The following is a 115343-nucleotide window of genomic DNA, read 5'->3' as shown; positions in this document are numbered from 1 at the left end:
GGTTCGCGGTGGTGGGCGCCTCGGGCGTGCTCGTCAACCTGCTGACCCTCGTCGTCGTCAAGAAGCTCGGCCCTGGATTCAACCAGGCCATCCTCCCGGTGCCGGGCACCGACTTCAACGTCCGCTGGTACCACGTCTACTCGACGATCGCCTTCCTCGTGGCCAACCTCTGGAACTTCCAGCTCAACCGCACGTGGACCTTCCGCACGAGCAAGCACGCCCGGTGGTGGCACGAGTACTGGCCGTTCCTCGCCGTCGGCCTGCTCGGCCAGGTCGTCGGCCTCGTGCTGCTGACCCTGCTCATGCACCTCGACTCGCCGATCCACCTCTCGCCGACGCTCCTCGACGACTCCACCGGCTTCCGGACCCGGCTCTACTGGGCGCAGCTCATCGTCATCGCCGTCGTGACCCCGGTGTCGTTCGTGCTCAACAAGCTGTGGACGTTCGCGGCCGTGCGCACCCACCACCCCGACCTCGCCGATCCCAGCCACGTCGAGGCCGTCCTCACCGACGAGGCCGAGCAGGCCGCCGCGACGGCCGCGGCGGCCGGAGCAGGCAGCAGCGGAGGCGCCGTCCCGGGCCGCCACGACCCCCACGCCTGACGCCGACTACGCTTGGGCGGCGTGAGCCAGCCGAAGCGCGCCCCCGGAGGATTTCCCGTCGTCGGTGTCGTGGGCGGCGGTCAGCTCGCCCGCATGATGCAGGGCCCGGCCGTCGAGCTGGGCGTCCAGCTGTCGGTCCTCGCCGAGAGCGACACCGCAGCAGCGGCGCTCGTCGTGCCGAGCTCCCCGGTGGGGGAGCACACCGACCTCGAGGCCCTGCGGGCCTTCGCCGCGCACTGCGACGTCGTGACCTTCGACCACGAGCACGTGCCTCCGCACCTGCTCGAGGCGCTCGAGGCCGACGGCGTGGCCCTGCACCCGACGCGGGCCGCGCTGCACTTCGCCCAGGACAAGCTCGCGATGCGCGAGCGGCTCTCGGGCCTCGGCATCGCCTGCCCGCGCTGGTCGCGCGCCACGACCGCGGCGGAGGTCACGGCCTTCGGCGACGAGGTCGGCTGGCCGATCATCGCCAAGACCCCCCGGGGCGGCTACGACGGCAAGGGCGTCTCCGTCGCGTCGAGCGCCGACGACCTCACCGAGTGGATCTCGCGCATCGGTGAGCCCGGCCCGCTCGAGCACGGCCTGCTCCTCGAGGAGAAGGTCGACTTCGTCCGCGAGCTCGCGGTCCTCATCGCCCGCAGCCCGTCCGGCCAGGCCGCGGCGTGGCCCGTCGTCGAGACGGTCCAGACCGACGGCATCTGCACCGAGGTGCTCGCGCCCGCTCCGGCCCTCGACGCGGACCTCGCCTCGGTCGCCACGGAGGCCGCCCTCCGGATCGCCGGCGAGCTCGGCGTGACCGGCGTGCTCGCCGTCGAGATGTTCGAGGTGCGCGGCGCGACGGGTGACGCCTCGTCCTACGTGGTCAACGAGCTCGCGATGCGCCCGCACAACAGCGGCCACTGGTCGATGGACGGCGCCGTCACCGGCCAGTTCGAGCAGCACCTGCGCGCCGTCCTCGACCTCCCTCTCGGCGACCCCCGGCCCCGCGCCCCGTGGACCGTCATGGCCAACGTCCTCGGCGGCGACTACGAGCACCTCTACCCGGCCTACCGGCACATCATGGCGCGCGACCCCGGCGCCAAGGTCCACGTCTATGGCAAGGGCGTGCGCCCCGGCCGCAAGATCGGCCACGTCAACGTCAGCGGGACCGACCTCGACGACGCGCGCGAGCGGGCGGGCCACGCCGCCGACTACCTCCGAGGAGTGATCACCGAATGACCGAGAGCGCCACCAGCCCCACCTCGCCCGTCGTCGGCATCGTCATGGGCAGCGACAGCGACTGGCCCGTCATGCGCGAGGCCGCCCGGGCGCTCGAGGAGTTCGGCATCCCCTACGAGGCCGACGTCGTCTCGGCGCACCGGATGCCCGACGAGATGATCGCCTACGGCCAGGGCGCCGCCGCCCGTGGCCTGCGGGTCGTCATCGCCGGCGCCGGCGGGGCCGCGCACCTGCCCGGCATGCTCGCCTCGGTGACGCCGCTGCCCGTCGTCGGCGTGCCCGTGCCGCTGAAGTACCTCGACGGCATGGACTCGCTGCTCTCCATCGTCCAGATGCCCGCCGGGGTGCCCGTCGCGACGGTGTCGATCGGCGGCGCCCGCAACGCCGGTCTGCTGGCCGCCCGCATCGTCGGCACCGGCGGCGACGAGCTGGCGGCCGACGTCCGCGAGCAGATGGTCACCTTCCAGGCCGACCTGCGCGACCAGGCGCACGCCAAGGGAGCGGCCCTGCGCGAGCAGGTCGCCCGCGGTCTGTCCGACTGAGCCACCGCCCCGCCGCAGGGGAGTGTGGACGGGACCGACGGCATACGCCCTCGGGTCGGTCGCCCTCTGGTCAGTCGGGCTCGGCGAGGAAGCCGCGCACGGCGGCCGTGAACACGCCGGGCTGGGCGGCGTGGACCAGGTGGCCCGCGTCGATGCGCAGCAGGCGACCGTCGGCCACGGTCTCGGCCATCTGCCTGACGTGCTCGGCCGGCATCGGGCTGCTCGGGCCACCCCACACCACGAGCGTGGGAGCGGTGACGGCGGCGACGATGCTGGGCCAGCGGGGGTCGGGGTCGTCGATCTGCGCCCGCACCTGCAGCACGGCGTCCCAGTCGTAGGCGAGCTCGCCGTCCGGTCGCGTCGGTGGCCGAGGCTCCCGAGGGTGCGGCACGGGCACGTCCTCGAGCACGAGCCGGCGCACGAGGTCGGGCCGGCGGCTCGCGAGCAGGCACGCCACGAGACCACCGAGGGAGTGGGCGACGACGTCGGCCGGCCTCCCGTGCTCGGTCGCAAGGCTCGCGGCGACGGGAAGGACGTCGTCCGCCAGCTCCGACAGGGCGTAGCTGCCGGGCCGGGGACTCGCGCCGTGGCCGCGCAGGTCGACGGCGACGACGAGCCGGTCGCGTGCCAGGCCGGAGACCACCTGCGCCCAGTCAGCCGACGTCTCGCCCGTCGCGTGGACGAGGAGGACGGGCGGGAGCGCGCCGGGCTCGCCCCAGCGCCGCATGAAGAGCCGGACCGCCACCGGGTGGACGTCAGTCGGTGACGGCGGACGAGCCGTCGCCGGGCTGGATCCGGGGGTACTCGATCTTGGGGCACGTGTCCATGACGACCGCGAGCCCGGCGCCCTCGGCGCGGGCCGCGGCCTCCTCGTCGATGACGCCGAGCTGGAGCCACAGGGCCTCGATGCCGAGCCGCTCGCGCTCGGCGATCGCCTCGTCGACGACCGCGCCGACCCGCTCGCTGTTGACGAAGCAGTCGACGACCTTGACGACGGTGCCGTCGGGGATGTCGGTCAGCGTCTTGTAGCCCGTGGCGCCGTGGACCTTCGCCGCGCTCGGGTGCACGGGCACGAGCCGGATGCCGAGCTCGCGCTGGAGCCACAGGGAGACGCGGTACGCCGTGCGGTCGGGGTTGTCGCCGAGCCCGACGACGGCCCACGTGGCCGGGGTGTGCAGCAGGTCCCGGATGACGTTCGGGTCGTTGTGGTGCGCACTCATGCCGCCATCCTCACACGGGGCCTGCCGCATCGTCGCCCGCGGCGCCGGATCGGCCCGGGGTCACCCTCGGGCGAGCGTGGTTGGATGGCTGGATGCGATTCGGAATGTTCGTTCCCCAGGGCTGGCGGATGGATCTCGTCGGCATCGAGCCTGCCCGCCAGTGGGAAGTCATGGTCAACCTCGCCAAGCACGCGGACGACGGAGACGTCTTCGAGTCCATCTGGGTCTACGACCACTTCCACACGGTGCCGCAGCCCTCGGGCGAGGCGACGCACGAGGCGTGGTCGCTCATGGCCGGCTTCGGCGCCGCCACGAGCCGGGTGCGTCTCGGCCAGATGTGCACGTGCATGGCCTACCGCAACCCCGCCTACCTCGCGAAGGTCGCCGCGACCGTCGACGTCATCTCCGGTGGCCGCACCGAGATGGGCATCGGCGCCGGCTGGTACGAGCACGAGTGGCGCGCCTACGGCTACGGCTTCCCCAAGGCCGGCGACCGCCTCGGCGCGCTCCGCGAGGGTGTCCAGGTCTTCCGCGACATGTGGACCACGGGCGAGGCGACGCTGGACGGGAAGTACTACCAGGTCGACGGCGCCCTCTGCGCGCCCCGGCCGCTCCAGGGCACGAGCCACCCGGGCAGCGCCCTCAACGGCATCCCGATGTGGATCGCCGGTGGCGGCGAGAAGGTGACGCTGAAGATCGCGGCGGAGTACGCCGACTACACGAACTTCGACGGCAGCCCCGAGGGCTTCGACCACAAGAGCGAGATCCTCAAGGGCCACTGCGACGACCGCGGCCGCGACTTCGGCGAGATCGTCCGGTCGGCCAACTACAACGTCGTCATCGGCGAGACCGACGCCGACGTCGAGGACCGCCTCCAGTTCTACGGGGAGCTGCTGCGCAAGGGCGGCGTCGCCGACGACAAGGCCGCCGCCTCCGTCGAGGACCTGCGCAAGCAGCCCGCGGTCGGCACGCCCGACAAGATCGTCTCGATGTTCACGGACATGCAGGCGCGCGGGATGACGTATGCCATCACGTACTTCGCCGAGGCCGCCTACGACCGCTCGGGCATCGAGCTCTTCGAGCAGACGGTCGCACCCGAGCTCAAGGGCTGACTCAGCCGAGTCCAGCCGAGTCCACGCGCGTTCGAGGTGATGCCGGTACCCACCCGGGGGCCGGCATCACCTCGACCCGCGGGTCGTCTACCAGGCGGTCCAGCCGCCGTCGACGGCGACGACCTGGCCGGTGACGTAGGCCGACGCGTCCGAGGCGAGCCACGTGACGACGCCGCGGAAGTCGTCCTCGGTGCCCATCCGACCCAGAGGCGTCAGCCGCTCGTAGCGCTCGACGAACGCGTCGTCCTGGCCACGGGCGATGCCGCCGGGGGCGAACGCGTTGACCCGGACCTCGGGCGCCAGCACGGTCGAGAGGTAGCGGGTCAGCTGGGCGATGCCGCCCTTGCTCGCCGCGTAGGCCGCGGGGTTGCCCATCCGGGTGCCCTCGTAGAGGCCCATGTTGGGGCCCACGAGACCGTAGATGCTCGACACGTTGACGACGCTGCCGTGGCCCGACGCGCGCAGGAGCGGCGCGAGCCGGCGCGTCAGCGAGAAGGGCGCCGTGAGGTTGAGGGCCAGCGCCATCGCGAAGGCGTCGTCGGTCTGCTCGTCGAACGGCACGGCGTACCCGGGCACGCCGGACGTGCCGGTGAAGGCCGCGTTGTTGACGAGGACGTCGCAGGCGCCGAGGTCGTGGACGGCGTCGACCACCCGTGAGAGTCCTTCGGGCTCAAGGAGGTTCGCGCCGACCGGGACGTGCCCGGACCCGGTGAGCGAGTCCGCGGCGTCGGCGCAGGCGGCGTCGTCCAGGTCGACGACGACGACCCGCGCGCCCGCTGTCGCCAGCGCGTCGGCGAGCACGCGGCCGAGGGGGCCGGCGCCTCCGGTCACGACGGCGGTGCGCCCGCTGAGCGAGGTGGTGGGGGCGGTCGTCATCGTCGGTCCTCCGTCGCGGTGGCGGTGTCGGGGACGTCGAGCCACGGCAGGGTGATGAGTCCCGCGCCGATGAGCGCCTCGATGAGCCGGAACTCGTACTCGTCGTCGATGGAGAAGGCCTGGGCCTCCGGGATCTCGAGGCCCTCGTGGGTGCCCTCGTCGAACCACGAGGCCTGCAGGCGCCGCACGAAGTCGGAGCGCCACAGGTAGAAGTTGCCGTTGATCCGCAGGAAGCGGTCGACGTCCTGGCGCCGGGTCACGCCGGTGCCGGAGTCGAAGAAGCGGGAGAGCGCGCCGCCCCGGCCCGCGTCGGGTCGCACCCCGACCCAGACCGGGTTGAAGGTCGGCTCGCTGACGCTGATGACGCCGTCGAGGTCCGGGTTCGTCGTGAGGCGGCGCACGGCCCGGGCGAGCTGCGACGGCACCCGCGCGGGGCTCGTCGGGTCGAGGAGCAGCACGGCGTCGTAGGCCACGCCCTCCTCGCGCTCGACCCACTCGAGGGCGTGACGCACGACGGGCGCCATCGGGGTGTCGTCGGCGGCGAGCTCGGCCGGGCGAAGGAAGGGAGCCTCGCCGCCGTGCGTGCGCACGACGTCCGCGATCTCGGCCGAGTCGGTCGTGACGACGCAGCGGGTCACCTCGGGCGTCAGCGCCGCGGCGCGCACGCTGTGGGCGATGAGCGGGAGACCCCACATCGGCCGGATGTTCTTGCCCGGCAGGCCTTTCGAGCCGCCGCGTGCGGGGATGACCGCGAGGACGCGGGGTGGGTGCTGGTCGGTCACGTGCCGTCCTCGGTGTCGGTGCGGTTGGTGGTGCTGCTCCGTGCGTCGGCCGAGACGCGGGCCTCGTCGCAGAGCCGCACGGCGGCGATGCCCTCGGCGAGCGTGGCCGGCGCGCCGCGGGCGACGCGCTCGTCCGCCGGGTCCGTCGGGCGCAGCGTCATCGCGGCGCGCGCCTGGGTGCCCATGACGATGTCGCGGTCGAGGTCGTGCTCGAAGACCTGCTCGGTCACGTCACCGTCGGGCGTGGTGTGGCGCACGGTGGCGCGGGCGACGTCCCACTCGAGGATGCCGTCGGGGGAGTGGACGACGACGCCTCGGGTCGCGGGGCGGGTGATGTAGTCGAGGCGGGTCGTCACGGCGAACGAGCCGGCGGTCCACAGCAGGGTGGCGGCCTGCTCGGCCGCGATGTCGAGAGGCCCGCCCGTCGCCACGCCGGCGCCAAGGAGCGCCGGCTCGCCGAACAGCACCGTGGCGTAGTCGATCTCGTGGACGAGGTCGCGAAGCACCCCGCCCTCGTCGGCCCGGGCCGAGTAGGACTCGCGGTAGTCGCGGTCGGGCCGCCAGTCGGGCAGCCACGACTGCGACCAGACGTGGGCCGAGCCGCCGCGCTCGAGGCGGCCGACGAGACGGCGCAGGTGCCGGAAGGCCTCGTGGGCGCGCAGGGGCGCCGCGACCCACACCGCAGTGTGCCGCGGGTGCTCGAGCAGCGCGCGGGCGTCCTCGGCGGTCGGAGCCACGGGCTTCTCGACGAGCACCTTCTCGGCGCCGGCGTCGAGCGCCTCGATCGCGTCGGCCACGTGCCGGGCCGTGTCGGTGGCGACGACGACGAAGGAGTCACGCAGGGACTCGGGGCCTGCTGCGTCGCCGAGCAGGTGCGCGCCGGTCGCCTCGTCCACGGCGTCGGGCGCGAGGTGCCGGTCGCGCACGGGCCACAGGGAGACGTCCGCGCCCTCCTGGCGGAAGACGCGCGCGTGCCGCTGCCCGATCGAGCCGGAGCCGCGCACGACGACGCGGGGTGCAGAGGTCGGCAGGCTGGACACCCCTGCAGGCTAGAGGACGAGGGGGTGGCCCGCGCACCGGTACCTTCGGGTCTGTGACGAGCGCGCCCGAAGGCACCGAGCCGACCGCAGACCGTTCCGGCGCCTCGCTCGGAGCGCACTCCGTCGTCTACCTCGTCGGCACCGCCCTACAGGGCCTCGGCGTCCTGCTCGTGCTGCCCTTCGCCACCCGCGTGCTCGGCGAGATCGAGTTCGGCCGCGTGGCAACGGGTCTCGTGATCGTGCAGATGGTCGGCACCATCGCGGCGGCCGGTCTGCCGCAGGTCGTGCTCCGCGAGCACCACCGCGGCGAGGACGGCCCGCGCGTCGCGCGCGCCCTCGCCGGGACGATGGTGCTCCTCGCCGCCGGCCTCGGCATCGCCGGGCTGGCCCTGGCGCTCGCGCTGTCCGCAGCCGGCCATGCCGACCTCGGGCAGTGGGTGCCGCTCGTCGTCGCGGCCGTGGCGCTGACGACGGTCGTCGCCGGGCAGACGCTGATGCGGGCCCGCCTGCAGCCGTGGGGCTTCCTCGCCCTCGCCGTCCTCGCGACGGTCGGCGCCCAGCTCGCGGGACTGCTCGCGGCGCGGGGCGAGCCGACGTCGGGGAGGTACCTCACGGCATACGCCGTCGTCGTCGTGCTCGCAGCGGTCGTCGCGCTGGTGCTCGGCCGTCCGCTGCCACCGACCGTCGAGCGCGAGCGCGTGCGCGCGGGCATCCGCCTCGCCGCCCCGCTGCTGCCCCAGGCGGCCGCGATGCTCGGGCTGCTCTCCGGGGACGTGCTGCTCGCGCGTCTCCTCGTCGGCGAGTCCGGCGCCGGTCGGTACCAGGTGGCGCTCCAGCTGGGGAACATGCCGTTCGTCCTGTCCGTCGCGCTCTTCAACGCGTGGGGCCCGCTCGTGCTGTCCCACCCCATCGGGAGCCGCTGGGCGTGGACGGCCCGCACCGGGACCGCCCTGACGACGGTCGTCGCGGCCGGCGCCGCGGGCGTGGCGCTGCTCGGGCCGTGGCTCGTCGCCGTCATGGCCGACCCGGGCTTCGACCACGTCTCGATGGTCGCCGCGCTCGGGGTCATCTGCACGGTGTCGGTGTCGTACATGCTCTACCAGGGCTCCTCGCTCGCCGTGCTCGACGCGGAGCGCACCGGCCGGCTGGCCTGGGCGGCTCTTGCCGCGCTCGTCGTCGTCGTCCTCGTCGCGCTGTGGCTCGCACCGGGCGCCGGTGCCACCGGCGGGGTCGTCGGGGTCGCGATCGCCAAGGCCGTCGGCTACGTCGTGCTCATGGCGCTGACCACGTGGTTCGCCCGCACCCACTCGCCGCTGCGCTGGCCCCCGCGCGCCGCTGCCGTGGCCGTGGGCGGTGTCGCGCTCGCGCTCGTCGGCGCGGTGCTGCCGCTCGACGGGCCGGCGGTCTGGGCGCGGATCGCCCTCGCCCTCCTCGTCGCCGTCGCCGCGGCGGCGCTCGCGCCGCGGATCGTGCGCACGCTCCGCGGCTAGGATGGGGCGCTCGCCCGGCTCGCCTCCCGATCCGGCACGCACCGACACGCAGGAGACATGCTTTCGTGGTGACACCGCTCGTCCACATGGGACTGGGCTACGACGACCTCCTCGTCCCCGCCCTCGTGCACGCCGGCTTCGAGACCAAGGACCTCGTGCTCGTCGTGCGGACCGACGCCAACCTCGCGTGGGTGCGCAAGCACGCGCCGCGGGCCACGACCGTCCGGCTGCCGTATGCCGCAGCGCGTAAGGCCAACGTCGTCAGCGGCCTCGCGCCGCACGCGGCTCTCAAGCGGGCGTGCGCGGGCGTCGGTCTCGACCCGCTCGACCTGCTCGTGTCCGAGCGCGCGCTGCGCCGCAACCGCGTCGACACCGCGATGAACTTCCTCAACCTCGCCGCCGAGGAGCTCGAGGCAGCCATCGAGGGGCGCGGACCCGTGCTCGCCCTCGTCGAGTTCACGGTCACGTCCGAGCTGCTCACGGCCGGCCTCGTCACCCAGCACGGCGGCCTCGCGACCTGGCCACGCGGCATACGCCTCCCGTCCGACCGCTTCGGCCTCATCGGCGCACCCAAGGGCATCACCCTCTGGGAGCGGCAGGTCGAGGACCCGTCCGCCGAGGCGGCGGGTCAGGCGTTCATCGACACCTGGCGCGCCGAGCACGGCCGGCCGATGGGCTTCGCGCGCAACCTCAAGGTCGAGACGGGTCAGGAGATCTGGCGCCTCGCGAGCGACCGCATCAAGGAGTTCGCCGTCGACCGCGGCGCCAACCTGCAGCTGCCGAGGCCCTCGGACTACGCCCGGCTGCCGTGGCTCAACCCCGTCAAGGCACGCCTCAACCTGCGCGAGTACAGCGGCCGCCGCTGGGACCCGGTGCCCGAGAAGTTCGTCTTCCTGCCGCTGCAGGTCCAGCCCGAGTCGAGCGCCGACGTCATGGGCCAGGAGTGGCGCGACCAGGCCTACACGGCCCGCGTGCTGGCCGAGGCGCTGGCGCCGCTCGGCATCGGCGTCGCCGTCAAGGAGCACGCGCACTTCATGTGGCGCCGCGACCCCGACTACTGGCCGCAGTTCGACGCCCACCCCAACATCGCAACCATCGACCCCTTCGCCGACTCGCGCGAGCTGATGAAGCAGGCCGTCTTCACCGTCACCGCGACCGGCACGGTCGGCCTCGAGGCGGGCCTGCTCGGCCTGCCCGTCGTCACCGGCGCCGAGATGCCGTGGAGCGGGCTCGGCAACGTCAGGAAGCTCGACTCGCCCGACGACCTGACGCAGTTCGTCGGCGACCGCGGCTGGGAGTCGCTGCGCGCCGACCAGGCCTCCATCGACGAGTGGTTCGTCCACGACTACGTGCGCAACTCGTGGGAGGGCCTCGTGCTCGACCCGCCGCGCGTGCCGGCCGTGCTCGAGCCCGACAACATCCGCAAGGTGGGCGGCGCCCTCGCCGAGGCGGCCGTGTCGCTCGGCCACGGACCCGCCGCGAGCGCAGCAGGCGCTGCGGCTGGTGCGGCAGCCGCCACGGCCGCGCCCCTCGGGACGGTCTGAGTGACGGGCAGCGAGCCCGGCTGGGTCGTCCTCGGAGCGGGCGGCCACGCACGCTCGGTCGTCGACGTGCTCGAGCGCGCCGGACACCGCGTCGTCGCCGTCGCGGGTGAGGTCCCCGAGGGCGAGGCGTGGCACGTCGACGTCGTCCGCGACGACCGGGCGGCGTTCGAGATGATCGCCGCGCAGGGCCTGCACGCCGTCGTCGCCATCGGCTCGAACCCGGCCCGCACCCGCCTCGTCCGCGAGCTCGTGGCCCGAGGCGCCTCCGTCCCGCCGGTCGTCGCCGCGACCGCGACCGTCTCACCGCACAGCATCGTCGGGTCCGGGTCCGTCGTGCTCGAGCACGCCCACGTCGGGCCCGCGAGCCGGCTCGGCGACGCGGTCGTCGTCAACACCGCCGCCGTCGTCGAGCACGACTGTCGCGTCGGCGTCGGAGTCCACGTCGCCCCCGGGGCCGTTCTCCTCGGCGGCGCATCCGTCGGGGACGGTGCTCTCGTCGGCAGCGGAGCCCGAGTCCTGCCCCGCGTCAGCGTGGGCGCCGGGGTCACCGTCGGCGCCGGCGCCGTCGTGACCCGCCACGTCGCCGACGGCGAGACCGTCGTCGGCGCCCCTGCAGCACCCCTTGGAGGACCCGCATGAGCGACCACCTGAACGCCGTCACCCCCGTCGCCATCGGCGCCCGCGAGGTGCCCACCCCCGGTGACGTCTACGTCATCGCCGAGGCGGGCGTGAACCACAACGGCGACATCGAGCTGGCCCACCGGCTCGTCGACATCGCGGCCGCGTCCGGCGCCGACGCCGTGAAGTTCCAGACCTTCTCGCCCGAGAAGCTCGTGTCGTCGGCCGCCGCCACGACGCCCTACCAGCGCGACCGCGGGGGCAGCTCGGACCAGCGCAGCCTCCTCGAGGCGCTGACCCTGCCCAAGGAGGCCTGGGTCGAGCTGCGCGACCACGCCACCGAGGCCGGCACGACCTTCCTGTCGACGCCCTTCGACCTCGACAGCGCCGAGATGCTCGTCGACCTCGGCCTGCCGGCGCTCAAGGTGAGCTCCGGCGAGCTGACCAACCTGCCCTACCTGCGGGAGATGTCGCAGCTCGGCGTCGTGCTGCTCGTCTCCACCGGCATGGGCACCGAGCACGAGGTCGAGGCGGCCGTCGAGGCGTGCGCCGACGCCCCGGGGCTCGTGCTCTTCCACTGCGTCTCGGCCTACCCGGCGCCCGTGGAGGAGTGCAACCTTCGGGTCATCCCGCGACTGACCGAGCTGCACGGCATCCCCGTCGGCTGGTCGGACCACACGCCGGGCCTCACGACGGCGCTCGGCGCGGTCGCGCTCGGCGCACCCATCCTCGAGAAGCACTTCACGAGCGACCGCACCCTGCCCGGGCCCGACCACCTGGCGAGCCTCGAGCCCGACGCGCTCACCGAGTACGTCGCGGCGACGAAGCAGCTCGCCGTGGCGCTCGGCGACGGCATCAAGGTGCGCATGCCGTCGGAGGAGGAGAACGCCGTGCTCGTGCGACGGTCGTGGCACGCCGCGCACGCCATGACGGCCGGGACCGAGCTCACCGGCGCCGACCTTCAGCTGCTGCGGCCCGAGGGCGGCATCAGCCCGGCCGTCGACATCCGCGGACGCGTCCTCGCCCGTGCCGTCGAGGCGGGCGCGCCCGTGACCGACGCGGACCTCGCGCCCTGAGCCGCCCGATGAACGAACCCCTCGCCACACCCTCCACCGGGCCCCTCACGGTCGCCGTCTTCGTCGGCACGCGTGCCGACCTCGGTCCGCTCTCACCGGTCCTGGAGCAGCTGCAGGCCGCCGACGACGTGACCCTCCGCGTGCTGACCGGGGTCATGTATGCCGCCGGCGACCTCGTCGCGGCCCTGCCCACGAGCGCCTCCGAGGACGACTGGCGCACGGCCGTCGTGCCCCTCGCCGACCCGATGTCCGAGGTCACGGTCGAGGCGCAGCTCGAGCAGGGCGCCGTGCTCGCACGTGCCGCCGGGCAGGCCCTCCGCCGGCACGAGGTGGACGTGCTCGTCGTGCTCGGCGACCGCTGGGAGCTGCTCTACGTCGTGCCGCCCGCCGTGCTGCTCGGTGTGCCCGTCGTGCACCTGCACGGGGGAGAGGTGACCGAGGGTGCCCTCGACGAGCGGGTGCGCCACGCCGTGACGAAGCTCGGCGACCAGCACTGCGTCGCGTCCGAGGACGCCGCGGCCCGGGTGCGCCAGCTCGGCGAGCCCGCGGACCGCGTGCACGTGACCGGCGCTCCGGGGCTCGACCGGCTCGCCGGCGTGGCACCGATCTCCGATGCCGAGCTGGGCAACCTGCTCGGCTCCACGGTCGAGCGACCGCTGGCCCTGTTCACCTACCACCCGCCGACCGCCCAGAGCGGGGCTCCCGTGGGTGAGTGGGCGCGCGAGGCGGCCGAGGCCGCCCTCGCCACGTGCGGCACCGTCGTGGCCACCCACCCGGGCATGGACGAGGGACGTGACGAGATCCTCGACGCGCTCACCGGGCTTGCCGCGAGAGAGCCCCGACTGCGGCTCGTGGCCGCCCTCGGGCGCGACTACCCCCGTGTGCTCGCCGCGGCCGACGTCGTCGTCGGCAACTCGAGCTCGGGGGTCATCGAGGCCGCCACGGTGCACGTGCCGGCCGTCGACATCGGCGAGCGCCAGCGCGGCCGGCTTCGCGGCGACAACGTCGTGCACGCAGCGGAGGGTCGGGTCGCCGTCGAGGCCGCGCTCCGCACGGCGCTGGGTGAGCGCTGGCGCGAGCACTCCGCCCACGTCACCAACCCCTACGGCACGGGTACGGCCAGCGCCCGCATCCTCGCTATCGTTCGCACAGCGGCGCTCGGCCCGCGGGCCAAGCACTTCGTCGACATGGTGTCGGCGGAGTCGGCGCCCGCGGTGCCCCACCGGCGCCGGACCACGAACGAGGAGGAAGAGGAGTGACGGCTCGGGACCTGCGCGCGGCCTGCGCGCCGACGACGGCGACGATCCGTGACGCCCTCGAGGTCGTCGACCGCAGCGGCAACCTCGTGTGCCTGCTCGTCGACGGCGACAACCAGTTGGCCGGCCTGCTCACCGACGGTGACCTGCGCCGGGCCTTCCTCAAGGGCACGAGCCTCGACGACCTGGCGCTGGAGCACGCGACCCGCAGCCCGCACTCCGTGGCCGCCGGCTCACCGCGGGCGCTCGTGCTCGACCTCATGCAGGCGTTGCGGATCTCCGCGGTGCCCGAGGTCGAGGAGGACGGCACCCTCGTCGGGCTGCACACGCTCTCGGACGTCATCGGCTCCGCGCCGCTGCCCAACGTCGCGGTCGTCATGGCCGGCGGTCGCGGCACCCGCCTCGGCGAGCTGACGAAGGACACCCCGAAGCCGCTCATGACGGTGGCGGGGCGCTCGATCCTCGAGTGGATCGTGCTCGGCCTCGTCGGTGACGGCATCCGTGAGATCTACGTCAGCGTCAACTACCTCGCGGAGCAGATCGAGGAGCACCTCGGTGACGGCTCGCGCCTCGGGTGCCGGGTGCGCTACCTGCGCGAGGACCCCGAGCGGCCGCTCGGCACGGCTGGGTCGCTGACCCTGCTGCGCGAGCAGCGTCCGGACCTGCAGCACCCGGTCCTCGTCATGAACGGCGACCTCATGGTCGAGTTCGACGCGAGCGACCTGCTCGAGGCCCACCGCCGCACGGGCGCGGCCGTGACGGTCGCGACGCGCACCTACCAGCACGAGGTGCCCTTCGGGGTCGTCGAGAGCACCGACGGCCGCGTCACCGGCGTGTCGGAGAAGCCGACGCTGAGCTTCGACATCAACGCGGCCGTGTATGCCGTCGAGCCGCGCGCGCTCGCGTGGCTCCCGCCGGGTCGGGCGAGCACGATGCCGGGTCTCGTCGAGACCTGCCTCGAGCGCGACGAGCCGGTGACGGCGTGGCCGATCCAGAGCGAGTGGATCGACGTCGGCACCCCGAAGGACCTCGCCCGGGCCAAGGGCGAGGCCTGACCCACACGAACGCAGCTTCACGAAGAATGACGAACCACGACGAAAAGGCAGATGTGACAACAGAACTCACGCCAGCACTCACGCCCGAACTCACGCCGCGGCCGATGGCCGGGTCCATCGCCGGCAAGACGGTCCTCGTGACGGGTTCGGACGGGTTCATCGGCTCGCACGTCGTCGAGCGGCTGCTCGCCGACGGAGCCCACGTGCGCGCCTTCTGCCTCTACAACTCCAACGGCTCCACCGGGTGGCTCGACGAGTCCGACGCCTTCAAGGCCGCGGTGCGCGAGGGGCAGGCCGAGGTCGTCCTCGGCGACATCCGCGACCCGGAGCACGTGATGGCCTCGACCGAGGGTGTCGACGTCGTGCTCCACCTCGCGGCGCTCATCGCGATCCCGTTCTCCTACGTGGCTCCCCGCTCCTACGTCGAGACCAACGTCATCGGCACGCTCAACGTCCTCGAGGCGGTCCGGCGCCACGGGACGCCGCGGATGGTCAACACCTCCACGTCGGAGGTCTACGGCACGCCGGAGGAGGTGCCGATCACCGAGGCGCACCCGCTCCGCGGGCAGTCGCCGTACTCCGCGACGAAGATCTCGGCCGACAAGATGTGCGAGTCGTATGCGTTGTCCTTCGAGACGCCGGTGACGACCCTTCGCCCGTTCAACACCTTCGGGCCGCGCCAGTCGACGCGCGCGGTCATCCCGACGGTGCTCTCCCAGCTGCTCGCCGGCGCCTCCGAGCTGCGCCTGGGTGACCTGTCGCCGAAGCGTGACTTCACGTTCGTCACCGACACGGCCGACGGGTTCGTCCGGGCCGCCCTGGCCGACGTCGAGCCCGGCGCCACGATCCAGCTCGGCACGGGCCGCACCGTCTCGGTCGGCGACGTCGTGCAGCTCTGCCGCAAGGTCACCGGCAGCGACGCCGAGATCGTCACCGAGAGCGACCGCATCCGCCCCGAGGGCTCCGAGGTGCAGATCCTGCTCTCGGACCCCTCACGCGCCAACGAGGTCCTCGGCTGGGCGCCGACCGTGTCGCTCGAGGACGGCCTCGCGGCCACCGCCGAGTGGCTGCGGCCGCGCGTCGACCCCGAGACCGCAGGGCGGTACCACCGGTGACGACGACGGGGGAGGCGCACGCGCCGGGCGCCCGCGGGGCGGAGGGCACGATCCCGCTCGCGGTGCCCAACATCGGTGACCTCGAGCGGCGCTACGTCCTCGAGGCCGTCGAGTCGGGGTTCGTCTCGTCGGTCGGGCCGTTCGTCTCGGAGTTCGAGCAGCGCTTCGCCGAGCGGGTCGGCTCGAAGCACGCCATCGCGTGCGCCACCGGCACCGCGGCGATCCACATCGGGCTGCTGCTGCTCGGCGTGGGCCGTGACGACGACGTCGTCTGCTCGGACTTCACCTTCGTCGGCTCGGTCAACCCGATCGCCTACTGCGGCGCCCGGCCCGTGCTCGTCGACGCCGAGACGACGACGTGGAACATCGACCCCGCCCTGCTCGCGGCCGAGCTCGACCGCCGCGCCGCCGCCGGCGAGGTCCAGCCCAAGGCCGTCGAGATCGTCCACGTGCTCGGGCAGCCCGCCGACATGGAACCGCTCATGGACGCCTGCGACCGACACGGCATACCCGTGCTCGAGGACGCCGCGGAGTCCCTCGGGGCCTCGTGGTCGACCGGGCGATACGCCGGCAGGCACACCGGCACCGTCGGGCGCATCGGCTGCTTCTCCTTCAACGGCAACAAGATCGCCACGACGGGCGGTGGCGGCATGATCGTCACCGACGACGACGACCTCGCCGCCCGCGCCCGTCACCTGACGACGCAGGCCAAGGTGCCCGACGTCGGCTACCTCCACGACGAGGTCGGCTACAACTACCGCCTCACCAACATCGCCGCCGGCCTCGGCCTGGCCCAGCTCGAGCGGCTGGCGGACTTCGTCGCCGCCAAGCACCGGATCGCGGCCCGCTACGACGACGACTTCGCCGACCTGCCGCTCGTGCTGCCGCCGCGCGTGCCCGGCCTCGACGCGACGTACTGGCTCTACTCGGTCCTCGTCCCCGAGGAGGACGGCCGCGGCCGCGACGAGTTCCTCGAGCACCTCAACGGTCTCGGGGTCGGTGCCCGCGCGCTGTGGCGCCCCCTGCACGCCCAGCCGCCGTTCCTCACCGCGCCGGTCATCGGCGGCGCCGTCGGCGACGGGCTCTTCGCCCGCGGCCTCTCGCTGCCCTGCGCGACCGAGCTCACCGACGCCGACCAGGACCGCGTCATCGCCGCGGTGCGCTCCTTCTTCACCGCCTGACGACCCGCACGGGCGCGTCGGCGGACGGCCGACGCGCCCGGGCGGGCGATGGGGCAGGATGGCGGCGTGGAGATCGCCATCGGGCTGCTCGCGATCGCGGCCACCGTGCTCGGCGGGTCGTGGCTCGCCGACCGGTTCGACCTGCCGGCCCCCCTCGTGCTCATCGTCGTCGGCATCCTCGGGTCCTACCTGCCGTTCGTCCCCGAGGTGGCCCTGAGCCCCGACGTCGTGCTGCTCGGTATCCTGCCGCCGCTGCTGTATGCCGCGGCCATCCAGACCTCGCTCGTCGACTTCCGCAACAACCGCGGGGTCATCCTCAGTCTGTCCGTGGGCCTCGTGCTCTTCACCGCCCTCGGCGTCGCGCTCTTCCTCCGGTGGGTGCTCGGCCTGGACTTCGGGGTGGCCTTCGCCATCGGAGCGGTCGTCGCGCCGCCGGACGCGGTCGCCGCCACGGCTGTCGGCCGGCGGATCGGGTTGCCCCGCCGGCTGGTCTCGATCCTCGAGGGGGAGTCGCTCGTCAACGACGCGACCGCCCTCGTCTCCCTGCGCACGGCCCTCGCCGCGGCCGGTCTCGCCTCCGGCGTCGCCTCGAGCGGCGTGACCTTCGGCGGGGTCGTGCTCGACTTCGCGTGGGCCTCGGTCGGCGGAGCTGCGATCGGCTTCGTCGTCGCGCTCATCGTGTCGGTCCTGCGCCGACACTTCTCCACGGAGCCGGCCTTCGACACCGTGCTGTCGTTCATGGTGCCCTTCGCCGCCTACGTGCCCGCCGAGGAGCTGCACGCCTCGGGCGTCATCGCCGTCGTCACCGCCGGTCTCGTCCTCGGGCACAAGTCGCCGCGCACCCAGACCGGCGCCTCCCGCCTCAGCGAGCGGATCAACTGGACCTCGATCCAGTTCCTCCTCGAGAACGCCGTCTTCCTCCTCATCGGCCTGCAGGTCTTCTACGTCCTCGCGGAGGTCCGCAGCTCGTCGCTGCCGGCCGGTCGGATCACCCTCGCCGCAGTCGGCACGTTGGTCGCCGTCCTCGTGCTGCGGCCCCTCTGGGTCGTGCCGTTCCGCTTCCTCAGCACCAGTGTGCTGCGCAACGAGGCCCAGGCGCCGTGGACCCACACCGTCGTGCTCTCGTGGGCCGGCATGCGCGGCGTCGTGACGCTCGCGGCCGCCCTGCTGCTCCCCGGGAACACGCCGCACCGCGACGTGCTCGTCCTCATCGCCGTCGTCGTCACCATCGGCACGCTGCTCATCCAGGGCACGACCCTGCCGACGCTCGCCCGGCGCCTCGACGTCCGCGGGCCCGACCCACGCGAGGACGCCCTCCAGGCCGCCACGGTCCTGCAGGCCGCGACCCGCTCGGGACTCGACGTGCTAAACCGCCTGGACGACGTCGACGAGGCGACCCGCGAGATCCTGCGGTCGCGCTCCGAGGACCGCCTCAACCAGATGTGGGAGCGGCTCGGCCCGCGCAGCGGCGACGCCGACGAGACGCCGAGCGCGCGCTACCGCCGTGCCCGCATGCAGATGCTGCAGGCCGAGCGCGACGAGGTGCTGCGGCTGCGCGACGAGGGCCGGGCGGACCACGTCGTGCTCCGCACCGTGCTGGGATCCCTCGACCTCGAGGAGACGATGCTCGACCGCATCGACGACCAGGAGAGCCGTCTGGCAGAGAGTGAGATGTTGCCCGTGGACACGATCGAGGCTCCGTGCGAGCACCTCCAGATCACCGACTCGTGCGTCGAGCCACGCACGCCCGAGGGCTGCGAGGAGTGCCTGCGCGACGGCACGACGTGGGTGCACCTGCGCCTGTGCCTCCAGTGCGGCCACGTCGGCTGCTGCGACTCCTCGGAGATGAAGCACGCCACCGCCCACTTCCACGAGACGCAGCACCCCGTGATGCGCTCGATCGAGCCGGGCGAGGCATGGCGCTGGTGCTTCGTCGACGAGGTCGTCGGCTGAGGGCGACGCCCCCTGCCGTCAGCCGGTGTGCTCGGCCAGCAGCGCGAGGAACCGGGCGCCGTACTTCTCGGCCTTGACGGGCCCGATGCCGTTGACCGTGAGCAGGTCGGTCGTGCTGGCCGGTCGGGCCTTCACCAACTCCCACAGCGTGCGGTCGGGCAGCACGACGTAGGCCGGGACGCCTTCGGCGTCGGCGATCGAGCGCCGCTCGCCGCGCAGCAGCTCGAAGAGCGCGCGGTCGGCTGGGCTGGCCCCGGCGCCGGCCTTCGCGGTCGAGGCCGAGCGCGAGCGCGAACGGGAACGGCTGCGTGCCGGTGCGGCCGGGAGCCGACGCAGCTCCACGGTCTCCACGCCGTCGAGGATCGGCCGGGCCGTCTCCGTGATGGTGAGGGCGCCCATCCGGTCCGGGTCGGGTGAGAGCACCGAGCGGGCGACGAGCTGTCGGATGACCGAGCGCCACTCGGGTTCGGCGAGGTCGCTGCCCACCCCGAAGGTCGGCAGCCGGTCGTGCTCCCAGCTGACGATCTTGTCGGTGCGCTTGCCGAGCAGGACGTCGACGACGTGCCCCGAGCCGAAGCGCTGACCCGTGCGGACCACTGCCGAGAGCACCTTCTGGGCGGGCACGGTGGCGTCCCACAGCTCGGGCGGCTCGAGACAGGTGTCGCAGTTGCCGCAGTCCCCGGACTTCTCGTCGAAGTAGGCCAGCAGCAGACGCCGGCGGCACGAGGAGGCCTCGGCGTAGCCGAGCATCGCGTCGAGCTTCGCCGAGTCGACGCGACGGTGCTCGGGGCTGCCGTCGGACCTCATGATGAACGAGCGCTGCTGCACGGCGTCGGCCAGGCCGTAGGCCATCCACGCCACCGCGGGCTCGCCGTCACGGCCGGCCCGCCCGGTCTCCTGGTAGTAGCCCTCGAGGCTCTTCGGGAGGTCGACGTGCGCGACGAAGCGCACGTCGGGCTTGTCGATGCCCATGCCGAAGGCGATGGTCGCCACGACGATCACGCCCTCGTCGCGTCGGAACCGTTGCTGCGCGGCGGCCCTCACCTCGTTGGGCAGCCCGGCGTGGTAGGCGATCGCGTCGAAACCCTTCTGGCGCAAGAAGGTCGAGATCTCGTCGGTGCGCTTGCGCGACACGCAGTAGACGATGCCGGCGGACCCGCGGAAGCCAGCGCCGTCGCCGCCCTGCTCGAGGAAGCGCAGCAGCTGGGCGCGGGCGTCGGTCTTCTCCTCGACGACGTAGCGGATGTTGGGGCGGTCGAAGCTGGAGACGAACTCGGCGGCGCCGTCGAGGCGCAGCCGCTGGTGGATCTCGCGACGGGTCAACGCGTCGGCGGTGGCAGTCAGTGCGATGCGAGGCACGTGGGGGAACCGGGCGGTGACCTCGGCGATGCGGAGGTACTCCGGCCGGAAGTCGTGTCCCCACTGCGACACGCAGTGCGCCTCGTCGATGACGAAGAGCGCGAGGCCGGCGCCCGCTGCCGCGTCGTCGAGCAGGCTCTGGAACGACGGCATGAGCAGGCGCTCGGGAGCGACGTAGAGCAGGTCGAGTCGGCCGTCCCGCACGTCGCGACGAACGGCTTCGGACTCCTCGGCGGACGAGGTGGAGTTCCAGAAGGCCGCGCGCACGCCGAGGAGCCGCAGCGCCTCGACCTGGTCGTGCATCAGGGCGATGAGCGGCGAGACGACGACGCCGACGCCGGACCGCACGAGGGCGGGCAGCTGGTAGCAGAGCGACTTGCCGCCACCGGTCGGCATGAGGACGACGGTGTCGTGGCCCGCCACGACTCGGTCGACGATGGCCTGCTGCGAGCCGCGGAACGAGCTGAAACCGAAGACGTCGTGCAGCACGCGGCGGGCGGCCCTGTCGTCGCGCGGCGGCTCGTCCGTCGGGGCGGGCGCCTCGCCCGTCACCCGGGCATCGACGACCTCGTGCTCGGACCCGACCAGCTGCTTCTCCATGACCCGGCGAGCGTACCCGTCGCCGCCGACCCGCCTCAGGCCAGACGCTGCGTCACCGTGTACGTGCCGGCCTCCGGGTCGTGCACGACAGTCGTCGACGCGCCCTGCACGAGCGCGAGGTACGGCGCGACGTGCCCGCACTCGACGTCCGCGAGGATCGGCACGCCGAGCATCCCGAGCGCGTCGCGCACCGCGTCGTGCTGCGTGAAGCCGTCGCGCCCGGGCGCGTTCGTCCGGGAGACGAGCACGCCCGTCGCCGCGTCGAAGAAGCGGTGCAGGCGCATCGCGTGCAGCGTCCGGCAGATGTCGTACGACGCCCACTCGCAGATGTCGAGCACGACGAGGAGGCCCTCCGGGGCATGCTGTGCCGCAAAGGCATTCGTGTCACCGAAGCGTCCGCCTGCGAGGAAGCCGACCGTCTCGACGCAGCCACCGACGACGCGCCCCGTCAGCGTCACCGGCTCACCCTCGTGGCCCGGGTCGATCCGGGTCCACGTGCCGCGCCCGTCGAGGGTCATCCGGGAGATCGTCGGGTTGCCGGCGTAGTCGTCCCACCCGCCCGAGCGGAAGCGGCCGGGGGAGTGCTGGACCAGCTCGCCCCCCACCGGGGTCGAGGCGACGTCGACCCAGTGGAGGATGCCGTCCGGCACGGCGTACGGGGTGTCCATGAGGTTCTGTCCGTGGATCGTCGCGATGCCGGTCGTCAGGGTGAGCGGAGTCAGCCACGTGGAGGTGTCGGAGAAGCCGACGCACCACGTCGGCTCGGCACCGGCAACGGCGTCGAGGTCCAGCAGGTCGAGCAGGTCGATGCCGGTCTCCCCGCCCCACGGTGGCACGACGGCCCGGATCGACGGGTCGAGGAGCATCGCCATGAGCTCGGCGGCACGCGCCTCACGCGTCCCGCTCACGTGGCTTGGCGCGTGGTTGAGCTCGCCCACGACGACCTCGAAGCCACGGTCGCGGAGGCACTGGACGGCATACGTGAACCGCCCCCACAGGGCGTCGCCCACTCCCGAGCTCGGGGACGTCACGCCGATGTGGTCACCGGGGCGCAGCGGGGCGGGGTAGCGGATCGGCATGGCGGCCATCGTGCCATCCGTTTCGGTCGTCCTCGTCCGCACCTCGAGTGGGATCCACCTGCCTTCCCTCACCACGCTCAGGCGGTGTCGCGCTGGCCGGGTCCGTCCGCCGCGCAACCAGAGCCAAGGTGAGCCCGAGCGTTCCCGCGACGACAGACCAGTACACGTACCGGAAGTCTGTCGCGGGGACCACAGGCGCGTAACCAAGGATGTACAGGGCACCCGACCAACCACACGCCCGTACGACCCACGTCCAACGATGACGGCCGGGGACCAGGGCGATCCCGAGGCACACCAACAGCCAGAACCAACCTGAGAAGAGGACGGGCACGTCGCGTCGCATGCCGGTGACGTATGACGCGAGGGCTCGTTCGGCTTGTGGATGCGCCACGTTGATGCCGAGGTCGTTGCTCAGCACACCTTCCTGGTAGGGCTGGCGAGTGGCGAAGAGCAGGTCGACAAAGAGGCGTGCGCGGTACTGGACGTAGCCGGGGAGGTGGCTAGGCATCTCGGCCATCCACAGCCGCTGGATCTCGCCTGGGTTGGCCACGGCGGTGAAGGGACCGTCAGCCCCTTGCCCGTAGCACGTCCAGTAGGAGTTGACCACAGAGTCCTTTGCGCGGCAGACCTCTTGGGCGCGCACGAGCTTGCTCCGTACATCCGAGCGCACATCCGCTGCTGCAAGCTCTTTGGACGGCACGACGTTGATGATGTCGTCGATGAAGATCTGGGTGACCTGGCTCGTCTTCGTCGGCTTCGCGACGAACTCGATGAGCGCCGTCGGTACGGCCACCGCCAGAGCGAACGAGACCACCGTGACAACCCATCGCTTCCAGCCACGGGCCGGCCAGAACACCACAGTCACCAGGACCAGGAGCGGAATGATGGCGAACACGGCGTTCTTGCGGACGATGGTTGCGTAGGCCAGCAGGATGATTGCAGCCGCGAAGATCACCAGCCGCACGGGTGTGGATGAGGGCCGTCGGTAGACCACGACCGCAGTGAGGGCAATCGCCAGCAGAAGGGCCAGAGCCATCTGCACGTCCTTCCAGACCACCCCGGTGATGGTGAGGACCGGGGGGAACAGGCCGATGGCAAGAACGGCCAGACCCGTCCATAGCCTGGAGGTCGCCCGCGACACGACGAAGGCAATCAGGCCAAGTGCCGACCAGAGGGCGACGGACTGGCCCAGGGCCAGCGAAGCCTCGCTCCCCGTGACGGTGGTGAGAGCACGCCAGAGCAGGCTCATCGCCGGTGGGTGCCAGTCGCTGAGGGCCACGTCGCCGCGGGCCTGCTGCAGCTGCCAAAGGGAGTCATAGCTGAGGTAGCCGGGCCAGAAGACGAACGCCGTCACGGCGCAGCCCACGACTGCGCCTGCAGCGACGACGAGGGAGTCCCGTCCACGCGTCGGTCCGTGCCCGACCCTGCTGTGTGGCCTGGTGATCATGAGGAGACGAACACCACCGACCGATAGGTGAAGAAACGGAAGACCGTGGCCAGCGTCCAGCCCACCAGGCGCGCGATGTTGTCGCTGAGAAGGGAGTCGAACCCCGCCCACCGAGCCACGAAGACAGCCGCCGCCGTGATCCCCATGCCGATGATGTTGACCACCACGAACAAGAGAAACTCGTGCGAGGCGCGGGCCCGACGCTGGTGTCGGTAGGTCCACCACCGGTTCCCTGCCCACGAGAACACCGTCGCCACGCCCGTCGCGACGACGGAGGCAGCGACCGGGGCGCCTGCCATCGGTCCGGGGCTGTGCCCGGGGACCCCGAACACCAGCAGGTTGTAGCCACCATTGTCGATCAGAAAGGCCAACGCCCCGACCGCGCCGAAAGCGGTGATCTCGAGGCGCAGCCGTGCGGCGGTCGAGGACACGCCTGGGCGGTGGCGGATGTCTTGTTCCGGCACCCGCGAATCGTAGCGGCCGGGCGCCGTTTTCCCCGCATGCGCTCGGAGCCCTATAGTTCGCGACGACATTCTAGGAGGAGAAATGCAGCCGAGCATCGCATGCGTCGTGCCGTGCCACAACGAGGAGGTGGCCGTAGGCAAGGTCGTGGCCGATCTGCGGGCCAGCCTCCCGGAAGCCGTGATCTACGTCTACGACAACAACTCCACGGACCGGACGGCCGAGGTGGCCCGTGAGGCCGGAGCGATCGTTCGGGCGGAACGCAACAAGGGCAAAGGCAACGTGATCCGTCGTGCCTTCGCTGACGTTGACGCCGACGCGCTGCTCATCATCGACGGTGACGACACGTATGACGCGACGCGGGCGCGCGAGCTCGTTGATGCGCTTCTCGACGGTCCGTTCGACCAGGTGGTCGGCGCGCGGAGAGAGACGTCCGCCTCCGCATACCGGCCCGGCCACGCGGCCGGCAATCGCCTCCTGACGGGGGCAGTCCAGCACCTCTTCGGTGACGACATCAGTGACATGTTGAGCGGTTACCGCGTCTTCTCCCGCCGATTCGTCAAGTCATTCCCCGCCTTGTCTCGGGAGTTCGAGACCGAGACGGAGATGACGGTTCATGCCCTCAACCTACGGCTGCCGACTCTCGAGATCCCGATCGACTTCAAGGATCGGGCACCGGGAAGCGAGAGCAAGCTGCGCACGTACCGCGACGGCTGGCGCATTCTGCGTGTGATCCTCAACCTGGCTCGCCGAGAGCGTCCTGCTCTGGTGCACAACCTGGTGGCTGGGCTGCTCGCGATCGCCTCCGTGGTGCTCGCCGTGCCCGTCGTGGGTGACTACATCAGGACAGGGACGGTGCCCCGTTTTCCCACCGCCATCCTGGCTGCCGCAGTTATGACCATCGCGGCCATCGTCGCGCTGGTCGGCTACGTTCTCGAGTCGGTGATGCACATGCGCCAAGAGCAGTCCAGGCTTGCCTACCTCCGCTACGCCGCCCCATCTCGGGGCGAAACGCCGGCGATCACGCCCGGCGGTGAGAGGCCGACCGGCCACGCTGCCGGCAACCCTTCGGACGGCAATCCGGACGTCATCCGTCAGCTGCGGTGAAGCCCTGCTCGAGGTCGGCGAGGATGTCGTCGATGTGCTCGATGCCGACCGAGAGCCGCACGAGGCCGGGCGTGACACCGGCTGCCAGGCGGTCCTCCTCGGGTCCCTGGGAGTGCGTCGTCGAGGCCGGGTGGATGACGAGGGAGCGCACGTCGCCGATGTTGGCCACGTGGCTGTGCAGCGTCAGCGCCTCGACGAACTTCTTGCCCGCCGCGAGGCCGCCCGCGATCTCGAAGGAGAGCACGGCGCCGGCGCCACGCGGCGCGTACTTCTGGGCGAGCGCGTGCGACGAGCTCTCGGGCAACGAGGCCCACACGACCCGCTCGACCTGGGCGTGGTCCGCGAGGAAGGCGGCGACCTTCGCGGCGTTGTCGAGGTGTCGCTCGATGCGCAGCGACAGCGTCTCGAGACCCTGGGCGATGAGGAAGGCGTTGAACGGCGAGGCCGACGGCCCGAGATCGCGCAGCAGCTGGACGCGGGCCTTGAGGATGTAGGCGAGGTTCGCCCCGAGCGGGCTGCCGACGCCGAGGTCCCGCGCGAAGACGAGGCCGTGGTAGCTCTCCTCGGGGGTGTTGTAGTTGGGGAACTTCTCGGGGTCCTTGGCATAGTCGAAGTTGCCCGAGTCGACGATGACACCCGCGATCGAGGTGCCGTGGCCGCCGAGGTACTTCGTCGCCGAGTGCACGACGACGTCGGCGCCCCACTCGATGGGGCGGATGACGTAGGGCGTGGCGATGGTGTTGTCGACGACGAGCGGGACGCCGTGCTCGTGGGCGAGGGCGGCGACGGCCTGGATGTCGAGGACCTCGGCCTTGGGGTTGGCGATGGTCTCGCCGAAGAACGCCTTGGTGTTCCGGCGCACGGCGGCCCGCCACGACTCGATCGACGTCGGGTCCTCGACGAAGCTGACCTCGATGCCGAGCTTCGGGAAGGTGAACTTCAGCAGGTTGACGGTGCCGCCGTAGAGGCTGGGGGAGGCCACGATGTGGTCGCCGGCCTCGGCGATGTTGAGCAGGGCCAGCGTCGTCGCCGACTGTCCCGAGGCGACGAGGAGCGCCCCGACGCCGCCCTCGAGGGCGGCGATGCGCTGCTCGACGACGTCGGTCGTCGGGTTCATCAGGCGGGTGTAGATGTTGCCGAACTCCTTGAGCCCGAACAGGTTTGCCGCGTGGTCGGTGTCGTCGAACACGTAGCTCGTCGTCTGGTAGATCGGCAGCGCGCGTGATCCCGTCGCGCTGTCGGCGCTCTGTCCGGCGTGGATCTGCTTGGTCTCGAAGGACCAGCTGGGCTCGGTCATCGTCGTGCTCCTCCTGGGTCGTGTCGATGACCAGAGGTCCCCGCTGGGCGGACCTGGTGCACCGACGGGTCGGTGCGGGAGAGAGGCTCTCCGCGCTTGCCCGAGCGCCGGGTGGCGTCGACGGGCCAGGTCCTCACCCGGGGCACCCCACCGCGGTTGGAGGGTTGCCGGCCAGCGAGCCGGGGCTTGTCGCTGGCGCTCATGACCTACCTGCGAGTGTACGTATGCGTGTCCGTCCTCCGGGAGCGGCTGTCCTCATCGTGGACGCCGCGTCTCACCCGACAGGGCGCGGTGAGCGGGGTGGCAGGCACAGGGATCTGCTCGCCGTGGCGTCGATCACTAGGACGTCCTACTAATCCGAACTCGTGAGTAGGATCGCGCCGTGAGCACGAATGCCGACTTCGACCTGTTCCGGACCAGCGAGGACCACGAGGCCCTCAGGGAGGCCGTCCGCGCGGTCGCCGAGGACAAGATCGCCCCGTACGCCGCGGCCGTCGACGCGGAGGCCCGCTACCCGCAGGAGGCCCACGACGCCCTCGTCGCCTCCGACTTCTTCGCGCCCCACGTGCCGGAGGAGTACGACGGCGTCGGAGCCGACGCCCTCGCGACGTGCATCGTCATCGAGGAGGTCGCCCGGGTCGACGCCTCGGCCTCGCTCATCCCGGCCGTCAACAAGCTCGGCTCGCTGCCCGTGATCCTCGACGGCAGCGACGAGGTCAAGGCCCGCTACCTCCCGCCGCTCGCGAAGGGCGAGACGACCTTCTCCTACGGCCTGTCCGAGCGCGAGGCCGGCTCGGACACCGCGTCGATGCGCTGCCGCGCCCGCCAGGACGGCGACGGCTGGGTCCTCTCCGGACAGAAGTCGTGGATCACCAACGCCGGCGTCTCGGAGTACTACACCGTGCTGGCGGTCACCGACCCCGACGGTCCTCGCGGCGGCAACGTCACGGCCTTCGTCGTCGAGAAGTCCGACGAGGGCTTCACCTTCGGTGAGAAGGAGCGCAAGCTCGGCATCAAGGGCAGCCCGACGCGCGAGCTGCACTTCGACAACGTGCGCCTCCCGGGCGACCGCATCGTCGGCCAGGTCGGCGACGGCCTCAAGATCGCGCTGCGCACGCTCGACCACACCCGCGTCACCATCGGTGCCCAGGCCGTCGGCATCGCGCAGGGCGCCCTCGACCAGGCCCTCGCCTACGTCAAGGAGCGCAAGCAGTTCGGCAAGCGCATCGCCGACTTCCAGGGCATCCAGTTCATGCTCGCCGACATGGCGATGGAGCTCGAGGCCGCGCGCCAGATGGTCTACGTCGCGGCCGCGAAGTCCGAGCGCGGCGACAAGGACCTCACCTTCTTCGGGGCCGCGGCCAAGTGCTACGCCTCGGACGTCGCCATGAAGGTCACCACCGACGCCGTCCAGCTGCTCGGTGGTGCCGGCTACACGAGCGACTTCCCGCTCGAGCGGATGATGCGTGACGCCAAGATCACCCAGATCTACGAGGGCACCAACCAGGTCCAGCGCCTGGTCATGGCCCGCCAGCTCCTCAAGTAGGCTGGTCGCCGCTCGCGCGGTGAGGCTCGGGCCACCGAGCCTCACCGACGAACGACGACGACAAGGACACCACCGTGGACCTGACTCCCGACCTCCAGCCGGCGGTCAGCGTCATCATGCCGATCCTCAACGAGGAGAGGCACCTTCGTGATGCGGTGGCGATGATCCTCGCGCAGGACTACGCCGGTCCCCTCGAGGTCGTCCTCGCGCTCGGACCCTCGACCGACCGCACCGACGAGGTTGCCGCCGCCCTCGCGGTTGGTGACTCGCGTGTGCGTGTCGTGCGCAACCCGACCGGCCGCACCCCGGACGGGCTCAACGCCGCGATCGGCGCGAGCACCGGCGAGGTCATCGTTCGGGTCGACGGCCACGCCGAGATCCCCGACGACTACATCAGCGTCGCCGTCCGGGAGCTGGAGCGGGTGGGTGCCGACAACGTCGGCGGGATCATGGACGCCCAGGGCACGACGGACTTCGAGCGAGCCGTGGCTGCGGCGATGCGCAGCCCTCTGGGCGTCGGCAGCTCCCGCTTCCACACCGGCGGGCAGGCGGGGGAGGCGGACACCGTCTACCTCGGGGTGTTCCGTCGCTCCGCCCTCGAACGAGTCGGCGGCTACGACGCGCACTTCGCGCGGGCGCAGGACTGGGAGATGAACCACCGCATCCGCGAGACCGGTGGCACCGTGTGGTTCACCCCCGACCTCAAGGTGACCTACCGTCCTCGCGCGTCGGTCAAGGCTCTCGCCAAGCAGTACTTCCACTACGGCCGCTGGCGCCGCGTCGTCGCGCGCCACCACGAGGGCACCATCAACCCGCGCTACCTCGCACCGCCGACGATGGTCGTCGTCACGACGGCCGCCACCGTCGCCGGCTTCTTCTGGGCGCCCGCGTGGGTCGTGCCGGCGGGGTATGCCGCGGGCGTCGTCGCCGGGGGCGCCGCCATCTCGCGTGGCGAGTCCGCCCGCTCCCGTGCGGTCACGCCCGTCGTCCTCGCGACGATGCACTGGGCGTGGGGGATCGGCTTCCTCTCCAGCCCGCGCCGGCTGACCCGGCCCAGCGAAGCCCTCGCCGTGCAGGCCTCCGCCACCGACTGATCCGACCGGAGTCTCCGTCGGCGTCGAGGCCGGCGTCTCAGCCGGTCCCGCGGTCTCATCAGGTCTCATCCGGATTGGGCGCAGGCGACCCGCTCGTAGAGCGTGAACGGGCCCGCGGCCGCGACCCGGCGCCACGCCGGGGAGCTGCCCACCTGGTCGATGCCGACGTACTCCCGGACCCGGTCGCCCGCCCACGAGAACGGCTGGCCGCCGGTGATCGCGTAGGTCACCCGCTGACGCTCCGCAGCGGCGCACACGTCGGGGTCGGTGCCGACCCGGTCGAGAGAGCTCGCGAGCAGCTGCCGGTCACCGGGCGTGTTCGTCTTCTCCGTCGGGATGAGCAGGGTGCGCCCGCTGACGACGTAGAGGTAGGTTTCGCCGTTCCACGGGTTGGCGGCCACGACGGCGTCCTCGGGCACCTTCGCGGACAGCTCGCGCAGTGCTCGCAGCTCCGGGCCCGACGCCCACGAGTCCGCCGGCTTCGGGTGGAAGTAGCGGTGCAGGATGTGCCGGTGCGCGTCGGCCTGCGTGCCCGCGTTGAGGCAGAGGGCGCCGAGCACGACGACTGTCGCGACGGCGGTGCCGAGCCGGAGCCCGAGCACCTGCCGGCGTGCCAGCGCCGGTGGCACGAGCCGCGCTCCCAGGTCGACGAGGGCCACCAGGCCGGCGGTCCCCACGAGGACGGCGGGCAGGATGGCGGCGGTGTGCAGCCGGACCGCGTTGTTGTACCAGGGCCACGTCAACCACCGGACTGTGTCGGTGTCGACGGCGATGTTCAGCCAGTAGAGCGCCAGCGTCCCCACGAGCGCGGGGATGAGCCACCGCACCCCGCGGTGGCGCAGCAGCACGGCCACGATCCCGATCGCGACCACCGCGGCAAGCACCGGCAGCGGCCTCGTGTGGCGCGGGGCGAAGTTGACGAGGTCCTGCCACGCCTCGGACGGCGTCCGCTCGGGGCCGGCGGCACCGGTGCCGAACATCGAGGCCGAGCGGAGCACCACGGAGGCGGCCGCAGCTGCCGCGAGGGTCGCGACCACCCCAGCCAGCACCGCCAGCCGTCGCCGCCAGGACGCCTGCCGGAAGGCGTAGCCGAGGACCCGGCCGAGCACGAGCAGGCCTGCGAGCACGCACAGCGTGACGAAGGCGTTGGGGTGGGCCATCACGAGCCCGGGGACGGCGACGACGAGGACGACCGCGGAGCGCAGACGGTCGCCCACGGCATACGCAGGTCGTCCCGCAGGGCGGAAGATCCCGGCCACGGCGGCGACCGCGGCGGGCAGGATCGCCTGACCCAGCAGGTTGGGCCACAGGACCCCGAAGCCCATGAGCAGGTAGGGGAAGGTCGTGAACGCCACGCTCAGCAGGGCGGCGGACAGCGCCACGACGACGCGGCGCCCGAACAGCGCGAGCGCGAGCACGACGCAGCCGATGGGCCACGCCAGCCCGACGAGCACGAGGACGAAGACCGAGGACGAGACGACGACCGAGGCGCCGGTGAGGAGCGAGATGGTCGCCGTGAACGCGTAGAACGCCGACGGGTAGAAGCCGGACCACGTGGGGAAGTTGAACCGCCCGATCTCGAAGGACGACAGCGTGCCGTTCTCGAGGCCCCACTGCGGCGCAGCGACGTGGAAGATCGTGTCCGGCCCCTGCGGCAGCGCCTCGGGCGAGCGCAGCTCGGTCGAGATGGTGACGAGCACGAGGACGAACACGAGCGCCACGCCCACGAGCGCAGCCCACCACACGGCGTCGAAGCGGGGCGCGGGCGGGAGGTCGCGCCACCGGCCGCGCGCCGAGAGGGCCCCGTTGGCGCGGGAGGCGAGCGCGCCGAGCCCGGCGCACGCGGCAGCCAGGGCGACGGCCCCGGCGAGGAGCGGGGCCAGGCCCCACCGGACACCCAGCGCCGACGCGAAGACGGCGGAGACCGACAGGCAGGTGGTGGACAGCAGCGGCGCCAGCCCGAGCGCCGCGAGGGGGCGCAGTCGGAGCAGCAGGCCCGCAGCGAGGCCGGGCAGCAGGACGAGGGCCGTGGTGGCGAGGAAGACGACGAAGGTGCCGCTCCACGATGTCGAACCGGGGACTAGCACCGCTTCACACTCTCCGATGGTCTTGTCGTGGTCTGCGCCCCAGAGACTCTACAGACGCCCGCGACACGCTTGCTGCGGTGTCCCGCCGGGCCCTCGGGTGTCGTGCACCGAGGTCGAGGGGCCGGGGCGTGGTCAGTACGATGGCGGGCGTCTCGGGTCCGCCGGACCTCGAGCGAGACGATGAAGGAGTCCGGACCCGATGTCATCAGCCGCGCGGCTTGCCGCGAAGGTCAAGCGAGTCGTCCGCCAGGTTGCCGCAGCCGGGCCCCATGAGCTCAGGGCTGCCGCGCAGGAGCTCCCCGTCGACCCTGGTCTGGTGCTCTACGAGTCCTTCGGCGGCAACGGCATGCTGTGCAACCCCGAAGCCATCTTCCGGGCTCTTCTGGACGACATGGCCCAGCAACACCTCCGGCACGTGTGGGTGCTGAAGGACCTCGACGCAGCCGATCCGGCCGTCGAGCAGCTGAAGGGGCATCCCCGGGTGCGTTTCGTGAAGCGGGGTTCGACGGCCTATCACCAGGCGCTGGCCACGGCCGGCCTGCTCATCAACAATGCGACGTTCCCCCCGCACTGGGGCAAGCGACCCCAGCAGGTCTACCTCAACACCTGGCACGGCACTCCCTTGAAGAAGATGGGCTACGACGAAGCGCGGGGGGCATTCACCGCACGCAACGTCCTGCGCAACTTCCTGATGGCGGACTTCCTGTTGTCGAGCAGTCCCTTCATGAGCGAGCAGATGTTCGAGCGCGCGTACCGACTCACGAACGTGGGACGAGCACGACTGCTCGAGCTCGGCCAGCCCAGGACCGACGCGCAGTTCACCGGAGCGCAGGGAGCGGCGGCCGCGCGCGCGTGTCTCGACGAGCACGGAGCCCGCGTCTCACCGCAGGAGACCTTGGTGCTGCTGGCTCCCACGTGGAAGGGAGCATCGTTCCACGCCCCGGTCGACGATGCCGCCTCGCTTGCCGACCAGGTCCACGAGCTCCAGTCCCAGCTGCCGCCTGGTCATCGCGTCCTGCTCAAGGTCCACCAACAGGTCTACTCGTACGCCGTCCGGGAGCCGCGCCTGGAGGGCCGGCTCGTGCCGAACCACATACCGACCAACACCGTCCTGGCAGCGACGGACGTCCTGGTGACCGACTACTCGAGCATCTTCTTCGACTTCCTCACCACGGGGCGGCCGATCATCTTCTTCACTCCTGACAGGGAGGACTACGACGACCAGCGAGGTGCCTACCTCGACGCCTGCGACCTCCCCGGACCGCAGGCGACGACCGTCAGCCAGCTGGCTGAGCTGGCTGCGGCCGTCGGCACCGGTGGCGACATGGACCCGGTGCGCACGCATCGCGAGCTACGGGACGCGGCGCGCCGGACGTACGCCCCGCGAGATGACGGCGGAGCAACCCAGCGCGTCCTGGACGTCGTCGTGCGTGGCGAGACGACCGAGGGGACGCGACCGCTGGCCAGGGACGGTCGCCCCACTCTCTTGATCTACCTGGGCGGCATGATGTCCAACGGCATCACCAGCGCAGGCCTCAACCTGCTTCGCTCCATCGACCACGAGCGGTGGGACGTCACGGCGCTGGTTCAGGAGAGCGACAACGCCGATCGGGTCGTCAACATCGAGATGATCGACCCGCGGGCCCGTCAGCTCCACCGCAAGGGCAGCATGGTCATGAGCAAGCGCCTGCGGTCGGCCCGTCGGAAGCTCATGCGGGGGCGGCGGGACTCTCTCAGCGCGCCCGTGCAGTCGAAGCTGGACGAGCACCTCGCCCAGGAGCTGCGTCGAACCGTCGGAGACGCAGTCTTCGACCATGTGGTCGACTTCAGCGGCTACTCGCCCGCATGGACGTTCCTCCTGGGTCAGGCGCCCGGTCGACGGGCGGTGTGGCAGCACAACGATCTACTGGCCGACCAGATGCGCCAGGTGCACGGCAGACGTCCGCACGAGCGCAACCTCGCCGGTGTGTTCTCCAGCTATCACCTGTACGACCGATTGGTGTCGGTCTCGGAGGCGCTGCGCGACATCAACGCGGCGAATCTCGGGCAGTACGCTGCCGCTGAGAAGTTCGTCGCTGCGCGCAACACCCTGGACGTGCAGCGAGTGCTGTCGGGCGCCGCGGAGAGGCCCCCGGCTGGGACGATCGACTGCCTGTCACCCGCCGACCCCGGCTGTGATCCCTACCTCTTCGTGACGGTGGGGCGCCTCTCCCCGGAGAAGAACCAGGCGCGCCTGATCCAGGCCTTCGCCGCGGTGCACGCCAAGCGACCGCAAGCGCGACTGGTCGTGATCGGCGACGGCCCCCTGCGAGCGCGGCTGCAGGACATGGTGGAGGCCCTTGGCCTGGGTGATGCCGTCCAGCTCGTCGGTCTGCAGCGCAACCCCTGGTCGATCATGGCGGCCTCCAGCTGCTTCGTGCTCTCCAGCGACTACGAGGGCCAGCCCATGGTGATCCTCGAGGCCCGCGCGATCGGTCTGCCCGTCGTCTCCACGGCCTTCGACTCCGTCGGCTCTGCTCTCGAACCGGGCGCCGGCATCGTCGTCGAACGCACGGTGGAGGCCCTGGCGGATGGCATGCTGAAGGCGGTCGACGGTGAGGCCGTCCCCTCTGCCTTCGACCCGTACGCCTACAACGAGGTCGTCGTCAGCGAGTTCGAGAAAGCCGTCGGTGCCCCCTGAAGGACGCCCCCGGTGAGCGCGATACGGGGACGGCTCCGGGCCCGGCCGGTCTGGCCTCGGGCCGGGGCCGTCCGCCTGTCCGCGCTCACAGCATGGTGCGGGCGATGAGCTCTTCCCAGCGGTCGAGGACGGACTCCGCCGAGAAGGCGAGCGCGTGGGCTCGAGCCTGGTCGGCATAGGTCTGTCGGAGGGGCTCGTCGGACATCAGGCGCCGCATGCCTGCGGCCAGACCCTCGATGTGCGACGGGGAGACGACGATGCCGTTCTCACCGTCGCGGACGATCTCGCGGATGCCCGCCGAGGCGTTGTACGTGACGACAGGGACAGCGCACGCGATCGCCTCTGCAAGGACCATCGGCAGTCCCTCGTAGTGGGAGCAGAGCAGGGCGATGCTGGAGCGCAACAGCACAGCCTCCACGTTGTCGACAACGCCCATGAACCGCACGGATGACGCGATCCCGAGCTCGGCTGCGAGAGCAACGAGCGCCTCGTGCTCGGGCCCGTCACCGTACAGCTCGAGTCGCCACTCCGGGTGCTGCGAGCTGACGAGTGACCAAGCGCGAAGCGCGTGGTCCACCTGCTTGTTCTCATCGTGCCGCGCGATGAGGACAACGAGCTTGTCCCGCCCGGTCGTCGGCGCCTCGTCCGGATAGAAGGGCAGCGGGTTGGGCATGTGCCCGGTGTTGTTGAAGTTCTTCTCGCGGAACGCCGTCGCGTCCTCCTCGGTCAGGAGCAGGAAGCGGTCGATCTGGCGGTAGACCTTCGATATCCGGCCGAAGTCGCCGGTGAGCTGCGCCGCATCGAACGACGAGTGGTACTGGCCTATGACGCGGGTCCCGGCATTGAGACAGCGCTCGATGCCGAGCTCGGCGAGGTGCTCGGCCACGAAGACCTGCGTGCAGATGAAGAGACCCTCGCGGTATCCCTCGAGGAGGCGGTCCAGCCCCTTGACCGCCTCGGCACGCATCGACGCGCGCACGTCGTCCGGCCAGGGCTCTTCGCTACGGGGACGTTCGGGCCTCGATGACAGGAAGCCCGTGGAGTACGGCAGGCTGCCGAGCGTGAGTCGCTCGTCGGCCGCTGGACGTATGCCGCGCAGGGCGACGTCGTAGCCACGCGAGGTGAGTCCCGCGGCGATGAGGTGGGACACCCGCTCGGCGCCGCCGAGTCCGTCGATGTGGTTGGACATGACGAGGATCGGTGGCCGCGTGCCGCCGAGCGAGCGGAACGAGGTCACGCGTCCATCTCCTCGAGCAGCGCCAGAACAGCGCGTTCGGACGCGTGTCCGTCCTCCATGCCACAGAACCTTTCCAGGAAGCGGTCGTAGGCCGCAGCGTGCTCGGTCGTGCCCGACTCCGCGGATCTCAGGGCGGCGACCAACTCATCGGTCGTCGTCGTGAAGGGGCCGGGCGCCTCTGCGCGCAGGTCGAAATACGTGCCGCGGGTCATGAGGTACTCGTCGTAGTCGAAGGTGTGGAAGATCATCGGCTTGCCCAGCAGGGCGAAGTCGAACATCACGGAGGAGTAGTCCGTCACGAGGACGTCTGCCGCGATGTACAGCAGGTTGACGTCCTGGACCGTGGAGGCGTCGATGGCCCGGTAGCGCGCGGTGCCGGGGACATGGATCTTGTTGAGGTAGTGCGGGCGGAGCAGCAGGAAGTACTCCGGGCCCAGGGCTTCGAGCAGGCCGTCCACGTCGAAGGGCAGGGTGACTTTCGAGCGCTTGTCCCGCAGCGACTCGCGGAAGGTCGGCGCATAGAGCACGATCTTGGCGTCATCCGGCAGGTCGAGCAGCCGTCGGGCCTCCTCGCGGGTCAGCGTGCCGTTGACGAGGACGTCGTTGCGTGGAGTGCCCCAGCGGACCTGTTTGCCTTCGTAGGCGAAGGCTGGGACGAAGGTCTCCGCAAAGTAGGGGTTCGGCACCACGAGGTGGTCCCATGCGCCGATGCCACGGTCGGGGAGTCGCTCCGGCAGGTCCCAGCCCAGGACGTCCTTGCCCATTCGCTTGAGCGGGATCCCGTGCCAGGTCTGGAGATATCGCTGGCCGGGGCGCTTGCGGACGTAGGCCGGAAGGGTCTGGTTGTCGACCCAGTAGGAGGCCTGTGCCAGGGCGAGGAGGTACTGGCGCGAGCCGCGCACGACAGTGCGCGTGTCCGGGTGCGGCGGCGGTGTGTCTTTGGGGAGTACCCAGACGCTCTTGAGGTCCGGTCTCAGCTGTCGCATCCGCTCATAGACGTACTTGGGGCTGTCCCCGTAGATGGTGCCCATGTTGGCCTCGAAGAGAACGAGCGAGGGGTCGAGGGGCAGGTGCTGGAGGTTCTCGAAGAAGGTGGAGTGGTCGAGCTGGTCGGACGGACGCTTGTCCCGGCGCCGGTCGTCGATGCGCGCCAGCACCCGACGGTCCAGGGCGCGCAGCGCCCTGCGCCGGGTCTCGCCCTGCGCGGCAGCGGACAGGCGGGCCCTGCCCTCGACATCCGGGCCCAGCTCCGCTGGACGACCGTGTACGAGTCGGGAGACGAGGTGGATGGGGAGCGTGGCTGCCGCGAGACTGTTCGGCCACAGCAGGTGCGTCTGTACCTTGTGCCGGCCGAGTGTCACCTCCATGCGGAGGCTCCACTCCACCGGCATGACGAACTTGAAGAGTCCGGAGTCGGAAGCGATGCGCGCACGCCATTCGAGGCGGTTGCTGTCATGGTGCTCGATCTCGATCGGGACCGTGACTGCCTGCGCGTGCCCGACCCGACGTGCGACGAGCCGCATCGACCAGTCGTTGTGTGCTGCGAACTTGCCCAGGGTGTCGTGCGTGAAACCGCGCAGCACGATGTCCCTGCGGCGCACCGAGTAGCTCGTCACCTCATGGTGGTGGTGGTACGTGCCGAACGGGGCTCGTAGCCAGTCGGCCGTGGTGACATCGCACAGCTCTTCAGCCAGCTCGTCAGAGAAGTCCCGGCCAGGAGCGGCCTCAGCCGATGCCCGGTCACCCTCGATGCTCACCCGGCCGTTCTCCTCCGCGAGTGTGAAAGCCATGATGTTGAAGCGGTCGAACAACATGGTCTGGCGGAGCCCCGCGAGGTCCCCTCGCAAAGCCATGCCGTACGCGGCGCCGAGGGCCTTGGGCAGCTCGAGGAACCTTTCGCGGGCGAGCCCGCCGAGATATGGCTCGGCGAGAGCGAGCACCTCCCGGGTCGTTGCTGGATCGCCGGCCACGACGTCGGCGAGATACAGGCGCATGTCGTGCGAGAGGAACTTGCGGTCCTTGGTCCTCTGGACGTGGGCGAGTCCAATGGCGTCAAGGTAGGCGTCGATTCGACGGTGGGCTTCCAGCCGTGAGCGGAAGTTGTCCAAACGGTGCCGCTGGTTCGAGATGGACTTGGTGGCAGCTGTCGGGAAGATACGCCAGAGGTAGACGTTCTCGGGGATGATCGCAATGCGCCGTGCCATGGTGTAGGCCTGAATGGTGAAGACTTGGTCCTCGTAATGGATGTCCTCGGGGAAGCGGATCCGGTGACTGTCGAGGAACTCACGGCGATAGAGCTTGTTGACCGACAGGGCCTCCTCGATGAGCTCCGGCATCTCGTCGATGGACTCGATCACCTTGCGCTCCCGAAAGAAGGCGGGGTACCAGAGTGTCTGGCGCTTGGTGTCCATGTACTCGCGCCGGACGAGCCCCATCGAGAAGTCCGCATCGGCGTCCTCGAGAGCCTCGAGGAGGTTCTTGCACGCGTGGCGTTCCAAGCGGTCGTCGCTGTCGAGGAACATCACCCGGTCCGCGGTGGCCATCTCGATGCCCGCGTTTCGCGGTGCGCCGCAGCCGCCCGAGTTGTGCGGCAGCCGCACGTAACGCACCCTCGGGTCGGAGTCGACCAGTGACTGGGCTACTGCAGGCGTGTCGTCTGTCGAGCAGTCGTCGGCGATGATCACCTCGAGCCGACGGAGCGACTGCCGAAGCACAGAGCGGACCGCGGTCGGCAGGCGTCTTGCGTCGTTGTAGACGATGACCACGACGCTGACGAGTGGTTGCGGTGACACGCTGCTCATGCTGGAGGGGTCCCCTGGGGTAGTTGTGGTGACGAGTTCCGGACCTGCCGGTTGGTCACGATACCGTGGGCCTCGCTCCATCCCGTTCCACCGTCCGGACACCCGGCACACGATGAGTCAGGCAGGCACGTGACAGTCAACATTGCCCGGCAGACGCGCGGGCTCTACCGCCGGCGGCAGCTGCTGTGGACCCTCGTTCGTCGGGACCTGCATGTGCGCTACGCGAGCAGCCCCATCGGATACCTCTGGACGATCATCGACCCCTTGGCGATGGCGGCCATCTACTTCGTCGTGTTCACGGTCATCTTCAAAGCTCGAAGTGTGGGCTACCAGCCTTACGTGCTCTTCATCGTCATCGGGGTCCTCGCCTGGCAGTGGTTCCAGCTGAGTGTGACCGAGACGGCCAGGGCCTTGATCGCCGAGGCCCGGCTGGTCCGCTCGACCAACATGCCCCGGGAGCTGTGGGTGGTGCGGGTCGTCCTCGCCAAGGGGATCGAGTTCGTCCTCTCTCTCCCGGTGCTTGCCGGTTTTGCCATCTACTTCGTGGCTGTCGGGCAAGGGCACGTCAACTCGAAGCTCGTCTGGTTCCCGGTAGGGCTCGTCCTGCAGTTCCTCCTGCAGGTCGGGCTGGGACTGCTTCTTGCGCCGATCACCGTGCTTTTTACGGACACGTCGCGCATCGTGCGCATCGCGCTGCGGATGGGGTTCTACGCGACGCCCATCATCTACGGCGTCCACGCTGCGCCCGAGAGCCTGCGGACGATCCTCGCCTTCAACCCGATGAGCGGCGTGCTGGAGGCCTACCGCGCCGGCTTCTTCCCCGCCGAGCTGAACCATCGGGCCATCGTCCTGTCGGCGATCGTGTCCGGCGTCCTGCTGCTCGTCGGCTCCTACGTCTTCTCGCGCCTCGAGCCTGCAGTTCTCAAGGAGATCTGATGAAGCCCGTGATCGAGGCCCGAGGGCTCGGAGTCGAGTTCTATCGCAGCCGTCGGCGCAAGCGGTCGCTCCGCGAGATGGTGTTCAAGGGCCACACGGGAGCGCCGATCGACACGTTCTGGGCGCTCAAGGACGTCTCGTTCGACGTGCGGCCCGGCGAGGCCGTCGGCATCGTCGGAGCCAACGGCGGTGGCAAGAGCACGCTGCTCAAGATGATCGCCGGCGTGCTCATCCCGGACGAGGGTCGCGTGACCGTGCGGGGAGGCGTCGCACCCCTGATCGAGCTCACCGGCGGGTTCCTCGGCGAGCTGACTGCCCGTGACAACGTCTATCTCGCCGCTGGACTGCACGGGCTGCGCAAGCGGGACATCGACGAACGCTACGACGAGATCGTCGACTTCGCCGGGCCCCAGGTCGCTGCAGCGATGGACATGCCTTTCCGTCACTTCTCCTCGGGGATGCAGGTCCGGCTGGCCTTCGCGCTCATCACGACGCTCGATGAGCCCATCGTCCTCGTCGACGAGGTGTTGGCCGTCGGTGACCGCGCTTTCCGAGAGCGGTGCTACGTGCGGATGGAGAACATGCTGTCGGGCGGTCGGACCCTGTTCCTCGTCTCGCACAGCGAGGGTGACCTGAGGCGGTTCGCCGAACGTGGTCTCTACCTGAGCTCGGGAAGCCTGATCGCGGACGGCCCCATCGACGAGGTGATCAGTCAGTACAACGCCGACGCGGACGCGGCTTCGTGAGGCTGGACGAGCGCCCGCTCGTCGGTGACTCCAGTGCTCGGGCCGTGCAGGGGTGGTCATCGGGCGGTGACGTGGTCGTGTTGGGCGGCGTCGCCGGGAAGGACCTTCTCGAGTCGCTCGAACCGTTCGCGCTGGTGGTGGTGCATGGCGCGCCGTCGCAGGCGACCGTGTCGGCGCAGCTGGTCGCGGCCGCCGACGTGGCAGCGGGGTCGACGGACCGCCCTCTGGTGCTGGTCAGCCACGACCTGCGGATCAGTCCCGTCGGACTCCTCGACATCCTCGACTCGCCGCACGACGCCACGTCGGCGGCCGTCGTCGACGGTCCCTTCAGCCGAGCTCGGCATGCCACGTCTTCGGGGCCGGCCGGCGGCTTCACGCCCGTGCGGGTCGACGACATGTCTCGCCGGCTGGTGTCGACCGGCTCCGCGCACCACGTGGTGAGCGGACCGACCACGTATGCGGCCGGGCTGCTTCGCGTTGCTGCGGCCGACCGTCCACGGGTGGCACGGGCTCTTCGGGCGGCCGCGGCCAGCGAGTCCGCACGCCTGTCGGGCATGCAGACGATCGACCTCGCGCTCCTTGCCGTGGTCCGCGACGCCGTCGTCCCGGTGGTCGCCGTCCCGCTGACCCACCTCACCGTCGCGCGGGGGACCGCCCAGCGTCCTGGAGCGCCGGGTTCAGCGTGGCAGCAACGACTTCGGGCTGCCTCCCGCGGAAATGACGGGGTCTTCTCCACGCACGCGATACGCCCGCTCTCCCGGCGCCTCACGGCATACGGCCTCATGCATGGCTGGAGCCCCAACGTCGTGACGGGCGTCAGCCTGCTCCTCGGGCTGGCGGCGTGCGCACTGGTCACCGTGGACACTCGCTGGACCTGGGTGGCCGCCGCCCTGGTGCTCCAGATGTCTCTCGTCGTCGACTGCGTCGACGGCGAGATCGCCCGCTTCACCCGACGCAAGAGCGCGGTGGGCGGATGGCTCGACGCCGTGAGTGACCGCGTCAAGGAGTTCACCATGCTCGCTGCCGTCGCGTGGGTCTCGCTGCGGCGGGGCAACGACGTCTGGTGGCTCGCGATCATCGTGCTCGCACTGCTCGCGATCCGTCATGCCGAGGACTTCGCCTACACGACCCGGCGGCGAGCCTCGGCCATGGATGCGCCCCGGCAGGTGCCACTCGACGAGCCCCTGGACGGCGGTCCGCCGGCGGCGAGCACCGTGGTGCCCGGGCCGTCCTCCCGGCGCACCCGGCTCGTCCGCGACGTCAAGCAGGTTCTGCACTTCCCGATCGCGGAGCGGTACCTCGTCATGTCGCTCGCCCTGGTCGCCTTCAGCCCCGAGCTGCTCCTCTGGGCTCTGGCCCTCGCCTCGGCGCTCGCCCTGGCCTGGACCCAGGCGGGTCGACTGGCCAGAGCGCTGTCAGGCAGGGACGGCTTCCACGCCGGGCGGCCGGATGCGACGCTCGAGCATCTTGTCGACCTCAGTGTCCTGCCCCGACCGTCCGGCCGCCGTCGTCTCAGCTGGCAGGTCCCCGGGATCCTCATCGGGCTCGAGGCGGCATCCCTGCTGCTCGCCGCCGGGAGCGATCCCGCTGCTGGCGCTGCTGCCTATGCGTGGCTGGCCGCTGTCTGCTGGCACGTCTACGACAACGTCTACCGTCTGCGTGAGACCGGACACGGCACACCGAGGCCGGTGGTCCGGGCGACGCTGGGCGTCGAGGGGCGCATCGTCGTCCTGGCCCTGGTCGGCGGTTTCAGCGATGCCCCCGCCCTCCCGCTCCTCGTGGGTGCCGTCCTGGTGCTCGCCGTTCATGCGACCGACTCCCTTCGCGCCTGGCGCGGAGGGAGCGCCGTCGACCAGACGCAGGCCGGCCCCGGTGCCGGGGCCCGGTCCGACGGCCGAGAGGATGGCTCCCCGTGAACCACGACCCGACGGACGACCACCCGACCATTGCCGAGCTGAAGGCCGTCGCGCAACCACCTGAGCACATAGCCCGGTACAACGCCGAGCACTGGGCTGGTGCCCTCTACCTCCGACACCTCTCGATCCACGCGACGCGCGTGCTGCTGCCCACGAGGATCACGCCCAACGGTGTCACCTGGCTCATGATCGTGGTCGGCGTGTGCGGGGCGTGGATGATCCCCTTCCTCGGCCTCTGGGGTCCGGTGGTGGCGGTGCTGGCCATGCAGGTCCAGATCCTTCTCGACTGCTCCGACGGCGAGCTGGCCCGCTGGCGCCAGCGTTTCTCACCAGCCGGCATCTACCTCGACCGCATCGGTCACTACCTCACCGAGGCATCGATACCCATGGCGCTCGGCCTGCGTGCCGACGGGTGGAGCCTCGACTCACCCGCCGATGTAGGCGGTCTGACCGTCCTGGGCATGCTGGTGGCCGTCGGAGTCCTGCTCAACAAGGCGTTCACCGACCTGGTGCACGTGGCCCGCGCGAAGACGGGACGTCCTCCGCTCGAGGACGTGGTGAGCTCTGCGCGGCCCAAGGCGTCCGGCATGGCACGCCTGCGTCGCGCCTTCGACTACCTGCCGATCTTCCGTGCGTTCGTCGCTGTCGAGGCCTCCCTCCTCGCTCTCGTCGCGGCGGTGGTCGACACCGTTGGCGGTGACCTCCTCGGCACGCAGGTGCTCGTGGTGGCGATGGTGCCACTCATCGTCGTCACTGCTGGGGGACACCTGCTCGGTGTGCTGTCCAGCCGGAGGCTGGAGTGAGGGGGAAGCGGCCTGCTGGCGGCGAGTCCGGTTCCCCGCTCCCGGTGCTGCAGTGGGCCCAGGAGCACGGTGAGGTCGGCGGCGTGCGTACGAGTCACGCACAGCTGACGTCCGCCCTTCGTGCAGAAGCCATCCCGGTCGACTACGTCGACACCGGCTCGGCCCGGCGGGCGCTGTCGATGCTGCCTGCCCTCGTGCAGCGTCGCTCGCTCCATCTCCTGCACCTCACCCGCCTGTGGCGGGCCGTGCTGCTCGCGCCCGTCTTCGGGTTGCTACGGGGCCGTACCGTTCTCGTGCTCCACTCGGGGTCGACGGCGGACCAGGTCGCGCGAATGGGGGCCCTGCGGCTGAGGACCCTGGTGCTGGCGCTTCACGCCTACGACGAGATCTGGGCCGTCAACGACGACATCGGGGCGAACCTTCCTGACGCACTTCGCTCGCGCATCACGGTGGTGACACCGTTCGACTCCTCGGCCGCTCCGGTCCAGACCGACGTCCCGCGAGAGCCGCACTCGTTGGCGCTGGCCACCAACGGAGGGCTCGCCCACTACAACGCCGAGCTCGGCATCGAGACGGTCCGCCTCGTTCGCGAGCGCTGGCCGGACGCGACCCTCACCATCCTCGCCTACGGCAACGACACGCCTGAGGTCGAGCGACTTCGACGCACGGCAGAGGTGGAGCCGTGGCTCAGCGTGGCCTTCGACGCGCCACCGGACGAGGTCTCGGCAGTGCTCGCCCGAACCGGAACCTTCCTGCGCCCGACGAGCTGGGACGGTGACTCGGTCATCGTGCGCGAGGCGCAGGCTTCGGGCGCCACGGTCGTGGCCAGTGACGCCGCGCCGCGTCCCGCGGGCGTCGTGCTGGCCCCTCTCGAGGCCGGTGCGCTGGCCGTGGCCGTCACGGAGGGAGGGCCCGTGAGCGATGGCCATGGTCTGGCAACGACGTCTCTGGCAGATGCTGTCCGCGCCGTCGAGGTAGACGTACGCCCACGTCGTCTGGGTCGTCCCTGATCTCCCGGCGCGGGTACCCTCGCAGTCGACGCGCGTTCTCACCAGACGAGTTCGCATCGGCTGAGGAGAAGAGTGAGCAATCGAACCGTCATCACGTTCGGAACCTTCGACGTCTTTCACGTCGGGCACGTCAGAGTGCTCCAGCGGGCGGCAGAGCTGGGTGATCGGCTTGTCGTCGGAGTGTCCGCCGACGCGCTCAACGTCGCCAAAAAGGGGCGCGCCCCGATCTTCAACGAGGCTGAACGGCTCGAGATCATCTCTGCGCTCAAGGTCGTGGACGAGGTCTTCCTGGAGGAGTCCCTGGAGCTCAAGCGGGACTACATCCTCGAGCGGGGCGCCGACGTGCTGGTCATGGGCGATGACTGGGCCGGGAAGTTCGACTGGGTGAGCGACGTCTGCGAGGTCATCTACCTGCCCCGGACCCCGTCCGTCTCGACGACAGGACTGATCGAGCACATCGCGGGTCTTGCCTGACGAGCCTCATGGACACCTCGGGACCTCGCGAGGTCGGGCAGTGCGGCACTGCCGGTCCGGCGGCCGTGCCACGAGCGGTTCCCGGTCACCGTCAGCCTGCAGTCGAACCAGGACCTCACCTGATCTGGCTCGCACCCGTGAGGTCCCGGTCCGGTCTGACCGGCGGGCTCGACGAGCGACGACCGCCTGAGGCCGGTCCGCGCCGCGCGGGGTCAGCCGTCGGCTCGTCCCCGGCTAGAGGCCGCTGATGAGCTCGGGCTCGGTCCGCTCGCGCACCTCGGCCTCGGTCACGCCCGGCGCGAGCTCGCGCAGCACGAGGCCCTCGGGAGTGACGTCGAGGACGCACAGGTCGGTGATGATGCGCTGGACGACACCGCGGCCGGTGTAGGGCAGCGAGCACTCCTTGACGATCTTGTAGGAGCCGTCCCGAGCGTTGTGCTCCATGAGGACGATGACCTTCTTGGCGCCGTGGACGAGGTCCATCGCGCCGCCCATGCCCTTGACCATCTTGCCGGGGATCATCCAGTTGGCGATGTCGCCGCCCTCGCTGACCTGCATGGCCCCGAGGATGGCGGCGTCGACCTTGCCGCCGCGGATCATCCCGAAGCTCGTGGCCGAGTCGAAGAACGCCGCGCCCTTGCGCAGGGTCACGGTCTCCTTGCCGGCGTTGATGAGGTCGGGGTCCTCGTCGCCGTCGAGCGGATAGGCGCCGACGCCGAGGATGCCGTTCTCGGACTGGAGCACGATCTCGACGTCGTCGGGCACGTAGTTCGGCACGAGGGTGGGCAGACCGATGCCGAGGTTGACGTAGGCGCCGTCGGAGAGCTCGGCGGCGGCACGCGCGGCCATCTGCTCGCGGGTCAGTGCCATGTCAGGACTCCTGCTCGGTCGTGGTGGAGGCGGTGCGCGGGCGGACCGTGCGGCGCTCGATGCGCTTGTCGGCGGCCTGCTCGGCCGTCAGCGGGAGCACGCGCTGCACGAAGATGCCGGGCAGGTGGATCTCGTCGGGGTCGAGCTGCCCGGGCTCGACGAGCTCCTCGACCTCGGCGACCGTGATGCGGCCGGCCATGGCGCAGAGCGGGTTGAAGTTGCGGGCGGACTGGTTGAAGACGAGGTTGCCGTGGCGGTCACCCTTCGCCGCGCGGACGAGGCCGAAGTCGGTCGTGATGGCCTGCTCGAGGACGAAGGTCCTGGTCTCGCCCATCCACTCGAAGTCCTGGGTCTGCTTGGGCGGCGAGGCGACGGCGATGTTGCCGGCGTCGTCGTAGCGCCAGGGGAGTCCGCCCTCGGCGATCTGCGTGCCGACACCGGTCATCGTGAAGAAGGCGCCGATGCCCGACCCACCGGCCCGCAGCCGCTCGGCGAGCGTGCCCTGCGGCGTCAGCTCGACCTCGAGCTCGCCCGAGAGGTACTGCCGCTCGAACTCCTTGTTCTCACCGACGTACGAGCTGACCATCCTGCGGATCCGCTTGTCGCGCAACAGGATCCCGAGACCCCAATCGTCGACGCCGCAGTTGTTCGAGACGGCCTCGAGGTCGGTGAGCCCAGCGTCGTGGATCGCTGCGATGAGCACGGAAGGGATGCCGCAGAGGCCGAAACCGCCGACCGAGAGCGACATTCCGTCGCTGATCCCGGCGATGGCCTCCTGTGGGGTGGAGACGACTTTGTCCATGGCCGGACTCTATCCGCGCGGCGGGGCCGTGGTGCCGTGGGGTCGACCCACACGATCGGCCCGACCTGTGGTCGCCGAGCACGTATGCCGTGGGGCCGCCCACGCGACCGAGGCGACGTCCGTGCCCCGGTGGGAGGCCGCTCCGGAGGCCTCGGTGAATGACAGCCGTGTCATTCGACGGGCGCCAGAAGAACACCTCTGTAATTCACCGGACCGCCTTGTGGTCCCTGTGACTGGAGTGCATAAATGGTGCGGGAGTAAACCCGGATCACCACTCGTTTCCCGTCTGTCGAAGAGGTTCACCATGGCCCTGCGCCGACGCCCGCTGGGCCTCGTCCTCGCCCTTCCCGCGCTGACGGTGCCGGTGGCGGCGCAGCCGGCGGCAGCGGTCCAGGCCCCTCCGACGCGCACCCTGCCCAGCGGCCTCGACGTCTATGTGCCCTACCAGGGCCAGACGATCTGCGACCCGGTCGCCCGGCCGGGGGTGCTCGCCTTCGCCCGGCTCATGACCGCGCACTACGGCATGGGCTCGACGGGCCTCATCGGCCGCACCTGCGGCAGCGGCCCCTCGGAGCACTACGACGGGCGCGCCTGGGACTGGATGCTCAACGTGAACAACCCCTCGCAGGAGGCGGTGGCGCAGTCGGTCCTCGCCTGGCTCACCGGGCCGGACAAGAACGGCGTCAAGGGCGCCATGGCGCGCCGGTTCGGGATCATGTACATCATCCACGACCGCAAGATGTGGCGGGCGTACGCGACCGAGCGCGGCTGGGCGCCCTACTACGGCAGCTCTCCCCACACCGACCACATCCACTTCAGCTTCAACTACGACGGCGCCGCGGGGCGTACCTCGTGGTGGACCGGTGTCCCGACCACGAGCTACCTCACGTCGCTCCCGCGCGCCGGGTCGACGCTCCCGACGACGCCGCCCTCGACGCCGACCACGCCGACGACGCCCGTCCCGACGACGCCCGTCGTGCTGTCGCCGGGCATGCGGTCCGAGGCGGTGCGCCAGCTGCAGGTCCGGCTCGGCAACCTGCCCACCACGGGCTACTACGGTGACCAGACCAAGGCGCGGGTCACTGCCTACCAGGCGTTCGTCGGCCTGCCCCGCACGGGCATCGCGGACCTGCGCACCCAGGAGATCCTCGCGGCTCGCGGCTGGAAGAGCGTCACCGACGCCTACCCGACGCTGAGGCCCGGCACGACGTCCGCCGCGGTCAAGACCCTCCAGTCGAAGCTCGGCGCGCTGCCGACGACAGGCTACTACGGCAGCCTGACCCAGGCCCGGGTCACGGCCTACCAGAAGTTCGTCGGCCTCCCGCAGACCGGCATCGCCGACCCGGTGACGCAGGCCCGGCTCTGGGTGCGTGGCTGGACCGGCACCGCGGCAGCGCCCGCTCCGGCCCCCACCTACCCGACCCTGCGCGTCGGCATGACCTCGGCTGCCGTCAAGACGCTCCAGTCGAAGCTCGGCGCGCTGCCGACGACGGGCTACTACGGCAGCCTGACGGAGGCCCGCGTCAAGGCCTACCAGCGGTACGTCGGCCTGCCGCAGACCGGCGTCGCGGACGCGAGGACTCAGCAGACGCTCTTCCTGCGGGGATGGACCGGCACGGCCAGGGCGGTCGTGCTCGTGAGCCCGCCCTCGGCGTCCCCCGCGGGCGCGGTCAGCACCGTGAGCGCCGTCAGCACCACCAGCACGACCGGAAGGGTCCCCGCCATGACCGCCTACGCCAGCACGCCGTCACGCACGAGCCCCGGGGTCGCGAGCGTCGACGTCGGCACGACCTACACGGCATACAAGAGCCTGATGCTGGCGCCCGGCTCACGCGGTGCCGCGGTGCGCGTGCTGCAGCGGGCCCTGGGCGGGCTCGCGGTCGACGGCGTCTTCGGGACGGTGACGCGCGACAAGGTCGTCTCGCTCCAGCGGTCGCTGGCCGTGCCGCAGACGGGGGTCGTGACGCCCGAGCTCTGGGACGTGCTCGAGGCGCGTGACTTCCCCTTCGTGGCCGACCGGTCCACGGTGCTGCGCGCCGGCGACACGGGACCGCAGGTGGTGGCCGTGCAGCGGCTCCTCGGCGTGCGCCAGACGGGTGTCTTCGACCTCGCGACGCGTGAGGCCGTCAAGGCGGCGCAGGCGCGTGCCGGGCTGGCGAGCACCGGCGTCGTGGCCTCGCGGACGTGGTCGCTCTTCGACCGGCTGTCCGCGTGATCCCTTGAGGCTCAGGCGTTCTCGCGTGCGTCGACGCTGACACCCTCGGACGCGAAGCGGTCGGCGAGGTCGGTGCGGTCACCGCGCACGAGCACGATCGACCCGTCGGCCGACCAGGCGGCCAGGGCGGCGCGCAGGACGCGCTCGAGCCCGCCCGCGAGGGCGACGCGGGGCGAGGGCCCCCACCCGTCTTCGGGTACGACGACCGAGCCGTATGCCGTGTCGACGCCTCCCGCGACCAGGGCGACGTCGCCGGGCTCGGGGTCCGACATGGGGGAGAAGAGGTCGCCGTGGGTGGCGAGCTCACGGGCCTCGTCGACGGCGCCGGGTGCCTCGCCGGCCTCCGGGTGGCTGCGGGCCAGGGCCGGGAGCGAGACGAGCACCGCGTCCCCGCCGTGCCCCGCAGCGGCTGCGGGAGAGTCGGTGACGAGCACGTCGGCCCCGAGCACCTCGGACCCGTCCCCGTCGGATCCGTCCCCGTCGGATCCGTCCCCGACGGAGGAGACCACGACCGTCGCGCCGACCGACCACGTCGCGAGCGCCCAGTAGAGGGATCGCCAGTGCGCCGGCAGGTCGAGCCCGACCGTCGTGCCGGGTCCCGCGGCGGCGTCGTCCTGGAGCAGGTTCGCCGCCTTGGACACCCAGTTGGCGAGGACGCGGGCGCTCAGCTCGATGCGCTCGCCTGCGGTCGGTCCCGGACCGTCGTCGTACCACGTGAGACGGGGCCGCCCGGGGTCGGAGGCGACCATCCGGGCCAGGACGCCGGAGGGCAGGGTCAGCGGCGCGCTCATCGGAGCCCGCCTGTCGGCACGCGCAGCATCAGCTGTTCTTCGCTCCTTCGACCGTCGTGCCGGGAGGCGGCTCGGTCAGCGGCTCGTCGTTCTTCAGGGCGGTGAAGAGCGCCTTGGCGCGCTCGGTGTCCCACTTGACCGCCAGGGCTCCTCCGCTCGTGCGGTAGGCGAGGTTCGACGTCGGCACCGAGAGCGAGAGGCCCTCGTCGTTGCTCACCGAGCGCATCGCCTGGAGCACCCGGACGGCATCCATGATCCCGGTCTGCGTGCCGACGGCGAGGCCGGCCGCCGAGGCGTCGGCGAAGCTCTTGTAGCGCCACGGGATGAGCACGGTCGACGGCGTCGCGGCCTTCTTCATGAGCGCGCCGAGGAACTGGCGCTGGCGTGCGGCGCGGCCGATGTCGCCCAGCGGGTCCTCGTGGCGGGAGCGGACGTAGCCGAGGGCGTTGCCGCCGTCGAGCGTCTGGCAGCCCTTCTTGAGGTCGATCCCGGCCAGCTTGTCCTTCATGTCGCGCGCGACGCAGAGGTCGACGCCGCCGACGCTGTCGACGACGGCGGCGAAGCCGCCCAGGCCGATCTCGACGTAGCCGTCGACGTGGATGCCGGTGACCTGCTCGACGGTGTTCGTGAGCAGCTTGGGCCCGCCGATGGAGTAGGCGGCGTTGATCTTGTTGGAGCCGTGGCCGGGGATCGGCACGTAGGAGTCGCGCGGCAGCGAGACCATGACCGGCTTGCCGCCGCTCTCGGACACGTGCACGAGCATGATCGTGTCGGTCCGGTTGCCGGCCGCGTTGCCCGTGGCGTACTTCTTGCGCTGCTCCTTGGTCAGGCCTTCACGGCTGTCGGAGCCGACGAGCAGGTAGTTGTAGCCCGAGGTGTCGGTGGGTCGCTCGCCGTCGGGGATGTTGTCGACCTTGTTGACCGAGCCCCAGGCCTGCATGGGCACCCAGACCATGAAGCCGATCCAGGCGAGGAGCAGCACGAGCAGCGCGATGAGCACCATGCGTCCCTTGCGCCGGCGGTGGCGCGGCTCGCGCTCGGGGATGTCGCCGGGACCACCACGCCTGCCCCCACCCTCGCGGGTGTCGACGACGTCGACGTCGCTGCCGGCACCGGCGCGCTTCGGGCGGCGCCGAGTGTCGACGACGTACGCGTCGTCGCGGCCGGGGCGAGGAGTGCTCGGATCAGTCGGCATCGGCTGCCTTCACGCTCGGGGACGGAGGAACTTCGCCGGACAGTGTGGCAGCCGAACCTGTCGACTTCACGTGCTCGGACGCCGGTGGCACTTCGTCGAGGGCGATCCGCCGGGCGAGGCGGGTGTAGCGCGTCTCCATGGCGCGGAAGCGCTTGTACGTCGTCACGACGAAGCCGAGGAAGGCGACTGCGAGCCCGTAGAGGATGAGGTCGGCGCCGCGGCCGACGCCGAGCGTCTTGGCGAGGTTGGTCCACGTCTTGCTCGGGTCGATGATCGAGTAGACGACGAGCGCGAGCAGCAGCAGCAGCCCGAGACGGCGCACCGCCTGCGTGCGCTGACCGCTGCCGGCGAGCAGCCGCCACGCGATGACGACGGTCGCGAGGATGAGCAGGATCTGGATGACACTCTGTCGGCTCATCGCCAGATCAGCTCCGCCAGGATGTTGATGGCGTTCCACAGCGACTGGCCCTTGGCCCTGCTGTAGTCGGTGTAGAGGATGTGCACGGGTTCCTCCGCGTAGGCGACCTTCGCGCCGTCGAAGCGCATCGAGCCGATCTGGGCGACGATCTCGGAGGCGTGGGCCATCCGGTTCTGGGTGATGTCGAGCTTCTCGACGACGTCCCGGTGCAGCACGCGCAGGCCGTTGTGGGCGTCCGTCAGTCGGGTGCCGGTCGTGGCGTTGGTGTAGGTCACGGCCGCACGCAGGACGAGTCGCTTGCCGAGCGAGGCCTCGGTGCGCTCGTCGAGGAAGCGGGAGCCGAAGACGACCCGCACGTCGCCCTGCCGGATGCGCTCGAGCATGACCTCGACGTCGCGGATCTGGTGCTGGCCGTCGGCGTCGTAGGTCACGACGTAGCGCATGGCCGGGTCACCGAGGGCGTACTCGAAGCCGGTCTGCAGCGCAGCGCCCTGGCCGAGGTTCACCGGGTGGCGCACCACGGCCGCCCCGGCCTGCTCGGCGAGGTCGGCCGAGGCGTCGCGCGAGCCGTCGTCGATGCACACGACGTTGGGGAAGACCGTGCGTGCCTCGCGGACGACGTCGGCGATGACTGCGGCCTCGTTGTACAGCGGCACGACCAGCCACACGTCCTCGTTCTGCATGGCCCCCAGCGTAGAGGCGTCGGCGCCCCGGTCCCGACACGCGAGGCCCGCACGGCAGCACACGCCACGGCGGACGCCGGCAACTAGAGTCGGAGCACCATGACGGACGCGTTGTCACAGGGCTCCCTGTTGCGGGGCCACCAGTCCTCCGGGGCTCCCGGAGCCGCATCCCACCTCGAGTCCGTGCCCGAGGCCGACGACTCCACGGCCTCCGCCGCGCTCCGCATCGCGATCGTCGGCCCGACCCACCCGCACAAGGGCGGGGTCGCCGCGCACACGACGATGCTCGCCCACCACCTGGCGGACGCCGGTCACGACGTCACGCTCGTGTCGTGGGCCCACCTCTACCCCTCGAAGCTGCACCACGCGGACGCGTCGGTGCCCGACGGGCTCCCTGAGGTCCCGCCGTTCCCACGCACGATCCGTGCCCTCAGCTGGGCCCGCCCCGACACGTGGTTGCGCGCCGGGCGCCGCCTGCGCGACGTCGACGCGATCCTCGTGGTCCACGTCATGCCCGCGGTCGTGCCGGCCCACCTCGCGCTGCTTCGTGCAGCGGGGGCCGTGCCGGGTCTGGCCGGCCCGCGGCCGCAGTCGGTCGTCGTGTGCCACAACGTCCTCCCGCACGAGCCGCACGTCGGCGACTCCCGCCTCATGGCCGCGCTCTTCGCCCGGGTCGACTCGGTCCTCGTGCACAGCACCGATCAGGCGAGGGTCGCGCACGACCTCGGGGCGCGCCGGGTGTCCGTCGCCGACCTGCCGCCGCACCTGCCCGGGGGAGACCCCATCGCCAGGGGTCCTCGGCCGGGTCCCACGAGGCTGCTCGCCCTGGGGCTGATCCGTGAGTACAAGGGCATCGACGTCCTGCTGCGGGCCATGCGCTCGGTGCCCGAGGTGACGCTGACCATCGCAGGCGAGATCTGGGGGGCCAACCGCGGCGTCATCAGCCGGCTCGCGTCCGACCCGGCGCTCGCGGGCCGCGTCGAGATCCGCGACGGCTACGTGCCCGCCGATGCCCTCGCCGCGCTCCTCGCCGACCACGACGTGCTCGCCCTGCCGTACCGCTCCGCCACTGCGTCGCAGAACGTCATCCTCGGCCACGCGCACGGACTGCCGGTGCTCGCCTCGGACATCGCCCCCTTCTCCCAGCAGGTCGTCGACGGCGTCAACGGCCTCCTCGTGCCGCCCGAGGACGAGCGTGCGCTGGCGGGCGCGTTGCGCCGCTTGGGCGACCCGGACGTGCGCCGGCGCCTCGCCGAGGGCGTGCAGACGCCCGACCTCTCCGGCCCGTGGGCTCACTACCTGGGCACCCTCGAGGCGCTCTCCGTCGACGAGACCGTGCTGCTCGGTGACACGGGTTCGTATGCCGTCACGCCCGACCCGCACTCCGGTGACGGTCCCGAGGACGGCTTGGACGACGACGATCCTGATGACGGCGACGGTGACGACCCCGTCCGAGGCCCGGTGTCCCGACAGGCGCGGGTCGTCGCGGGCGCGGCACGGCACGCGGCCGGACGGGTGCGGCGCAGCGTGACCCGGGCCGTCGCCTCACGGCGCCCCCTCGTGACCCTGCGCCCGGACGACCTGCCCGACTGGGTGCTCGCCACCGACGTGCTCGGCGAGCCCGACGAGGCGGACGACGCCCGCCGGCTCTCGCGCATCCTCGGGCTGCCGCGCTCGCTCGACAGCGTCTCGGCGTGGGCGGCGCTCGGGGCGCTGGCGGCGATCCTGCGGGTCCGCGACGACGGCCGGCGCAGCGCCGTCATCGTCGACGAGGGCGGGACGCGGTCCCTGCTGTCCCGGTGGGCCCGGGCCGTCGGCTTCGCGCCGGTCGAGATCGACTTCACCGGGTCGCACCCGAGCGTGGCGGCGCTCGACGTCGACACCGGCTCGCTCGACGTCATCGTGCGCATCCACCCCAGCGGCTGCGATGCCGACGACGTCGACCACGTCCTCGAGCAGGCGTCGTGGGCGCTGCGCTCGGGCGGGCTGCTCGTCCTGACGATCCCGATCGGCCCGCGTGCGGCCGAGGGCGCGGTCGGCCCGGCCGACGTGCGCGGCATCCTCGCCCGTGCCCACGACCTCGGCTTCGTGCTCATCGGCGACCTCGACGGCGACGTCAACGCACGGATGCGGGAGGCGGCGTCACGGGCGCGCGCCGACGACGCGGCATACGGCCTCGTGCGTCTCAGCCTGAGACGGCGCTGAGCACCCCCGTGGGGCTGCGATGATGGGGCGGACATGACCCGCAAGAAGATCCTCACCGTCCTCCGCGTGGCCATCGCGCTCGTCACCCTCGCTGCCGTCGTCTACGCCGTCGCGCGCAACTGGGCCGACGTCTCGGTGCACCTCGACGAGATCTCGTGGTCGACGTTCCTCTGGTCCACGCTCGCTGCCGCAGTCGGCACCTGGCTGACGATGATCGGCTGGAAGACGTTGCTGCGCGACCTCGGCTCCGACCTGCACCTCGCCCCGGCCTCCGGCGTCTACTTCGTCGGCCAGCTCGGCAAGTACCTCCCGGGCTCGCTGTGGTCGGTGCTCGTCCAGGCCGACATCGCGAGCCACCTCAAGGTGCCGCGCCGGCGGACGGCGGTCACGGGGCTGCTCGCGCTCGGGCTGTCCCTGCTGACCGGGCTGCTCGTCGGCCTGCCGGCGGCGTCCTTCCTCGTCACCCGTGGGTCCTCGGGCTTCGACTGGTGGCTGCTGCTGGGCATCCCGATCCTCGTGGTGCTGTGCGTCCCGCGGCTGCTCAACGCGATCATCGACCGGATGCTGCGCACGCTGAAGCGCGAGCCGCTCGAGCACGGCCTGTCCGCCGGTGCCGTGCTTCGGGCCGTCGCGACCTTCGTCCTCGTGTGGATCTCGTTCGGCATCCACACGCTGCTGCTGGCGCGCGCGGTCGCCGGCACGGGCGCCCCGCACCCCGACCTCACCACCGCGGCGATGACGGGCTACGCCCTGTCGGTCTCGCTCGGCATGCTCACGATCGTCCTGCCGGCCGGCCTCGGCGCCCGCGAGGGGCTGCTGACGCTCATCCTCTCGACCGCGATCCAGACCCCGGCGGCCGCCGCGGTCGCGATCATGTCGCGCTTCATCGTGACCATCGTCGATGTGCTGGCGGCGCTCGGCGGCTGGCTCTACGCCCGCTCGCACCACCTCATCAGCGAGCGGCATGCCGAGGAGCGCGACCTCGCGGCCTGACGCCCGCGCAGCCGGGGCCGACCGGGGTGGTCGGGCCAGCGGCGCTCGGTCAGCGGCGCTCGAGGACGAAGACGGGGATGAGCCGGTCGGTCTTGGTCTGGTACTCCGCGTAGCTGGGGAAGGCCGCCACGCAGCGCTCCCACCATTGCGCCCGCTCGTCACCCTCGAGCTCACGGGCGTGGACCGGGAAGGTCTCGGTGCCGGCCTGCAGCTCGATGTCGGGGTGGGCGAGGAGGTTGTGGTACCACTTCGGGTGCGTCGGGGCCCCGCCCTGGCTCGCGACCGCCGCGAAGGAGCCGTCGTGCTCGACGCGCATGAGCGGCACCTTGCGCACGGCGCCCGTGCGGGCCCCCTGCATGGTCAGCAGGACCACGGGCAGGCCCATGATGTCTACGGAGTCGGTCGTGCCCGTGCTCTCGATCGTGTCGACCTGCTTGCGCACCCACGCGCTGGGACTCGGGACGTACTCACCGGTGATGGCCATGTCGGCAGGCTAACCCGAAGAGCCCGAACGGCCCCCGGTGGGTCACCGGGGGCCGTTCAGGGTCTGCGTGTCGTGCGTGCGCGATGCTCAGGCGGCGCCGGGCTCCGGGGCCGAGCTCCACGGGTGCTTCTTGACGAAGTCCTCGACGACGGTGGTGTTGAGGCCGCCGCACAGCTGGCGGTGGCCCATCTGGCCCGACACCTTGCCGGTCGCCTGGTCGACGTCGGCCGACCAGTGCGACAGGGCGTACTTCTTGCCGGCCGGGAACGCGCCGTAGGCGGGGTCCCAGGGGCTGATGAGGAACTTGTTGGCCGACTCCTTCATGGCGTTGACCTTGGTGGCGAGCGCCTGGAACGCGCCGGCCTGCTCCTTCTCGACGGAGCGGTCGTACCAGAGGATCGTGTAGCCGTGCTCGAGGTTGTGCACCAGCGTCTCGATCTGGGGCGCGTCGGCGACGGTGTAGACGCGGCGGGAGTCGACGGCGGGCACGGCGAAGTGCTTGCCGCTCGACGGCGGGACGGTGGAGTACTCGATCTTCGTGACGCTCGCCTTGTCGGTGCCGGGACCGACGTGGTCGCTCGAGCCGCTCGCGGGGTCGTTGGTCACCGGGTCGCACGAGGCTGCGGCGACGTCGCCGCTGATGTTGGCGAGCGCCTGGTCCTTCTTGTTCTGCTCACCGATGATCGCCCACGCGACGGCGGCGCCGATGATGGCGATGACCGCGACGCAGGCACCGATGACGACGAAGAGGCGACGGCGCTCGGCTCTCTTCTGGACCGCCTGCATCTCGGCGACGCGCTCGCGGCGGTCTCGGCTCGTCTCGCGGGCCATCGTTCCTCGTTTCCGGTCGGTCGGCCGATGTGGCCGGGCGGGCACTCACCTCGGGTGGTGCCGGTGTCGGTCGTGCGGGTGTGAGTCGCTCGTCGACCGGGACGACGAGGTCCCGGTCAACACGGAGCCGAGTGTAGGCGAGGATGTTGTGGTGCCCGAACCCTCGACCCGACGCTGGCGCAGCGACCGCGAGATCGCGCTCCGTGCCCAGCTCGGTGTCTTCCGTCGCGGTGCCGGCGACCCGACGTCGCGCTTCGCCCAGGACGGCACCGTGACCCGGGCCGCCCAGACGCCCGAGGGCGTCGGCACGCTGCATCTCGTGTGCCGGCCGGGGGAGTCCGAGGTCCTCGCCCAGGCGTGGGGTCCGGGGGCGTCGTGGCTGCTCGAGGCCGTGCCCGCGCTGCTCGGCGACGAGGACGACCCCTCGGGCTTCGAGCCGCACCACGACGTCGTCGCCGAGGCGTGGCGCCGCTTCTCACACTGGCGCGTGCCGCGCTCGGGCCTCGTGGTCGACGCACTCGTCCCGGCCGTCATCGAGCAGAAGGTGACCGGTCAGGAGGCGTTCGCCGGCTACCGGGTGCTCGTGCGCCGCTACGGCGTGGCGGCCCCCGGGCCGTTCCCGGGTCTCATGGCCCCGCCGACCGCCGCGGCCTGGGCGGCCGTCCCGTCGTGGGCGTGGCTGCAGGCCTCCGTCGACGGTGCCCGGTCGCGCACCGTGGTGCGGGCGATGGGGTATGCCGGCCGGCTCGAGGAGGGTGCGCGGGTGTCGGTCGCCGAGGCGCACCGTCGCCTGCGGGCCCTGCCGGGCATCGGGGTGTGGACCGCGGCGGAGGTGGCGCAGCGGGCCCTCGGTGACCCGGACTCCGTGTCGTTCGGCGACTACCATGTGGCCAAGGACATCGGGTGGGCCCTGACGGGGACCCCGGTCGACGACGAGGGGCTCGCCGAGCTGCTCGAGCCCTACCGTGGCCACCGCTACCGCGTGCAGCACCTGCTCGGTCTCGCCGGTCAGCACCGGCCGCGTCGCGGGCCGAGGATGGCCCCGCGGACGCACCTCCCGACGCGCACCCGCTGAACGGCATACGCCCTCGGGACGCACGACGGCCCGGCACCCCCCTGACGGTGCCGGGCCGGTGCGGACGGTGGTGTCCCGGCGGCCGCCGGGCCGCCGGGACACCGGGACACCGCGTCGTCACCTCCGGTAGGACACGACGACGCTCGGTCGCGGGAAGCCGTCGGTGTGCGGCCACGTGCTCGACGGCGTCTCGAAGGTGGCGCCGTCGGTCTCGCCCGGGTGCTGCACGGCGACGAACACCGACAGCTGGTCCTCGGTGACGAGGGGACCGCACGTCTCGGCACCGAAGGGCACGGTGAGGAACTGCTCGACGCGACCGCGGTCGGGGCCGGCGACCGGCACCCGGAAGAGGCCGTCGTTGGAGCCCAGGACGTTGCCGTCGGTCGAGATCCACAGGTTGCCGGCGGCGTCGAAGGCGACGTTGTCGGGGCAGCTGATCGGGCTGACCCTGGACTTGTCGTAGCCGGCGAAGTAGGTCTCCGGAGCTGCGGGGTCGCCGCAGACGAGGAAGAGGTCCCACGTGAATGTCGTTGCGGTGTGGTCGTTTTCGCGCTCGGTGAGCTCGAGGACGTAGCCGTTGCGGTTGCCGGACTTGCTCGTGAGCGGCGCGTCCAGGCTCGCCCGGACCATGCTCGAGGCGAGCGGGTTGGTCTCGTCCGTCGGGTACTTCACGCCGCGGTCGGAGTTGTTGGTCAGGGCGGCGTAGATCCTGCCGTTGACGGGGTTGGGCTCGACGTCCTCGGGGCGGTCCATCTTCGTCGGGCCGACGGTGTCGGCCGCCAGGCGCGTGTTGACGAGCACGTCGGCGACGGTCATGCCGGGGACGAAGGACGTCGTGTCGGAGGTCAGCGCGACCCACCTGCCCGCGCCGTCGAACTCCCCGTCGGCGGTGCCGTCGCCGGCGAACTTCGCGACGTAGAGGGTGCCCTTGGTCAGGAGGGTCTTGTTGTGCGCCCGGGCGGCCCGGGAGCTGCCCCTGCGGAAGCGGTCGGCGGAGACGAACTTGTAGAGGTAGTCGCCGCGCTCGTCGTCGCCCATGTAGGCGACGGCGTGGCCGGAGTCGGAGATCGTGACGTTGGCGCCCTCGTGCTTGAAGCGGCCGAGCATCGTCTGCTTGACCGGCGTCGAGTCGGGCTCGTAGGGGTCGACCTCGACGACCCAGCCGAAGCGGTAGGCCTCGTGCGGGTGCTTGCTGAGGTCGAAGCGCTCGTCGACGGACGACCAGCCGCGGTTCGTCGCGGCCGCGGTGGCGAGGCCGTAGCGCTTGAACGACGTGGTGTTCGCCGGGTCGACGGCGCCGCTCGCGTCGAAGTAGCCGTTGAAGTTCTCCTCGCCCGACAGGACGGTGCCCCACGGGGTCGTGCCGCCGGCGCAGTTGCCGAAGGTGCCGAGGACCTTCGTGCCGGTCGGGTCGGCGGCGGTGCGCAGCAGCTCGTGCCCGGCAGCCGGGCCGTGGAAGGCGAACTCGGTGTGCACGGTGATGCGGCGGTTGTGGCGGGCCTTGCGGTGGTCCGAGCGGATCCACGAGCCCTTGGCGCGGCCGCGCTCGATGGTGACGACGGCCATGCCGTGGGCGGCCATCGCGATCTTCTTGATCGTCGCGTCGTCGTACTCGCCGGTCGGGAACATGAGGTTCTCGTCCGTGTACTCGTGGTTGGTCACGAGCAGCGCGTGGCGGCCGCTGAGCGGGAGCACGCCGACGTAGTCGTTGTTGTAGCCGAACTGCTTGGCCTGGGCCTCGGGCGTCTGGGCGTGCGCGTCGAAGCGGGGAGCGCCGGCCTCGACCGGGTCGCCCCAGCGGATGACGACGTTGTGGGTGAACTCCGGCGCGTTCGTCACGGCGTCGGCCCGGTTGGGGGCGACGGGGGTGAAGGCGGCGCGGCTGACGTCGCCGGTCTGCCGGCCGCGGGCCGTGGCGGCAGCCGGGGCGCCGGTGGCAGCGGCGGGGGCGCTGGCGAGTCCGCCGACGACGAGGGCCCCGGCGCCGATGGCGCCGCCCCTGAGGAGCGAGCGGCGGGCGAGGGCGCCCTCGACGAGGTCACGCATCGCGGGGTTGGCCGACTCGTTGGGGACGGGGGCGTCGCAGGCGTTGTTGCAGCGGTAGTGGCACGTCATGCGGCTGCGCGAGCCGTGACGCGGGGTGGCGATCAGGGGGAGAAGCTTGGGGGTCACGCGGGTGCTCCTTCGGCGAGGTGAGTCCGCCGCGCCCCTCTGGTCGGCGCGGCTGGGAACCACCTGTGACGTTAGGAGCGCCGGGGGAAGGTGCGGGTGCTGCTCCGGTGGCCATCGGGTGAACGCCGCGTGTCGGCTCGGGCGCTCGCCGCAGGCCCGCGCCGTGCGTGCGTCAGGGGATGTGGCGCTCGGCGTCGACGCGGTTGCGCATCTCGACGAGCAGGCGGGCGTGGTCGCGCAGGGCGACGTCCTCGTCGCTGACCGGAGTCCACGGCCTGGCGGCCACGGCGTTGCCGTGGGCGTCGAGCGGCACGAAGACGATGAGCGAGTGCGTCGTCAGCTCGAGCTCGCCGGTGGCCGGGTCGCCCGACCGCACATGGACGCTGATGTGCATGCTCGCGGTGCCGGTGAGGAGCAGGCGCGCCTCCACCTCGACGAGGTGCCCGATGCGCAGCGGGCGGTAGAAGCGGACGCCGCCGGAGTAGACCGCGACGTTGGAGGCCGAGCCGGTCCAGCGGGTCGCGAGCACGTGCGCTGCCTCGTCGATCCAGCGCATGACGATGCCGCCGTGCACCTTGCCGCCCCAGTTGACGTCGGTCGGCGCGGCGAGGAAGCGGAGCACGACACGGGGTGCGGTGCCGGCGTCGCTGTAGGTCTGTGCGGCCATGGCCGTGGCGATCTCGGTGCGCAGGGCGATGCGCTTGACGGCGCTCTCCTGCCACTCACGGTCGTCGTCGTCCTCGGGGACGAGCTGGGGCACGGGCGTCGGCTTGCCGTGCTCGTCGACGGCGACGAAGACCATGATGCAGTCGGTGGTCGGCCTGAGGTCGCCCTCGCGCGGGTTTCCCGCGGAGACGGTGACGAGGATGTGCATGCTCGTGGTGCCGGTGTGGATGACGCGGGCGGTCGCCTCCACGAGGTCGCCGACCTCGACGGGGCGGGTGAAGCGCACGTTGCCGACGTAGGCCGTGACGCTGTAGGTGCCGCTCCACCCCGCCGCCGCCGCGTAGCCCGCCTTGTCGATCCACTCGAGGACCCGGCCGCCGCCGACGGTGCCGGAGTAGCCGGCGTCGGTGGGTGCAGCGAGGAAGCGCAGGGTGATCTCACGGGCGCCGCGGGTCATTCGGGTCCTCCTCGAGCGTGGGTGCTGACACGAGGGTGGCAGAGCAAGGGGGCAGGTGTCGCGTGGTCCGCGACGCGGGAGGGGCGCAGTGACGGACGGATCGAGGGTGGCGCCCGTCCGGCGTCACATCGGGCGTCACATCGGGCCTCGCCTCGGTGTTTCGGTCGGGTCAGCAGGCCTCTCTGCGCTCGCTGTCGCCCCGGACCGGCAGGGCAGGGCTCACGTGCCGCGGGTCGAGCAGCGCCACCTGCACGGGAGTCGCGTGACCGTCGACGATCAGGTGTCCGCGGCCCGGTCTGCGGACCGTCTCGGGGTGGAGCCGGACCCCGAGCACGTCGCCGTCCGCCGGTGTCGAGGCGCCGAGCAGGACGCCGAAGCCGTCGCGTGCGATCTCCGGCACGAGGCCGCGGAAGGCGCCGTTGGCCCGGGTGAGCTCCGCGGCGACGACGATGGCGCCGTCGGTGTCGTCGACGAGCCGGGCGAGGTCGACGAGGGCCCGCTCGACCGGACTGCCGTCCACGAGCTCCGCGTCGTCCACGACGACGCAGAGGTCCGGGTCGGCCCGTCGCGCGGCGATGAGGTCGTCCGCGTCGAGCTGGGTCAGCTCCAGGCACTCGCGGGCGGTCGCCCACGCCGACAGGATCGAGCGACGAGGGGCGACGAGGACGACGTGTCGTCCCTGCGACACGAGACCCTCGGCGATGGTGGCGAGGGTCGACGACCGCCCGGACCGGTGTGGCCCGGCGACGAGCACGCGGCCGTGGCCACGCCCGACCCGGAGCTCGGTCGGGGCGGCGTCGTCACCGCCGAGCCCGAGCCACACGCCGGGACATCCGGTCGGCAGGACGTCGTGCCCGACCCGCTCCGGGAGCGCAGTGATCCGCCACGGCCGTGACTGCTGCGCCGGCCTTGAGGGGCCGGGACCGGCGTGCGCCGCCAGGCCGGATTCCGCTGCGCGAGCAACGACCTCGGCGATCGGGGCCTGCGGGTCGTCCCCGGCGAGGGCCAGCTGCAGCTCGTGCCCGCTCAGGAGGTCTATCGCCCTGCCCGGGGGCCGGGCCGTGGCGGCGAGGGCCGGTGCGATGCCGGCGAGCGTCAGGTCCAGGGGGTCCGGCATGTGCAGCACCAGACGGCGTTCGAGCAGCCCCGGGAGCCGTCCGGACAGGATCGCCCGTCCGCCGGTGACGGCGAACCGCACGCCGGCCGCGGGACCGTCGCGCAGGAGCCGGTGCAGGTCGTCGACCGGGGTGCCGTGGTCGATGCGGGACAGCGACTCCTCCAGCGACTCCCAGCCGTCCACGAGCACGACGGTGCGAGCGGGGCCGGTCTCGTCGCCGTCGACGAGCCGGAGCAGCCGCGAGATGAGCCGACGCGCCGGCTCCGGGTCCGCGCCGTCGGTGACCGTGCCGACGTGGGGGAGCGGCGCGAGGGCGGCACAGGGTCCCGCGGCTCCCTGCAGCACGTGGACGTGGAGGTCCTGCGCCACCGAGCTCGCGGCGAGCCCCAGCGCCAGGGTCAGCAGCGCCGTGGACCGACCCGATCGCGGGCCGCCGGCGATGCCGAGGTGGCCACGCTCGCCGTCGCTCCAGCAGAAGAGCTCGCGGCGCTGGTGGGTCGGCACGTCGACGACCCCCAGGGGCACCCCGTCCACCTCGAGGGGGACCCCGTCGCCGATCGCGACGGCACGCAGGTCTGTAGCGGCCACCGCGTTCGGGAGCGGAGGCAGCCAGGGCGGCGTCGACGCGTCGATGCCGAGGACACGCGCGGCGGCGCGCGCGGCGGCGACGACCGCCTCGAGCTCGGTCGGACGGGCGGTCGCCCCGTGACCGGCCTCGTCAGTCGGTCCGGGCAACGGCAGTGACAGGTCGTGCACGACGACGCGGCTCGCGTCGGCCGCGCCTGGTGCACCTGCCACTCCGGGAGGATCCGGCAGCGGCCGGCCGAGATAGGCCGTCTGCACCGTCGTCAACCCACCGTCACCCCGGCGCAGACAGGCTCGTCCGGGGGCCCGGGGGTCGAGTGACGCGGCGTCGGCCGAGTCGACGACGTCCTCGCTGTCGGCGCGGTCGCGCACCCTCAGCGCGATGCGGCACGCCACATTGGCGCGCATGTCCGCCGAGACGATGCCCGCGGGGCGTTGCGTGGCCAGCACGAGGTGCAGCCCCAGGGAGCGCCCGAGGGCCGCGACCCGGACGAGGCCGGTGATGAAGTCCGGGAACTCGTCGGCGAGGGCCTTGAACTCGTCGACGACGATGACAAGCCGTGCCAGCGGTGGCAGCTCACGGCATACGGAAGCGGCCGCGCGGTAGCCGTCGAGGTCGCGTGCGGACGCCCGGGCGAAGAGCCGCTCGCGTCGCTTCATCTCGGCGTCGAGCGAGGTCAGGGCGCGGGCGGTGAGGTGCGCGTCGAGGTCGGTGACGAGTCCGACCGTGTGGGGCAGCCTCGCGCAGTCGCTGAACGCTGAACCGCCCTTGTAGTCGACGAGGACGAGACCGAGCTCGTCCGGCCGGTTGCTCACGGCGAGACCGGTCACGAGGGCCTGGAGCAGCTCGGACTTGCCGGACCCCGTGGTGCCCCCGACGAGCACATGCGGTCCGTCGGCGCTGAGGTCGAGGGTGAGGTGGCCGTCGGACGTTCGACCGAGCAGTGCAACCGGACGAGCCGTGCTGCGCGTCCACGACTCGACGAGCCCGTCGGCCGTGGACGGCTCGACCCCAGCGTCGCGGTGCAGGTCGACGAAGGACACCTCGCGAGGGACGGCAGCCTGACCGGTCTCCGGGGTGGCGTCGACGAAGGGGGCCATCGCGCGGCTCACCGCCTCGAGCCACCCCGGGGCCGGCAGGTCCGGCACGACGTCGGGCACGGTGTGGCCGTCCTCGCGGAGGATCGCCTCCTCCCCGCTCTCGCCGATGTCGAGCGACACCCGTGTCTCGGCGGGCAGCGACGTGATGTCGCGATCGGTGCAGATGAAGGCGACTCCTGCTCGCGGGCCGTCGGTGAGCAGCTCCGCCACTCCCGGGAGGGCCCGCATCGCGCTGGCCCCGTCGAGCACGACGAGGAGGTCGGGCGACGGGCGGGAGGTGCGGCCCGATGGGGCCTCGGCTGCGACGAGACGGCTGTCCACGAGGGTCCTGAGCGCGGCCACGTTCCGCGTCACCGCCGCTGCGCCCCCGACCACGTGGGCGCCCGACGCCCTGTCGTCCCGCGCGTGCGGCAGGTGGGTGGTCCAGGCCCAGTCCGCTACATGGTGCTCCGAGTCCGTCAGCACGTGCAGGCCGAGCCGGCGGGGCGTGTGCCACGTCACCGCTTGCGCGACGAGGGCACCCGCGACCGAGATGGTGTGGTCGCGGCGGCCGGCGATCCCGGCGATGCCGGACGTGGCGAGGTCCACGAGCGCCGGAAGCCGCTCGACGCGTGGCAGCCCGTCAGGTGCCGGACCCTCGACCTGGACGTCGGCGTCCTGCGTGGCGGTACCGACCCGGAGGACGAGATGGTCGTCGTCCTCAGGTCGCCGCTCCCAGAGGCGCGTGCCGCGGTGGCGCACGACCGCCTCGAGCCGGCTCAGGTCGGGTTGGGCGTCGTGACGACGCGCGGCGTCGGCGACGGCAGCACGGGCGAGGTCGCAGCGCGCGCTCTCGAGTGCTGTCGCGTGGTCGCGAACCAGCCGACGGTAGGACGTGCGTCCCGCCCGCCGGTCGCTCCACCACTGGCCGAGGAGCATCACGGGTGACAGCAGGGCGAAGAGGAGCAGCGTCGGCGAGGACAGGGCCAGCGCGAGCCCCGCCGACACGACCACCGGCGCGATGGAGGCGAGCAACGGCATCCGGTGGCGGTCCGGCCTGCTCGGTGCTTCAGGGAAGCTCACGACCTGCGTCGTGGTCCGGTCGCGGAAGCGCGGCTGCCGGTGGATGTGGACCTCCCCGTCGCGCACCTCGTGGTAGCCCGCGCGGACGTCGGGAGACCCCAGCACCAAGGTCGTGGAGGCCACGGTGAGGTGCTGGCCGGGGCGCAGAGGTGCGCCCTCGCAGGGCAGCTCGACACCGTCCAACCGTGACCTGTTGGTCGGCTCGAGGTCGCGCACGGTGATGCCCTCGGACGTCACCGCGACGACGGCGTGCGAGCGGGAGACGCCGGGGTCGTCCAGACGCACGTCGGCCGACGCGGCGCGGCCCAGCACGTGCTCACCCCTGCCGAGACGGACGGCCCGGCCGGCGCCGACCCCACCGACCACACGCAGCTCCACCGCACCGCGGCCGGCGCCGGTCGGTGGGGGGTCGTCAGGGCAGGCGACCGTCAGGAGCACTCCGCGCAGCAGCGGGGGAGCCCCCAGCACGTCGGAGCCCATCACGGGCCGCCCCTCGGTCCGGAACGCACAGCCGGGCACGCCGACGAGCTCGGACAGCTGCGACCGCACGTCCTCGAAGCGCGTGCCCGAGGCGGCCTCGACGAGCACGTGACGCGGTGCGGACGGGCGCCTCGTGTCGATGACGGTCATGGTCAGCTGCACGGGAGTCTCCTTGTCGTGGAGCCTCCATGAGACGGTCTGCGGCTGCAGTACCCAGCTCTCCGTGCACAGCTGTGGACTGACGCAGCGAGATGCGCCGGGCGAGGGCTACGGTGCCTCGTCCTCGGCTCGCCGACCCTGCCGAGACCGGCTCCCACAAGGCGATCGAGACCGGACCTGTGGATGACGAGATCGTGCCCCGGGCCTGGTGGCTTAGCTTGAACGCGCCAGACCGCAGGAGTCCGGGCAGGATGTCGGGCGAAGCAACTCACAGGGTTCAGGGGATGGGCATGTCGACACAGGAAGCGGTGCGCCACGTCGAGGGCGAGGTCCGCGAGCTGATCCGCCGCTCGGGTCTCGATCCGGCGAGCGACACGAAGGCGGTGCGACGGCTCGTCCAGGACGCCGTCCAGGACTACGACGAGCGGTCCCTGCACGGTGGTCTGCCCTCACTGGGTGACCAGCGGCTCGCGGTCCACTCGATCCTGGCGGTCGTGGCCGGCTACGGTCCGCTCCAGCAGTACTTCGACGATCCGGCCGTCGAGGAGATCTGGATCAACGAGCCCTCTAAGGTCTTCATCGCGCGTGGCGGCATCGCCGAGCTCACCCCGACGATCCTCACGGCGGACGAGGTGCGCGACCTCGTCGAGCGCATGCTCAAGAGCAGCGGTCGACGCGTCGACCTCAGCAGCCCCTTCGTCGACGCCACCCTGGCGGACGGCTCGCGGCTGCACGTCGTCATTCCCGACATCAGCCGCGCCCACTGGCAGGTCAACGTCCGCAAGTTCGTCGTCAAGGCCGACCACCTCGACGACCTCGTCCGGCTCGGCACGATGCCCCGCCAGGCAGCGACGTTCCTCGAGGCAGCGGTGGCGAGCGGTCTCAACGTCCTCGTCGCCGGCGGCACCCAGGCGGGCAAGCCCGCTAGTTCCCAATACGCCCCCATCGAGCCTTGAGCCTCCGACACGGCGGGATGCCTTAGCCTTGCCCCCATGGCCGCGCGTTCGAAGCTCTCTATCCCATCCCTAGATAGGCTCTTTGGGGTCGAGGCGGAGAGGAAGATCTCGGAGTCCGGCGTCCGCAACGTGTTCACTCCGCATCAGCCGATCTCGGAGGCGACTCTGCTTTCCGGACGCAAGGATGAGATCAAGAAGGTCGCAGCCACCCTGAACACGCCCGGGCAGCACGTGTTGCTTTATGGCGAGAGGGGCGTTGGTAAGAGTTCGCTGGCCAACGTCTGCTCACTGGTTTTGGGATACATGAAGGACCTGAAGCTCTTCGTGAAGCGGTGCGACCAGTCGGACACTTTCGAGTCCATCATGCAGGCTCCCCTTTCCGCAGTAGGTGCGGATCTGAGCTTGACTGGGGTGACTGAGACGGTGGATAACAAATTTGCTGCCGACGCGAAACTGATCAAGGGCGAGCGAGCGGAATCTGTCGTCCAGGCTTATCAGAAGCACCACTCGCTTAGCCCGTCCGTGGTCGCGGAAGCCATCCAAGGTCTCGAAGCGCTGATGGTCGTCGACGAGGCGGATGCGATCGCCAACTCTGAGGACCGCCGCAAACTCGCCGAACTGATCAAGCTGTTGAGCGACGCGGGCTCCCAGTTCAAGATGATGGTCGTGGGCATCGCGTCCACGGGCGCTGAGTTGACGGCGGCGCATCCGTCGGTGCAGCGGTGTTTGCGGGAAACCAAACTTGGACGGATGTCCAACCCCGAGTTGAAGCAGATCGTGGACGATGGCAGCGAGAAACTTTCGCTCCACTTCCATCCGAAGGTTACGCAGAGCATTGTGGCGCTCAGCGCGGGGTTTCCACACTTCACTCAGTTGATGGCGCTCAAATGCGCTGAAGAGGCAATTGCCGAGGATCGAACCTATATCGAAGAGAAGCATCTGAAGGCGGCGTTGAGTTCGGCGGTTCAAGACGCCGAAGGTACTCTCAAGCGGGCCTACGAGGATGCCACGCGCTCCTTCGGCACTCAAATGTATGAGGAGATCGTGTCCGCCGCGGCGACCATCACCTCGGAGGAATTCAATGCGGCCGCTCTCCGAGAGGCAATCGAGAGGCGAACTGGTGAGGCCATGTCGCAAGGCTCGTTGAACAACTATCTGCAGCGTCTCGTGTCTGTGGATGGCTCGCGAATCATGCAGCGGACGGCGAAGGGGGTCTATCGGCTCTCGGATCCCCGGATGGCGAGCTACGTCAGGATGAGGAACATGATGGAGCCGCCAGACTGAGCGCAGCAGACGCTCTTGACTTGAAGTAGCAACACAACTCGTTCGGTGCTGGGCAGAAGTGGGCGTCGTCCCATAGAGGCGGTCGTTAGGTGCCGGGGGAGCGCGTCACAGGGCGCGGAGCGGCGGAGCGAACCCTTGACGAGCGGCGGAGGCATCGGAGACTGGCGCGGCGGGACGGCGACCGCCGAAACAGACCCCTACGTCGGCGCGGCTCGGGCTGGTCCGCGGGAAACACCACAAAGGGAGGCACTCCGGGCTAACCTCCGAGGATGAACTCGGTGAAGGGGTCTTTGTTCGGCGGGTTCCGGTGGGTGTTCTCACGACTGTTCGGCACGAAAGCCGCAAAGTTGATCTGGCGCGTGCCAGGTGCCCACCGGCTCTATCAGTGGCTGATGCCCAACCTTCGGCCAGCCACGGTGGAGGTCGACGGGCACACGATCCACCTCGACGCGATGGATTCGCTGCTGCTGTCCATCAACGGCAACTACGAGCAGTTCGAGCAAAGTGTGTTCAAAGCCTGCCTGCGGCCGGGTGACACGGTCGTCGACGTTGGCGCGCACATAGGGCTCTACACGCTGCAGGCCGCGCGGACGGTCGGGCCAGACGGTCGTGTGATCGCGTTCGAACCTTCCTCCGCGAACTTCGCGCTGCTCGCTCGCAACATTGAGGCCAACGAATACGCACAGGTCGAGTTGGTCCAAGCGGCTGTAGCGGACGTCACGGGCCGGATGGAGTTGTCGCTCTCTGCCGAGAACACCGGGGACCACTCACTTGTCGGTGCCAGCACGGCCGACCGCGAGACGGAAGGCGTGGACGTTGTGACGCTCGACGACGCCGTCGGAGCGTCGCCGGTAGCGGTATGGAAGATGGACGTCCAAGGTGCCGAGCCGGCCGTACTGGCCGGGGCCAAGCGGATGCTGGAGGCGAGCCCGGAGGTCGTCCTTTTCACCGAACTCAGCCCAGGTCACCTCCGCGATTGGGGCGGTACAGCGGCCTACGTCGACTCTTTGGTTGATGCTGGCTTCGCTCTCTTCGAGCTTGACGAGCATGCGGCGACGCTACGTCCTGTGGATCCGGTTACATTGGGCGAGTTGCCGGTGGAGAGCACGGCTGTGTTCCTGAATCTGGTGTGCGCCAAGGGCGCCAAGGCGAAGGAAAGACTGCTGGCCGCGGTGGCGTGAAGAAGGGCGGCCGCCCAGAAGAAGGGCGGGCGGGAGCAGGTCGGGGTCCTAGAAGAAGCCGCCCACGGTCGGGCCCATGACGCCGAAGTTGTCGCAACTGGTGCAGGCCCACACCCCGGCGGCCTCGGTCTGCCCGAGGAACTGCAGCGCGGGCCCTAGGTCTATGCCTCGTTCGCTGATTTGCTCGGCGGTCAGCCACTCCACGGGCGAGGCACACTCGGTGCAGTTGGTGCGCATCATGCTCGCCAGTCCGGAGACGGGCGGCGTCTTGCTCGGCGCGTGGCGCGACTTGTGGCGGCTCCGGTTCCCCATGCTGGCGAGTGTGACAGGAACCAATGACAACGGTGTGGTTTGCGTGTTTTCATGGTCGCAGCGGCGCCTCCGGCCGGGGGCGAACAACCAACTAACTAACTGATCGCCTTGTGCCCGGGGCAAACAATGGGGCCACGAACGACGACACAGCGTTCGGGCCCATCGACGGGTGACGGGAATCCGGGTCGGCTCATCCGCAGGAGCCAGGCATCGCTCCCTGATAACTAACGAACTCACTTTGGACCGGCCGAGCCTCTGGCTCCCGGTCCTTGCGCGTTCCGGGGGCTCCACCCTCGTTGCCCGTGGAGTCGTTGTGTCTGTGTCGGTTCGTAACCCACCACCCCGTGCCGGGTGGGCCTTATCGTTGTGCGCTGCCGCCGGGGAGGGTGGCGGCTCGTTCGTGTCGAGCAAACCTCCGAAACCCCGTGGCTTCGTCGGTGGGCCTGCAGCGGACCCTGCACGGGCGCGTGCCGAGGCTGGTCGTCGGGCGCGTGGTCGGCTTCGGCGGTACTGCGCAGCGAATCGGCTGACGCGGCTGGGGACGCTCACCTACGCGGGTGAGGGGGTTCACGACCAGCGCGAGGTCCGTCAGCACGTCGGAGTCTTCTTCCGGAACCTGCGGGACTCCTTGGGCGGGGAGCCGATGCCCTACGTGTGGGTGCCGGAGTGGCACAAGAACCATGGCTTGCACCTGCACTTCGGGGTGGGTCAGTTCATCCCGCGCGGGAAGATCGCTGCGGCATGGGGCCGCGGGCACGTCCACATCAAGCTGAAAAGTGCCCGGTTGCCTGCCGGGGCTGGCTCGCTTGCTCAGGCGCGGGCCAATGCCGGGTACTTGTCGAAGTACGTGTCGAAGACCTTTGAGGCGGAGGACGATCCGGCCAAGGAGAGGCCACGGGGGCTTCACCGTTTCGACGTCGCTCAGGGGTTCACGCCGAAGACGACTCGGATCTGGGCGACGAGCCGCGCAGAGTTGATCGAGTTCGCCTCCGGCGCGATGGGCGGGGCTCCCGAGCGGATGTGGTTCTCCGCGGACGAAGAGGAGTGGGAGGGGCCGCCGTCCCTGTGGTTGCAGTGGTGAGGCTCAGCGGGGAGGAGTTGGCGGCGTGGGTCGCGAGGTCCTGTGAGCTCTCGGGGGTTCCGGTGTTCGTCGCGGATCCCGCGGCGCTGGGTCGGGTTGGGAGGCTGGTGGGTGGTGGCCCTGGAGCCCCCGCACGGCGCGCTAGCGCCGAGGAGGCTCCAGGGCGACGCTCACAGCTTCCAGTGAACCTCGACGCGGGCCGGGTCGATGCTGCGGGCTCCCATGGTTCCGGGGGCGATGGTGATGTGGTCGACGAGGGCTTTGACGATGGCGACCTGCTTGCCTAGAGGCATGGCTGGCCACTCTGTGCGCAGCGCGCTGGCGTTGCCAATGTGGCCGGCGATGACGGTCGAGCCGGCCTGCTGGGCTTGCCGGCTGCGGTTGGCCTTCAGTCGCGCGTCGATGATCCTGCGCGCCTTCATCCATTCGGGCGCGGTGATGTCGCCCGCTGCGTAGAGGGCGGCAAGTTCGTCGAGCTGCGCGGCGTCGGCGGCGATGGATTCGCTCAGGGCTGCGGTGTTCTCGTCGGCTCGTTGGCGGCCTTCGATGGCAGCGGCGAGTTCAGGGGTGTCGAGCCGGTAGAGCACGGCGTCGGTGATGAGGTCCTCGACGGTTGCGCTGATCATGATGCCGCCGCAGCCGCCGAAGTCGGCTCCGGATCTGCACATGTACCGGCGTCGGCCTCGGGTCTGGCCGGTGACCATCTTGCCTCCGCACTTGCCGCATCGGCAGAGCCCAGACAGTAGGTAGGAGCGGGCGGTGCGGTTGGTCCGGCGTGCAGGGTCGGTGAGCAGGGCCACGATGCGGGCGTGCTCGTCCTCGCTGATGATTGGGGGCCAGAGCGCCTTTCCGATCACTTGCCCTTGGTGCTCGCGCAGCCCGGCCATGCGTGGCGACTTCAACTGGTTCCGCAGGGTGACGGTGCGCCACTCCTTGCCAGTGACGGTTCGGATCTCGTTGTCCTGCAGCCACTGCGTGAGGCTGACCAGCGGCTCACCGGCGAGCAGACGGGCCGCCAGGTCGCGGATGACGGCGGCCTCGACCGGGTGATGGGTCACCTTGTCAGGCTGGAACCCGAAGGGTCGTGGTCCGCCTCCAGACGGTTTCCCGGCCTGCGCCAGTTCCAGCATCTTGCGCTTGGACCTGCGGGACTTCGCATCGGACTCGGCAGCGGCCACGGCGCCCATGAGTCGCGCGATGAGCAAGCCGTCTCCTGTCCCGAGGTTGAGATCACCCGTGACTGTCGCGAGGTCCTTCACGCCTGCCTCGGCGCACGTGTCGACGAACTCCTCCAGCTCGATCGGGCGCCGGTGCAGGCGGTCCACGTGGTACACCAGCACCGCGTCCGCCTCGCGGCTACGGATCGCCTCGAGCATCGCCCGGTAGGCCGGTCGCCGCTTGCCGCTGTATGCCGACACGTCGTCGTCGACGTACTCCGCCACGATGGGCCACCCACGGCGTTCGGCCTCGGCGCGGCAGTCGGCCAACTGGCGTTTGACGCCGAGGCCTTCCCCGACCCGGTCTTGGGAGATGCGGGCGTAGATCACGGCAGCTTTGGGCATGGAGGCAGACTAGCGAACAGTGGGCAAGACCACTCTGCTCAACTGCTTGGCCGCCGCCATCCCGCCGCGCGAGCGCATCGTCACGTGCGAGGAGGTCTTCGAACTGAAGATCCCACAGCGGGACGTAGCAGCGATGCAGTGTCGCCAGCCCAGCCTCGAGGGAACCGGAGAGGTCCCGCTGCGACGTCTCGTCAAGGAGGCGCTGCGCATGCGTCCGTCGCGAATCATCGTCGGGGAGGTGCGCCAGGAGGAGAGCCTCGACCTGCTCATCGCCTTGAACAGTGGCGTTCCCGGCATGTGCACCGTGCACGCCAACAGCGCCCGAGAGGCCGTGACGAAGATGTGCACGCTCCCTCTGCTGGCCGGTGAGAACGTCTCGAGCCGCTTCGTCGTGCCGACCGTGGCCGCGGCCGTCGACATCGTCGTGCACGTCGCCCTCGAGCGCGACGGCGTCCGACGGGTCCGGGAGGTCGTGGCAGTCCCCGGCCGGGCCGAGGGCGACGTCATCGAGATCGCCGACCTCTTCGTCACGCGCGGGGGAGCGCTGCACCGTGCCGATGGTTTTCCGCCGCACCGCGAGGCATTCGAGCGGGCCGGCTACGACGTGGCCGCCCTTCTCGCGCAGGTGGACCCGTGATCTCGCCTCTGTTCGTAGGCCTCCTCTTTGCGGCCGGCGTCTTCTTCATCTACTGGTCGTTCTGGCCTCAGGAGGCGGAGCGGGAGCGGACCCGGCAGGGCGGCTTCATGGTCGAGCTGCGTGACCACCTGACCCAGGCCGGATACTCCTCGGTGACCCCGGCCAACGTCGTGCTCGGGTCTGTCGTCCTGTTCGTCATCGCCTTCGTCATGGTGCTCGCCCTGACCCGCGTGGTCCCCATCGCGCTGTGTTTCAGTCTGATGGCCGGGGCCGTACCGCTCTCGCTCGTGCGGATGCGGGCGCGCAAGCGCCGCAACAAGCTTCGTGACCTGTGGCCCGACGTCGTCGACAACATCACGTCCGGGGTGCGGGCGGGGCTCGCGCTGCCCGAAGCCCTGTCGCAGCTGGCGGTGCGCGGACCGGCAGAGCTCCGGCCGGCCTTCGCGGCGTTCGCCGAGGACTACCGCACGACCGGCCGCTTCCACGATTGCCTCGACCGGCTCAAGGACCGGCTCAGCGACCCCGTCGGCGACCGCATCGTCGAGTCCCTCCGGATCGCCCGCGAGGTCGGCGGCAGCGACCTCGGCAAGCTGCTCCGCACGCTCTCCACGTTCCTGCGAGAGGACGCCCGCACCCGTTCCGAGCTCGAGACGCGACAGAGCTGGACGGTCAACGCGGCCCGGCTCGCGGCCGGCGCCCCCTGGGTGATCCTCGGCCTGCTCGCGCTGAACGGCAGCTCCCTCGCGGCCTACTCCTCGCCGACCGGTTGGGCGGTCCTCGCCGTCGGGGCGGGCCTGTGCGTCGTGGCCTACCGGGCCATGGTGTGGATCGGCCGCCTTCCTGAGGAAGAGCGGGTGCTGCGGTGAACGGGTTCTGGTCGCGTCTGAGCAGTCTTCTCGGAGAGGGCTGGTCGTGGGTCGGTGCCAGCGCTGGTGTGCTGCTGCTCGCAGGGATCGCGCTGGTCCTCGCCGGTCTGCCGGTCAACCGCCGACCCACGCTCGACGACCGCCTCGAGCCCTACCTGCGTGACACGCCGCGACCGTCCACGCTGCTGTCGAGGCCGACACCGCCCCGCGGGCCTTTCGGCTTCGGCGAGCTCTTCGCACCCTACGTCGCCAAGCTCGGCGCAGGGGTGGGCTCGGCCCTCGGTGGGGCTCCCTCGGTCGCGCGGCGTCAGCTGCGGGCAGGGCAGCCGGCCGACGTCGACCGCTTCCGCGCCGAGCAGGTCATGTCGGGGGCGGTCGGTGCGCTCGTGGGACTGCTCTTCACCGCCGTGATCGCCGTGGCCCAGCGCCGTTTCCCGCTTCCGGTCCTGGTCTCGATGGTTCTTGTCGGCGTCCTCGGCGGCGTCGCGGGCCGTGACTACCTCCTCAGCCGGGCGGCTGCCCGTCGCGAGGCGCGCATGCTGACCGAGTTCCCGACGGTGGCAGAGCTGCTCGCGCTCGCGGTCAGCGCGGGGGAGGGCGCCGTCGGTGCGTTGGAGCGCGTCTGCCGGTTGTCGCACGGCGAGCTCTCCGACGAGCTGCGACGGTGCCTGGCCGATGCACGCGCCGGCGCCAACCTGCCGACGGCCCTGCAGGGGCTCGCCGACCGCACCGGGCTGATGAGCCTGACCCGCTTCGTCGACGGCATCGTCGTCGCCGTCGAGCGGGGCACTCCGCTGGCCGAGGTGCTCCGGGCCCAGGCCCAGGACGTCCGCGAGGACGGTCGGCGCACGCTCATGGAGGAGGGTGGCAAGAAGGAGATCTACATGATGGTCCCCATCGTGTTCCTGACCCTGCCCGTGACCGTGCTCTTCGCGCTCTATCCGGGACTCAGCTTCCTCCACCTCAAGCTCTGACAGCCGGCCTCCCGGCTGCCTCACCACCGCACCACGACACAGGGAGAACGAGAATGAACCGCATCATCCGGAGCCACCACCGCGCACGAGCGGCTCTCGTGGCCGCCGTGTCCCGGCGCATCGACGGTCCCCGCGACCGGGGCGACGTCCCGGGCTGGGTCCTCATCACGATCATGACCGCAGGGCTCGTGACCGCTCTCTGGGCCATCGCCGGCCCGCAGCTCGGGGAGCTCTTCAGCGACGCCATCTCGGACGTCAAGGGACCGTGAGGCCCGAGGGGCTCGCGGCACTGCTCGGCCCCGCGACACTCCTCGACCGTCTCCGCCGCCGTTCGCGGGCCGCGGCGGGCAGGAGCCGTCCGGAAGCCTGCCCTCCGGGCGTGCGGACCGCGGGCCCAGACCGCGAGGGAGGCTCTGCCGTCGCGGAGTTCGTGATGGTGGCAGCCCTCCTGCTCTTCGTCGCGATGGGCGTCTTCCAGCTCGGACTCGCGCTGTACGTCCGCAACACCCTGATCTCGGCTGCGTCCGAGGGGGCGCGTTACGGCGCTCGGGCCGACGCCCAGCCCGGCGACGGGGTGGGGCGCACCCAGGCGCTCATCACCTCCTCCCTCAGCTCGTCGTTCGCGCAGGACGTCAGCGCGACGCGTTCCGTGACGTCGTCGGGGGTGCGAGTCGTCGAGGTGCGGGTCACCGCGCCCCTGCCGGTCATCGGGCCGATCGGACCCTCCGGTGCGCTCACCGTCTCCGGTCGTGCCTTCAGCGAGGAGCAGGTCGTCTCTGGGGCGAGCCGATGATCCGGGTACAGGACGTCGTCGTCCGAGCAGCAACCCGTCGCGCCCGCGAAGACGCCTCGGGCCCCGCAAGGGGCGACGATGGCCGCGCGATCCTCGAGTTCATCTTCCTCGGCATCCTGCTCCTCCTGCCGCTGACCTACCTCGTCCTCACCGCGGCTCGACTGCAGGCCGCGTCCTTCTCCGCCTCGCTCGCCGGGCGTGAGGCCGGGCGCGCCTTCGTCACCGCGCCGACCGATGACGAAGGGTATGCCCGGGCGAGGGTCGCTGCGGCGCTGGCCTTCTCGGACTTCTCCTTCGAGCAGGGCTCCCAGGTGTCGGTGTCGTGCGACGGTTCACCCTGCCTGCGTCCCGACGGGTCCGTCACGTCGACGGCGAGCATCGCCGTCCAGCTGCCACTGGTGCCCGACTTCATCGCCGCCCACGTGCCCACGTCCGTGACCATCACCTCGACCCACGTCGCCTCCGTCGACAGGTTCGTGGCCCGATGACTGCCCGTCGGACGCGGACGTATGCCGCATGGCCCTGTCGCCAGGCGCCCTGGCTCGCGCTGCTGCTGCGGCACGTGCACGGGCTGACAGCCCGGTGGTCGACGATGCGGAGGAGGCTCGAGCCGGCCGGTTCCGGCGACCGGGGCCAGATCGGGGTGCTGGCGCTCGGCCTGTTCGTGCTCGCGACCCTGCTCGTCCTCGGAGCGGTCGACGTCACCGCCGCCCAGCTGGCCCGGATGCGCCTGCTCGACACGGCCGACTCGGCTGCGCTGGATGCCGCCGACGCGCTCGACGAACGCGCGGCCTATGAGGGTGGCGTCCTCGACCAGCTCGCCCTGACCGACGAGTCGGTGGCGCAGGCCGCCGGCGCGCACCTCGCCCGCACCCCGATGCCGCCCGGGATCACCTCGTGGTCGGTCGTCCCCGACACCGGCACGAGCGACGGAGCGACGGCGGTCGTCACCCTCCAGGGCACGGCGACCCTGCCGATGAGTGGCTGGGTGCTCGATTCGCTGGGCGGCAGCGTCACCATCACGGTGACCTCCCGGGCGCGCGCGCCGCTACGGTGAGTCTTCCGCGCAGATCCGGCAAAACGGTCTCGCGCCAGTCGAATCCGCACTAGCGTCCGTCGTCGACGACTGAGCCGCTCCTCATCCCATGTGTGGCGGCCAACGCGTCGAGACAGCAGCGATGGCGTCGTCCCACGGACGGCGCCATCCGAACGTGCCGCGGCCAGGAAGCCGCCGAGAGACAGGGATTCGATGCGCAAGACCCTCACCACCATGCTCACCAAGGGCCTCGTCGCCACCACCGGCCTCGGCCTCGCCGTGGCGGCCCCGATCGCCGCCGCAAGCTCGGCGCAGGCCCTGCCGGCGATCATGATCTACAAGGTCCAGTACGACTCCCCGGGCTCCGATACCGGGAGCGACACGAGCCTCAACGCCGAGTACGTCGTCATCAAGAACACGACGCGCAGCAACCGGGTCCTCACCGGCTGGACCCTGCGCGACAAGACCGGCTACACCTACCGGTTCCCGACCTTCACCCTCAAGGCCGGGGCGTCCGTCACGGTCCACACCGGGCGCGGGTCCGCGACGTCGACCCACCGCTACTACAACAAGTCCTGGTACGTCTGGAACAACACCGGCGACACGGCATACCTCAAGAACGCCTCTGGCACGACGGTGGACACCTGCACGTGGAAGGGCGCCGGCACCACGAAGTACTGCTGACGCCGCCGCACCTCTCGGAGGCCCGCCCCCGCACTCGGGAGCGGGCCTTCGCCGTCCGGTGCCCGCCCCTCGGCGGCCGGCGGCGCCCGCCGCACCGTGGCTGGGCCTTCGCTGGGAGGTTGTCCCACCACGCGGTCGGCAAAGGTCAAGAGATCGTCAAAAACGTCTCATCTGCCCACGAAGTCGATAATTTGGACAAACAGCGCCAATCCCTCGAGGCCACCACCCCCGGTGGTCTCGGCGTGTGTTCACACCACCCGCATGGAGCCACCGAAGTCCTGAGCCCCCAGCACGTCCCCCACAGCAGGAGAAGGCACATGAAGCGGATCATCTTCGTCGCCCTGGCAGCCGTCGGTCTCGCCGTCGGCGCAGCAACGCCGTCGCAGGCTGCCAAGCCGGCCCCCACCGTCAACCCGGCCTACTGGGGCCACTGGACGAGCCCCGCCCTCGTCTACGACGCCACCGGAGGCAACAACTCCTACAAGGTCTCCGAGGCGGTCTCGGAGTGGCGCAAGTCCGGCTGGAACGTCAGCATGACGACCGACTCCACCAAGGCCAACATCAAGGTCGTGCCCGAGCAGCCGCTGAGCGGCGCGATCGGTGAGGCCACCCTCGTCAGCAGCGGCAGCGTCATCACCGGCTGCACGGTCAAGCTCGGCCCGGCCTTCGCCAACGAGCTGTACTCCGAGCACATGGCCATCCACGAGCTCGGCCACTGCGGCGGGCTGCCGCACTCCACCTCGCTCAAGAGCGTCATGTATGCCGCGACGAGCTCGGGCACGGCCATGACGAAGCCCTCCGGTCAGGACATCCAGTGGATGGCCGGCAACTACTGATCGAGACGCACTACTGCTCGGGGGAGCTTGCACCGCAACGAGATCGGGCCCACGGCGTCTGCCGTGAGCCCGATCCGTGTCTCAGCGGTCTCAGCCGACCACCGTCACGGGGTGAGTGACGTCAGGTAGGCGTGCTGGAACCGGAACTGGCGCATCGTCGCGTCCTTGTACTGGTCCGAGCCGGACTCGAAGTTGACGTAGACCCAGTCGCTGGCCGGGCCCGCCGCTCCGCGGGGCACGTTGACGATGCCCTCGCTCATCGGCGGGATCTCGATCGAGCGGCCGTACTTCCCCGTGCTGATCTTCTTGAACTTCAGCTGGCTGTAGCAGTTGCGGCCGTAGGAGGTGCTGAAGATGTAGTGGCCGTCGGCGACGACGGCGCCCTGCACGCGGGTCGGCGTGCTGATGGCCACCGGGGTGCCAGTGGGGGCCTGGGTCGAGGTGAGCTTGTAGCGCCACATCGTCGACGAGCCGGTCAGTGCGTCGCTGAACGAGCCGACGTAGAGGTAGCCCCCGGAGGCGGTGTTGTACGAGCTCGCCTTGACGCCGTAGGACCCGTTGGTCTTGAGGGCCGTGTTGTGCGGCGCCAGCTCGAGCGAGCGCAGCGAGAACCGGAAGAGGTTCTTGCCGTTCGAGCTCGTCGAGAGCAGCAGGCTGCCGCCCGCGACGGAGACACCGCCCATGTGGCCCTTGATCTCGGCGCCGTCGGAGTACTGCACGAAGACCCGCTTGATCAGCGTGCCCGTCGAGCGGTTCTTGACAGCCAGCATGTTGCGGCCCGGGAGCCACGTGTCGTCGCTGAGCGAGGTGATGATCCAGTCCTTGGCGGGCCAGTACGCCACGCCCTGGGAGACGTAGTCGGTGTTCGTGTACGGGATGGTCGTCCCCACGTCGAAGTGGCTGTTGAACCACGACAGCCCCAGACGCGGCGGACACGTGACCGCCGCCGTCGATGTGGAGGCGGCGACGACTCCCATCGGTGCGACGAGCCCGACGACCGCGACGAGCCGTACGAGCGCAGCACGAATGCGCATACCCCTGTCCTTCCCCTGATGTCCTGCTCCTGCCGGACGGCCGAGCGGTCGTCCGGTGCGGGCATCCTCACCCGCTGCGGCGGCCTTGGCAATGGGGAGGCCTGCCCGTCGGGGCCGACGCTCCGTCTTCAGCGGGCGCGCGGCTTGAGGAACCCCACGACCTCCCCGTCCCACCGGTACATGTCGAAGTTCCACGACTCGGCGTGCAGCGCCTTGGGGAACTCGACGAGCTTCACGAGGCCCGGCTTCGCGTCACGCAGCTGCTCCGACGTCGTGACGGGCACCGTCGGGTCGGCGGTCCCGTGCAGCACGAGCGCCGGGACGGTGAGCCAGCTCGTGTCGTCGAGGTAGTCGACGGCCGACCAGTCGACGTCGTAGCGCACGGCGGCGATCCGCTCGGCCACCCAGATGATGCTTCCCGGGACGGGCAGGCCTCCGGGGAGAGCCGACCCCGCGCCGTTGGACACCATCTGCGAGAGCGAGAGCATGGGGCAGTCGAGCAGCACGGCCGTAACGACGCCGCGACGCGAGGAGTGCTCGAGGAAGGCGGCGACGACGGCGCCACCCATCGACTGGCCGGCGAGCACGACGCGCTTCATCCCCTGCCCCTGGGCCCAGGCCACGGCCGCGTTGAGGTCATGCCACTCCGTGGCGCCGTACTGCAGGCGTCCCGTGGGGTCGGCCGGAGCGCCGTTGTCGTTGCGGTAGCTGATGAGCAGGGCCGGCAGGCCGGCCCGGTGCGCCGACTGCACGAACCGGAGCCCGTCCATCCGCGTCCCGTTCTGACCGTGCACGAAGATCGCCACGGTCCTCACCGAGGGCTTCGGTCCCGGCACGAACCACGCGGGTGCGCCGGCGATGGTGACGGTGCGGGTCCTGAGCCCGAGCGTCTTCGACGGGTCGCCGACGTAGTAGGCGCGCTCCATGGCCGCGCGCTGGCCGGCCTTCGGGGCCTTGCCGGTCACGACGTCGAGCGGCCGGGTGACGGTGCCGTCGGGGTTCACCACGGCCGGACCGACGTGCCCGGAACCACCGGCCCACGTCAGCCCGTAGGAGCCCGGCGCCTCGAAGTTGGCGGCGGCGTCGACTCCTCGGCGCAGCGTGACGCGGTCGCCGGCGACCGACACGACCTGCGCGTCGTCGAAGGCGGGCGTCATCGTGCCGGGGTTGGCCGCAAGGGCGTCGCTGGCGATGCGTCCGGCGAAGTACCAGCCGCCGGCGACGTGCACGGCGAGGAGCAGGACGAGGATCGCGCCGACCCACCACCGCCACCGGTGCGAGCGCCGGGGCGCGGGAGCGGGCGCCGTCCCGACCTGGGTGCGTGGCCGCTCGGGCGCCGGCATGACGGTCATCGCGCCCACCTCCTCCTGCGTCCCCTTCGCGCCGGTGTGGGACTGCGGACGCGCAGCGGTCCCCGTCCGAGCGTGACGCGGTCCGGGGGCCGGCGGCAGGGTCGAACGTCCCGCCCGACTCCTTGCGTATGCGTTCGCCCGGGTGTGGTGCGCGGCCGACCGAGGTGCGCGCTCGGTCCACCGACGTGCGCGCGGGGCGCCGGGCGTGCGCGAGGCACCTCCGTGCTGCCGTAGGCTGCTGCCTCGTGGCTGTTGACTTCACGCAAGAGATCAAGGACCTGCGCGCGACGATGGATTCGGTGCGCGGGGTCACGAACCTCGACGAGCTCGCCCGGACCATCGACGAGCTCGAGCAGCAGGCCTCAGCCCCCGACCTCTGGGACGACCCCGACGCCGCCCAGCAGGTGACGAGCGCCCTGAGCCGCGCCAACTCCGAGCGCGACCGCGTCCTCGGCATGGACGCGCGCATCGAGGACCTCGAGACCCTCGTCGAGATGGGCCAGGAGGAGCACGACGCCGCCACCCTCGAGGAGGCCGAGCGCGACCTCGCCACCCTGAAGAAGGACGTCGGCGAGCTCGAGGTGCGCACCCTGCTCGCGGGCGAGTACGACGAGCGCGAGGCCGTCGTCACGATCCGCGCCGGCGCCGGTGGCGTCGACGCCGCCGACTTCGCCGAGATGCTCATGCGCATGTACCTCCGCTGGGCCGAGCGCCACGGCTACCCGACGAAGGTCATGGACACCTCCTACGCCGAGGAGGCGGGCCTGAAGTCCGCCACCTTCGAGGTCAACGTGCCCTACGCGTTCGGCCACCTCTCCGTCGAGGCCGGCACGCACCGCCTCGTGCGGATCAGCCCGTTCGACAACCAGGGCCGTCGCCAGACGAGCTTCGCGGCCGTCGAGGTCATCCCGCTCATCGAGAGCGACGACTCGATCGAGATCCCCGAGAACGAGCTGAAGATCGACGTCTTCCGCTCGAGCGGTCCCGGAGGCCAGAGCGTCAACACGACCGACTCGGCCGTGCGCATGACGCACCTCCCGACCGGCATCGTCGTGTCGATGCAGAACGAGAAGAGCCAGATCCAGAACCGCGCGGCCGCGCTGCGCGTCCTCCAGTCCCGCCTGCTCCTGCAGCGCAAGGCCGAGGAGGCCGCGGTCAAGAAGGAGATGGCCGGCGACGTCAAGGCGAGCTGGGGCGACCAGATGCGCTCCTACGTCCTCAACCCGTACCAGATGGTCAAGGACCTCCGGACCGAGTTCGAGACGGGCAACCCGAGCGCGGTCTTCGACGGTGACATCGACGGCTTCATCGAGGCCGGGATCCGCTGGCAGATCGGCCAGAACCGCCAGCAGGACTGACATTCCGGGCGATCCAGCCTTTCGACGGGCGCGGGAGCCCCACCGCTCGTAGGGTCGGGCCAGCATCCGAACCCGCCCGAGAGGTTCCGCCCATGTCACCCCTCCACCGCCTGGGCGCGGCCGTGGCCACCCTGCTGGCCTCGACCGTCGTCGCCGTTGCCCTCGCCTCGTCGGCGTCGGCCGCACCCGTCGCGCGCTCCGCATCGTCCGCACCCACCGCAGCGACCGTCTCCGCCACGTCCACCGCCTCCACCGCGTCCATGGCGTCCACGGCGTCCGTGCCGTGCAGCAGCGTCCGGCAGATCGGCGACAAGAAGGTGGTCAGCGACCTCGGCATGTCGGCCTTCACGGTCCGCCAGTACATCGGCTGGTGCCGCGACGCCGCCGGCTCCGCGTGGATGAACTTCGCGTCCGTCTACGTCTGGGACCAGTACCACGCCCGCGGCTTCGCCTACCGGTCGTCGGCCGGAGTCGCCGTGCGCGGGGAGCCCGAGACGCGCGGCTTCACCACGAGCGCGAACCGCCAGCAGCTGAGCTACTCCGCGCCGGTGCGCACGACGACGTCGTGCACGCAGGGCTGGGGCAAGCTCGTCCGCGCGGGCTCGGAGTCGGCCCAGGGCCTCAGCTCGCTCGTCTGCTGACGCGCGTCCCTCGGGGCCGCCACGCCGGGCCCCGGTGCTTTCCCGGTGATTCGCCCGGGTGCCCGTAGCCTCGTAGGCGGTTCGTGCACGCCCGCCGACGTATGCCGGCACGTGCCCACCCAGCCCAGCCGCTGTCCCGCTGACGCCCAGCCCAGTACGAGTCGAGGCACGCCGCATGATCCTCTTCGAGAACGTCACGAAGACCTACCCGCGGACCACGCGTCCGGCGCTCGACGACGTCAACCTCGAGATCCCTCGCGGCGAGTTCGCCTTCGTCGTGGGCACGTCCGGCTCGGGCAAGTCCACGCTGATGCAGCTCGTCATGAAGGAGCAGGACGCCACGCGCGGTCGCATCCTCGTGGCCGGCCGCGACCTCGATCGGCTGCCCGAGCGCAAGGTCCCCGCCCTGCGCCGCGAGATCGGCTGCGTCTTCCAGGACTTCCGCCTGCTGCCCAACAAGACGGTCTTCCAGAACGTCGCCTACGCGCTGCAGGTGCTCGGCAGCAGCCGAGCCCGCATCCGCCAGACGGTCCCCGAGACGCTCGAGCTCGTCGGGCTGGCGGGGATGGAGAAGCGCCTGCCGCACCAGCTCTCCGGTGGTGAGCAGCAGCGCGTCGCCATCGCTCGCGCCTTCGTCAACCGGCCGCCGATCCTGCTCGCCGACGAGCCGACCGGCAACCTCGACCCCGACACGAGCCTCGGCATCGTCCAGCTGCTCGACCGCATCAACCGCACGGGCACGACCGTCGTCATGGCGACGCACGACACCGTGACCGTCAACGCCATGCGCAAGCGCGTCATCCGGCTCGACCGCGGGGTGCTCGTCAGCGACATGGAGGCGGGCGACTACACGACCGGCTCGATCCCGCGCGTCCGGCTCGAGGAGGAGACCTCGGCCCGTCCTGCGGACGCGCCCGAGGTGCCCGACGGCTACGACGACGGCGACCCCGCGGCATACGACCACGGCGACGCCGCCCAGGCACCCGGCGCACCGGGCGCACCCGACGAGCCGTCGGTCACGATGCCGCCCATCGGCCGCGACGAGGACGCGCCACGGGCCAGGGGCGGGATCTTCCGCCGGCACAAGGCAGTCCAGACCAGCGACCGCTGAGCGCGAGACGGAGCGAGACACGACATGCGATTCCAGTTCCTCCTCGGCGAGATCGGCAACGGCCTCCGGCGCAACCTCTCGATGGCCGTCTCGGTCGTCATCGTCACGATGATCTCGATGTACCTCCTCGGGCTCGGCCTCATGGGCCAGCGGCAGGTCGACACCATGAAGGACTACTGGTACGACCGCGTCCAGGTCACGGTCCTGCTCTGCGCCGAGAAGACCCGCTTCACCAACTGCGCGGGCGAGGCGACGACCGACGCGCAGCGCACGGCCATCAAGGCCGAGCTCGAGGCCCTCAAGCCGACGGTCAAGGAGGTCTACTACGAGTCGCGCGACGAGGCCTTCGACCGCTTCAAGCAGACGTACAAGAACTCCCCGCTGGCTCGCGCGGGGGAGTCGTACTTCGCCGACTCCTACCGGGTGAACCTCAACGACGCCGGCAAGTTCGACGTCGTCGCGAGCTCGATCAAGGGCATGCCGGGCGTCGCCGACGTCCAGGACCAGAAGAAGCTCCTCGAGAAGTTCTTCACCTTCATGAACACCGTGTCGTGGGCGGCCATCGCGCTGTCCTCGCTCATGGTCCTCGCGGCCGTCATGCTCATCTCGACGACGATCCGCCAGACCGCCTTCAGCCGGAGGCGCGAGACGGGGATCATGCGCCTCGTCGGGGCCTCGAACTTCACCATCCGGTTCCCGTTCGTCATGGAGACCGTCCTGTCGAGCGTGCTCGGCGCCGTGCTGGCAATGGGCATGCTCTGGGCCACGGTGCGCTACGGCGTCGTCGGCTTCCTCAGCCAGACCCTGACCGACACGGCGTTCATCGGGGTTGCCGACGTCTACTACGTCGCGCCCTTCGTCGTGCTCGGCGTCGTCGTGCTCTCCAGCCTCACCTCCTGGGTGACGCTGCGCCGCTACCTCCGGGTCTGATCCCTCGCACTGACCCCTCGCACTGACCCCTCGTTCGGGGCAGTTTCACGGTTTCCGCTCCCACATCGGGGCGGTGGCGTCATGCTGACCGCGGCCGAAACGCGCGATATCTCCCCAACGCGAGTGACCTGTGGTACCAATGGAGCATATGTGGCTCATGAGGCGTTCTGAGAAGGGCGGTCCCGCGACCAGGCTGACGGCCGCGGGGCTCGTCGTGGCGTGCTCCCTGTCCGTGGGCACGGCCCTCGTCGCGCGTGCCGACTCCGTGTCGGACCAGAAGAAGCGCAACGACCAGAAGATCGCGGCGCTCGGCCAGCAGCTAGAGGGCACCAACGCCTCGCTCGCCCGGGCCTACGTCAACCTCCAGCGCACCAACGCGGCGCTGCCCATCGCGCAGCAGCGGGTCGTGGCGGCCCAGGGAGCCCAGGCCCGTGCGGTCGCGGCGCAGGCGGCGGCCGAGGCCACCGAGGCGCGCGCCATCGACGCCGAGGCCAAGGCCCGAGCCCACAACGAGGCCGTGGCCCAGCGCCTGGCCGTCGCCCAGGCCAACGAGCAGCGCGCGAAGGAGCAGCTCGCCAAGAGCTCCACCGACCTCGTCTCGAGCCAGGACGCGCTCGACTCCTACGCCGCCGAGGTCTTCCAGGGCGGCGACCAGGAGTCCCAGCTCGGCATGGTGTTCGGCTCGACGTCCCCGCAGGACTTCGCCAACCGCCTCGTCATGGCCGACACGGCCAGCGCCGTCGCCAGCGACACCATCGACACGCTCGCGGCGATGACCGCCGACAACACCTCGACCCGCTCCTACCTCACGGCGGTGCGCGGCGAGATCGACGACCTCAAGCGTCAGGCCGAGGCGGCCCTGCGCGGCGCCGAGGCGGCCGCGGCTGCGGCCACCCAGGCCAAGAACCAGGCCATCGTCGCCAAGAACAACGCGGTCACCGCCACCCAGAACGCAGCAGCGGCCCGGACCCAGCTCGACCAGCTCAAGGCCAAGCAGACGGGCTACGCCGCCGACCTCGCGGTCCAGCGCAAGAACGAGGCCGCCGACCTCGCCTCAGCGCGTGCCGAGTCGGCCCGCCTCCAGGCCATCCTCGTCGAGCAGGCCCGCAAGGCCCGGATCGCCGAGCAGAAGCGCCTGGCCAAGCTGCGTGCGCAGCGCGAGGCCAAGATCCGCGCCGAGCGCGCCAAGGCCGCCGCGGCGAAGAAGCGCGGCCAGGTCTACGTGCCCAAGACGCCGCCGCCCGTGCAGAGCGACAACACGCCGTCGAACTACCTCAGCTACCCGGCCATCGGACCCACGACGTCGGGGTTCGGCATGCGCTGGCACCCCGTGCTCCAGAAGTGGATGCTCCACGACGGCCTCGACTGGGGCATCGCCTGCGGCACCCCGGTGTATGCCGCGGCGCCGGGCTCCATCGTCCGCGCCGGCTGGCGCGCCAGCGGCTGGGGCAACCAGGTCGTCATCGACCACGGCATCCACCGCGGCGTCGACCTCGTGACCACCTACAACCACCTGACGAGCATCGTGAAGTTCAGCGGGTCGGTGAACCGTGGCCAGCTCATCGGCTACTCCGGCACCACGGGCTACTCGACGGGCTGCCACCTGCACTTCGGGGTCTACGAGGACGGCACCCCGGTCAACCCACGCAAGTGGCTCTGAGCGGCGCCGCCCCAAGAAACCGACTCTGAGTCGGACTGCCCTTCGGGGTAGCGTTGGTGCGCTGACCCGCGCCGTGCGGTGACGGCAGACCACGCACCTCGCGCACGCCTCGTGCGCAGAGGTCGCAGACCCGAGTCGGAAGGACGTCCGGTGCCCAAGGAGAAGGGGCGGTCGCTCATCGCGAGCAACCGCAAGGCCCGACACGACTACCTCATCGACGACACGTTCGAGGCCGGCATCGTCCTGTCCGGGACCGAGGTCAAGGCTCTGCGGATGGGGCGCGCCTCGCTGGTCGACGGCTTCGCGATGTTCACGGGCGACGAGCTCTACCTCGAGAACGTCCACATCCCCGAGTACCTCAACGGCACGTGGAACAACCACGCCCCGCGGCGCAAGCGCAAGCTGCTCCTGCACCGGTCCGAGCTCGAGAAGATCGCGCACAAGACCCGCGAGAGCGGTCGCACCATCGTCCCGCTGTCGCTCTACTTCAAGGACGGCCGCGCCAAGGTGGAGATCGCGATCGCGACCGGCAAGAAGGAGTACGACAAGCGGCACGCCCTGCGCGAGCGCCAGGACACCCGTGAGGCCCAGCGGGCGATGAGCGCGGCCAACCACCGCCGCTGACCCGCCGCTGACTTGCCGTTGGCCCGCCGTCGCCGGGCTGCCGTCGTCGACCGGCGGTCGTCGTCGACCGGCGGTCGTCGGCTGCGCGACACGCTGGCGCGCGGCCGGAACCGTGCGCCCGCGCACCGCGTCCGGTGTCAGGATGGAAGCACCGACGACGTGGAGGACCCCGATGGCTGGATCGACCCGCTCGCTGCGACCGAGCGTGAGGCAGGGCCGTCGGCTCGGCGTGCTGGGCCTGCTCGTCGCTGCCGCCCTGCTGCTCCTCGCACCGTCGAGCACGGCGTATGCCGCGGGCGACGAGGGCATGGACTCCTTCGTCGCCGTCTACGACGTGCAGCGCGACGGCAGCATGAAGGTCACCGAGACGATCACGTGGCGCTTCCCGTCCGGCGAGCGGAAGCACGGCATCTTCCGCGACATCGTCGTGCGGATGGGGTGGAACGACGAGGAGAACCGCTACCGCTACTACGACCTGACCGACGTCGCGGTCTCGAGCCCCAGCGGGGCTCCCGACGCGTTCCGGGTCAGCGACATGGGCGCCTCGCGCGAGATCCGGATCGGGTCGTCGAGCGAGTACACCAGCGGCACGCAGGTCTACAAGGTCAGCTACACGCTCCACAACGTGCTCAACCCGATCACGGCGGACGGCAAGCCGGCCACGGACTCGAGCCAGGCCGACACCGTCGAGCTCTACTACAACGTCTTCGGCACCAACGAGATGACGGCCCGCGACCGCGTCTCGGTCACCGTCAACGCCCCGACCGGGTCGACCAAGGTCGCCTGCTACCAGGGGGTCAGCCGCTCCGACACGCCGTGCCGGTCCACCTCGGGTGACCCTGCGACGTTCTCAACCGACGCCCTCGCTCCGGGTGACGCGATGTCGGTGCTCGCCTCCTACCCGGCCTCCGCCTTCGGTGACGTGCGCGCCGACGTGCGCCAGGGCGACTCCGGCGCCTCGGTCGGGTCCGAGGCCGCTCCGGCCGCCAACGCGGCTGCGTGGGCCGGCGCCATCGGCGCACCGGTGCTCGCGCTGGCCGTCATGGGCGCCCTCGTGTGGACGCGCGGACGCGACGAGCGCTACGCGGACCTCACCCCGGGCCTGTCGCCGGCTTTCGGCACCGGGGCCACCGGCGACGGCACGCCAGCAGCAGCCACGGTCCGTGGCGGGTCCACCACCGTGGCGGTCCAGTTCCAGCCGCCTGCAGGCGTCCAGCCCGGCATGGTCGGCACGATCATCGACGAGACCGCCAACCCCATCGACGTGTCCGCGACGCTCATCGACCTCGCCGTCCGTGGCTTCCTGCGCATCGAGGAGATCACCGGTGAGGGTGTCTTCAGCCGGACCGACTGGAGCCTGACCCGGCTCGCGCCGCCGGCGGACGAGCGCCTGCTGCCCTACGAGCGACAGCTGCTCGACGGCATCTTCTCCACCCGGGGCGACGTCGTGCGCCTGTCGGAGCTGAAGAACACCTTCGCGAGCACCCTCAAGCGCATCCAGGGCGCGATGTACCAGGAGGTCGTGACCCGAGGGTGGTTCCGCTCCTCGCCGCAGACCCAGCGCGGCGCGTGGCAGGGCCTCGGCCTCGTCATCGCAGCTCTGGGCGGCCTCGTCCTCTTCTACGGCCGCCCGGCCATCAGCGCGATCCTCGGCGGCGGGTTCAGCGGGGGAGTGGCGCTGGGCATCGGCCTCGTCGTCGCGGGCCTCATCGTCTGGGCCCTCGGGGGCCGCATGGCTGCCAAGACCGCGGAGGGCTCCGCCGTGCTCGCGCAGTCGCTGGGGTTCAAGGAGTACCTCACCACCGCCGAGGCCGGCCAGATCGAGTTCGAGGAGGCGTCCAACGTCTTCAGCCGCTACCTGCCGTATGCCGTGGTGTTCGGTGTCGCCGACCGGTGGGCCCAGACGTTCGCCGACGTCGCCAGAGCCGCCGAGGCGGCCAACCAGCCGCTCATCATGCCGACCTGGTACGTCTGGAGCGGCAACGCCTTCCCGGACTTCACGAGCATCGCCGCCGGCGTCGACTCGTTCTCGACGACCTCGACCGGCACGTTCACCTCGACGCCGGGCTCATCCGGCTCGTCGGGCTTCTCCGGCGGTGGCGGCTTCTCCGGCGGTGGCGGTGGCGGGTCGTCCTCCGGGTCCTGGTAGCCGCGCGCCGACACGACCGGCGGCGAGGGCGAGCACCACGCCGACGCCCGCCACGACGCCACAGAGCGGCCACAGCAGTCCCGGCGACGCGGCATACACGATCCCGCCGAGCGGCGCCGAGAGCATGGTGCCGCTCGTCGCGGCTCCCGTGTAGAGCCCCTGGAACTGCCCGACGAGATGCGGCGGCGCCGCGTCGAGCACGTGGGCGGTGGCGGTCGTCTTGTAGAGGATCTCGCCGGCGGTCAGCACCACCATGGCCACGACCGCCGCGACGGCGACACCGAGCCCCGTGAAGCCGAAGATGACGAATCCGACTGCCACTAGGGCGTATCCGGTGGCGATGACAGGGATCGCCGGCCGGTCGCGCAACCACAGGGCGACCGGGATCTCGAGGGCCAGGATGAGACCGGAGCCGATGGCGACGAGCAGGGTGTAGAGCGCGAGCGGCTGGCTGTGGTCGCGGAGGTGGAGTGGGAGGGTCGAGTAGAGCTGGCGGTAGACGAGGTCGACGAGCACGACGCCCGCCAGGAGCAGGAGGAGGGAGCGGTCGGCCCGGACGGCCCGCCAGAGGCCGGTCGGGGCATCGCGCTCCCGCGCCACGGGCGCCTCGTCGGGCAGGAAGCGGGACGTGACGTGGCGCAGCACGAGGGTGAGCACGCCGTCGAGCACGAAGAGCGTGTCGTAGCCGCGGGTGGCGAGCAGCGCCCCGACCGGTGGCCCGATGACGAAGCCGGCGTTGGAGGCAGCACGGCTGACGGCCACCGACGACCGCCGCGACCCGGCCGGCACGGCGAGGGCCGCGAGCGCTCCCTGGCCCAGTGACGCGATTGCGCCGAGGTAGCCGGTGACGGGCATCGTCACGGCCAGCAGCCACACCGGCTGCCACGGGATGAGTGCCGTGAGGACGCCGACAACGCTCGCCGCGAGCAGCAGGACGCGCCGGTGACCGTGACGGTCGCCGAACCGCCCACCCGTGAAGTTGCCGAGCAGCGCCCCGACGCCGTTCGAGCCGGCGATGATCCCGGCCGGGACGACGCCTAGGCCGCGCGGCCCGGTGAGGTAGAGGACGAGGAAGAGCATGAGGAAGGCGCTGGCCGAGCTGACGAAGCGCCCCGCTGCCAGCACCCAGACGACGCGCGGCAGGTCCCTGAGATCTCTCACCGGGTCATCAGACCATAGTGAGTCTCTTTTGGAAACCCGGTTAGGATGAGGACATGACGAGGCGGCACGCACGCCCCGACGACCCCTGCGGCATCGCCCAGGCCGTCGGCGTCCTGGGCGACCCCTGGAGCCTTCTCGTGCTGCGGGACGTCGCCGGGGGGCGGACCCGGTTCGAGGCGCTCGTCGCCGAGACGGGCATCTCGCGCAAGGTGCTGACCCAGCGCCTCGAGGCGCTCGTCGCCGACGGCCTCCTCGAGCGCCGCGCCTACTCCGAGCGACCGCCCCGGCACGAGTACGTCCTCACGGCGCTGGGCCGCGGCGCGCTGCCGGTCCTCGGCGCCCTGCAGGAGTTCGGTGACACGTGGCTGCTCGGCGACGGCCGTCCGGACGCCGGAGCCGCCACCGACTCCAACGAGGCCGCCAGGGTGGCAGCACTCGTCGGCACGCGGGTCCCTCGCCTGAGCGCCCTCGACCCCGTGACCGAGCAGCCCCTCACCGTCGTCTACTGCTACCCCGGCAACGCCTTCCCCGGGGCCGACGAGATCCCCGGCGGCATCGGCTGCACCCTCGAGTCGTGCACCTACCGCGACCGGCTCGGGGAGTTCGCGGAGCTCGGGGCCGCGGTCGTCGGGGTCTCGACCCAGCGGCCCAGCGAGCAGGCTGCGTTCGCCGAGGCCAACGGCCTGCGCTTCCCGCTGCAGTCCGACGCCGACCTCGAGCTGACGACCGCTCTGCGGCTGCCGACCTTCCGTGCCGGCGGCACGACCCGCCTGAAGCGCCAGACCCTCGTCGTCGACCGGGACCGGGTGGTGCGCGCAACGCTGTTCCCGATCCCCGACGTCACCGGCTCGGTGGAGGAGGCCCTGCGCCTCGTCCGTGGGCTCGCGACGGCTTCCTAGCCCACCCGGCGCAGGGTGCCGCTCGTGCCGCCGTCGTAGCCGGTGCGGTAGCTGAGCACGTCGTCGCCCAGCACGAAGTAGTCGCCCCCGCCGGGCCGCAGGGCGCACGACGCCGAGCTGTCCGGGGTGAAGGAGCCGGTCGCGAAGTCGAAGGAGGGCCCGTCCTCGATCGCGACGAGGGTGATCGCGCCGACGCACGGCAGCGCGTCGGTCGTCATCGTCCCGCACGGGCGGCCCTCGGCGCACGAGCCCGTCACGACGAGCGTCATCGTGTAGCGCACCGACCCCGACCTCGCGGGGCCCGACCACGTGCCTGTCAGGCGGTCGAGCAGCGCCGACTGGGGTGCCGGTGCGGGCGCCGGGGTCGGGGCGGGGGTCCGGGCTGCGGCGCGGGGCGACGTAGCGACCACCTGCTCCTGGGCGCCCTGCTGTCCGCCCGCGGGCGGCAGGAAGTGGGTCAGCAGCGTGACGGCGGCCGTGATCGCCGCGGCCCCGAGCGCCGTGACGGCCGCCCACCCGCTCGCGCTGAGCCCTCCGCGCCCCTCCGGGCCTGACGGTCCTGGGTCCGGGCGCGGCTCTTCGAGATCGCCCACGAGGCACCTGCTTCGGTCTTCCCCCGAGACTACGAGCGTAGCCACGCCCGGGCCCGGCCACACGAGAACGGGGCGTATGCCGTCAGGCGGGCTGACGGCATACGCCCCGTTCCGCTCGTGCGTCCGGTGGGGACGGGTGCCTCGTCGTCAGCCGATGACGACGAGCAGGTCCCCGCCCTCGACCTGCTGCTGCGTGCCGATGGCGACGCGGGAGACGGTGCCCCCGGCGGGGCTCGTGATGTTGGCCTCCATCTTCATCGCCTCGATCGTCGCGACGACGCCGCCGGCCTCGACGGTGTCGCCCTCGGCGACGGCGAGCGTTACGACGCCGGCGAAGGGGGCGGCCACCTGGCCGGCAGCCCCGGGGTCGGCCTTCTCGGCGGACTTGACGTCGGCGTCGACGGAGCGGTCGCGCACCTGGATCGGTCGGAACTGCCCGTTCAGCGTGCACATCACGGTGCGCATGCCCTTGGGGTCCGCCTCGCCGACGGCCTGCACCCCGATGAGCAGCCGCTTGCCCTGCTCGATCTCGACCTCGTACTCCTCGCCCTGCTCGAGACCGTGCAGGAACTCGACGGTGCCGAGCACCGAGAGGTCGCCGTAGGACTCGCGCGAGGACTCGAACTCCTTCGTGGGGCCGGGGAAGAGGAGCTGGTTCAGGGTGCGCCTCGGCGACTCGACGAGGGCCTGCTCCTGCTCGGGGATCAGCTCGGTCAAGCGCGGCTTGGACCGGCGGCCGGCGAGGGCCTTGGTGCGGAACGGCTCGGGCCAGCCGCCGGGCGGGTCGCCCAGCTCGCCGTTGAGGAAGCCGATGACCGAGTCGGGGATGTCGTACTTCTGCGGGTCGTCCTCGAAGTCCTTCGGGTCGGCGCCCGCCCCGACGAGCGCGAGCGCGAGGTCACCGACGACCTTCGAGCTCGGGGTCACCTTGACGACGTTGCCGAGGATGCGGTTGGCAGCGGCATACATGTCCTCGATGGCCTCGAAGCGGTCACCGAGGCCGAGGGCGATGGCCTGCTGGCGCAGGTTGCTCAGCTGGCCGCCCGGGATCTCGTGGAAGTAGACGCGTCCGGTGGGGGAGTCGAGCCCCGACTCGAACGGGCGGTAGAGGTGGCGCACGGCCTCCCAGTAGGGCTCGAGCGCGAAGACGTGCTCGATGTCGAGCCCGGTGGGCCGGTCGGTGTCGTCGGTGGCCGCGACGAGCGCTGACAGCGAGGGCTGGCTCGTCGTCCCCGCCATCGTCGCGGTCGCGGCATCGACGGCGTCGACCCCGGCGTCGATGGCGGCGAGCAGGGTGCCGATCTGCCCGCCGGCGGTGTCGTGGGTGTGCAGGTGCACCGGCAGGTCGAAGCGCTCGCGCAGCGCTCGGACGAGCCGGGCGGCGGCCGGCGCGCGCAGGAGTCCGGCCATGTCCTTGATGGCGAGCACGTGGGCGCCGGTGTCGACGATCTGCTCGGCGAGGCGCAGGTAGTAGTCGAGCGTGTAGAGCTTCTCGCCCGGGCTCATGAGGTTGCCGGTGTAGCAGAGCGCCACCTCGGCGACCGCGGTGTCGGTGGCGAGGACCGCCTCGACGGCCGGACGCATCTGGGAGACGTCGTTGAGGGAGTCGAAGATGCGGAAGATGTCGAGCCCGGTGCGAGCCGCCTCGTGCACGAAGGCGTCGGTGACGGCCGTCGGGTAGGGCGTGTAACCGACGGTGTTGCGCCCGCGGAGCAGCATCTGGAGCGGGATGTTGGGCATCGCCTCGCGCAGGGCGGCGAGCCGCTCCCACGGGTCCTCGGCGAGGAAGCGCAGGGCGACGTCGTAGGTCGCGCCGCCCCAGGCCTCCATCGACAGCAGCTGCGGTGTCAGGTGCGCGACGTGCTGCGCGACGTGGAGAAGGTCGCGCGTCCGCATGCGGGTCGCGAGGAGCGACTGGTGGGCGTCCCGGAAGGTCGTGTCGGTGACGGCGACGTCGTTGGCCTCGCGCAGGGCCCGCGCGAAGGCGGCAGGCCCGTCGGCCGTGAGGCGGTCGCGGGCGCCCGGGGGCAAGGGAGCGTCCGGCAGCTGGGGGAGCTTGGTGCGTGGGCGGACCCGCGTCGTGACCGGGCCGTTGGGCTGGTTGACCGTGACGTCGGCGAGGTAGGTGAGCAGCCTCGTCGCGCGGTCGGCACTGACGCGCGCCGCGAGCAGCTCGGGGCGCTGGTCGATGAACGACGTCGTCGCCAGGCCGTCCTGGAAGACGGGGTCGCTCAGCACGGCCTCGAGGAAGGGGATGTTGGTCGAGACGCCGCGGATGCGGAACTCCGCGAGCGCCCGTTGCGCCCGGCGGACCGCGATGGGGAACGTCATTCCCCGGCAGGTGAGCTTGACGAGCATCGAGTCGAAGTGCGCGCTGATCTCCGCGCCGACGAAGACCGTGCCGCCGTCGAGGCGCACGCCGCTGCCGCCCGCCGAGCGGTAGACCGTGATCGTCCCGGCATCGGGACGGAAGCCGTTCGCGGGGTCCTCGGTCGTGATGCGGCACTGGAGTGCGAAGCCCTTGGTGCGGATGTCGTCCTGCCGCAGACCCATCGACGCGAAGGTGTCGCCCGACGCGATCTGCATCTGCATGACGACGAGGTCGATGTCGGTGACCTCCTCGGTGACCGTGTGCTCGACCTGGATGCGGGGGTTCATCTCGATGAAGACGTAGCGGCCGTCCTCGCCGAGAAGGAACTCGACCGTGCCGGCGTTGACGTAGCCGATCGAGCGGGCGAAGGCGACGGCGTCGGCGCACATCCGGGCGCGGGTGTCGGCGTCGAGGTTGGGCGCCGGCGCGATCTCGACGACCTTCTGGTGGCGACGCTGGAGGGAGCAGTCGCGCTCGTAGAGGTGGACGACCTCGCCCGTGCTGTCGGCCAGCACCTGCACCTCGATGTGCCGCGGGTTGACCACGGCCTCCTCGAGGTAGAGCGTCGGGTCGCCGAAGGCCGACTCGGCTTCGCGCTGGGCTGCCTCGAGCGCGTCGCGCAGGCCCTCGCTGGACTCGACCCGGCGCATCCCTCGTCCGCCGCCGCCGGAGACGGCCTTGACGAAGACCGGGAAGCCGATCTGGGCGGCCGCCGCCTCGAGGGCGTCGAGGTCGGTGCCGGGCTCGGAGCCGCGCAGCGTCGGCAGGCCGGCCTCGCGCGCGGCCGCGATGGCCCGGGCCTTGTTGCCGGTCAGGTGCAGCACGGACGCCGGCGGTCCGATGAAGGTGATGCCGGCCGCCTCGCACGCCTCGGCGAGGAGGGGGTTCTCGGAGAGGAAGCCGTAGCCGGGGTAGATCGCGTCGACGTCGGCCTCGACGGCCTTGGCGACGATCGCCTCGTGGTCGAGGTAGGCGCGGACCGGGTGGCCCTCCTCGCCGATCTGGTAGGCCTCGTCGGCCTTGAGCCGGTGCTCGCTCTTGCGGTCCTCGTAGGGGAAGACGGCCACGGTCCGGGCGCCGAGCTCCGTCGCGGCCCGGAAGGCTCGGACGGCGATCTCGCCTCGGTTGGCGACGAGAACCTTGCGGAACATCGGACCTCCAGGGTGCGGGGCGACGGGGTGGTCCGCGTCGACCACGGTCGGAAGCCTAGTGGTGGGTCCGGCCGGTGCGAGTCGCGGGAACGGCGGAAGGGCGGGGAGCGGGCGCGGGGACACCCCCGGGAATGGCTTGGACCGCCCGAGCGTTCCTCCTGCATACTGTGTTCTCCACCTCGGTGGAGCGCAGGGTTGCTTGACAAGAGAACAGCGTGACGTGGACACCCCTCATGGGGGTGATCGGTTTCGACGGTGGTCGACACATCAGGAGAAGCGGGTCGAGGATGCAGGGTTATCTCGTAAACGCTCCCTGTAAACCAATAGGTGCCAATTCCAAGCGCACCGACTTCGCCCTCGCCGCCTGAGCGAGCCTCGAAGTCTGTCAGCCTGAGCTAGTTTCCGACTCAGTGCCTGGCATCAGCTAGGAAACTTGCTGCGCAGTCATGTTGGGGGACTGCGCGGGACTCCTACTCAACTGGGCCTGTCAGGGGACGCGTGCGTGCGAGCCCTGGGGCCGAGAAAAGCCATAGCGCACTGCACCCGGAGAAGTCCTGGTCTCTCGTCATCGGACGCGGGTTCAATTCCCGCCACCTCCACCACTTCCGTGGTGGCCACGTCACGCCGTTCGCTCGTCAGCAGCACGGAGGGCGTCCCGTTCGCGGGACGCCCTCCGTGCGTATGCCGTCAGGCCGGTCGTGCGCCTGCGCAGCCGTGGTGTCGTACCGAGGACAGACGAACGCGGTGGATCCCCGGCGCTGGGTGCCGGAGATCCACCGCGTCGTGAGTCAGCGGGTCGGTCAGGCCTGCTCGGTCGCGCCGGCGGCCTCTGCGGCCATCTGCTCCTTGATCGGAGCCATGTCGAGGTTCTTGACCTGCTCGATGACGTCCTGCAGCGCGGACTGCGGCAGCGCGCCGGGCTGGGCGAAGACGAGCACGCCCTCCTTGAAGGCCATCAGGGTCGGGATCGAGGTGATGTTCGCCGCGGACGCGAGGGACTGCTCGGCCTCGGTGTCGACCTTGCCGAACACGATGCCCTCGTTGTCACCACTCTGCGAGGCGGCGTCGTAGACGGGGGCGAACTGCCGACACGGGCCGCACCAGGACGCCCAGAAGTCGACCAGGACGATATCGTTGTCGAGAACGGTCTTCTCGAAGGACTGCGCGGTCAGGTCAGTGGTAGCCATATCTGTCCCAACGGATCGTGCGGGACGGGTATTCCGACGTCAGCGCAGCTCCCACGTCACGGTGACGGAGGCGCCGAGGTCGAGGTCGCCTCCCTCGACCGGCATGCCTCCGGCAGCGGCCGCCACCGCCATGACCTTCATCTCACGGCCTGCGAAGACCGGGACGGCGCCCGTCTCGGCCACCCCGAGGACGGCGCCGAGCTGCGCGCCGGAGAGGGCGGCATACTGCTCCGCCTTGTCGTGGGCGTCGGCGAACGCCGCGTCGCGGGCGCGTCGCAGCCCGTCGCTGCGGTCGGACACGTCGAGCCGCACCTGGTCCACGAGGAGCGCGTTGCCGACGGCCGCCGCAGCGGCCTCGAGGATCTCGCCGACCGACTCGAGGCGGCGCACCGTGACGGCGAGCCGCTGCTGGGCCGTGAAGCCGACGGCCGTCCCGGTGTTGTCCCACCGCTGGTTGACCGCGGCGTCGAGCGTGCGGATGTCGGCGTCCGCGACGTCGTGCTCGCGGATGACCGACCCGACCGTCGTGATGCCCGCGGTCGCGCCGGCGAGCGCTGCGGCGACGTCGGCGGCGTCGTGACCGACCCGCAGGTCGAGCCGCACGACGTCGGGGGAGACGGCCGCCCGGCCGGTGCCGGTGACGGTGACCGTGCGCTTGCCCATGGGGATCCCTCTCGTCGCGGCGGGCCGATGGGTCCGGGCCCTCGTCGCAACCTACCTAGACTGCGGTGTCATGACGAGCCTCCCGCGACGGTCCGCCCCCGCCCCACGGCTCGTCGCCGGCTTCGCAGGCTTCGCCGTGGTCGCCGTCGTCGTCCAGCTGCTCGCGCTCTACTGGCCGGTCGTCACCGTCGAGGGCCCCGTCAGCTGGACCGACAAGGTCGTCCACCTGCTCGTCTTCGCCGTGCCGACGTATGCCGTGGGGCGCGCTCTCGGGTCCGTGCGCACCGCGGTCCTGGTGTTCGCGGTCCACGCGCCGGTGAGCGAGCTCGTGCAGCACTTCCTCCTCCCCGGGCGCTCCGGCGACGTGTGGGACGCCGTGCTCGACCTGCTCGGCGTCGCGCTGGGGGCCGCAGCCCTCGTGGTCGGGGCCATGCGGCGTCGCTGTTAGACTGGGGGACATCCGACTCCGAGGTCTCCTCGGATCACGACGGAAGAGATGGCGCCGGGGATGCCCGGCGGGCAGGCTCGTCCGACGGGGTGACACCCCCACCGGAAGCCCGCGCAGACGGCGCGGCCCGGCACTGACGCGGAGCGGATGCGATCGCCGGACGGCACAGATGCCGGGCACCGGTACACATGGGGCGCAGATCTTCCTGCGCCTGAGGCTCGTCTGCATGGTCGTGGTGTGACTCACGGCTCGAGGCGAAGTCTGCATCGAGTCAAGAGAGTTGAATACGTATGCCCAAGCACACCTCCTCCGGCGCGCCCAAGAAGGCCCGCTGGACCACCGAGAAGAAGGCTGCCGCGTCCAAGAAGCCGCACCGCGGCCAGGGTGGCCCCAAGACCTCACGCCCGATGTCGTCGGGTTCCAGCCACGTCGGCGGCCGCGAGTGGCGCGCCCCGCGTGACGAGCACCGCTCCTCGGACCGTCCGTCGTTCGAGCGCCGTGACGACCGCGGCGGTGACCGTGGCGGCTTCCAGCGTCGTGACGACCGCGGCGGTGACCGTGGCGGCTTCCAGCGTCGTGACGACCGTGGCGACCGCGGCTTCCAGCGCCGCGAGGACCGTCCGTCCTTCGACCGTCGCGATGACCGCGGCGGTGACCGTGGCGGCTTCCAGCGTCGTGACGACCGTGGCGACCGCGGCTTCCAGCGCGGCGAGGACCGTCCGTCCTTCGACCGTCGTGACGACCGCGGCGGTGACCGCGGTGGTTTCCAGCGCCGTGACGACCGTGGCGACCGCGGCTTCCAGCGCCGCGAGGACCGTCCGTCCTTCGACCGTCGCGATGACCGCGGCGGTGACCGTGGCGGCTTCCAGCGCCGCGAGGACCGTCCGTCCTTCGACCGTCGCGATGACCGCGGCGGTGACCGTGGCGGCTTCCAGCGTCGCGACGACCGTCCCTCCTTCGACCGCGGCGGTGACCGCGGCGGCTTCCAGCGCCGTGACGACCGCGGCGACCGCGGCTTCCAGCGCCGCGACGACCGTCCCTCCTTCGACCGCGGCGGTGACCGCGGCGGCTTCCAGCGCCGTGACGACCGCGGCGACCGCGGCTTCCAGCGCCGGGACGACCGTCCCTCCTTCGACCGTCGCGATGACCGCGGCGGTGACCGCGGCGGCTTCCAGCGCCGTGACGACCGCGGCGACCGCGGCTTCCAGCGCCGTGACGACCGCGGCGACCGCGGCTTCCAGCGCCGCGAGGACCGTCCCTCCTTCGACCGTCGCGATGATCGCGGCGGTGACCGCGGCGGCTACCAGCGCCGTGACGACCGCGGCGACCGCGGCTTCCAGCGCCGTGACGACCGCCCGTCCTTCGACCGTCGCAACGACCGCGGCGACCGCGGTGGCGACCGCTTCGCAGCCCCGGCTCCCGTGAGCTTCGAGGACGCCGAGGCCGAGCGCATGGACGCCGACAACTGGACCAAGGCCACCCGCGCCGACATCTCCGACGGCCCCGTGGACGTCGCCGCCGACAACGGCTTCGCGGCCCTCGGCCTGCCCGAGCGCATCGTCGAGCGCCTCGCCCGCGAGGGCATCACCGCCCCGTTCCCGATCCAGACGGCGACGATCCCCGACGCGCTCGCCGGCAAGGACGTCCTGGGCCGCGGCCAGACCGGCTCGGGCAAGACGCTCGCCTTCGGTCTGCCGCTCATCGCGCGCCTGCTCGAGGCGGACCTGAAGCGTCGCCCGCGCAAGCCGCACGCCCTGATCCTCACCCCGACGCGTGAGCTCGCGATGCAGATCTCCGACGCGCTCGAGCCGCTCGTGCACGTCGCCGGCCTGCGCCACAAGCTCGTCGCCGGTGGCCTCAGCTACACGACGCAGATCAACGCCCTCAACAAGGGCGTCGACATCCTCATCGCGACGCCGGGCCGTCTCAACGACCTGCTCGAGCGCGGCGCGGTCGAGATGGACGACATCGCGATCACCGTGCTCGACGAGGCCGACCACATGGCCGAGATGGGCTTCATGGCCGAGATCACGACGAGCCTGGACAAGATCCCGGCCGACGGGCAGCGCCTGCTCTTCTCGGCGACGCTCGACCGCGGCATCGACACCCTCGTCGAGAAGTACCTCACCGACCCCGTGACGCACTCGACGAACGACGCCACCGCCTCGGTCGAGGGCATGGACCACCACGTCCTGCTCATCGACCCGCAGCACAAGAAGGTCATCACGGCCGAGGTCGCCAACCGCGAGGGGCGCACCGTCGTCTTCTGCCGCACCAAGCTCGGCGCCGACCGCATCGCGCTCCAGCTGCGCGAGCAGGGCGTCATGGCCGCTGCGCTGCACGGTGGCCTCAACCAGGGCCAGCGCAACCGCGTGCTCGGCGCCTTCCGTGACGGCAGCCTCCCGGTGCTCGTCGCGACGGACGTCGCCGCCCGCGGCATCCACGTCGACGACGTCTCGGTCGTCCTGCAGGTCGACCCGCCGGCCGACCACAAGGACTACCTGCACCGCTCGGGCCGCACCGCCCGCGCCGGCGACAAGGGCACCGTCGTGACCCTGGCGCTGCCGCACCAGCGCAAGACGATGGAGCGCCAGCTCAAGGACGCCGGCCTCGAGATCTCGCCGGTCCGGGCCACGCCCGGCGACGCGACCCTCGCGGCCACCGGTGCGACGACGCCCAGTGGTGTCGCCATCGCCGAGGACGACTTCCAGCGCCTCATCGCAGGTCCCAAGCAGCACCGGCGTGGGCCGGCCGGGCCTCGCGGCCCGCGCCAGGCGCAGCGCGGCGGCTCGCGCCCGCACCACGGTGGCGGTCGTGACGACCGTCGTGGGCAGCGCCCCGACCGTGGCGAGGGCCTCGTCTCCCGCTGGGGCGACGACGAGCGCGGCGGTCGTCGCGGCGCACGCTTCTGAGCGGTCGCCGGTGTGGAAGGCTGGGCGCGTGAGCTCGACCTTCCACACCGGCCGTCTCCTCGTGGCGACGCCGTCCGTCGGGGGTGACGTGTTCCACCGGTCCGTCATCCTCATGCTCCACCACGACGACGGAGGCGCCCAGGGCGTCGTGCTCAACAAGCCCCTGTCGGCCGAGGTGGACTCGGTGCTCCCGGGCTGGCAGCGCGTCGTCACCGCTCCCCACGTGCTCTTCCAGGGTGGGCCGGTGTCGACCTCGTCGGCGCTGGGACTCGTAACGGTGCCCGGTGACGAGCCCGAGCCGCTCGGGGTCAAGCGGCTGTTCGGCTCCATCGGGCTCGTCGACCTCGACGTGCCCACCCCGGTCGTCGCGGCGGAGCTCGCCGGCCTGCGGATCTTCGCCGGCTACTCCGGCTGGGAGGCGGGCCAGCTCGAGGGCGAGGTCCTGCGCGGCGACTGGTACGTCGTCGACGCGGAGGTGCGTGACGCCTTCACGCCCGAGCCCGACCGGCTCTGGCGCGAGGTCCTGCGCCGTCAGCGCGACAGCCTCGCCTACGTCGCCAACTTCCCCGACGACCCGTCGATGAACTGACGTGGTCATGACGGGCACCGAGCGCGAGACCGAGCGCGGGACCGAGGAGCAGACCGAGATGCCGAGGTCGACCAGGCGAGTTGCCTTCGTCGACAGCGGGCTCGGGCTCCTCGGGTACGCCGACGCCCTCCGCGCGCTGCGTCCCGACCTCGGGCTCGTGCTGTCGCTCGACCCCGACAACATGCCGTACGGCCTGCGCACCCCGGCGGAGGTCGAGCGGCTCATCATCGCCTCGGCCCGCGCCACGCTGGAGTTCGAGCCCGCGGCCATCGTCGTCGCGTGCAACACCGCGACCGTGCACGGGCTCGACGCTCTCCGGGCCGAGCTCGAGCCCGACGTCCCCGTCATCGGCACCGTCCCGGCGATTCGTCCGGCAGCAGCCTCGGGAGGGCCGGTCGTCGTGTGGGCGACGGCCGCCACGACGTCGAGCGACTACCTCCGTGGCCTCGTCGACGCGTTCGCCGCCGACGTGCAGACGCATGCCGTCGCGGCGCTGGGCCTCGCCGAGGCCGTCGAGTCCGGCGACCTGCAGGCGATAGACGAGTGCATCGCGTATGCCGCGTCGCAGACTCCCACGGGCGTGCGTTCGCTCGTGCTGGGCTGCACCCACTACGGCCTCGTCGTCGACCGGATCGTTGCGGCGATGGGCGAGGGCGTGACCGTCCACGACTCGCCCGTCGCCGTCGCCCGGCAGACGCTGCGCCGCCTCGGTCTCGAGCCGGACGCGACCGCGCCGGAGAGTGGTGTCGAGGCGGTGCTGCTCAGCGGCCGGCCGGGCGCGGCCCCGGCGTCGTGGGGGGCCTACCCCGCGGGCCGACGCCTGCTCGCCGCATCCGCGGAGGGCCGACCGGCCGGACGAGCCGCTGACACCGGGGCGGGAGGGCCGGGATCGGGCTTCGTTCCGGCCGGGTGACCCCCGCCGTAGACTTCCGGCATGAGCACGATGCCTCCCGACCCCTTCGAGCCCGAGCCCCAGCCGCTGCGCGGCACGAGCACGGCGACTATCGAGCGCGAGGAGGTCCGTGAGGAGCTCCAGGAGCCGGGCGACCACGAGCGCTTCTCGCACTACGTGCGCAAGGAGAAGATCCTCGAGTCCGCCCTGTCGGGCGAGCCCGTGGTCGCGCTCTGCGGCAAGATCTGGGTCCCCGGCCGCGACCCGCAGAAGTTCCCCGTCTGCCCCGTGTGCAAGGAGATCTACGACGGCCTGCGTGACCCGCAGGACGGCGGCGACGGCGACAACAGCGGTGGCGGCGGGGACTCCTGACCGGTTCGTCCCCCTTCGTCGCAGGGTGCGTCGCCAAGGCAGGTGACCTGCTGCGCTTTCCTTAAGGGTTCTTTACTCGCCCCGGCTCCGCCGCTGACGGTCGCGTACCTACAGTCGCTGAGATCGACGCCTGACCGGGTGTCGTGTCGGACGAGAAAGGTCACCCCATGAAGCTTCGCTCCCTGATGCTCGCGGCACCGCTCGCACTCGCTGCGATGTCGCTCGGCGCACCGGCCCAGGCCTCACCCGTGATGGACGGCCACGGCGCCGCCGCCTGCCTCGACCCCGCGTCCGTCGGCGCAGCAGGTGCCGGGGCCCGTGGCACGCAGGGCACCGCGAAGGACCCGCACCAGCTGACCGACGCCCAGGTCCGCGCCAACGAGGCGGCGCTGACGAAGGCCCTCGAGGCCAAGGGCCTGACGCGGGACTCGTCCGGCAAGGTCGTCAAGGAGGGCCAGAAGGGCAAGCCGGGCACGGGCGGCACGTTCGCCCCGACGACCGTCAAGGTCTACTGGCACACCATCACCAACGGCACGACCGGCTCCGTCAGCAGCAGCACGATCAACAGCCAGCTCAGCGTCCTCAACAACGCCTACTCCGGCACGGGGCTCAGCTTCACGCTCGCCGGAGCGGACTCGACGAGCAACTCGTCCTGGTACACCGTGACCCCCGGCTCCACCGCCGAGAAGAACATGAAGACCGCGCTGCGCAAGGGCACGATGGCCGACCTCAACCTCTACTCGGCCAACATCGGCCAGGGCCTGCTCGGCTGGGCGACCTTCCCCAAGAGCACCTACGACTCCATGGACGGCGTCGTCATCCTCACGGCGTCGCTGCCCGGCGGCAGCGCCACCAACTATAACCAGGGCGACACCGCCACGCACGAGGTCGGCCACTGGGTCGGGCTCTACCACACGTTCCAGGGCGGCTGTAACGGCAACGGCGACTACGTCGACGACACGCCCGCCGAGGCCAGCGCCGCCTACGAGTGCCCGACCGGTCGTGACACCTGCACGAGCCCCGGCCTCGACCCCATCAAGAACTTCATGGACTACACCTACGACGCCTGCATGAACACGTTCACCACCGGCCAGGTCAGCCGCATGCAGGCCTCGTGGACGGCCTACCGCGCCGGCCGCTGAGCACGCGCACGACCCCCGAGCCCGGTCGCGAAAGCGACTGAGCGGCATACCATCCAGGCCGAGGCCCCGCTCGCAGGCGGGGCCTCGGCATGTCGCCGCCGGGGATTCGTTACGGTGGTCCCTCTATGAGTTCAGGGGCCGCCTTCCACCTCCCACCCGCCTTTCCGGAGCGGGCTGCCTGGGGTACCGCCAGCAAGCTGCGTGCGTGGCAGCAGGAGGCGCTCGACCTCTACCTCGGCAAGTCGCCGCGCGACTTCCTCGCGGTCGCGACGCCGGGCGCCGGCAAGACGACCTACGCGCTGCGGGTCGCGACCGAGCTGCTGAGCGCCGGCATCGTCCACCGGGTCACCGTCGTGGCCCCCACGGAGCACCTCAAGACCCAGTGGGCCGACGCCGCGGCCCGGGTCGGCATCAGCCTCGACCCGAAGTTCAGCAACAGCGTGGGTCGGCACAGCGACGACTACCACGGCGTCGCGGTCACCTACGCCCAGGTCGCGTCGCGGCCGTCGCTGCACCGCGAGCTGACGACGTCGCGCTCGACGCTCGTCATCCTCGACGAGGTGCACCACGGCGGTGACGCGAAGAGCTGGGGCGACGGCATACGCGAGGCGTTCGAGCCGGCCACGCGCCGACTGTCGCTGACGGGCACCCCGTTCCGCTCGGACACCTCGCCGATCCCGTTCGTCACCTACGAGCTCGACGCCGAGGGCACGCTCGTCAGCTCGAGCGACTACACGTACGGCTACGCCGAGGCGCTGCGCGACGGCGTGGTGCGGCCCGTGCTCTTCATGGCCTACGGCGGCAGCATGCGCTGGCGCACCAAGGCCGGCGACGAGCTCGAGGCCCGGCTGGGCGAGCCGATGACCAAGGACTTCGTCGCGCACGCGTGGCGCACGGCCCTCGACCCCAAGGGGGAGTGGATCCCGGCCGTGCTCGCGGCCGCCGACCGCCGCCTCACCGAGGTTCGCCGCCACGTCGAGGACGCCGGCGGGCTCGTCATCGCGTCCAACCAGACGCAGGCGAGGGCGTATGCCGCGATCCTCCGCACGCTCACGGGCGAGGCTCCCACGGTCGTGCTCTCCGACGACCTCGGCGCGAGCAAGCGCATCGAGGACTTCGGGGCGAGCGACGAGCGCTGGATGGTCGCCGTCCGCATGGTGTCGGAGGGCGTCGACGTGCCGCGTCTCGCGGTCGGCGTCTACGCGACGTCCACCTCGACCCCGCTCTTCTTCGCCCAGGCCGTCGGCCGCTTCGTCCGGGCCCGGCGGCGCGGCGAGACCGCGTCGGTCTTCCTGCCCTCGGTGCCGGTCGTGCTCGACCACGCGGCACGCCTCGAGGAGCAGCGCGACCACGCCCTCGACCGCAAGCCGAACCCCGACGACATCGGGCAGATGTGGGCCGAGGAGCAGGCCCTCATCGACGACGCCAACCGCGCCGACAAGGCGAGCGGGGCGCTCGACGAGGGAGCCTTCGAGGCGCTCGAGTCCGACGCGCACTTCGACCACGTGCTCTTCGACAAGCAGCAGTGGGGCATGCACGCGCAGGTCGGCTCCGAGGACGAGGAGGAGTACCTCGGCCTGCCGGGCCTGCTCGAGCCCGACCAGGTGTCCGCGCTGCTGCGCGAGCGGCAGAGCCGACAGGTCAAGAAGGCGCCGCAGGGGGCCTCCGCGCCGATGCCCGTCGCGGCGCACCGGGCCCTGGCCGCGCAGCGCAAGGAGCTCAACACGCTCGTGTCGACCTACGCCCGCCAGAAGGGCCTGCCGCACGCCAACGTCCACATGGACCTGCGCCGCGTGTGCGGCGGCCCGGACCTCGCGGCGGCCTCGTCCGACCAGGTCTCCGAGCGCATCGACAAGATCCGGCTCTGGCTCGTCGGCCGGCGCTGACGGTTCACGATCCGGACGTCTGCTCGACCCATTCCGGACGAGATGTCGGGCTAGGGTCTGCCGTGCGCCTCGGGGGCGAGCGCGCACCCTGTGGCAAGGACTGCTCCGATCGAGCACCCGACAGACGAAGGACGACATGAGCAACGACCAGACCTCCGCGACCCCACTCCTCGGGTCATCGACCACCCGTCGCCAGCTGCTGGCCCTCGCCGCCGTCGGTGGCGCGGGGCTCGCCACTGCGGGCGCCGCCTCGAGCGCCGCCGCGGCGCCCGGCCCCGGCACCAACGGAGAGGTCGTGCGGCTCACCGTGCTCGGCACGACCGACCTGCACGGCAACGTCTACAACTGGGACTACTTCAAGAACGCCGAGTACACCGACGGCAAGGCCAACGACATCGGCGTCGCCAAGGCCTCCTCGATCATCAAGGCGATCCGCGCCGAGGTCGGCGCCGAGCGCACCCTGACCATCGACGCCGGCGACACGATCCAGGGCACGCCGCTCGCGTACTACTACGCCAAGATCGACCCGATCACCGGCGGCTCGACGCACCCGATGGCTGCGGCGATGAACCAGGTCGGCTACGACGCGGCCGCGCTCGGCAACCATGAGTACAACTACGGCCTCGACACCCTGCGCGCCTTCGAGAAGCAGCTGCGCTTCCCGCTCCTGTCGGCCAACTCCGTCGACTGGAACACCGGCGCGCCCGTCTTCAAGCCGTGGGTCATCAAGACGATCAAGCTCGCCGACACCAAGGCCATCAAGGTCGGAATCCTCGGCCTCGTGACGCCGGGCGTCGCGATCTGGGACAAGGCCAACGTCGAGGGCAAGGTGAAGTTCCCCGGCATCGTCGAGCAGGCCAAGGTCATGGTGCCCCGCCTCAAGGCCGCCGGCGCCGACGTCGTCATCGTCGCCTGCCACTCCGGCGACAGCGGCAAGTCCTCCTGGGGCGACGCCCTGCCCTACGTCGAGAACGCCAGTGCGATCCTCGCCGAGGAGGTCCCGGGCATCGACGCCGTGCTCGTCGGCCACGCCCACCTCGAGATCCCGCAGCGCTACGTCACCAACAAGGCCACCGGCAAGCAGGTGCTGCTCTCCGAGCCCTACTACTGGGGCATGCGGGTGACGCGGATGTCGATCGACGTGCAGAAGATCCGCGGCAAGTGGCAGGTGGTGCACTCCGAGGCGACGCTCTACAACTCCAACGTCGCGCCCGAGGACCCGGCCGTGACCGGCGCCGTGGCCGCCGCCCACCAGAAGGTGCTCACCTACGTCAACGGCGTCATCGGCACGTGCACCGAGGCGATGTCCGCGGCGACCTCACGCTACGAGGACACCGCCGCGGTCGACTTCATCAACTACGTCCAGGCCGACGCGGTCAAGAAGGCCCTGGCCGGCACGCCCGAGGCGTCGCTCCCGGTGCTGTCCATCGCCGCGCCGTTCAACAAGCTCGCGGCCATCCCGGCGGGCGAGGTGACGATCCGCGACGTGGCCGGCCTCTACATCTACGACAACACGCTGCTCGGCATCGTGCTCACCGGCGCGCAGGTCAAGGCCTACCTCGAGAAGAGCGCGGAGTACTACAAGCCGTGCACGACGACCGGTCCGGTCGCCGCCGACACCATCACCAACGCCAACGCGACGCCCGACTACAACTACGACGTCATGGGCGGCCTCGACGCCGACCTCACCTACGACATCGACCTCGCCAAGCCGGTCGGCTCGCGCATCGTGAACCTCACCTACGCCGGCGAGACCGTCAAGGCGGACGCGCGCTTCGTCGTCGCGATCAACAACTACCGCCAGTCCGGTGGTGGCAACTTCCCGGGGGTCGTGACGGCACCGGTCGTCTACAACCGGCAGATCGAGATCCGCCAGCTGCTCATCGACTGGGCGACGGCCAACAAGGTCATCGACCCGAAGGTCTTCTCCAGCCTCGACTGGAAGCTCGTCAGCAACGGCAGCCCCATCACCGTCACACCCTGACGCAGATCCGCGCACGCGCCCACTCGGCCAAGGCCGGGTGGGCGCGTCCGTGTCCGGGTGCTGGGAGGGGCGCCCCGCTGCTTGGGAGGACAGCGGGACGCCCCGTTCCCGGCCGGCCACGGGTGGGACCGCGGCGAGGCAGAGGCGTACCCGCCGGGACAGGGGAGCACCGACGGGTACGCACCTCCATCCTCCCGGATCGAGGGGCCTCGCGTGATCTGTTTCGACGGGATCGCGTCATGATCTGCGATCTCGATCGTCTACCAGGAGACGGGACAGCAAGCCCTGTGCCGTCAGGGGCCTCGGGCTGCTCGTGGAGGGGTGCCCGAGGCCCCACCACCGCGGGTCAGGCGCCGGTGAGGACCTGGTAGCCCCAGGCCGGGAGGGTGTACTCCTGCCCTTGCGTCAGCCCCACCGGCTCGCCGGTGAAGGCGTCCCGCCACGTGCCGGCCTGCGGGCCGTCGCCGAGGGTCACCGTCCGCTCCTCGTCGCTGAAGTTGAAGGCCGCGAAGATGCGGTCCTCGCCGACGGCCCGCACGAAGCTCAGCACCGCCGACTCGGCCGAGTTCGGCACGCGCACCATGCGTCCGCCGGCCGCGCCGTTCCACAGCGCCGGGTGGGCCTTCTTCAGCGCGAACAGCGAGCGGTAGAGCTCGCCCTGCTCGTCCTCGCGCCACTCGATCTCGTCCTTGTCGAAGAAGACGAGGCGCCTGTCGCTGCCGGCCTCCTGGCCGTTGTAGACCAGGGGCATCCCCTCGCTGACGACCGACAGCACGATCGAGGGGGGGAGCGCGTCGCCGAACTGCTCGTACTCGGTGCCCTCCCACGCGTTCTTGTCGTGGTTGCTGACGAAGAGCATCCGGTAGGCGTCGCGCTGGTAGAAGCGGTCGTTCCAGGCGTAGTAGACCTTGAGCGCCTCGACGTCGGCCTTGCCGTGCGCGATCTTGTGGAGAGTCTCGTTCCAGCTCCAGCCGTAGGTCATGTCGAAGGCGCGCACGTGCAGGTCGCGCGACTCCCACTCGGCGAGCATGAAGACCGGCTTGATCTCGTCGAGCTCGCGGCGGACGTTGTCCCAGAAGTCCACGGGCACGAATCCCGCCACGTCACAACGGAACCCGTCGAATCCGACCTCGCGCACCCAGTACTTCATGGCGTCGGTCATGTAGCGACGCAGCTCGGGGTTGTCGTAGTCCAGGTCGATGATGTCGTCCCAGTCCCACCACGGGGTCGGGCGGAAGTCGCCCTTCCAGTCGCGGGCGTACCACTCGGGGTGCTGCTCGACGAGCACGTTGTCCCACGCGGTGTGGTTGGCGACCCAGTCGAGGATGACGTGCAGGCCGAGGCCGTGGGCGGTGTCGACGAAGTGCCGCAGGTCCTCGAGCGTGCCGAACTCCGGGTTGACCCCGAGGTAGTCCTTGACGGCATACGGGCTGCCGAGGACACCCTTGCGGTTCTGCTCGCCGATCGGGTGCACCGGCATGATCCACACGATGTCGATGCCGAGCTCACGGATCCGGGGCAGGTGCGCCTCGGCCGCGCGGAAGGTGCCCTCGGGCGTGAAGTGGCGCTGGTTGATCTGGTAGATCGTCGCGCTGCGGCTCCACTCGGGGTGGGTGAGCTCGACGGCGGGCCGGGGGGTGTACGGGTTGGCGGTCACGGTGCGGGCTCTCCTTGGGCGAGGTCGAGCAGGTGCTCGACGAGCGGGATCGTGCGGTGGTCGAGGCGGGTGGCGAGCGAGATGACCGTCGAGGCCCGCGTCACGTGGGCGTCGTCGACGACGCGGTCGATGACGCGCTGCAGGTCGGCGTTGTCGCGGCCGACGATGCGGATCAGCACGTCGCCCGAGCCGGTGATCGTGTGCGCCTCGAGCACCTCGGGGATCGCCGCGAGGTGCTCGACGACGGGGGAGTGCCCGCCGCGTCCCTGCCGGATCTCGAGCGTGCAGAAGGCGGTCACCGGGTAGCCGAGGGCGGCCGGGTCGACGTCGGGCGCCATCGACCGGAGCACGCCCGTCCGCTGGAGCCGGTCGAGACGGGCCTGGACGGTGCCCCGGGCGACGCCGAGCCGGCGGGACGCGCCGAGCACGCCGACGCCCGGCTCGGTGAGCAGGAGCAGCAAGATCCGGCAGTCGAGCGGGTCGACGGGTGGGCGGGCTGCCGGTCCCGCGGCGGAGGTCATGGACAGAGTGTCCAGCACCACGCGGCATACGGCCAACACTTTGTGCACTCTGCCCAGCCGTGTCGGCTGCTGTTGCACACCCGCACGCGCTCGGTCACCCTCGCTCCATGACCGACACGATGCCGTCCGCCGCGGCCCCCGACCTCACCGACCAGGAGCGCGAGGCCGACCTCGACCTCGAGCAGCTCAAGCAGCTCGTCGGTCTCGTCGAGTACGACGAGAACACCGACGTCTTCCCCGTCACCGGATGGGACGCGATCGTCTTCGTCGCGGGCAACGCCACCCAGAGCGCGCACTACTACCAGAGCGCCTGGGGCATGGAGCTCGTCGCCTACTCGGGCCCCGAGAACGGCAACCGCGACCACAAGTCGTTCGTGCTCAAGAGCGGCTCGATCCGCTTCGTCATCATGGGCGCCGTCGACCCGGACAGCCCGCTCGCCGACCACCACCGCCGCCACGGCGACGGCGTCGTCGACATCGCCCTCGAGGTGCCCGACGTCGACAAGTGCATCGCCCAGGCGCGCAAGGCCGGCGCGACGGTCCTCGAGGAGCCGACGGACCACTCCGACGAGCACGGCACGGTCCGCACCGCCGCGATCGCGACGTACGGCGAGACGCGCCACACGCTCGTCCAGCGCACCGTGAACGATCAGACGTATGCCGGCCCGTACCTCCCCGGCTACGTGCCCACGAGCTCGTCCTACGAGAAGCGCGACGGCCAGCCCAAGCGCCTCTTCCAGGCCCTCGACCACATCGTCGGCAACGTCGAGCTCGGCCACATGGACGAGTGGGTCGGCTTCTACAACCGCGTCATGGGCTTCGTGAACATGGCCGAGTTCATCGGCGACGACATCGCCACCGACTACTCGGCCCTGATGAGCAAGGTCGTCGCCAACGGCAACCACCGCGTGAAGTTCCCGCTCAACGAGCCGGCCATCGCGAAGAAGAAGAGCCAGATCGACGAGTACCTCGAGTTCTACCGCGGCGCCGGCGCCCAGCACCTGGCCGTCGCGACGAACGACATCCTCGCCTCGGTCGACGCCCTGCGCGCCAACGGCGTCGAGTTCCTCGACACCCCCGACAGCTACTACGAGGACGCCGAGCTGCGCGAGCGCATCGGCAACGTCCGCGTGCCCATCGAGGAGCTGCAGAAGCGCAAGATCCTTGTCGACCGCGACGAGGACGGCTACCTGCTGCAGATCTTTACCAAGCCCCTCGGCGACCGCCCGACGGTCTTCTTCGAGCTCATCGAGCGGCACGGCTCGCTCGGCTTCGGCAAGGGCAACTTCAAGGCGCTCTTCGAGGCCATCGAGCGCGAGCAGGACAAGCGCGGCAACCTCTGACGCAGCCCCGGGGGCGCGCAGCGACCCGTCGACCGCGGACCCGGCATACCGGGTCCGCGGTCGATCGTCGTCATGGCACAGTTGAGCCATGAGCCAGCAGCCCTCCGGGTGGTACGACGACCCCAGCAACGCCGACATGCTTCGCTACTGGGACGGCGTGACGTGGACCAACCACACCGCGCCGAAGAAGTCGCCGACCGCCTCGCAGAGCACCATCGGCCTGCCGCAGCAGAGCCAGCAGGGCCAGTACGGCCAGGTGCCGCCCGACCGCACGGGCGTGCCCACGCCGACGACCCCGATGCCGCAGGGTAGCGGGTGGCAGAGCCAGTCGCAGGCCCCGCAGCAGCAGGCGCAGGGCCACTACCCCCAGGCCCCGGCCAACGCGCAGTGGATGCACAACATCCGCACGACGGCCGACGGGGTCCAGCTCGCCTCGTGGGGCAAGCGTTTCGGTGCGTGGATCCTCGACGGCATCATCCTCGGCATCGCCTCCTACCTGCTGCTGCGCGCGTTCGTGCCGGACTACTTCGCCTCGATCCAGCGCGTCGTCGACGCGGCGGCGGCGCAGGACCAGGCAGCGATGAGCTCGCTCATCAACGACGTCGCGGCGCAGGCCGTCAAGGCGGGCCTCGTGTCGTGGGTCTTCTCGGCGATCTACTGCATCGCCTTCTGGACGACGACCGGACAGACGCCCGGCAAGATGGCCCTCGGCATCAGCGTCCGCCGCACGGACGCCTCCGGCCCCCTCGACCTCGTCACCGCGATCCGCCGACGCCTGCTGTCGGCGCTCCAGCTCGTCCCGTTCGTCAGCGGCATCTACTTCCTCGTCTTCCTGCTCGACGGGCTCTGGCCGCTGTGGGACGACAAGCGCCAGGCCCTGCACGACAAGGTCGCGAGCACGCAGGTCGTCGAGGGCAAGCAGCCGCGCAAGCAGGCCTGAGCGCCTTCCCGCAGAGCCGGCGGGGCAGGTGGGGTCGGCCGACGGCATAACTGGCTTGCGCCGCTGTCGGGGGTCGGCGCGAGAATGGACGCTGCCCAGCCGTGCTGCGGGCTCGTCGCCGCGGCCCCTCGCCGTCCCCACCGGAGTTCTCGTGTCTGCTCACACCGCTCCAGCCCACCCTGAATACCCCGACGCCATCGACGGCGCCGTCCTCAAGATCGCCGGGGTCGTCGTCCTCGGCGCGATCATGTCGATCCTCGACATCACGGTCGTCAACATCGCGCTGCCGACCTTCCAGACGGCCTTCCCGGACGCGTCCGGGCAGCCGGTGCCGTACTCCACCGTCGCGTGGACGGTCACGGCCTACACGCTGGCCCTCGCGACCGTCATCCCGATGACGGGCTGGGCTGCCGACCGGTTCGGGACCAAGCGGCTCTACGTCCTGGCCGTCATCCTCTTCACGGCCGGCTCGGCGCTCTGCGCGACGGCCGGATCGATCGAGGTCCTCATCCTCTTCCGGGTCGTGCAGGGCCTGGGCGGCGGCATGCTCATGCCCCTCGGCATGACGATCATGACCCGCGCCGCCGGTCCGGCCCGCATGGGCCGACTCATGGCGATCCTCGGCGTGCCCATGCTCCTCGGCCCGATCTTCGGCCCGATCCTCGGTGGCTGGCTCATCGAGGTCGCGACGTGGCACTGGATCTTCCTCATCAACGTCCCGATCGGCGTCGTCGCCGTGCTGTATGCGTTGTGGGCCCTGCCGTCTGACGCCCCCGAGCCGTCCGAGTCCTTCGACGTCGTCGGCATGCTGCTCATGTCGCCCGGCCTCGCACTCTTCCTCTACGGCATCAGCTCGATCCCCGGTGAGGGGACCTTCGTGTCCAAGAAGGTGCTCATCCCGTTCTGCATCGGCCTGGCGATGGTCGTGGCGTTCGTCGTCTACAGCTTCCGTCCGAAGCACCCGCTGCTCGACCTGCGCCTCTTCCACAACCGCCGCCTCACCGTCGCGACGATCACGATGTTCCTCTTCGGTGCGGCCTTCTTCGGCGGGCTCCTGCTCGTCCCGACCTACTTCCAGGAGGTGCGCGGCGAGAACACCCTGCACGCGGCCTACCTCATGGTCCCGCAGGGTCTCGGGGCCATGCTGACGATGCCGGTCGCTGGGGCCCTCGCCGACCGCCTCCCGGTGGGTCGCATCGTGCCCTTCGGGCTGCTGCTCATCACCGGTGGCATGTTCGCGTTGACCCAGGTCGGTCCGGACACCCCCTACTGGGGCTTCATGATCCCGGTGCTCTTCGTCATGGGTCTCGGCATGGGCGGCACGATGATGCCGATCATGACGTCGGCCCTCAAGACGCTGACCGCCCACCAGGTCGCGCGCGGCTCGACCCTGCTCAACATCACGCAGCAGATCGCGAGCTCGATCGGCGTCGCCGTCATCTCGGTCGTCTTCACCAACAACCTCGCCGCCAAGCCGCTCGCCGGGCCGGCGATCGCGGCCCAGCGCGATCCGAGCCTCGTCGACAAGGTCGGCGGTCCGGGAGCGGTGCAGGAGGGGCTGACTCAGGCGGCCGACGCGTTCGGTGAGACCTTCCTCGTGGCCGCGATCCTCGTCGCGACGACCCTCGTCGCCGCCTGGTTCCTGCCGCGCCGGCACGAGGAGTCGCACCTGCTCGACGACGAGACGCAGGCAGCGCCAGTCGTCCTGCACTGACTGGCTGGGGCCGGCTCAGACGGCGGGGCGGATGGTGCCGGTGACCTCGCCGAGCCCGATGCGCGCACCCCGAGGTCCCGGCGCCCAGGCCGTCATCGTCACGGTGTCGCCGTCCTCGAGGAAGCCGCGCGTCCTGCCGTCGTCCAGCATGAGCGGCTCGGTGCCGTTCCAGGTCAGCTCGAGCAGGCTGCCTCGCGTCTCGCGGCTCGGGCCGCTGATCGTCCCCGAACCGAAGAGGTCGCCGTCCCGGATCGACGCGCCGTTGACGGTGAGGTGGGCGAGCATCTGGGCAGGCGACCAGTACATCCCGGCGTGCTCGGGGCGCGAGACCACGGTGCCGTTGAGGGTCACCTCGACGTGCACGTCGAGCCCGAAGGCGTCGCCCCGCAGGTAGGGGAGCACCTGCGGGTCCGACTGTCCCGGAAGGGCGGTGCGCGCCGACTCGAGGGCCTCGAGTGGGGTCACCCAGGCCGACACCGAGGTGGCGAACGACTTGCCGAGGAAGGGGCCGAGCGGGACGTACTCCCACGCCTGGATGTCGCGGGCGCTCCAGTCGTTGAGGATGACGACGCCGAAGAGGTGGTCGCCGGCCTCGTCGACCGACACGCGCGTGCCCAGCGCGGTCGCTCCGCCGACGACGTAGCCGAGCTCGGCCTCGATGTCGAGGCGGATGCTCGGGCCGAAGACCGGTGCGGGGTCGTTCGGGCCCTTGCGCTGGCCCGTCGGGCGGACGACGTCGGTCCCGGAGACGACGACGGTGCCCGCGCGCCCGTGGTAGCCGATCGGCAGGTGCTTCCAGTTCGGCGGCAGCGCGGCGTTGTCGGGTCGGAAGATCTTCCCGACGTTGCTCGCGTGGTCCTCGCTCGCGTAGAAGTCGACGTAGTCGGCGACCTCGACGGGCAGGTGCAGCGTGACGTCGTCGAGGGGGTGCAGGTGCGGTGAGACGCCCTCGCGGTGCGCCTCGTCGCGCAGGATCTCCGACAGCCAGGCACGGGCCGTGGTCCACGCCGGCCGGCCGAGCGCGAGGAAGGCGTTGAGGCTCGGCGTCTGCCACACGGCCGCCAGGTCGGGACCGTCGCCGACGAGACCGGCCTCGCGACCGATGGCGGCGACGGCACCGGCGTCGAGCACGAGGTCACCGATGCGGACGCCGACGCGGCGCGTCGGGTCGGCGGCCGTGCTGAACACGCCGTAGGGCAGGTTGTCGACGCCGTAGAGGTGGTCGTCGGGCACGTCGAGCCAGGTGGTCACCGGTGCTGCTCCTTCGGGTCGGTGGCGCGGATGAGTCCGAGCGCCTCGAGCTCGGTCAGGGGGTCGAGGACACCGCAGCAGCCGTAGGACACGAAGCTCCCGCGCACGCGCTCGGCGTCGTCGGCGTCGAGGCTCGACAGGGCCGTGACGAGCACCTCGGTGTCGTGCCTGGCCAGGACCCCGGCGAGCTCGTGCTGCTCGGCGCCGTGGAGGGCCTCGTGGGTCGCGAGCAGGACGTTGAGCACGCCGTGCATCGGCTCACCGGCGTGGGTGCCGCGGACGGCGTGGTGCAGCCCTCCGGTCAGCTTGAAGCTCAGCCCGTGCAGCACGACGGCGTCGAGGAAGCCCCCGAGCACCTGCTCGTCGGGCCAGGCCCAGGCGGGTGTCGCGCCGGTGCGGAACTTCGCCGTCACGTCGTGCTCCTCGTCGACGGCGGCTGCGATGTCGTCGAGCCCTCGGGTCTGCTCGTCACCGAGCCCGACCTCGACGACGACGGGCACCTCTGCCGCCAGTGCCTGCCGCCAGTCGTCGGACCAGCCGAGCTCCGCCGCCGTGACGAGAACCCGGTCGTGGTCTCGCAGCGACGTGAGCGCGTCGACGATGGGTTGCACCGGGGCGCCGGGGCGCACGACGAGGGTGACCTCGAGCGGCGCCTCGGACGTGCGCGGGTCGGCCGAGGCGAGCGTCGCGAGCTCGTCCGCGGACGCGGCGGGCACGAGCAGCGGCCCGATGTGGGCGGCATACGGCCCGGTGCGTCGCTCGAGGTGCTCCCGCACGGCGACGTCGAGTGGCGACAGCCCGGGAGGGAAGACGGCGGCGTCGTCGACGAGGCGGTCGAAGAGGGGCGCGAACGGCGTCCTTGACATGACCGGGAGCGTACTCCACTGTTGCAATAGCGATACACCTGCGTCCGCTCAACGGACGCGCTCGACGGAGAGGCCTCGTCCATGGCGCACTACCAGGCGGTCGGGAGCATCCCGCCCAAGCGGCACACCCAGCACCGGCGTCCGGGGCAGGGGGACGCGCCGGGTGAGCTCTACTACGAGGAGCTCATGGGCGAGGAGGGCTTCAGCTCGGACAGCTCGCTGCTCTACCACCGCAACATCCCGTCGACGACGGTCGGCGCCGCAGTGTGGGAGCTGCCCGACCAGTCGACGACGCCGAACCACCCGCTGACGCCGCGCCACCTCAAGCTCCACGAGCTCTTCGACGCCGAGACGGTCGGTACGACGGACGTCGTGACCGGCCGGCGCCTCGTGCTCGGCAACGGCGACGTGCGCATCTCGTATGCCGTGGCCGGCGCGCCGAGCCCGTGGTACCGCAACGGGATCGGTGACGAGTGCGTCTACGTCGAGCGCGGCGCCGCGCGCGTCGAGACGGTGTTCGGGGCCTTCGATGTCGCCGAGGGCGACTACGTCATCATCCCGCGGGCCACGACGCACCGCTGGATCCCTGTCGTCGGCGGCGACGAGCCGCTGCGCGCCTACTGCATCGAGGCCAACAGCCACATCGCGCCGCCCAAGCGCTACCTCAGCAAGTACGGCCAGCTGCTCGAGCACGCGCCCTACTGCGAGCGCGACCTGCGCCAGCCCGACGGCCCGCTGCTCGCCGAGCAGGTCGGCGCCGACCCGGACGAGCAGACCGACGTCTACATCAAGCACCGCGGCAACGGGCCGGGCGGGGTCGTCGGCACCCTCCACACGCTGCCCTTCCATCCGCTCGACGTCGTCGGCTGGGACGGGTGCCTCTACCCGTACGTCTTCAACGTCCGCGACTTCGAGCCGATCACGGGGCGCATCCACCAGCCGCCGCCGGCGCACCAGGTCTTCGAGGGCTGGAACTTCGTCATCTGCAACTTCGTGCCGCGCAAGGTCGACTACCACCCGCTCGCCATCCCGGTGCCGTACTACCACTCCAACGTCGACAGCGACGAGATCATGTTCTACGTCGACGGCGACTACGAGGCGCGCAAGGGCTCGGGCATCGGCAAGGGGTCGGTCTCCGTCCACCCCGGCGGCCACGCCCACGGTCCGCAGCCCGGCGCGACCGAGGGCTCGATCGGGGTCGAGGCCTTCGACGAGCTCGCCGTCATGGTCGACACGTTCCGGCCCCTGGAGCTCGGCGAGGGGGGCATCGCCGTCGACGACGGGCTCTACGCGATGTCGTGGTCCAAGGGTGCCGGCCGGGCGGCACCCGGCGGCGCCCACTCCGAGGGCTGAGCCGGTGTCCACTCCGGCCGGGGTCGCCCGGGGGGAGGCCTCACAGACGCTCGACCGGGGCATCCGGGTGCTGGAGACCCTGGCCGACGCCAGCGCCTCGGCCGGCCTGACGATCACCGAGCTCGCGGCCCGGCTGGGTGTGGGTCGCCCCGTGGTCTACCGCCTCGTCACGACCCTCGAGGAGCACCACCTCGTCTCCCGAGCGGCCGACGGACGGGTCCGACTCGCGCTCGGCGTCAGCCGCCTCGCCTCCGCGGTGACGCCGGTCGTGCGCAGCGAGGCCCGACCCGTGCTGCGCGAGCTGGCCGACGCCGTCGGCGCGACCGCGCACCTGACGATCGCCGAGGGCGACGAGGCCCTGGCGCTCGTCGTCGTCGAGCCATCCTGGACCGACGTCCACGTCGCCTACCGCTCCGGCGCACGGCACGCGCTCGACCAGGGGGCCGCCGGCCGGGCGATCCTCGCCTCTCGGACGGGGGAGCCGGGGGTGATCGGCACGGACGGTGAGCTCCAGGCGGGCGCTCACGGACTCGCGCTGTCGCTCTCGACCCGTGCCGAGCCGACTCCGGGCTGGGTCGAGGCGTCGGTCGGCGTCGTATCGCTCGAGCCCCTCGACGTGCGGACGGTCGGTCCGCGGCTCGAGCGGGCGGCCCGCGCCCTGCGCG

At 71.1% G+C, this 115343-nt stretch carries 96 protein-coding genes, 1 other RNA gene, 2 pseudogenes and 1 riboswitch (1 of these 100 running past the window's edge); of the genes and pseudogenes, 62 read left to right on the top strand and 37 right to left on the bottom strand.

Annotated elements, in window-relative coordinates; translation table 11 throughout:
- The 3 genes in view from IEY30_RS17155 to purE are tightly spaced (at most 21 nt apart) and all read left to right on the top strand, a layout consistent with a single transcriptional unit that may run on beyond the window.
- Positions 1–602, top strand: the 3' portion of a protein-coding gene (locus IEY30_RS17155; RefSeq protein WP_030203128.1) for a GtrA family protein. Its footprint begins 61 nt before the window's first position; only the last 602 of its 663 coding nucleotides appear in the window; its start codon lies off the left edge, out of view; it ends in the stop codon at positions 600–602.
- Positions 603–623: 21 nt separating this feature from the next.
- Positions 624–1820, top strand: coding sequence for a 5-(carboxyamino)imidazole ribonucleotide synthase (locus IEY30_RS17150; protein ID WP_030203127.1), 1197 nt, complete (start codon positions 624–626; stop codon positions 1818–1820).
- Complete coding sequence (purE, locus tag IEY30_RS17145; protein WP_030203125.1) at positions 1817–2362, top strand: 5-(carboxyamino)imidazole ribonucleotide mutase; 546 nt, start codon at positions 1817–1819, stop codon at positions 2360–2362. Before IEY30_RS17150 ends, purE begins: the two co-directional genes overlap by 4 nt.
- Positions 2363–2432: 70 nt before the next feature.
- Here purE and IEY30_RS17140 read toward each other — a convergent pair whose 3' ends face one another.
- Both IEY30_RS17140 and IEY30_RS17135 read right to left on the bottom strand, forming a co-directional pair.
- Positions 2433–3107 carry an alpha/beta fold hydrolase gene (locus IEY30_RS17140; protein WP_043417381.1) on the bottom strand — a complete coding sequence of 225 codons (675 nt, stop codon included), beginning with the start codon at positions 3105–3107 and terminating at the stop codon, positions 2433–2435.
- Positions 3108–3117: 10 nt separating this feature from the next.
- Complete coding sequence (locus tag IEY30_RS17135) at positions 3118–3582, bottom strand: CoA-binding protein (RefSeq protein ID WP_030203122.1); 465 nt, start codon at positions 3580–3582, stop codon at positions 3118–3120.
- A 92-nt stretch (positions 3583–3674) separates the two neighbouring features.
- Between IEY30_RS17135 and IEY30_RS17130 the strand changes: the two genes are divergently transcribed.
- On the top strand, positions 3675–4694 hold the full coding sequence (locus IEY30_RS17130; protein WP_030203121.1) for an LLM class F420-dependent oxidoreductase: 1020 nt from the start codon (positions 3675–3677) through the stop codon (positions 4692–4694).
- 87 nt (positions 4695–4781) lie between these two features.
- Here the strand turns inward: IEY30_RS17130 and IEY30_RS17125 are convergent, their stop codons facing one another.
- From IEY30_RS17125 to IEY30_RS17115, 3 genes are read right to left on the bottom strand one after another with little or no spacing between them, the layout of a single operon-like run.
- Positions 4782–5570, bottom strand: coding sequence for an SDR family oxidoreductase (locus tag IEY30_RS17125; RefSeq protein WP_030203119.1), 789 nt, complete (start codon positions 5568–5570; stop codon positions 4782–4784).
- Complete coding sequence (locus IEY30_RS17120) at positions 5567–6352, bottom strand: acylneuraminate cytidylyltransferase family protein (protein ID WP_052359009.1); 786 nt, start codon at positions 6350–6352, stop codon at positions 5567–5569. Before IEY30_RS17120 ends, IEY30_RS17125 begins: the two co-directional genes overlap by 4 nt.
- Positions 6349–7392, bottom strand: a complete 1044-nt coding sequence (locus IEY30_RS17115; RefSeq protein ID WP_229675060.1) for a Gfo/Idh/MocA family protein — start codon at positions 7390–7392, stop codon at positions 6349–6351. Before IEY30_RS17115 ends, IEY30_RS17120 begins: the two co-directional genes overlap by 4 nt.
- Positions 7393–7445: 53 nt before the next feature.
- On the opposite strand from IEY30_RS17115, the gene IEY30_RS17110 reads away from it, so the two are divergent.
- From IEY30_RS17110 to IEY30_RS17070, 9 genes are all read left to right on the top strand, one after another.
- Positions 7446–8882: an oligosaccharide flippase family protein gene (locus IEY30_RS17110; RefSeq protein ID WP_030203112.1), complete on the top strand. Its 1437-nt coding sequence runs from the start codon at positions 7446–7448 to the stop codon at positions 8880–8882.
- A 68-nt stretch (positions 8883–8950) separates the two neighbouring features.
- The gene (locus IEY30_RS17105) at positions 8951–10426 is read left to right on the top strand and encodes a hypothetical protein (RefSeq protein WP_229675059.1); all 1476 of its coding nucleotides are present in this window, start codon (positions 8951–8953) and stop codon (positions 10424–10426) included.
- The gene (locus IEY30_RS17100; protein WP_030203106.1) at positions 10427–11065 is read left to right on the top strand and encodes a NeuD/PglB/VioB family sugar acetyltransferase; all 639 of its coding nucleotides are present in this window, start codon (positions 10427–10429) and stop codon (positions 11063–11065) included.
- Positions 11062–12120, top strand: a complete 1059-nt coding sequence (locus tag IEY30_RS17095; protein WP_052359007.1) for an N-acetylneuraminate synthase family protein — start codon at positions 11062–11064, stop codon at positions 12118–12120. The genes IEY30_RS17100 and IEY30_RS17095 overlap by 4 nt, the downstream gene beginning before the upstream one ends.
- 8 nt (positions 12121–12128) lie before the next feature.
- Entirely contained in the window at positions 12129–13379 is a 1251-nt protein-coding gene (neuC, locus tag IEY30_RS17090) for a UDP-N-acetylglucosamine 2-epimerase (RefSeq protein ID WP_052359006.1), read from the top strand.
- Positions 13376–14431 carry a nucleotidyltransferase family protein gene (locus tag IEY30_RS17085; protein WP_052359005.1) on the top strand — a complete coding sequence of 352 codons (1056 nt, stop codon included), beginning with the start codon at positions 13376–13378 and terminating at the stop codon, positions 14429–14431. The genes neuC and IEY30_RS17085 overlap by 4 nt, the downstream gene beginning before the upstream one ends.
- A 104-nt stretch (positions 14432–14535) precedes the next feature.
- The gene (locus IEY30_RS17080) at positions 14536–15546 is read left to right on the top strand and encodes an SDR family NAD(P)-dependent oxidoreductase (RefSeq protein WP_043417379.1); all 1011 of its coding nucleotides are present in this window, start codon (positions 14536–14538) and stop codon (positions 15544–15546) included.
- A complete protein-coding gene (locus IEY30_RS17075) occupies positions 15543–16727 on the top strand; it encodes a DegT/DnrJ/EryC1/StrS family aminotransferase (RefSeq protein ID WP_030203090.1) in 1185 nt (394 codons plus the stop codon). Before IEY30_RS17080 ends, IEY30_RS17075 begins: the two co-directional genes overlap by 4 nt.
- A 66-nt stretch (positions 16728–16793) precedes the next feature.
- A complete protein-coding gene (locus IEY30_RS17070; RefSeq protein ID WP_030203087.1) occupies positions 16794–18680 on the top strand; it encodes a Na+/H+ antiporter in 1887 nt (628 codons plus the stop codon).
- Positions 18681–18698: 18 nt separating this feature from the next.
- Here IEY30_RS17070 and recQ read toward each other — a convergent pair whose 3' ends face one another.
- From recQ to IEY30_RS17050, 4 genes are all read right to left on the bottom strand, one after another.
- The gene (recQ, locus tag IEY30_RS17065) at positions 18699–20639 is read right to left on the bottom strand and encodes a DNA helicase RecQ (RefSeq protein ID WP_081920657.1); all 1941 of its coding nucleotides are present in this window, start codon (positions 20637–20639) and stop codon (positions 18699–18701) included.
- Between the two features lie 35 nt (positions 20640–20674).
- Positions 20675–21727: an LD-carboxypeptidase gene (locus tag IEY30_RS17060; RefSeq protein ID WP_308423767.1), complete on the bottom strand. Its 1053-nt coding sequence runs from the start codon at positions 21725–21727 to the stop codon at positions 20675–20677.
- On the bottom strand, positions 21681–23072 hold the full coding sequence (locus IEY30_RS17055) for a hypothetical protein (RefSeq protein WP_156035481.1): 1392 nt from the start codon (positions 23070–23072) through the stop codon (positions 21681–21683). Before IEY30_RS17055 ends, IEY30_RS17060 begins: the two co-directional genes overlap by 47 nt.
- Before the next feature lie 89 nt (positions 23073–23161).
- Positions 23162–23629: a GtrA family protein gene (locus IEY30_RS17050; protein WP_229675058.1), complete on the bottom strand. Its 468-nt coding sequence runs from the start codon at positions 23627–23629 to the stop codon at positions 23162–23164.
- An 82-nt stretch (positions 23630–23711) separates the two neighbouring features.
- Between IEY30_RS17050 and IEY30_RS17045 the strand changes: the two genes are divergently transcribed.
- The gene (locus IEY30_RS17045) at positions 23712–24734 is read left to right on the top strand and encodes a glycosyltransferase family 2 protein (RefSeq protein ID WP_052359003.1); all 1023 of its coding nucleotides are present in this window, start codon (positions 23712–23714) and stop codon (positions 24732–24734) included.
- On the opposite strand, the gene IEY30_RS17040 is transcribed toward IEY30_RS17045, so the two are convergent.
- The gene (locus IEY30_RS17040) at positions 24715–26031 is read right to left on the bottom strand and encodes a bifunctional o-acetylhomoserine/o-acetylserine sulfhydrylase (protein WP_030203074.1); all 1317 of its coding nucleotides are present in this window, start codon (positions 26029–26031) and stop codon (positions 24715–24717) included. The two genes, IEY30_RS17045 and IEY30_RS17040, sit on opposite strands and share 20 nt — an antisense overlap.
- Positions 26032–26118: 87 nt before the next feature.
- A riboswitch (SAM riboswitch) is annotated at positions 26119–26238 on the bottom strand.
- 175 nt (positions 26239–26413) lie between these two features.
- Here IEY30_RS17040 and IEY30_RS17035 point away from each other — a divergent pair.
- Positions 26414–27577 (top strand): acyl-CoA dehydrogenase family protein, encoded by a 1164-nt coding sequence (locus IEY30_RS17035; protein WP_030203071.1) that lies wholly within the window; start codon positions 26414–26416, stop codon positions 27575–27577.
- A gap of 74 nt (positions 27578–27651) precedes the next feature.
- Entirely contained in the window at positions 27652–28671 is a 1020-nt protein-coding gene (locus IEY30_RS17030) for a glycosyltransferase family 2 protein (protein ID WP_043417378.1), read from the top strand.
- Positions 28672–28736: 65 nt separating this feature from the next.
- On the opposite strand, the gene IEY30_RS17025 is transcribed toward IEY30_RS17030, so the two are convergent.
- On the bottom strand, positions 28737–30758 hold the full coding sequence (locus tag IEY30_RS17025; RefSeq protein WP_052359002.1) for a DUF6541 family protein: 2022 nt from the start codon (positions 30756–30758) through the stop codon (positions 28737–28739).
- Between the two features lie 199 nt (positions 30759–30957).
- Between IEY30_RS17025 and IEY30_RS17020 the strand changes: the two genes are divergently transcribed.
- Positions 30958–33438, top strand: coding sequence for a glycosyltransferase (locus tag IEY30_RS17020; RefSeq protein ID WP_030203058.1), 2481 nt, complete (start codon positions 30958–30960; stop codon positions 33436–33438).
- Positions 33439–33523: 85 nt separating this feature from the next.
- Here the strand turns inward: IEY30_RS17020 and IEY30_RS17015 are convergent, their stop codons facing one another.
- A complete protein-coding gene (locus IEY30_RS17015) occupies positions 33524–34675 on the bottom strand; it encodes a glycosyltransferase (protein WP_030203056.1) in 1152 nt (383 codons plus the stop codon).
- Positions 34672–37467: a bifunctional glycosyltransferase/CDP-glycerol:glycerophosphate glycerophosphotransferase gene (locus IEY30_RS17010; protein WP_162181030.1), complete on the bottom strand. Its 2796-nt coding sequence runs from the start codon at positions 37465–37467 to the stop codon at positions 34672–34674. The genes IEY30_RS17015 and IEY30_RS17010 overlap by 4 nt, the downstream gene beginning before the upstream one ends.
- A 138-nt stretch (positions 37468–37605) precedes the next feature.
- On the opposite strand from IEY30_RS17010, the gene IEY30_RS17005 reads away from it, so the two are divergent.
- The 6 genes from IEY30_RS17005 to IEY30_RS16980 all read left to right on the top strand — a co-directional run bounded on the left by IEY30_RS17005 (position 37606) and on the right by IEY30_RS16980 (position 43361).
- Positions 37606–38412: an ABC transporter permease gene (locus IEY30_RS17005; RefSeq protein ID WP_052359000.1), complete on the top strand. Its 807-nt coding sequence runs from the start codon at positions 37606–37608 to the stop codon at positions 38410–38412.
- Positions 38412–39158, top strand: coding sequence for an ABC transporter ATP-binding protein (locus tag IEY30_RS17000; protein WP_030203050.1), 747 nt, complete (start codon positions 38412–38414; stop codon positions 39156–39158). The genes IEY30_RS17005 and IEY30_RS17000 overlap by 1 nt, the downstream gene beginning before the upstream one ends.
- A complete protein-coding gene (locus IEY30_RS16995; RefSeq protein WP_030203045.1) occupies positions 39155–41074 on the top strand; it encodes a DUF5941 domain-containing protein in 1920 nt (639 codons plus the stop codon). The genes IEY30_RS17000 and IEY30_RS16995 overlap by 4 nt, the downstream gene beginning before the upstream one ends.
- Entirely contained in the window at positions 41071–41877 is an 807-nt protein-coding gene (locus IEY30_RS16990; protein WP_030203043.1) for a CDP-alcohol phosphatidyltransferase family protein, read from the top strand. Before IEY30_RS16995 ends, IEY30_RS16990 begins: the two co-directional genes overlap by 4 nt.
- 83 nt (positions 41878–41960) lie before the next feature.
- A complete protein-coding gene (locus tag IEY30_RS16985; RefSeq protein ID WP_188960162.1) occupies positions 41961–42887 on the top strand; it encodes a glycosyltransferase in 927 nt (308 codons plus the stop codon).
- Between the two features lie 72 nt (positions 42888–42959).
- Positions 42960–43361: an FAD synthase family protein gene (locus IEY30_RS16980; protein WP_030203036.1), complete on the top strand. Its 402-nt coding sequence runs from the start codon at positions 42960–42962 to the stop codon at positions 43359–43361.
- 234 nt (positions 43362–43595) lie between these two features.
- Here IEY30_RS16980 and IEY30_RS16975 read toward each other — a convergent pair whose 3' ends face one another.
- Together IEY30_RS16975 and IEY30_RS16970 are read right to left on the bottom strand one after the other, a co-directional pair.
- Positions 43596–44231, bottom strand: coding sequence for a CoA transferase subunit B (locus IEY30_RS16975; RefSeq protein ID WP_030203034.1), 636 nt, complete (start codon positions 44229–44231; stop codon positions 43596–43598).
- Between the two features lies 1 nt (position 44232).
- Complete coding sequence (locus IEY30_RS16970; protein ID WP_030203031.1) at positions 44233–45033, bottom strand: CoA transferase subunit A; 801 nt, start codon at positions 45031–45033, stop codon at positions 44233–44235.
- 304 nt (positions 45034–45337) lie between these two features.
- Here IEY30_RS16970 and IEY30_RS16965 point away from each other — a divergent pair, with 304 nt between their 5' ends.
- Positions 45338–47248 (top strand): peptidoglycan-binding domain-containing protein, encoded by a 1911-nt coding sequence (locus tag IEY30_RS16965; RefSeq protein WP_030203025.1) that lies wholly within the window; start codon positions 45338–45340, stop codon positions 47246–47248.
- Between the two features lie 11 nt (positions 47249–47259).
- On the opposite strand, the gene IEY30_RS16960 is transcribed toward IEY30_RS16965, so the two are convergent.
- The 4 genes from IEY30_RS16960 to IEY30_RS16945 are packed head-to-tail and all read right to left on the bottom strand — an operon-like array spanning position 47260 to position 50335.
- Positions 47260–48039, bottom strand: coding sequence for a TIGR03089 family protein (locus tag IEY30_RS16960; RefSeq protein WP_043417372.1), 780 nt, complete (start codon positions 48037–48039; stop codon positions 47260–47262).
- Positions 48040–48067: 28 nt separating this feature from the next.
- On the bottom strand, positions 48068–49234 hold the full coding sequence (locus IEY30_RS16955; protein ID WP_030203020.1) for an LCP family protein: 1167 nt from the start codon (positions 49232–49234) through the stop codon (positions 48068–48070).
- Positions 49224–49652 carry a DUF2304 domain-containing protein gene (locus IEY30_RS16950; protein WP_030203017.1) on the bottom strand — a complete coding sequence of 143 codons (429 nt, stop codon included), beginning with the start codon at positions 49650–49652 and terminating at the stop codon, positions 49224–49226. The genes IEY30_RS16955 and IEY30_RS16950 overlap by 11 nt, the downstream gene beginning before the upstream one ends.
- Positions 49649–50335: a glycosyltransferase family 2 protein gene (locus IEY30_RS16945; protein ID WP_030203014.1), complete on the bottom strand. Its 687-nt coding sequence runs from the start codon at positions 50333–50335 to the stop codon at positions 49649–49651. The genes IEY30_RS16950 and IEY30_RS16945 overlap by 4 nt, the downstream gene beginning before the upstream one ends.
- Before the next feature lie 99 nt (positions 50336–50434).
- Here IEY30_RS16945 and IEY30_RS16940 point away from each other — a divergent pair, with 99 nt between their 5' ends.
- Positions 50435–52540, top strand: a complete 2106-nt coding sequence (locus IEY30_RS16940; protein WP_081920654.1) for a glycosyltransferase family 4 protein — start codon at positions 50435–50437, stop codon at positions 52538–52540.
- 33 nt (positions 52541–52573) lie between these two features.
- Positions 52574–53533: a lysylphosphatidylglycerol synthase domain-containing protein gene (locus IEY30_RS16935; RefSeq protein WP_030203009.1), complete on the top strand. Its 960-nt coding sequence runs from the start codon at positions 52574–52576 to the stop codon at positions 53531–53533.
- A gap of 49 nt (positions 53534–53582) precedes the next feature.
- On the opposite strand, the gene IEY30_RS16930 is transcribed toward IEY30_RS16935, so the two are convergent.
- Both IEY30_RS16930 and IEY30_RS16925 read right to left on the bottom strand, forming a co-directional pair.
- Positions 53583–54017 (bottom strand): nitroreductase family deazaflavin-dependent oxidoreductase, encoded by a 435-nt coding sequence (locus IEY30_RS16930; protein WP_030203007.1) that lies wholly within the window; start codon positions 54015–54017, stop codon positions 53583–53585.
- A gap of 87 nt (positions 54018–54104) precedes the next feature.
- Positions 54105–54848: a DUF3105 domain-containing protein gene (locus IEY30_RS16925; protein ID WP_030203004.1), complete on the bottom strand. Its 744-nt coding sequence runs from the start codon at positions 54846–54848 to the stop codon at positions 54105–54107.
- A gap of 148 nt (positions 54849–54996) precedes the next feature.
- Here IEY30_RS16925 and IEY30_RS16920 point away from each other — a divergent pair, with 148 nt between their 5' ends.
- Positions 54997–55923 (top strand): DNA-3-methyladenine glycosylase family protein, encoded by a 927-nt coding sequence (locus tag IEY30_RS16920; RefSeq protein ID WP_030203002.1) that lies wholly within the window; start codon positions 54997–54999, stop codon positions 55921–55923.
- 117 nt (positions 55924–56040) lie between these two features.
- Here the strand turns inward: IEY30_RS16920 and IEY30_RS16915 are convergent, their stop codons facing one another.
- From IEY30_RS16915 to IEY30_RS16905, 3 genes are all read right to left on the bottom strand, one after another.
- Positions 56041–58095 (bottom strand): PhoX family protein, encoded by a 2055-nt coding sequence (locus IEY30_RS16915; RefSeq protein WP_030202998.1) that lies wholly within the window; start codon positions 58093–58095, stop codon positions 56041–56043.
- A gap of 172 nt (positions 58096–58267) precedes the next feature.
- On the bottom strand, positions 58268–59218 hold the full coding sequence (locus tag IEY30_RS16910) for an acyl-CoA thioesterase (RefSeq protein ID WP_030202995.1): 951 nt from the start codon (positions 59216–59218) through the stop codon (positions 58268–58270).
- Positions 59219–59387: 169 nt separating this feature from the next.
- Positions 59388–63725 carry a type VII secretion EssC family protein gene (locus tag IEY30_RS16905; RefSeq protein ID WP_030202993.1) on the bottom strand — a complete coding sequence of 1446 codons (4338 nt, stop codon included), beginning with the start codon at positions 63723–63725 and terminating at the stop codon, positions 59388–59390.
- Positions 63726–64012: 287 nt separating this feature from the next.
- Between IEY30_RS16905 and IEY30_RS16900 the strand changes: the two are divergent.
- The 3 genes and pseudogenes from IEY30_RS16900 to IEY30_RS16890 form a co-directional block, all read left to right on the top strand.
- Positions 64013–64642: pseudogene (locus IEY30_RS16900) on the top strand (ATPase, T2SS/T4P/T4SS family); the annotation flags it as partial.
- A 72-nt stretch (positions 64643–64714) separates the two neighbouring features.
- Entirely contained in the window at positions 64715–65962 is a 1248-nt protein-coding gene (locus tag IEY30_RS16895) for an ATP-binding protein (protein WP_030202990.1), read from the top strand.
- A gap of 269 nt (positions 65963–66231) precedes the next feature.
- On the top strand, positions 66232–67143 hold the full coding sequence (locus IEY30_RS16890) for an FkbM family methyltransferase (RefSeq protein WP_081920653.1): 912 nt from the start codon (positions 66232–66234) through the stop codon (positions 67141–67143).
- Positions 67144–67191: 48 nt separating this feature from the next.
- Here the strand turns inward: IEY30_RS16890 and IEY30_RS16885 are convergent, their stop codons facing one another.
- On the bottom strand, positions 67192–67455 hold the full coding sequence (locus IEY30_RS16885) for a hypothetical protein (protein WP_030202986.1): 264 nt from the start codon (positions 67453–67455) through the stop codon (positions 67192–67194).
- Positions 67456–67624: 169 nt separating this feature from the next.
- Here IEY30_RS16885 and IEY30_RS22310 point away from each other — a divergent pair, with 169 nt between their 5' ends.
- Entirely contained in the window at positions 67625–68536 is a 912-nt protein-coding gene (locus IEY30_RS22310) for a rolling circle replication-associated protein (RefSeq protein ID WP_444545796.1), read from the top strand.
- A gap of 170 nt (positions 68537–68706) precedes the next feature.
- Here the strand turns inward: IEY30_RS22310 and IEY30_RS16875 are convergent, their stop codons facing one another.
- Positions 68707–70098: a recombinase family protein gene (locus IEY30_RS16875; protein ID WP_030202980.1), complete on the bottom strand. Its 1392-nt coding sequence runs from the start codon at positions 70096–70098 to the stop codon at positions 68707–68709.
- Positions 70099–70120: 22 nt separating this feature from the next.
- On the opposite strand from IEY30_RS16875, the pseudogene IEY30_RS16870 reads away from it, so the two are divergent.
- From IEY30_RS16870 to IEY30_RS16830, 9 genes and pseudogenes are all read left to right on the top strand, one after another.
- Positions 70121–70735, top strand: a pseudogene (locus IEY30_RS16870) (ATPase, T2SS/T4P/T4SS family); the annotation flags it as partial.
- Positions 70735–71601 carry a type II secretion system F family protein gene (locus IEY30_RS16865; RefSeq protein WP_030202974.1) on the top strand — a complete coding sequence of 289 codons (867 nt, stop codon included), beginning with the start codon at positions 70735–70737 and terminating at the stop codon, positions 71599–71601. The pseudogene IEY30_RS16870 and the gene IEY30_RS16865, both read left to right, overlap by 1 nt.
- Positions 71598–72575 carry a type II secretion system F family protein gene (locus IEY30_RS16860; RefSeq protein WP_081920651.1) on the top strand — a complete coding sequence of 326 codons (978 nt, stop codon included), beginning with the start codon at positions 71598–71600 and terminating at the stop codon, positions 72573–72575. The genes IEY30_RS16865 and IEY30_RS16860 overlap by 4 nt, the downstream gene beginning before the upstream one ends.
- A 53-nt stretch (positions 72576–72628) precedes the next feature.
- Positions 72629–72844: a hypothetical protein gene (locus tag IEY30_RS16855; RefSeq protein ID WP_030202972.1), complete on the top strand. Its 216-nt coding sequence runs from the start codon at positions 72629–72631 to the stop codon at positions 72842–72844.
- Positions 72845–72954: 110 nt separating this feature from the next.
- The gene (locus tag IEY30_RS16850; protein WP_081920650.1) at positions 72955–73368 is read left to right on the top strand and encodes a TadE family protein; all 414 of its coding nucleotides are present in this window, start codon (positions 72955–72957) and stop codon (positions 73366–73368) included.
- A complete protein-coding gene (locus tag IEY30_RS16845; protein ID WP_030202969.1) occupies positions 73365–73856 on the top strand; it encodes a hypothetical protein in 492 nt (163 codons plus the stop codon). The genes IEY30_RS16850 and IEY30_RS16845 overlap by 4 nt, the downstream gene beginning before the upstream one ends.
- Positions 73853–74425, top strand: a complete 573-nt coding sequence (locus IEY30_RS16840; RefSeq protein WP_229675056.1) for a pilus assembly protein TadG-related protein — start codon at positions 73853–73855, stop codon at positions 74423–74425. The genes IEY30_RS16845 and IEY30_RS16840 overlap by 4 nt, the downstream gene beginning before the upstream one ends.
- 192 nt (positions 74426–74617) lie before the next feature.
- Entirely contained in the window at positions 74618–75088 is a 471-nt protein-coding gene (locus tag IEY30_RS16835) for a lamin tail domain-containing protein (protein ID WP_229675055.1), read from the top strand.
- A gap of 317 nt (positions 75089–75405) precedes the next feature.
- Complete coding sequence (locus IEY30_RS16830; protein ID WP_030202964.1) at positions 75406–75924, top strand: M57 family metalloprotease; 519 nt, start codon at positions 75406–75408, stop codon at positions 75922–75924.
- Between the two features lie 104 nt (positions 75925–76028).
- On the opposite strand, the gene IEY30_RS16825 is transcribed toward IEY30_RS16830, so the two are convergent.
- On the bottom strand, positions 76029–76958 hold the full coding sequence (locus IEY30_RS16825; protein WP_030202961.1) for a hypothetical protein: 930 nt from the start codon (positions 76956–76958) through the stop codon (positions 76029–76031).
- 128 nt (positions 76959–77086) lie between these two features.
- Entirely contained in the window at positions 77087–78310 is a 1224-nt protein-coding gene (locus tag IEY30_RS16820; RefSeq protein WP_156035479.1) for an alpha/beta hydrolase family protein, read from the bottom strand.
- Positions 78311–78555: 245 nt separating this feature from the next.
- Here IEY30_RS16820 and prfB point away from each other — a divergent pair, with 245 nt between their 5' ends.
- The 7 genes from prfB to IEY30_RS16785 all read left to right on the top strand — a co-directional run bounded on the left by prfB (position 78556) and on the right by IEY30_RS16785 (position 86783).
- A complete protein-coding gene (gene prfB / locus IEY30_RS16815; RefSeq protein ID WP_030202955.1) occupies positions 78556–79668 on the top strand; it encodes a peptide chain release factor 2 in 1113 nt (370 codons plus the stop codon).
- A gap of 92 nt (positions 79669–79760) precedes the next feature.
- On the top strand, positions 79761–80309 hold the full coding sequence (locus tag IEY30_RS16810; RefSeq protein WP_030202952.1) for a hypothetical protein: 549 nt from the start codon (positions 79761–79763) through the stop codon (positions 80307–80309).
- 175 nt (positions 80310–80484) lie between these two features.
- Positions 80485–81420 carry a cell division ATP-binding protein FtsE gene (gene ftsE / locus IEY30_RS16805; protein WP_030202949.1) on the top strand — a complete coding sequence of 312 codons (936 nt, stop codon included), beginning with the start codon at positions 80485–80487 and terminating at the stop codon, positions 81418–81420.
- A 24-nt stretch (positions 81421–81444) separates the two neighbouring features.
- The gene (gene ftsX / locus IEY30_RS16800) at positions 81445–82350 is read left to right on the top strand and encodes a permease-like cell division protein FtsX (protein WP_030202947.1); all 906 of its coding nucleotides are present in this window, start codon (positions 81445–81447) and stop codon (positions 82348–82350) included.
- A 157-nt stretch (positions 82351–82507) separates the two neighbouring features.
- The gene (locus IEY30_RS16795; protein ID WP_229675054.1) at positions 82508–84010 is read left to right on the top strand and encodes a M23 family metallopeptidase; all 1503 of its coding nucleotides are present in this window, start codon (positions 82508–82510) and stop codon (positions 84008–84010) included.
- 150 nt (positions 84011–84160) lie between these two features.
- Positions 84161–84634 carry an SsrA-binding protein SmpB gene (smpB, locus tag IEY30_RS16790; protein WP_030202943.1) on the top strand — a complete coding sequence of 158 codons (474 nt, stop codon included), beginning with the start codon at positions 84161–84163 and terminating at the stop codon, positions 84632–84634.
- 172 nt (positions 84635–84806) lie between these two features.
- Positions 84807–86783, top strand: a complete 1977-nt coding sequence (locus IEY30_RS16785; protein WP_030202941.1) for a DUF2207 domain-containing protein — start codon at positions 84807–84809, stop codon at positions 86781–86783.
- On the opposite strand, the gene IEY30_RS16780 is transcribed toward IEY30_RS16785, so the two are convergent.
- The gene (locus IEY30_RS16780; protein WP_229675053.1) at positions 86703–87944 is read right to left on the bottom strand and encodes an MFS transporter; all 1242 of its coding nucleotides are present in this window, start codon (positions 87942–87944) and stop codon (positions 86703–86705) included. The genes IEY30_RS16785 and IEY30_RS16780 overlap by 81 nt on opposite strands.
- 53 nt (positions 87945–87997) lie before the next feature.
- Here IEY30_RS16780 and IEY30_RS16775 point away from each other — a divergent pair, with 53 nt between their 5' ends.
- Complete coding sequence (locus IEY30_RS16775) at positions 87998–88843, top strand: winged helix-turn-helix transcriptional regulator (RefSeq protein WP_030202937.1); 846 nt, start codon at positions 87998–88000, stop codon at positions 88841–88843.
- Here the strand turns inward: IEY30_RS16775 and IEY30_RS16770 are convergent.
- Both IEY30_RS16770 and IEY30_RS16765 read right to left on the bottom strand, forming a co-directional pair.
- Complete coding sequence (locus IEY30_RS16770; protein WP_030202936.1) at positions 88840–89436, bottom strand: hypothetical protein; 597 nt, start codon at positions 89434–89436, stop codon at positions 88840–88842. The two genes, IEY30_RS16775 and IEY30_RS16770, sit on opposite strands and share 4 nt — an antisense overlap.
- 147 nt (positions 89437–89583) lie before the next feature.
- Positions 89584–92958 (bottom strand): pyruvate carboxylase, encoded by a 3375-nt coding sequence (locus tag IEY30_RS16765; protein ID WP_030202933.1) that lies wholly within the window; start codon positions 92956–92958, stop codon positions 89584–89586.
- Positions 92959–93193: 235 nt separating this feature from the next.
- Between IEY30_RS16765 and ssrA the strand changes: the two genes are divergently transcribed.
- Positions 93194–93560: a transfer-messenger RNA gene (gene ssrA, locus IEY30_RS16760) on the top strand.
- Positions 93561–93758: 198 nt separating this feature from the next.
- On the opposite strand, the gene trxA is transcribed toward ssrA, so the two are convergent.
- Together trxA and IEY30_RS16750 are read right to left on the bottom strand one after the other, a co-directional pair.
- The gene (gene trxA, locus IEY30_RS16755) at positions 93759–94145 is read right to left on the bottom strand and encodes a thioredoxin (protein WP_030202930.1); all 387 of its coding nucleotides are present in this window, start codon (positions 94143–94145) and stop codon (positions 93759–93761) included.
- 39 nt (positions 94146–94184) lie between these two features.
- A complete protein-coding gene (locus tag IEY30_RS16750; RefSeq protein ID WP_030202927.1) occupies positions 94185–94808 on the bottom strand; it encodes an SIMPL domain-containing protein in 624 nt (207 codons plus the stop codon).
- Positions 94809–94878: 70 nt separating this feature from the next.
- Between IEY30_RS16750 and IEY30_RS16745 the strand changes: the two genes are divergently transcribed.
- The 8 genes from IEY30_RS16745 (at position 94879) to IEY30_RS16710 (ending at position 105033) form a co-directional block, all read left to right on the top strand.
- A complete protein-coding gene (locus IEY30_RS16745) occupies positions 94879–95256 on the top strand; it encodes a VanZ family protein (RefSeq protein WP_052358996.1) in 378 nt (125 codons plus the stop codon).
- A 290-nt stretch (positions 95257–95546) separates the two neighbouring features.
- Entirely contained in the window at positions 95547–98168 is a 2622-nt protein-coding gene (locus tag IEY30_RS16740; protein ID WP_188960161.1) for a DEAD/DEAH box helicase, read from the top strand.
- 28 nt (positions 98169–98196) lie between these two features.
- Positions 98197–98757 carry a YqgE/AlgH family protein gene (locus IEY30_RS16735; protein WP_030202918.1) on the top strand — a complete coding sequence of 187 codons (561 nt, stop codon included), beginning with the start codon at positions 98197–98199 and terminating at the stop codon, positions 98755–98757.
- Between the two features lie 7 nt (positions 98758–98764).
- Positions 98765–99670: a glutamate racemase gene (locus tag IEY30_RS16730; protein WP_229675052.1), complete on the top strand. Its 906-nt coding sequence runs from the start codon at positions 98765–98767 to the stop codon at positions 99668–99670.
- 21 nt (positions 99671–99691) lie between these two features.
- Positions 99692–100021: a DUF3039 domain-containing protein gene (locus IEY30_RS16725; RefSeq protein WP_030202915.1), complete on the top strand. Its 330-nt coding sequence runs from the start codon at positions 99692–99694 to the stop codon at positions 100019–100021.
- A 167-nt stretch (positions 100022–100188) separates the two neighbouring features.
- Positions 100189–101163 (top strand): zinc metalloprotease, encoded by a 975-nt coding sequence (locus tag IEY30_RS16720; protein WP_030202911.1) that lies wholly within the window; start codon positions 100189–100191, stop codon positions 101161–101163.
- Positions 101164–101288: 125 nt separating this feature from the next.
- Positions 101289–103049, top strand: a complete 1761-nt coding sequence (locus IEY30_RS16715) for a DEAD/DEAH box helicase (protein WP_030202906.1) — start codon at positions 101289–101291, stop codon at positions 103047–103049.
- A 136-nt stretch (positions 103050–103185) separates the two neighbouring features.
- Positions 103186–105033: a bifunctional metallophosphatase/5'-nucleotidase gene (locus IEY30_RS16710; protein WP_030202903.1), complete on the top strand. Its 1848-nt coding sequence runs from the start codon at positions 103186–103188 to the stop codon at positions 105031–105033.
- Between the two features lie 346 nt (positions 105034–105379).
- Here IEY30_RS16710 and IEY30_RS16705 read toward each other — a convergent pair whose 3' ends face one another.
- Positions 105380–106690 (bottom strand): alpha-amylase family glycosyl hydrolase, encoded by a 1311-nt coding sequence (locus IEY30_RS16705; protein WP_030202901.1) that lies wholly within the window; start codon positions 106688–106690, stop codon positions 105380–105382.
- A complete protein-coding gene (locus IEY30_RS16700) occupies positions 106687–107211 on the bottom strand; it encodes an Lrp/AsnC family transcriptional regulator (protein WP_043417370.1) in 525 nt (174 codons plus the stop codon). Before IEY30_RS16700 ends, IEY30_RS16705 begins: the two co-directional genes overlap by 4 nt.
- Positions 107212–107318: 107 nt before the next feature.
- Between IEY30_RS16700 and hppD the strand changes: the two genes are divergently transcribed.
- The 3 genes from hppD (at position 107319) to IEY30_RS16685 (ending at position 111208) form a co-directional block, all read left to right on the top strand.
- Entirely contained in the window at positions 107319–108554 is a 1236-nt protein-coding gene (hppD, locus tag IEY30_RS16695) for a 4-hydroxyphenylpyruvate dioxygenase (protein WP_030202894.1), read from the top strand.
- 88 nt (positions 108555–108642) lie between these two features.
- On the top strand, positions 108643–109494 hold the full coding sequence (locus tag IEY30_RS16690; protein WP_030202893.1) for an RDD family protein: 852 nt from the start codon (positions 108643–108645) through the stop codon (positions 109492–109494).
- A gap of 151 nt (positions 109495–109645) precedes the next feature.
- A complete protein-coding gene (locus IEY30_RS16685) occupies positions 109646–111208 on the top strand; it encodes a DHA2 family efflux MFS transporter permease subunit (protein WP_030202892.1) in 1563 nt (520 codons plus the stop codon).
- 15 nt (positions 111209–111223) lie between these two features.
- On the opposite strand, the gene fahA is transcribed toward IEY30_RS16685, so the two are convergent.
- On the bottom strand, positions 111224–112459 hold the full coding sequence (fahA, locus tag IEY30_RS16680; RefSeq protein WP_030202885.1) for a fumarylacetoacetase: 1236 nt from the start codon (positions 112457–112459) through the stop codon (positions 111224–111226).
- Entirely contained in the window at positions 112456–113325 is an 870-nt protein-coding gene (locus IEY30_RS16675) for a hypothetical protein (RefSeq protein ID WP_030202882.1), read from the bottom strand. Before IEY30_RS16675 ends, fahA begins: the two co-directional genes overlap by 4 nt.
- Positions 113326–113406: 81 nt before the next feature.
- Between IEY30_RS16675 and IEY30_RS16670 the strand changes: the two genes are divergently transcribed.
- Together IEY30_RS16670 and IEY30_RS16665 are read left to right on the top strand one after the other, a co-directional pair.
- On the top strand, positions 113407–114678 hold the full coding sequence (locus tag IEY30_RS16670; RefSeq protein ID WP_030202880.1) for a homogentisate 1,2-dioxygenase: 1272 nt from the start codon (positions 113407–113409) through the stop codon (positions 114676–114678).
- A 4-nt stretch (positions 114679–114682) separates the two neighbouring features.
- Positions 114683–115343 (top strand): IclR family transcriptional regulator (locus tag IEY30_RS16665; protein WP_188960160.1); only part of this gene is annotated, 661 nt, incomplete at its 3' end.

Source organism: Terrabacter tumescens (assembly GCF_014646815.1).
Lineage (GTDB): Bacteria > Actinomycetota > Actinomycetes > Actinomycetales > Dermatophilaceae > Terrabacter > Terrabacter tumescens.
The sequence above is the reverse complement of the archived record's forward strand: the minus strand, read 5'-3'. Positions and strand labels throughout refer to the sequence as shown.

Coding starts and splice junctions, on each gene's coding strand:
- purE (WP_030203125.1), top strand. CDS start 1,817: ATGACCGAGAGCGCCACCAGCCCCACCTCGCCCGTCGTCGGCATCGTC.
- IEY30_RS17135 (WP_030203122.1), bottom strand. CDS start 3,582: ATGAGTGCGCACCACAACGACCCGAACGTCATCCGGGACCTGCTGCAC.
- IEY30_RS17130 (WP_030203121.1), top strand. CDS start 3,675: ATGCGATTCGGAATGTTCGTTCCCCAGGGCTGGCGGATGGATCTCGTC.
- IEY30_RS17125 (WP_030203119.1), bottom strand. CDS start 5,570: ATGACGACCGCCCCCACCACCTCGCTCAGCGGGCGCACCGCCGTCGTG.
- IEY30_RS17095 (WP_052359007.1), top strand. CDS start 11,062: ATGAGCGACCACCTGAACGCCGTCACCCCCGTCGCCATCGGCGCCCGC.
- neuC (WP_052359006.1), top strand. CDS start 12,129: ATGAACGAACCCCTCGCCACACCCTCCACCGGGCCCCTCACGGTCGCC.
- IEY30_RS17080 (WP_043417379.1), top strand. CDS start 14,536: ATGGCCGGGTCCATCGCCGGCAAGACGGTCCTCGTGACGGGTTCGGAC.
- recQ (WP_081920657.1), bottom strand. CDS start 20,639: ATGGAGAAGCAGCTGGTCGGGTCCGAGCACGAGGTCGTCGATGCCCGG.
- IEY30_RS17060 (WP_308423767.1), bottom strand. CDS start 21,727: ATGGCCGCCATGCCGATCCGCTACCCCGCCCCGCTGCGCCCCGGTGAC.
- IEY30_RS17045 (WP_052359003.1), top strand. CDS start 23,712: ATGCAGCCGAGCATCGCATGCGTCGTGCCGTGCCACAACGAGGAGGTG.
- IEY30_RS17040 (WP_030203074.1), bottom strand. CDS start 26,031: ATGACCGAGCCCAGCTGGTCCTTCGAGACCAAGCAGATCCACGCCGGA.
- IEY30_RS17020 (WP_030203058.1), top strand. CDS start 30,958: ATGTCATCAGCCGCGCGGCTTGCCGCGAAGGTCAAGCGAGTCGTCCGC.
- IEY30_RS17000 (WP_030203050.1), top strand. CDS start 38,412: ATGAAGCCCGTGATCGAGGCCCGAGGGCTCGGAGTCGAGTTCTATCGC.
- IEY30_RS16975 (WP_030203034.1), bottom strand. CDS start 44,231: ATGGCACTGACCCGCGAGCAGATGGCCGCGCGTGCCGCCGCCGAGCTC.
- IEY30_RS16970 (WP_030203031.1), bottom strand. CDS start 45,033: ATGGACAAAGTCGTCTCCACCCCACAGGAGGCCATCGCCGGGATCAGC.
- IEY30_RS16965 (WP_030203025.1), top strand. CDS start 45,338: ATGGCCCTGCGCCGACGCCCGCTGGGCCTCGTCCTCGCCCTTCCCGCG.
- IEY30_RS16960 (WP_043417372.1), bottom strand. CDS start 48,039: ATGAGCGCGCCGCTGACCCTGCCCTCCGGCGTCCTGGCCCGGATGGTC.
- IEY30_RS16955 (WP_030203020.1), bottom strand. CDS start 49,234: ATGCCGACTGATCCGAGCACTCCTCGCCCCGGCCGCGACGACGCGTAC.
- IEY30_RS16950 (WP_030203017.1), bottom strand. CDS start 49,652: ATGAGCCGACAGAGTGTCATCCAGATCCTGCTCATCCTCGCGACCGTC.
- IEY30_RS16945 (WP_030203014.1), bottom strand. CDS start 50,335: ATGCAGAACGAGGACGTGTGGCTGGTCGTGCCGCTGTACAACGAGGCC.
- IEY30_RS16940 (WP_081920654.1), top strand. CDS start 50,435: ATGACGGACGCGTTGTCACAGGGCTCCCTGTTGCGGGGCCACCAGTCC.
- IEY30_RS16935 (WP_030203009.1), top strand. CDS start 52,574: ATGACCCGCAAGAAGATCCTCACCGTCCTCCGCGTGGCCATCGCGCTC.
- IEY30_RS16930 (WP_030203007.1), bottom strand. CDS start 54,017: ATGGCCATCACCGGTGAGTACGTCCCGAGTCCCAGCGCGTGGGTGCGC.
- IEY30_RS16925 (WP_030203004.1), bottom strand. CDS start 54,848: ATGGCCCGCGAGACGAGCCGAGACCGCCGCGAGCGCGTCGCCGAGATG.
- IEY30_RS16910 (WP_030202995.1), bottom strand. CDS start 59,218: ATGACCCGCGGCGCCCGTGAGATCACCCTGCGCTTCCTCGCTGCACCC.
- IEY30_RS16895 (WP_030202990.1), top strand. CDS start 64,715: ATGGCCGCGCGTTCGAAGCTCTCTATCCCATCCCTAGATAGGCTCTTT.
- IEY30_RS16890 (WP_081920653.1), top strand. CDS start 66,232: ATGAACTCGGTGAAGGGGTCTTTGTTCGGCGGGTTCCGGTGGGTGTTC.
- IEY30_RS16885 (WP_030202986.1), bottom strand. CDS start 67,455: ATGGGGAACCGGAGCCGCCACAAGTCGCGCCACGCGCCGAGCAAGACG.
- IEY30_RS16875 (WP_030202980.1), bottom strand. CDS start 70,098: ATGCCCAAAGCTGCCGTGATCTACGCCCGCATCTCCCAAGACCGGGTC.
- IEY30_RS16855 (WP_030202972.1), top strand. CDS start 72,629: ATGAACCGCATCATCCGGAGCCACCACCGCGCACGAGCGGCTCTCGTG.
- IEY30_RS16845 (WP_030202969.1), top strand. CDS start 73,365: ATGATCCGGGTACAGGACGTCGTCGTCCGAGCAGCAACCCGTCGCGCC.
- IEY30_RS16840 (WP_229675056.1), top strand. CDS start 73,853: ATGACTGCCCGTCGGACGCGGACGTATGCCGCATGGCCCTGTCGCCAG.
- IEY30_RS16835 (WP_229675055.1), top strand. CDS start 74,618: ATGCGCAAGACCCTCACCACCATGCTCACCAAGGGCCTCGTCGCCACC.
- IEY30_RS16830 (WP_030202964.1), top strand. CDS start 75,406: ATGAAGCGGATCATCTTCGTCGCCCTGGCAGCCGTCGGTCTCGCCGTC.
- IEY30_RS16825 (WP_030202961.1), bottom strand. CDS start 76,958: ATGCGCATTCGTGCTGCGCTCGTACGGCTCGTCGCGGTCGTCGGGCTC.
- IEY30_RS16820 (WP_156035479.1), bottom strand. CDS start 78,310: ATGACCGTCATGCCGGCGCCCGAGCGGCCACGCACCCAGGTCGGGACG.
- IEY30_RS16810 (WP_030202952.1), top strand. CDS start 79,761: ATGTCACCCCTCCACCGCCTGGGCGCGGCCGTGGCCACCCTGCTGGCC.
- ftsE (WP_030202949.1), top strand. CDS start 80,485: ATGATCCTCTTCGAGAACGTCACGAAGACCTACCCGCGGACCACGCGT.
- ftsX (WP_030202947.1), top strand. CDS start 81,445: ATGCGATTCCAGTTCCTCCTCGGCGAGATCGGCAACGGCCTCCGGCGC.
- IEY30_RS16795 (WP_229675054.1), top strand. CDS start 82,508: ATGAGGCGTTCTGAGAAGGGCGGTCCCGCGACCAGGCTGACGGCCGCG.
- IEY30_RS16785 (WP_030202941.1), top strand. CDS start 84,807: ATGGCTGGATCGACCCGCTCGCTGCGACCGAGCGTGAGGCAGGGCCGT.
- IEY30_RS16775 (WP_030202937.1), top strand. CDS start 87,998: ATGACGAGGCGGCACGCACGCCCCGACGACCCCTGCGGCATCGCCCAG.
- IEY30_RS16765 (WP_030202933.1), bottom strand. CDS start 92,958: ATGTTCCGCAAGGTTCTCGTCGCCAACCGAGGCGAGATCGCCGTCCGA.
- trxA (WP_030202930.1), bottom strand. CDS start 94,145: ATGGCTACCACTGACCTGACCGCGCAGTCCTTCGAGAAGACCGTTCTC.
- IEY30_RS16750 (WP_030202927.1), bottom strand. CDS start 94,808: ATGGGCAAGCGCACGGTCACCGTCACCGGCACCGGCCGGGCGGCCGTC.
- IEY30_RS16745 (WP_052358996.1), top strand. CDS start 94,879: ATGACGAGCCTCCCGCGACGGTCCGCCCCCGCCCCACGGCTCGTCGCC.
- IEY30_RS16740 (WP_188960161.1), top strand. CDS start 95,547: ATGCCCAAGCACACCTCCTCCGGCGCGCCCAAGAAGGCCCGCTGGACC.
- IEY30_RS16730 (WP_229675052.1), top strand. CDS start 98,765: ATGACGGGCACCGAGCGCGAGACCGAGCGCGGGACCGAGGAGCAGACC.
- IEY30_RS16725 (WP_030202915.1), top strand. CDS start 99,692: ATGAGCACGATGCCTCCCGACCCCTTCGAGCCCGAGCCCCAGCCGCTG.
- IEY30_RS16720 (WP_030202911.1), top strand. CDS start 100,189: ATGAAGCTTCGCTCCCTGATGCTCGCGGCACCGCTCGCACTCGCTGCG.
- IEY30_RS16715 (WP_030202906.1), top strand. CDS start 101,289: ATGAGTTCAGGGGCCGCCTTCCACCTCCCACCCGCCTTTCCGGAGCGG.
- IEY30_RS16710 (WP_030202903.1), top strand. CDS start 103,186: ATGAGCAACGACCAGACCTCCGCGACCCCACTCCTCGGGTCATCGACC.
- IEY30_RS16700 (WP_043417370.1), bottom strand. CDS start 107,211: ATGACCTCCGCCGCGGGACCGGCAGCCCGCCCACCCGTCGACCCGCTC.
- hppD (WP_030202894.1), top strand. CDS start 107,319: ATGACCGACACGATGCCGTCCGCCGCGGCCCCCGACCTCACCGACCAG.
- IEY30_RS16690 (WP_030202893.1), top strand. CDS start 108,643: ATGAGCCAGCAGCCCTCCGGGTGGTACGACGACCCCAGCAACGCCGAC.
- IEY30_RS16675 (WP_030202882.1), bottom strand. CDS start 113,325: ATGTCAAGGACGCCGTTCGCGCCCCTCTTCGACCGCCTCGTCGACGAC.
- IEY30_RS16670 (WP_030202880.1), top strand. CDS start 113,407: ATGGCGCACTACCAGGCGGTCGGGAGCATCCCGCCCAAGCGGCACACC.